Below are 115343 nucleotides of genomic sequence, written 5' to 3' on the forward strand. Positions count from 1 at the left end.
CGCTCGACTTCTCGGCCTTCCCGACCGTGCTGCTGATCGCGACCATCTTGCGGCTGGCGCTGAACGTCGCAACCACCCGCCTGATCCTGTCGCGCGGCGGGGAGGGCGAGCAGGCCGCCGGCCACGTCGTCGCCGGCTTCTCGAAGTTCGTCATGGGCGGCGACTTCGTCATCGGCCTGATCATCTTCGCCATCCTGGTCACGGTGAATTTCGTCGTGATCACCAAGGGTGCGACGCGTATCGCCGAAGTCGGCGCCCGTTTCACCCTCGACGCCATCCCCGGCAAGCAGATGGCGATCGACGCCGATCTGTCGGCGGGCCTGATCGACGACAAGGAGGCCCAGCGCCGGCGCCGCGAGCTCGAAGAAGAAAGCGCGTTCTTCGGTGCCATGGACGGTGCCTCGAAGTTCGTTCGCGGCGATGCCATCGCCGGCCTGCTCATCACCGCGATCAACATTTTCGGCGGCATCATCATCGGCGTCACCCATCACGGGCTAACGCTGTCGCGCGCCGCCGACGTCTACACGAAGCTCTCCGTCGGCGACGGTCTGGTGTCGCAGATGCCGGCGCTCATCGTATCGCTGTCGGCCGGCCTGCTGGTCTCCAAGGGCGGCACGAGAGGATCGGCCGAGCAGGCCGTGCTGCGCCAGCTCGGCGGCTATCCCCGCGCGGTGTCGGCCGCCGCGCTGATGATGTTCGTGCTCGCCTTGATGCCGGGGCTGCCGTTGGCGCCCTTCGTGCTGCTCGGCGGCGTCATGGCCTTCGTCGGCTACTCGCTGCCGAAGCAGCAGGCGGCCTTGAAGCAGAAGGAGGATGCGCGCAAGGCCGACGAGCGCGCCCAGGCTGAGGCCAAGGAATCCGTCAAGGACCAGCTCAAGACCGCCGAGATCGAGCTGGCGCTCGGCGGCCATCTGTCGGTCCATCTGCTGGGCTCGCGCACCGAGCTGGCCCACCGCGTCGCCAAGATCCGCAAGAAGTTCGCCAAGCAGTACGGCTTCGTCATTCCCGAGATCAAGCTCAGCGACAATCTGTCGATCGACCCCAAGGGGTATCAGATCCGGATCCACGACACCCGCGTCGCCCATGGCGAGCTCAGGCTCGGCGAGGTGCTGGTGCTGGTCGACAAGGACGGCAAGCCCGACGTGCCCGGCGAAGAGGTGGTCGAACCCGCTTTCGGCATGAAGGCGCTGTGGGTGACGGAAGCCTTCACGGACGAAGTCAAGCGGCAGGGCTGCAAGCCGGTCGACAATCTGTCGGTGCTGCTCACGCATTTGAGCGAAGTGATCCGGGCGAACCTCGCCCAGCTCCTGTCCTACAAGGACATGCGCGCGCTGCTCGACCGGCTCGATCCCGAGTACAAGCGCCTCGTCGAGGATCTCTGCCCGTCGCAGATCTCCTATTCCGGCCTGCTGGCGATCCTGAAGATCCTGCTGGCCGAGCGCGTCTCCATCCGCAATCTTCACCTCATCCTCGAGGCGATCGCCGAGATCGCGCCTCATGTGCGGCGCTCCGAGCAGGTCGCGGAGCACGTGCGGACGCGGCTTGCCCAGCAGATCTGCGGCGACCTCTCCGACAACGGCGTGCTCAACGTCGTCCGTCTCGGCAACCGCTGGGACCTCGCGTTCCACCAGAGCCTGAAGCGCGACGCCAAGGGCGACGTCGTCGAGTTCGACGCCGACCCGCGCCTGATCGAGCAGTTCGCGACCGAAGCCAGCGCCGCGATCCGCAAGTTCACCGAGAACGGCACCAGCGTGGTGCTGGCGGTGACGCCGGAAGCCCGGCCCTATGTCCGGATGATCCTGGAGCGGGTGTTTCCGACCTTGCCGATCCTGTCGCATGTCGAAGTCGCGCGCAGCGCCGAGATCAGGGCGCTCGGAGCCGTGTCGTGATCAGCGGCCTTGCCGACAGCGTGCTGGTGACGTTCATCGTGTTCTGCCGTATCGGCGCCTGCCTGATGCTGGTGCCCGGCTTTTCCAGCGTCAACGTTCCGGCCCAGGTCCGCCTATTCGTCGCGCTCGTCACGACGTTCGCGCTGACGCCGATCCTGATCGCAGTGCTGAAACCGCTCACGGACAACGCCGCGCCGCTGACGCTGGCGCTCCTGATCTGCTCCGAGCTCGTGGTCGGCAGCGTCATCGGGCTCGGCGGGCGGGTGTTCTTTCTCGCGCTCCAGACCATGGCGACGGTGATGGCGAGCGCGATCGGGCTCAGCAACATCCCGGGAACGCCGGTCGCCGACAGCGATCCCGCGCCGGCGCTGGTGCCGCTGATCATGGTGTCGGTCACCACGCTGTTCTTCATGACGGACCAGCATTGGCAGGTCCTGCGCGGGCTGATGAACTCCTACGACGTCTGGCGTCCCGGCGACAGGCTCGGCGGCGGCATGGCACTCGACCTGCTCGTCGGCCGCCTGTCGGAAGCGTTCGTGCTGACGCTGCGGATCGCCAGCCCGTTCATCGTCTATTCGGTGATCGTCAACCTGGCGGTCAGCCTGATCAACAAGCTGACGCCGGCAATTCCGGTCTATTTCATCTCCGTGCCCTTCGTGCTGTTCGGCGGCTTCCTGCTGCTCTACCTCACGAGCGACGAGCTGCTGACGCAATTCATGCTCGGCCTCTCGTCCTGGCTGGCGGAGTGAGCCTGTGATGACGTCGCGCGCGGACAAGCTCGGCCGGATGGTTTCGCTGGTGAAGCTCCAGCTCCGGCTGTCCGAATGGCAGCTCGCGCAGCTGCGGCAGCAGGAGAGAAGCCTGCAGGACGAGCAGGAATGGCTGGTGGGAGCCCTGAACGATGGCAAACCGCCGGCGGGATCGTCGAGCGAATCGATCGCGCGGCGCTTGAACAGGACGAGCGTCGGTGCGCGCGCGATCCAGACGCAGGCCGCGCAGCAGCTCGACCAGGTCCGCGCCGAGAGCCGCCGCGTGAAGCAGCTCGAGCAGGTCGCGAAGGCGGCGCTGGCCGACAAGCTCCGTGACGCCGAGAAGCGCTCCCTCGAGGAGATGATGGGAATAAGCCCAGCCGTGCGCGCGTGGACGCCACGGCCAGCCAACCGGAACAAGCCATGATCGTGACCGCGACGCCCGACCTCGTTCTCGACGTCCTCGAGGCCGCCGATCCCGTGACCCAGCGCACGGCGACCGCGAAACTCGATGCGCTGAAATCCTCCGATGCCGACTTCGCCGCCACGATGGACGCGGAGGCCGGCAAGGCGGCGGCAGCTACCGAGCAGTCCGCGACCAAGTTTTCCGAGGCGCAGTCGGATGCAGTGAACGGGGCCCCGGTGCGGATGATCAAGGCGCCGGCGTCGGGCGAGGTGTACCGGAAGTTCGAAGCGTTCATCCTCCAGACCTTCGTCGAGACGATGTTGCCGAAGGAATCCGAGCAGGTCTTTGGCAAGGGCACGGCTGGCGGCGTCTGGAAGTCGATGCTGGCGGAGCAGCTTGGTAGCCAGCTGGCAAAGGGCAACGGCATTGGCATCGCCAAGCAACTGGCCGCCGCCAATCCGGCGGGGCCGAACAGTGCCGGCAAGGCCGGATGATGATCCGCGAACGGGCGACAGAAGTTGAAGGGTGAATTTCCTATGCAGGCACAAGACAGCGCGGCGGCCATGGTGATCGAGCAGCCGGTCGTGGACACCGGGGTGATGACGACGGAAGCAGCAGAAGCCGATGCGCTGCTGCCGGTGCTGCTGCCGATCATAAGCGGCGAGGCCGTGGTTGACGGCGCGGATGCGGCGAGATCGGATGAAGTGCGCGGCCTGCTGGCAGCGATCCGCCGGCTCGAGAGCATCGTCGAGGAGGAGACGGTCGCGCTCACGACGCGTCAGAAGATCGATTTCGACGACTTCAGCGCGCGGAAGAGCCGGAGCATGCTCGAATTCGTCCGCCTGATGCGGGCGCGGATGCATCTCGGCGGCGACGTCGAGGTCACCGAGGAAATTCGGCGGCTGCGCGAGAAGCTCGAGCGGAATCGCTCGATCCTCGAAATGCACTACGACGCGGTGCGCGAGGTCGCGGGCATCATCGTCAAGGCGATCAAGGAGGCCGAGTCGGACGGCACCTATACCGGCCGCGCAGCGCAGGACGGAAAATGATCAGGCTGGTGCTGGCCGGGCTCTGGGTATGCATCCTCACCGCGGGCACGAGCTATGGCGTGGCCTATTGGAAGGAGAACGGCAGCCTGCTGCCGGCGAAGGATGAATATCTCGACGGGCTGCAATACCAGAAGACCCGGGCATTGAGCGTGCCCATGGTCGAGAACGGCAATGTGCAGGGCTATATCGTCGCGCGCTTCGTCTACACCGTGGAGGCGCGGACGATGCACCAGCTCAACGTTCCGCCGGAGCCGTTCGTCGTCGACGAGGCCTTCCGCAGGATCTATGCCGATGACCGTCTCGATTTCAGGAAGCTCGCCCGTTACGACCTCTCCATCCTGACGACCGCCATCAAGCAGCGCGTCAACGAGCGGATGCAGGCTGATGTCGTCCAGGACGTCCTGGTCGAGGATTTCAATTACGTCTCCAAGGAAGAATTCCAGCAGAAGCCGTAGGTCGGGATGGCTTGGAGGCAAATTGAGTTCGGCCGACAGCAGCGCTCTCTGCGTTCCCTCCCCCCTTGTGGGGGAGGGAGCGCACCTCCATCGAGGTGCCAGCGGCGCTCATCCCATCCGTCTCCCGCCCCCGAACGTGCAACGGCCTCCGCGAGGGTGCTTCGCGGAGGCCGTTGTCGTTTCGCCCGCAGGCTTGTGCCGTCTCAGTTGCCGACCGGGTAGGCGGCCGGGACGGCATGCGCCCTGTTCAGGATGATGCCGACCTCGTCGAGCTCCTGCATCGGCACGTCGAGGGTCTCGCCGGCCGGGATGTCGAGGCGGTATCCGACGTAGCGCCGGGCCACGATCGCGTCGAAGCCGAGGCGGTCGCGGAGCTTCTTGCGCAGCTTGCTGACGTGGCTCTCGATCACGCTCTCGTCGAAGGTGGACTCGAAGATGCCGTACACCGCGTTGAATATCTGCGTCTTGGTGATCCACTTGCCGTGATTGCTGACCATATATTCGAGAATGCGCAGTTCGCGGCGGGGCAGCGTGAGGGCGTGGCCCGCGATCTCGGGGTCACGGCCGTTGAAGAAGACCTGGATCCTGCTCTCGCAGGGCCTCGGCAGCTCGCCCACCCGGCGGCGCGCGATCGCGGCCGTTCGGGCAAGGATCTCGCGCAGGTGGATCGGCACGTGCACGACGTCGTCGACGCCCGATTCGAATAGCTCCAGCGTGTTCTTGAGCATCTTCTGGCCGCTCATGGCGATGATGGGAGCCGAGGAACGCTTGCGCATCGCCCGCGGCAGGCTTCCGCGGGCATCGCAATCCCCGAGGAGGAAGGCGTCCACCGCCGCCAGATCCGATTCACTCGCGGATTGCAGCCAGTCCCAGAATTCTCCGGAGGAGAAGCCGATCGACGATACGCCTTCGCGAACGAGCCCTCCGACATAGCTGTTCGCGACGCTCTCGCGATCATCAACGATAATATACATCAGTCTTTCGCCCCTGTTTCGCACCTGTCGCGGCCGGTTGGTTGTTGTGATGCCCGGCTCGGCAACGATGCTGTTTGACGACATTCCTTCCCGCGAACCGTTGTTATGGTTTCGATATTCGCGGGCAGCCCTACGCATTCAGTGCCTGCGTCTCGCAGGCCTGCTACTTCAACTCGATACTGAACGCTTACTGCGTGAGGCCCGGCGGGTGTCTTACGGATCACCTCGCGGGGCGGATTGAGAAACGACCTAGAACAGTTGCGCCAAGTTGCTCATCGCGTCCGAACGCCGCTGAATCTGTGTCGATCTCCTCGCCAACTGGCGAGAATCACTTGAGTAGGACCGTAACAATTGCCGATTTCCGATCAAGCGTGCGTAACAAAGCGATTGCTACGTGTGCTTGATGCTGTTGGTTTGTTTCGGGTTGTTTCTTGATATATTCAAACGCATCAGTTGATTTGGAAACTAAACTAGTTCTGCATGGTCATGGGTCTAAGGTTCCGCATCCCCGTTCAATCACAGCTATTTTAGGCGGTGTGGTGGATCAGGCATATCGAGGGGTTTTCAACCCGGGATTGACTCTCGTGGGCGTGTTTCCCCATGTGACAATTCGACTCACGTGTGGCGGCGAGACTCCAGCTTGGCGAAATCTTGGCGAGTGTGTGTCTTTCGAGTCGCACTCTTGCCACGTCCATGACGCGATTGACTCATGTGACGTCGCATCGCGCGCGATAGAAAAGTTTTCGATGCGCACGTTTCAGGCAAGCTTCGGCAAATAACGTCACCGTTCGACAGATCGAACCGAACGGAGCATTTTCACATGTTGTCCGATGGACAAGCTCGTCCCAACGCGACCACTGATGTTTCCGCAACGACGAAGCCGGCTCCCGAAGCGCGCGATACGAAGGACGATACGGCGCGAGCGCCCAGGCCTGCTGCGGGCGCAAAGCGAGCGTCGGCCGCGGCAAGCGATGAAGCTCTCGCGAAGGAGGCACTCGAGGGGCTGAAACGTATTCGCGCCAAGGCGCGCCTCGACAAGATGGCGATCCCCAAGCCTGCGCCGACCGTGATCAAGCCGGCCGTGATCGTCGCCAAGCCCCCGCCGCCTCGTCCGACATGGGTTGCGCCGCTCGCAACATTGGCGGTCGCCGCCATGTTGGTGGTCTGCGCCTGCACCGGCGTGATCGCCTATCTCACCACGCAGCCCGCCCAGAACAACGTTGCAGCCAATACGGAGATCAGGAATCTGCGCGAGACCGTCGCGCATCTGCGCAAGCAGGTGTCGGGCGTGTCGGAAAATCTCGACGGCCTGCGCACCGCGGTGGATCAGTCGAGCAAGGCGACCAATGACCGTTTCGGCAGGTTCGCCGAGAATCTGGACCGTATCGAGCGGGTGAGTTCGTCCTCGACGGTGAAGCTCGACAAGCTCGCTCAAGCGCAGGTTCAGACGCCGGCTCCGGCGCCGGCCATGGTGCAATCGCAGCCCTCGCCACCGCAAGGATCGATGATGGCCTCGGTCGCAGCGCCCGAGTTTACGGGCTCGGTGTCCCCGTCCGAGCGCGCGCCGGCGCCGCGGAAGGTGATCAAGGGTTGGTCGGTCCGCCAAGCCTATGAAGGCATTGCGATCCTGCAGGGTCCGAACGGCGTCATCGAGGCCGTGCTGGGACAGCAGGTGCCAGGTCTTGGCCGCATCGAGGAGATCAGGAGCGAGAACGGGCGCCTGGTGGTGGAGGCGAGCGGCGGTGTCATCTATTCGTCGCGCAAGGCGACGCCCTGATCTAGGGGCTGTCCTCTATTGGCGGTGATGCTCGAAGCTGGTGCATAGCAGATCGACCTCCGCCTCCGCGATCGGCGAGCGGAACAGGCGGCAGCTGAACTCGGCCGCTGCCTTGCTGTCGTTGGTGGTGCGCTCCTCCCGGAGGAAGATGCATCGTTTGCAGACGTCGGTGTGGTGCCGCTGCTCGGCCGCGTCCGACTGATCCAGCACGTGCCGGAACGTGTCGCGGAAGCGGATCTTGACCTCGTCGTCGAGAACGGCAATCGCCTCGATGAGAACGCTGACGGGGTCGCGCACCAGGAACTTCTTGCCCTGCTGCGTCACGCTCAGCATCACCGAGCGCTTGTCGGTGGCCGAGCGTTTTCGCTCGATATAGCCCAGCCGCTCGAGCTCCCCGATGATGAACGAGGCGGTGCCGCGCGTGGTGCCGACGTAGCTCGCGAGCGCCGAAGGCGTCCGGGAAAAACGGTTGGCGCGGGAAAGGAAGCGCAGCGCCATCCACTCGCGGTCGCGCAAGCCGTGCTTGGTGCCTTCGAACCACAGGATTCGTGCGACCTGCTCCAATAGTTCAATCGATTCGCGAGCCAAATTCATTTCAATTCCAGATCGGATAAAGCTTTATTCAATTGAGCCTTGGGGTGCGCAATCTGTGTGGACGAGAATGAAGTCCTCGCGTGATCCTTCGTCCGTTGCCGGACGGCGGACCGCGCGTGGGGAAGAAGCTCTCCGTTGCAGAGATGGAACTTCCGGCCGTGGAACTAGGGCGTCACAAAGAAAGTTCGAGTAAATCGCACGGCTCAAGTCCTCCGAAAATTTCAATCAAATGACGACGGCTCGCGCGTGATTGAACGGTGATGTGCGATGCGCGAGCAACATGATGTGTCATTGTGGCCGCTGCGGTGCCCATTTGTTGCGGGTGTGCGTCTCGAAGGCGCGCACATGCGCGTCACCTGCAGCGCCTGGCGGTGTGGCCAGCCGAGGGAGAGTCGTCTTTTTCGGTTAATGGATGTTGCGATGCGGTGCAGCTAGACGGTTAAGTCCGGCGCACGAGCGATGCGAATGTCAGAGTGCCGTGCCGCAGTCGTCGAACTTTGGCGCGATGAGCCGATGCCCGAGACTGCGCCGGTGCAGAAACGGCACGGTCTGGCCTGAAAGCGCGCGTGCTCGCAGGCTGGTGATTTGCATCTCGCCGGCAACTATTGGCGAATGCGTCGCCCCCGGGGCACCAGTATAGGCAGCAAGGGATAGACCGATGAGCTTCGAAACCACCATGACATCCGACGTCGTCGGGTTGACGAAAGTTGCCCCGGTCTCGCGCCGCGGATTCATGAGCGCCACCGCGGCCGTGGCGGCCGGCTATACACTGGCGGCCGGGCCCGTGCGCGCCGAAGTGATCACGACCGACACCCATGGCCTCCAGACCGGCGAGGCCAAGGTCAAGGTCGGCTCCCAAGAGATGCCCGTCTATTTCGCCCGTCCTGCCGGCAATACCAAGGCGCCGGTGATCATCGTGGCGATGGAGATCTTCGGCCTGCACGAATACATCAAGGACGTGACGCGGCGCCTCGCCAAGCTCGGTGCGTTCGCCATCGCGCCCGACTATTACTTCCGCAAAGGCGTCGACCTCACCAAGATCACCGACATCAAGGATCTGCTGCCGGTGGTCAATGCCAAGCCTGACGCCGAGCTCATGTCCGATCTCGACGCGACGGTGGCATGGGCAGGATCGCAGGGCGGTGACACGGCCAAGCTCGGCATCATCGGCTTCTGCCGGGGCGGTCGCACGGTCTGGGAATATGCCGCCCACAACGGCGCGCTCAAGGCCGGCGTCGCCTTCTATGGCACCTTGGTCGATCCCGAAAATCCGCTGTTGCCGAAGAGCCCGATGCAGCTCGCCCCCGAGATGAAGGCACCGGTGCTCGGCCTCTATGGCGGCGCCGATACCGGCATTCCCGTCGCCCAGGTCGAGCAGATGAAGGCCGCGCTCGAGCAGAGCAAGAAGACGGCCGAATTCAAGATCTACCCCGAAGCGCCGCACGGCTTCCATGCCGACTACCGCGGCAGCTACCGCAAGGACGCCGCGGAAGATGCCTGGAAGCAGGCGCAGGCCTGGTTCAAGAAGTACGGCGTGTTGAGCTGACGCTGGTCAAAACAAAGGGGCGGCCCGATCGGTCGCCCTTTCTCTTTCAATGCGTGCCGATCTTACTTCACCATCGCGCCATAGACGATGTCCTGAACCTGCTCGCGATAATACTTCCTGAGCTCGCCGGGCGCAGCCGTTCCCACCACGACGACGAGGCGTTCCTTCGGGTCGCAGAAGAACTGCGTTCCGTAGGCGCCGTTCCAGGTGAACTCGCCGGGATTGCCGGGGACCGACGACAGCCCTTCGCTGGTGCGAACCGCGACCGAAAGGCCGAAGCCGAAGCCGCCGCGATGCGGCTCGACATTGGCCACGTTGTTCTTGATCTCGGGGCCAAGGTGGTTGGTCGTCATGTGATGCACGGTCTTCGGACCGAGGATGCGCTGGCCGTCGAGCTCCCCGCCGTTGAGCAGCATCTGCCCGAAGCGGGCGTAGTCGCCGACCGTCGCAAACGAGCAGGCGCCGCCGCAGTCGAACTTGGTCGGGGTGTCGAGCAGCTTGATCGCCTGCGGCTTGCCCGTCAGCGGATCGTTGGCAAACGGGCGGGCGAGGCGAGGGCGCTGCGCGTCGGTCGGGTGGAAGGTCGCGTCCTTCATGCCGAGCGGCTGCCAGACATTGGCGGCGAGATACTCGCCGAGCTTCTGCTCGCTCACCTTCTCGACGACGGCGCCGAGCACGTCGATCGAAAAACCGTATTCGAACTCGGTCGAGGGCTGATGCGCCAGCGGCAGTTTGGTGATGCGGTCGATGAACGCCTGGGTGTCGCCTTCGATCGCCGGCGCGACGCCGTCGGGATATTGCCGCGCCACCGGGCTCGAACTGTCGGGCCGGCCGCCATACATCAATCCCGAGGTGTGCCGGTAGAGATCGTGGATGAAGATCGGCGAGGCCTGCGGCTCCAGCTTGAGCGAACCGTTGGCCTCGGTCACGCCGACCTTCATGTCGGCAAAGCCGGGATAGTAATCGGACAGCTTGGCCTGGAGCGCCAGCCGTCCCTGCTCCATCAGCGTCAGGCCTGCGACCGCGGCCATCGGCTTGGTCATCGAGGCCAGCGCGAAGATCGCATCGATCGGCATCGGCGTGCCCTTGTCCGGATCGAGCATGCCGTAAGCCTTGTAGTGCACGAGCTTGCCGTCGCGCGCGATGGCGACCACCGCGCCGGGAACGCGCTTGGCGGCGATCTCGCGAGCGAAGAAATTGTCGAGGCGCGCAAGGCCCTGACTGGAGAAGCCGACGTCGTCGGGTTTGGCTTCGGGCAGCGGCGCGGCGATAGCCGTGCCGAATGTGATGACGGCAGCCGCCGCCGCGATCATAGCGATCGTCTTGTTCATTATGTCCTCCCGCACGAGCTCGTTGTGTGAGTGGCTCGTTGCACGCCTAGATCACGACTGCCCCGGCGCGAAGTCAAGCGCGGGCAGGGCATGTCTGGGACGTGCCGGACGCGGCGGTGCCTTATCGTGCTTCGCCTGCATGCCACAGCGCATCAAGGCCGTGCCGATAGGTCGGGTGGACAAGCGTGACGCCGAGCTCGCGCTTCAGTTTTGCGTTGGAGACGCGGGCGCTGCTGGCATAGAAGCTGCGGGCCATCGCCGACATCTCGGCCGTCGCGAACGTCTCTTCGGGCGGCGGCGCAACGCCCATCAGTTTCGCTGCATAGGCGATCACGTCCTGCGGCGGCGCCGGCTCGTCGTCGCAAACGTTCCAGATGCCGCCGCTTCCGTGGTGAATGGCAGCCATGATCGCGCTCGCGATGTCGTCGACATGGATGCGGTTGAAGACCTGTCCCGGCTTGATGACGCGGCGGGCTGTCCCGGCCCGCAGTGTCGCCAGCGCGTTGCGGCCGGGGCCGTAGATGCCCGCAAGCCGCAGGATCGCGGCATCGCCGCGCGCAATGTCCATCCAGGCCTGCTCGGCGGCAACCCGCATGCGGGCGCGGTCGAGCGTTGCCTGCGGCGGGGTACTCTCGTCGACCCAGCCGCCGGCGTGATCGCCGTAGACGCCAATAGTGGAGAGATAGACGATCTTGCGGCGGCCCGCCGCCAGCACGTCGCCGAACGCGGCGATGGCGGGGTCGTCGGCGCCGCCGGGTGGGATCGACACCACAAGGACATCGGCGTCGCGAACCTGCTCGACCGTCTCGCGCGACGGGCGGCTGCCGGAAAAGGCGTGGACCTCGATGCCGGCGAGGTCGTTCCGCTGCGCGGGATCGCGCACGGTGCCGGCGATATGTGAGAAGCTGCCGCCGTTTTTGCGGGCAAAATGCCGGGCACTATAGCCGAGGCCAAGGATGAAGAGCCGCATGCGTCTCCTGTGCAGGTCGAAAGTTCCCGTCTGCGCCGTCGCGCGTCGTTTGCTCATAAGAGATTTTTGGGTCCGGCAAAAGATATTGCGATTTGTCTCGCCTCCTGCCTCGGGCGATGTTCGCCTGTCACAGGGAGGCATCGATCATGCAGGCAGAAGCGCTCGCCTTGGTGCCGCCGGATGCCAATGAGCTGGTCCGGCGCGCGGCCGCGCTGATCTTCGACGTCGACGGCACCCTGGCCGAGACCGAGGAGCTGCATCGGCAGGCCTTCAACCATGCCTTCGCGCGCCACGGTCTCGACTGGCAGTGGGACCGCGCCGTCTACAAGGACCTGCTGCGGGTGACCGGCGGCAAGGAGCGCATGCGCGCCTACCAGGAAAGGCTAGGGATCGCGCCGGCTCTGTCGGATGCGGACATTGCAGCGCTTCACCGCATCAAGACCGCGCATTACGCCGGGCTGGTCGAAACCGGTTGCTGTTCCCTAAGGCCGGGCGTGATCGAGCTGCTCGCTGCGGCGAAGGCGCGCGGCCAGCGGCTTGCGATAGCGACCACGACCTCCCATGGCAACATCGATGCGCTGCTGTCGCAGGCGCTGGGGGCAGGTTGGGCTGCGGAGTTCGACGCGATCGTCGCCGGTGACGACGTCAGGCACAAGAAACCCGCGCCGGACGTCTATCTGGAAACGCTGGCCCGGCTGAGGCTGGACGCTGCCGACTGCGTCGCCATCGAGGATTCCGCCAATGGCTTGATTGCGGCCTCTCGCGCCGGCATCCCGGTTCTGATCACCCGGAGCATGTTCTTTGCGGATGATGATTTTTCCGCGGCGCGGGCCGTGCTGGATGACCTGTCGGAACTGGCCGCCAAACAAAAAACTGAAAAACAACCCCATGCACAGTAGCTCACGCCCGGGTGCTGGCAGCGTTCAGTGGACCCGGTGGCTCGCTCTATCGTCCTCAGCCTGCTCGACAATCTGCGCGATCGGGCTCGACTGGTGGTGCACCAGGCGCCACTCGTCGCCAACGCGGCGAAAATGGTTGGCGGCGGCCAGAGCGGTGCCGTCGACGATCTCGATGCAGAGCACGCGGGCGCTGTCGCCGTCGACGATGACCTGCGGCTCGGCGCAGACGATCTGGGGGCGCTCCGGGTTTTGCAGGATGTCGCGCCAGCTGCCGATCACCGTGGCGCGCCCGATGATGGCCGGCCAACCGGGATGGATGCAGGAGATGCCGTCGTCGTCCGCCCACATCCGTTCCATGCCGTCGAAGTCGCCGGTCGAGAATGCGGCGTAAAAGGCCGCGTTGGCGGCGATGATCTTGCTGTCCTTTGCCATCGCTCTCGGGTGGGGCAAGGACAGGCAAAAATCAAGCGCGACTTCCGTCGACTTTGAACGCAGTGCAGCATTGCCCGCTTTGTAGTCACACGGAGACGTGTGTCTCTACGGCACGCCGCGTGCCATCCTTGTAGAGCCGGCCGAGCGCCGCGGTCACGGCCTCGCGCAAGCGCGGATCAGTGCCCAGCGGTCCGAACACCTTCTCGACCCCGAGCAGTGCAGGGGCGAGCCGTTCGGCGATGGGGCCGGCCTCGCGCGCCAGCGCGGCGAACTCGGCGGCAAAGGGATCGCGCACGTCGATCGCGCGGCCCTGCTCGTCGATCGCGCTGACGTAACGCATCCAGCCGGCCACCGCGAGCGCATGCGTTGCGATCGGCAGACCCCTGGCGAGGCGGTCCTGCATCGCACCGAGCAACCGCTGCGGCAGCTTCTGCGAGCCGTCCATTGCGATCTGCCAGGTGCGGTGATGCAGCGCCGGATTGGAAAAGCGCTTGAGCAGCGAGGCGCGATAGGCGACAAGGTCAGTGCCGACAGGCATCGTCAGCGTCACCGCGGCTTCCTCCATCACCTGCGCGGCGAGCCGCGCGAAGTGCGGATCCTGCATGGTGTCGGCAATTGTCTCGTAGCCTGCGAGATAGCCGAGATAGGCCAGCGCCGAGTGGCTGGCGTTGAGCAGCCGCAGCTTCATCAGCTCGAACGGCCTGACGTCGGTGACGAGCTCGACGCCGGCGGCGGCGAGGTCGGGCCGGCCGGCGGTGAAACGATCTTCGACCACCCATTGCGTGAACGGCTCGGTCATCACGGGCCAGGCGTCGCGCATGCCGAGCGCGTTCGCGACCGCATCGCGGTCGGCATCATTCGTCTCCGGGACGATGCGGTCGACCATTGTTGAGGGGAAAGCGGCATTATCCACGATCCACTTGCCGAGTTCCCTGGAGCGGAGCGCGGCGAACTGCGTCACGATGCGCTGTACGGTGTGGCCGTTGGCGGCGAGGTTGTCGCAGCACATCACGGTGAAGGGCGGGGCGCCCAGTGCGCGCCGCCGCGCCAGCGCAGCGACGATGAAGCCGGGCGCCGAGCGCGGCGCGTCGAAATTGTTGAGATCGTGCACGATATCAGGATGCCGTTCGTCGAGATCGCCAGTCTGCGGCGTGTGGCAATAGCCTTTCTCGGTGACCGTCAGCGAGACGATGCGAATGGCGGGATCGACCATCCGCTCGACCAACGCTGCCGGGCTTTCGCGTGCGACGACGCTGTCGAGCAGCGCGCCGATGACGCGGTGCTCGGTGCCTTCGGCGGCGCGCACGGCAACGGTATAGAGATGATCCTGCGGGGCGAGGGCGTCGCGCGTATCCGGGCTGCGCAGGCTGGCGCCGACGATGCCCCAGGACGAGCTGCCTGCCGCAAGGCAATCGTCGATGACGACGGCCTGATGCGCGCGATGAAACGCGCCGAGGCCGAGATGCACGATGCCGGGCGTGATGCGCGACCGGTCGTAGGCCGGACGGCGGATGCTAGGTGCCAGCCGGTCGAGATTGGCGCAGCCAAGGCGCGTTGAACCTGGGCGCATGGACGTCTCCCCTTTGCTTTGCCGCTGCTTGACATGGCGCCCGTATCGGGTCAATGCTCCGGTCAATTGGTAAGACCAATTTTCCAAAATTGGCGGGCCGTGGGCATTTCAGGTGCCCCGCGCGACCCTTTCGGGAGGACCAGCGTGCCGCTGGAAGCTGTGGAGGCGAGACGGCTTTACCGCCAGGTCGCCGATCAATTGCGAAGCCTGATCGACAGCGGCGAGTACGCGGTCGGCAGCCGCTTGCCGACCGAGCGCGAGCTCGCCGAGCAGCTCAGAGTGTCGCGGCCGACCGTGCGCGAAGCCCTGATCGCGCTCGAGGTCGAGGGCCGCCTGCGCATCCGCGTCGGCTCCGGCATCTATGTGATCGAGCCCGCCGCAATCGCCGCGCCCGCAGCCGCGTCCGTCATCGAGGGCCCGTTCGAGCTGCTGCGCGCCCGCGAGTTCCTCGAAAGCGCCATCGCCGAACAGGCCGCGCGCGTCGCGACCAGGGACGATATCGCCCGCATCGACGCCTCGCTCCTCGCAATGGAGAATGTCGAGCATCCCGGCGAAGCCTCGATGGTGCACGACCGCGCGTTTCACGTCGCGATCGCCGGCAGTCTCGGCAATGCCGTTCTGGTGCGCGTCGTCGGCGAGCTGTTCGACCAGCGCCTCAATCCCTATTTCGCGCAGCTTGCGCATTATTTCGAGAGCCCGGGCACCTGGCGCACCGCGCTCGACGAGCATCGCGCCGTGCGCGAGGCGATCGCGGCGCATGATCCGCAAGCTGCGCGCGAGGCGATGCGCGCCCATCTGGCGCGGTCGCAGGAGCGCTTCGCGCAGAATTTCGGCGCCGAGAAAGCAGCAGGATCGTCTTCGGGGCGGGGCCGCACCGTGCGATCCCCGGCGAAGCCGGCGACACCAAAGCGCCCACCGAAGAAGCAGGCCAAGAGCGGCAGCGCGCGGCGGCGATGAGATTGTACGGCCCGCTTCCAGCCGGGGCGGGCGAACAAGAAGCAGACTTGAACGATGGAGGAAAAGTCGATGTTGAAGAAAATGACGATTGCAGCAGTGATGTCCGCCGCCACACTATTGGCGGCCACCCAGGCCAGCGTGGCGCAGACCAAGCTCAAATGGGCCCATGTCTACGAGACCTCGGAGCCGTTCCACACCGCCTCGGTCTGGGCCGCGCAGGAGATCGGCAAGCGCACCAACGGGCGCTATGCGATCGACGTCTATCCGGCCTCGCAGCTCGGCAAGGAAGCCGACATCAACCAGGGCCTGTCGCTCGGCTCGGTCGACATCATCATCTCCGGCTCGAGCTTCGCGGCCAAGAGCTTCCCGCCGATCGGCGTGACCTATTATCCCTATACGTTCCGCGATGCCGATCATCTGCTCGCCTACACCAAGAGCGACATCTTCAAGGAGCTCGCCAAGGGCTATGAGGACAAGAGCGGCCACCACATCGTCGCGGTGACCTATTACGGCGTGCGCCAGACCTCGTCGAACAAGCCGATCAAGACCTGCGCCGACATGAAGGGCCTGAAGATGCGCGTGCCCGACGTTCCTGCCTATCTCGCGATGCCGCGCGCCTGCGGTGCCAACACCGCGCCGATCGCCTTCGCCGAAGTCTATCTTGCGCTCCAGAACGGCACCGTCGAGGCGCAGGAAAACCCGCTGACCACGATCGAGGCCAAGAAGTTCTACGAGGTGCAGAAGCACATCGTGCTGACCGGCCATATCGTCGATCACCTTAACACGGTGGTCGCGGGCGCGCTGTGGAAGAAGCTCTCCGACGAGGACAAGAAGATCTTCACCGACGTCGCCCAGGAGGCCGCCGCCAAGGCGACCGCGGAGATCAAGCAGAACGAGGCCAAGCTGGTCGCCTTCTTCAAGGAGAAGGGCTTGAGCGTGACCGAGGTCGACAAGAACGAGTTCCGCGACACCGTGCTGAAGAACGTCGCGTTCGAGACCTTCGGCTATCGCAAGGCCGACTGGGAAAAGATCCAGGCGGTCAAGTAATCGATGCCAAGTCGTTCCGGAGCGACGCGTAAGCGTCGAATCCGGAACCTCGAGATTCCGGGTTCGGCTCTTCGAGCCGCCCCGGAATGACGATCGAGAGATTTGAGGAGCAACCCATGTCCACCGCCGAAATACACCGGCAGATCACCGCGGACGAGATCGCCCATACCTTCGAGGAGGAGGCGACGCCGAAGGTCGACCTCGGCATCTACGCGTTCGAGGACTGGGTGGCGCTCGCGATCTTCTGGGTGATGGCGCTCGCCGTCTTCCTCCAGTTCTTCACCCGCTACGTGCTCAACGACAGCTACGCCTGGACCGAGGAGATCGCGACCTATTGCCTGATCGGCGTGGTCTTCATCGGCGCCTCGATGTGCGTGCGGCTGTCGCGGCACATCCAGGTCGACCTCGTCTACCGCTATCTGCCGCACCTCGTGGCGCGCGCCCTGTCGACGGTGATCGACCTGATCCGGATCGCCTTCTTCGGCTACGCCATCAAGCTGGTCTGGGTCTACATCCAGATCATCGGCGATGAGTCGATGACCACGATCAACTTGCCAAAGGACTACGTCTATTACGCCGTGCTGGCCGGTTTCGTGCTGATGTTCGTGCGCTCGGTGCAGGTGGCCATCCAACATTTGCGACAGGGTTATTCGATCCTCGAACGTCCCGGCGCCTACGACGGTTTTGAAGGATAAGACCATGCTGCTGTTGCTTGGAGGCTTTCTCATCCTGATGCTGCTCGGCGTTCCCGTGGCGATCGCCATGGCCGCATCGTCGCTGCTCTATATCTTGGTCAGCGGCGTGACGCCCGATGTCACGCTGGCCCAACGCATGATCGCCGGCGTCGAGAGCTTTCCGCTGCTCGCCGTGCCGTTCTTCATCCTGGCCGGCAATCTCATGAACATCGCCGGCGTCACTGGCCGCATCTACAAATTCGCCGTGGCGCTGGTCGGCTGGATGCGCGGCGGCCTCGGCCACGTCAACATCATCGGCTCGGTGATCTTCTCCGGCATGTCCGGCACGGCAATCGCCGATGCCGCCGGTCTCGGCACCATCGAGATCAAGGCGATGAAGGACCATGGCTACTCCACCGAGTTCTCGGTCGGCGTCACCGCGGCCTCGGCGACACTCGGGCCGATCATCCCGCCGTCGCTGCCTTTCGTGATCTACGGCATGATGGCAAACGTCTCGATCGGCGCGCTGTTCCTCGGCGGTGTCATTCCCGGCATCGTCATGACGCTGCTGATGATGGCGACGGTCACCTATTTCGCGCACAAGAACAAATGGGGCAGCGACACGCCGTTCTCCTGGCCGCAGCTCGGTTCGGCCGGCCTCGAGATCGCCATCGTGCTGGCGTTCCCGATGGCGATCTGGCTGATGGTGCTTGCGGGCATGTCGGTCAACATGGCGGTCGTCATCGGCCTCGGCACGCTGCTGATCATCGACTGGTATTTCGACTTCTCGGCGGTGATGGCGCTGATGGCGCCGGTGATCCTGATCGGCGGCATGACGCTCGGCTGGTTCACGCCGACGGAGGCCGCGGTTGCCGCGGTGATCTGGTCGCTGTTCCTCGGTCTCGTCCGCTACCGCACCATGACCTTGAAGACGGTGGCGAAGGCGACCTTCGACACCATCGAGACCACGGCCTCGGTGCTGTTCATCGTCACGGCGGCCTCGATCTTCGCCTGGCTGCTGACGGTGTCGCAGGCGGCGCAGATGCTGTCGGACTGGATGCTCAGCATCACCCACAACAAATGGGTGTTCCTAGCGCTCGCCAACGTGCTGATCCTGTTCGTCGGCTGCTTCATCGACACCACGGCGGCAATCACCATCCTGGTACCGATCTTGCTGCCGATCGTGCTCAAGCTCGGCATCGATCCGATCCACTTTGGCCTGATCATGACGCTGAACCTGATGATCGGCCTGCTGCATCCGCCCCTTGGCATGGTCCTGTTCGTGCTGGCGCGCGTGGCCAAGCTCTCGGTCGAGCGCACCACGGTGGCAATCCTGCCCTGGCTGGTGCCGCTGATGCTCGCGCTGATCGCGATCACCTACATTCCCGAACTGACCCTCTGGCTGCCTAAATATATGGGACTCTCCAAATGACCTCCGTTGCTCTCGCCGCTACCCTGTTCGGGCCCGAAGATCTGCGCATGGTCGAGCATCCGCTCGACAAGCTCGCCGACGGCATGGTGCGCATCCGCTTCGGCGCCGGCGGCATCTGCGGCTCGGACATGCACTATTTCCGCCATGCCCGCACCGGCGATTTCGTGGTGAAGTCGCCGCTGGTGCTGGGACATGAGATCTCGGGCGAGGTCGTGGAGATCTCCGGCGGGGCTGTGAACCTGAAGGTTGGCGACCGCGTCGCCGTCAATCCGTCGCGCTGGTGCGGCCATTGCGTTGCCTGCCGCGAGGGCCGGCCGAACCTGTGCGAGAACATCTACTTCATGGGCTCGGCCTCGAAGACGCCGCACATGCAGGGCGGCTTCGCCAATTATTTCGACGCAATCCCGGCACAGTGCGTGAAGATTCCGGACCATGTATCTTACCAGGCCGCCGCCCTGGCGGAGCCGCTTTCGGTCTGCCTGCACGCGGTTGCGCGCGCCGGCAATATCGAGGGCAAGCGCGGCATCATCTTCGGTGCCGGCCCGATCGGGCTTCTGACCATGCTCGCCGCGCACCGCGCCGGCATGGCCGATGTGACGGTCGCCGACATCGCGCCGGCACCGCTGGCTTTTGCGACCAAGCTCGGTGCTTCGCATGTCGAGAACGTGTCGGCCGGGGAAGAGGGCATGAAGGCGCAGGCTGCGTCCCGTCCCTACGACGTCGCGTTTGAAGTCTCCGGCACGGCCGCGGGTCTTGCGAGCGCCATCGGCATCGTCAGGCGCGGCGGCATCGTGGTGCAGATCGGCAATCTGCCGGGCGGCCAGATCCCGACGCCGTCGAATGCGGTGATGGCGAAGGAGATCGACCTGCGCGGCTCGTTCCGCTTCGGCTTCGAATTCTCAACCGCCGTGGAACTGATCTCTAATGGCAGCGTCGACGTGCTGTCGCTGGTCACCGCCGAGCGGCCGCTGTCGACCGCGCCCGATGCGCTCAGGCTGGCGCTCGACCGGTCGCAGAGCGTCAAGGTCGTGCTGACCGCGAACTGATCGGAGATTGTGCATGATGCTCGAAGGTTGGCGCTGGTACGGGCCCGATGATCCCGTGTCCCTGGATGACGTCAGGCAGGCCGGGGCGACCGACATCGTCTCGGCGCTGCATCAGGTGCCGATCGGCGAGGCCTGGACGCGCAAGGCGGTCGAGGAGCGCAAGAACTTCATCGAGCGCGGCCAGCCGGGGCGCTCGCAGCTGACCTGGTCGGTGGTGGAATCGATTCCGATCCCCGACGACGTCAAGCGGCTCGGCGGCAAGGCGACCAAGTCGATCGAGGCCTGGATCGCGAGCCTCGAAGGTGTCGCGGCCTCCGGCATCAAGATCATCTGCTACAATTTCATGCCTGTGGTCGATTGGTGCCGCACTGACCTCGAGTGGGAGCTGCCGAACGGGGCCCGCGCCATGCGCTTCGACCAGGACCGTTTTGCCGCGTTCGAGCTGCATATCCTCAAGCGCCCGGCTGCCGTACAGGAATATTCACCTGAGCAGCAGGCGCGCGCGAAAAAGCTGTTCGACCAGATGAGCCAGGCCGATATCGATTATCTCGTCATGGTCATTGCCAGCGCGCTGCCCGGGTCGACCACCGAGCCGATGACGATCCCGCAATTCCGCGATCGGCTCGAGACTTATCGCGACATCACGCCAAAAATCCTGCGGCAGCATCTCGCCGAATTCCTCGGGCGCGTGACGCCGGTGGCCGAGCAGCTCGGGGTGTCCTTGACCCTGCATCCGGACGACCCGCCGCGGCCGCTGTTCGGCCTGCCGCGTATCGCCTCAAGCGCTGATGATTATCAGGCGCTGTTCGACGCCGTGCCGTCCCGGGCCAACGGCATCTGCCTGTGCACGGGCTCGCTCGGCGTGCGGGCGGAAAACAATCTGCCTGAAATGGCCGAACGCTTCGGCCCGCGTATTGCGTTCGCGCATCTCCGCGCCACCAAGCGCGAGGCCGACGGGCTGTCGTTCTACGAATCCGATCATCTCGACGGTGACGTCGACATGGTCGCGGTGCTCAAGGCGCTGCTCAAGGAGAACGCCAAGCGTTCGCCCGACAAGCAGATCGTGTTCCGTCCCGACCATGGTCACCGCATGCTCGACGATCTCGCGGCGACCAAGCGCACCAATCCCGGCTACACCGCGATCGGCCGCCTGCGCGGTCTCGCCGAGCTTCGCGGCGCGATCCGCGCGATCGAGCATCGGTGATAGAGGCGGGGCTCGGCGACGGCCGACATCGCATCACCCGATGGCGAAATCCGCCGCCGTCTCGGCGTGAATGGCCGTCGTGTCGAACGTCTCCACTGATGTGTCGTCAGGGCCGACCAGCATCGTGATCTCGGTGCAGCCGAGGATGATGCACTCGGCGCCGGCGGCGACCAGCGCTGCCATCACCTCCTGGTAGCGGCGGCGCGAGGGATCGGCGACAACCCCAAGGCACAGCTCGTCGTAGATGATGCGGTTCACGTCGGCGCGGGCCTCAGTGGGAGGAACCAGCACGTCGAGATCATGCGCGCGCAGCCGGTCGATGTAGAAGTCCTCCTCCATCGTGAACTTGGTGCCGAGCAGCCCGACCCGCCGATATCCCTTCGCCCGGATCCGCTTGGCCGTCGCGTCGCCAAGATGGATGAACGGAACGGTCACGCTGGAGATGATGTCGGGCGCCAGCTTGTGCATCGTGTTCGTGCACAGCACGATCGCCCGCGCGCCGGCGCCCTCAAGACGCCGCGCGACCTCTGCCAGGCTGGCCGCCGCCTCGCTCCAGCGACCCGCGTATTGCATCTGCTTGATCTCTTCGAAATCGTAGGAATACAGCAACAGCGGAGCCGAATGCAGCTTGCCGATGCGGTCGCGGACCCGCTCATTGATGAGCTTGTAGTAGAGCGCCGTGCTCTCCCAGCTCATGCCCCCGATCAGACCGATGGTTTGCATTCCGGTGTCCTCGACGATGTGGTTCGGCCGGATCGTAAACGAAGACGTCGAAGCGCGGTAGCCATCGCTTGATTGCGGCTTAATGCACCGTCAGGCCTAACCAGAGCCCGACCGGGCGACGCGCGCCGCCAATTCGCGGGGTGACGGAGGCAAGCAGGAACTCGTCTCCGGGGAGAGCGCGCCATACGCCGTCAGACCATCGCGCAGGGAAGGCCGGACGTTTCGGCTTCACCTGTTGATCCGTTGTGCATTGCGTGTGCATCTCATCGCGCGACGGACCCGCGGGTGCCAGCCGGCGCCCGGCTTCCCTGCGCCTTTCTGTTGAGGGGGGATGCGGAGCGCAAAGCTCGGGCGGAAGCGCCGCGGGAATGCGAAAGCGTGTCTGCATGTCACAAACTCCGACATCGTAGGGTGGGCAAAGCGCAAGCGTGCCCACGCATCTCGTGTCGCGATTGAATCTGGTGGGCACGGCGCAGTGCGCCTTTGCCCACCCTACGGCATTGTGTCTGCCACACACATTCGCTGTCATCGCCCGGCTTGACCGGGCGATCCAGTATTCCAGAGACGCTTGTGATTGAACCGATAGGCCGCGGCGTACTAGATTCCCCGCCTTCGCGGGGAATGACAGTGACATCCATGGAGGGATTCTGGCTTGCTTCGTCGCAAGGGGCTCTCGCAATGACGGCGTGGAGAGAGCGCTCGTGCCCCGGACGCGGCGCAGCGTCCCCCCGGCGACGCGAAGCATCGTCCGGTGCGACGGTGCGCTGCAGAGCCGGGACACCCGGGCGGTGGCATCTCAACCGCAATCCTTCCATCAAGCCCGACAAATGGGCGGTCGTGCAAACGGCAAAGGCGGGCATGACGCCTGCGCAGGGTGCGAGAAGCCTTTCGATCTTGCGCGCTCTACCTGCCTGTCCTACGCCAGCGTCGAACCAAATGATCGAGAGGCGGTGAGGCGCATCGCCCAAACCTTGATCGCCAGATCCTTGAGGGAGCCGTCATGACCATCCGCAACACCCGCACCGGGGGCCAGATCCTGATCGATCAGCTCGTCGCCCAGGGCGTCGAGCGCGTCACCTGCGTGCCGGGCGAGAGCTATCTCGCCGCGCTCGATGCGCTGCATGACAGCCCGATCGACGTCATGATCTGCCGCGCCGAGGGTGGTGCTGCGATGATGGCGGAAGCCTATGGCAAGCTTACGGGCCGGCCCGGCATCTGCTTCGTCACCCGCGGCCCCGGCGCCACCAATGCCAGCCACGGCGTCCACATCGCGATGCAGGATTCGACGCCGATGATCCTGTTCGTCGGTCAGGTCGACACCGGCATGCGCGAGCGCGAGGCGTTCCAGGAGCTGGACTACAAGGCGGTGTTCGGCACCATGGCGAAGTGGGCGGTCGAGATCGATCGTCCCGATCGCATTCCGGAGCTGGTGGCGCGCGCCTTCCGCGTCGCCATGCAGGGCCGTCCCGGTCCCGTCGTGATCTCGCTTCCCGAGAACATGCTGACCGAGACCGCCGCCGTAGCCGATGCCATGCGCATCGAGCCTGCCGTGAGCTGGCCCGCGCCGGCCGATATCGAAAAGCTCGGTGCCATGCTCGCCGGCGCCAAGGCGCCGCTCGTCATCCTCGGCGGCTCGCGCTGGACCGATGACGCCACCAAGAGCATTGCCCGCTTTGCCGAGCGCTTCGACCTCCCGGTCGCGACCTCGTTCCGCCGGGCCTCGCTGATCGATGCCGACCATTCGCATTATGCTGGCGATCTCGGCATCGGGCCGAGCCCGGGGCTGAAGGCGCGCATCGACAACGCCGATGTCGTACTTCTCGTCGGCGGCCGCATGTCGGAGATGCCGTCCTCGTCTTACACGCTGCTCGATATTCCGAACCCGCAGCAGAAGCTGATCCATGTGCATCCGGGCTCCGAAGAGCTCGGCCGGGTCTATCAGCCGGCGCTCGCGATCCAGGCGACGCCCGCCGCGTTCGCCGCCGCGGTCGAGACGCTCAAGCCATCAGGCGCGGTGGCCTGGAAGGGCGAGGCCGCCAAGGCGCACGCCGATTATCTCGCCTGGACCGAGAAGGCCCGCGAGCTGCCGGGCACGTTCCAGTACGGCCAGGTCATGACCTGGCTGCGCGACCGGCTGCCGAAGGACGCCATCGTCTGCAACGGCGCCGGCAATTATGCCGGTTGGATCCATCGTCATCACCGCTTCCACAGCTTTGCCGCGCAGTTGGCGCCGACCTCTGGCTCGATGGGCTACGGCGTCCCGGCGGCGGTTCTCGCCAAGCGGCAATATCCGGATCGCACCGTCGTCGCCTTTGCCGGCGACGGATGCTTTCTGATGAACGGCCAGGAATTCGCGACCGCCGTGCAGTACGACGCGCCGCTGGTCGTGATCGTGGTCGACAATTCGCAATACGGCACCATCCGCATGCACCAGGAGCGCGACTATCCCGGCCGCGTGGTCGGCACCCAGCTCAAGAACCCCGACTTTGCAATGTACGCGAAGGCGTTCGGCGGCCATGGCGAGCGCGTCGAGCGCACGGAAGAATTCGCGCCCGCATTCGAGCGGGCGCTGGCCTCGGGCAAGCCGTCGATCCTCCACTGCATCATCGACCCGCGCGCGATCTCGGTCGGCAAGGACTTTGCGCCCGCGGTGAAGGCGTAAGCGATGACGTCCGGTCGCCACGTTGCGATCATCGGAGCCGGCGCTGTCGGGGTGATCAGCGCCATCGAGGCGCTGCGCGAGGGCCATCGCGTCACGCTGATCGATCCGGGCGAGCCCGGCGGCGAACAGGCGGCGAGCTATGGCAATGCCGGCTGGCTGTCATCGCATTCGGTGATCCCGCCGGCGGAGCCGGGCATCTGGAAGAAGGTGCCGGGCTATCTAATGGACCCGCTCGGGCCGCTCGCGATCCGCTGGTCTTATTTGCCGAAGGCGCTGCCCTGGCTGACCAAATATCTGCTGTCGGGCTGGACCGAGGCGCGCGTCGAGACAACGGCGTTTGCCCTGCGCGACCTGTTGAAGGACGCGCCGCTGCTGCACCGGAAGCTGGCAGAGGAGGCCGGCGTGCCCGAACTGATCGAGCGCAATGGCGTGATGCATGTGTTTCCGTCGCGCGGCAATTTCGACAACGATCTCGGCTGGCGCCTGCGCAAGAAGGTCGGCGTCGAATGGCTGGAGCTCAAGGCCGACGAGATGCGCCAGCGCGAGCCCGATCTGCATCCGCGCTACACCTTTGGCGTGGTGGTGGAGGAGGCCGGGCGCTGCCGCGATCCCGGTGCTTATGTCGCGGCGCTTGCCAATCATGCGATCGCCAGCGGCGTCACGCATGTGCGGGCCAAGGCGACCGGCTTGAGGTTGAATGGCGACAAGCTCATGGCCGTCCTTACCGAGACCGGCGAGATCGCCTGTGATGCTGCCGTCGTCGCGGCCGGCGCCCGATCAAAGCAGCTCACCGCATCGGTCGGCGATCCCTTGCCGCTCGAGACCGAGCGCGGCTACCATGTCATGATAGAGAACCCGGAGTCAGGTCCGCGCAGCTCGATGATGGCATCCGACGCCAAGATGGTGGTGAACTGGACCAACAAGGGCCTGCGCGCCGCCGGCACGGTCGAGATCGCGGGCCTTCAGGCCGCGCCGAACTGGAAGCGCGCCGAGATCTTGCGCAACCACCTCATCAGTATGTTTCCAAAGCTGCCGAAGGATATTCCGGCCTCTCGCATCAAGACCTGGTTCGGGCATCGGCCGAGCATGCCCGACGGGCGCCCCTGCATCGGCTATGCGCGCGCCTCGCGCGACATCGTCTATGCCTTCGGCCACGGCCATGTCGGCCTGGTCGGTTCGGCCCGTACCGGCCGGCTCGTCGCGCAGCTCCTCAGCGGCAAGGCGCCGGAGATTCCGCTGGCGCCGTTTGCGCCTGAACGTTTCCTCTGAGGTCGCAGCATGACCCATTCAGCCAACTCGTCCTTCCGCACCGCCCGCGGCGGCAAGGCCATCTATGGCGCGCCGCTCGGCATTTTGATGCTGGAAGCGCGGTTCCCCCGCATTCCCGGCGACATGGGCAACGGCACGACCTGGCCATTCCCCGTGCTCTATCGCGTGGTGAGCGGCGCTTCGCCGGAGAAGGTGGTGCTGAAGGGCGCGGCCGGCCTGCTGCCCGATTTCATCGATGCCGCCAAGGATCTGGTCCGGCTCGGCGCCGAGGCCATCACCACCAATTGCGGCTTTCTCTCGCTGTTCCAGAAGGAGATCGCCGCCGCGGTCGGCGTTCCCGTTGCGACCTCGTCGCTGATGCAGGTGCCATGGGTGCAGGCGACCTTGCCGCCGGGCAAGCGCGTCGGCCTCGTCACGGTGTCGGGCTCGACCTTGACGCCGGCCCATCTCGAAGGCGCGGGGGTACCGCTCGACACGCCGCTGGTCGGCACCGAGAACGGCAAGGAATTCTTCCGCGTCCTGATCAAGGCCGAGAAGGACGACATGGACATCGCGCAGGCCGAGCGCGACGTGGTCGAGGCCGGCAAGCAGCTCGTCGCCAAAAATCCCGATGTCGGCGCGATCGTGCTCGAATGCACCAACATGCCGCCTTATGCGGCAGCACTTCAGGCCGAGGTCGGCCTGCCGGTCTACGACATCTATTCCATGATCACCTGGTTTCACGCCGGACTGCGCCCGCGCGTCTTTGCGTGATTCCGATCGTCGCAAAGGCTTGAACAACTTCTGCTAGCTCTGCCCCCGCGCATTGCCATCGCGCCCGCGTCCCCCCTATATTCGGCTGTGTTCGAGCGCAAGTGCAACCTATGAAGAGCAACGTGGAACTGGCTTCCGACAGCATCGTTGATCGTGTCTATGAACAACTCAAGGCGATGGCCGTGAGCTACGCGTTCAAACCGGGCGAGCGGCTCAACGAAGGTGAGCTGGCCAAACGCCTCGGCGTCAGCCGCACCCCGCTGCGCGAGGCGCTCAACCGTCTCAACACCGAGGGTTTCCTTCGCTTCACGCCGGGCAAGGGTTTCTTCTGCCGCGAGCTCGACGCGCGCGAGATCTTCGATCTCTACGAGCTGCGCAAGTCGATCGAGGTCGCCTCGATCCGCCTCGCCATCAAGCGCGCCAGGGACGAAGACATCGATTCGCTCTTGAAGTTCCTCGAAGCCACCGGCCCCGATCCCGGCGAGCGCTCCTCGCTGGAGCAGGTCGAGCTCGACGAGACCTTTCACGAGCGGCTGATGGCGATGTCTGAAAATGCCGAGATGCTGCGCGTGCTGCGCAACGTCAACGCCCGCATCCGCTTCGTGCGCTGGATCGACATGGACCGCGTCAACCGCTCCAACACGCAAGGCGAGCACCGCGCCGTGGTCGAAGGCCTCAAGGCGCGCAATGAGGGGACTTGCGTCTCCGTGCTGGAAAAGCACATCGACCGCCGCCTCGACCGCATCACCGCCGCGATCAAGGAAGGCTACGCGCAGATTTACATGCCGGCGACGACGCAGTCGGCGGCGAATTGAGGTTCTCTTATCTGGAGTGAGACCATGAAGCTATCCGGTAAGGTCGCCGCCATCACTGGCGCAGCGCGCGGCATCGGCAAGGCCTGCGCGAAGAGATTTTTGGATGACGGCGTCAAGGTCGTGATCTCGGATGTCGATGCCGAGGGCCTCGCCAAGACGGCTGCCGAGCTCGGACATCCGGAGGCCTTGCGCACCGTCGTCGGCAACGTCGCCAAGCGCGCCGATGTCGACCAGCTCGTTGCCACCGCCGTGAAGGAATTCGGCCGGCTCGACATCATGGTCAACAATGCCGGCGTCGCCCGGAACCGGGACATCCTGGAGATATCCGAGGAGGAATTCGACGAGATCATCGGCATCAATTTGAAGGGCGCGTTCTTCGGCGTGCAGGCGGCGGCGAAGCAAATGATCACGCAAGGCGGCGGCGGGGTCATCATCAACATGTCCTCGGTGAACGCGCTGCTGGCGATCCCGGCGCTGGCGACCTACGCGATGTCCAAGGGCGGCATGAAGCAGCTGACCTCGGTTGCCGCCGTCGCGCTCGCCCCGCACAACATCCGCGTCGTCGCGGTCGGGCCGGGCACGATCCTGACCGACATGGTGGCGTCGTCGATCTACACCTCGGAGGACGCGCGCAAGACCGTGATGTCCCGCACGCCAGCTGGCCGCGGCGGCGAGCCGAGCGAGGTGGCCTCCGTCGTCGCGTTCCTGGCGAGCGACGATGCGTCCTACATCACCGGGCAGACGATCTATCCGGATGGTGGGCGATTGATCCTGAACTACACGGTGCCGGTGAAGGAGAAGTAGGGCGACGACGTCGCTCCACATTCGCTGTCATCGCCCGCGAAGGCGGGCGATCCAGTATCCCAGAGGCAGTCGTGATTGAGCCGAGAGGCCGCGGCGTACTGGATTCCCCGCTGCAGGGCTACTCCGCCGCAACCGTCATCCCGTAGCCGAGCCGCTTCGAAATACCACCGGCGCAATCCCGCAACGCATGCGCGATCGGGCTGTCCCAGCGCGCATCGAAGGTGCCTTCCGGCCCCATCGCCGTGATGACCAGCGCGACATGGCCGGAATGATCGAACACGGGGGCCGAGAACGCGTTGACGCCGGGCAGGGGATCGCCGAGCGCGCGGGCGAGGCCGTGCTTGCGCACCTCGGTCAGCATCTCGGCGACCTTCGGGCCCTTCACGGTGCGCTTCGGATTGTAGCCGACGCCGTGACGATCGAGCCCGCTCTCCAGCGCGGCGTTGATGGTCTTCTCCGGCAGGAAGGCCGCAAAGGCGCGGCCGGTGGCCGTCTCCAGCAGCGCCATCACCGACCCCGCGCGCATCACGATGTGGACCGGTTGGGCCGGCTCTTCGAGCTGGACGACGGTCGGGCCGTACGTGCCCCAGACTGCCAGTGAGACCGCATGTCCGATCTGGCTCGCGAGCGCGGCGATCTTCGGCCTTGCGATGCGCACGCCGGAGAGGCGGCGCAGGCTGATCAGGCCGAGCTCCAGCGCCAGCGCGCCGATCTCGTAGCGGCCGGTGGTCTCGTCCTGCTCGATCAGCCTGATGCGGGAGAAGCTGGCGAGATAAGGATGCGCCTTGGCCGGCGACATGCCGGCCTCGCGCGCGAGATCGCGCAGCATCATCGGCTCGCCGCACCTTGCGAGGGCGCGGAGCAGCTCCCCGCCGACCTCGATGGACTGGATGCCGCGGCTTTCTCTCTTCATGCGCCTCCTGGCGTGGCTTACGCCGCGTCGCGCTTGGCGGCGCTGTCGGCGAGATGACGGCCGGCAATGTAGCCGAAGGTCAGCGCCGGCCCAAGCGTGATGCCGGCCCCCGGGTAATTGCCGCCCATGATGCTCGCCATGTCGTTGCCGGCGGCATAGAGCCCGGGAATGACCCGGCCCTCGGCATCGAGCGCCCGCGCGTTCGCGTCGGTGACGATGCCGGCATAGGTGCCGAGATCGCCGATCACCATCTTGATGGCATAGAAGGGCCCGTTCTCGATCGGCGCGACGCAGGGGTTCGGGCCGTGCATGGCGTCGCCCTGGTAGCGGTTATAGGCCTTCGAGCCCTTGCCGAAGGCGGCATCATGGCCTTGCGGCGCGGTGGCATTGAACTGCCTGACGGTCTCGACGAATGCCGCCGCGTCGATGCCGGCCTTCGCCGCGAGCGCCTCCAGCGTATCGCCGCGCATGAGATAGCTGGTATTGAGGTGATGACCCAGCGGCATCGGGAAGGGCGGCACGCAGCCGAGGCCGTATTTGCGCAGCGTTGGGTGATCGCAGACCAGGAAGGCGGCGATCTCCTCGCCGGGCTTGGCGGCCTTGATCATGGCCTGAACGAAGTCGTGATAGGAATTGCCCTCATTGGAAAAGCGCTTGCCGTCGCGCATCACCGCGATCACGCCGGGTTTGGCGCGATCGATGAAATGGGGCATCACGCCTTTCGAGCCGTCCTTGCGCGTGGTCAGCGACACCGGCACCCAGGCCGCTGCGTTGGGCAGACGATCCTCGACATGTCCGCCGGCGCGCTCCGCAAGACGCAGTCCATCGCCGGTATTGCCGATGGGCCCCGGCGAGAAATGCTCGTTGCCGGTCGGGGCGTGCGGAAACATTTTTCTGCGGCGTTCGACGTCATGCGGGAAGCCGCCGCAGGCCAGCACGACGCCTTGCCTCGCGCGGACGCGCATCTCGCGTCCCTCGCGCGAAACGATCGCGCCGGTGACCGCGCCGTTCTCGACCGTCAGCTCGCGCACGGGCGAGGACAGCCACATTGGAATCTTCAGATCCTGCGTGGATTTCGCGAGGCGCCCGGCGAGCGCATTGCCGTTGGTCAACGTCATGCCGCGACCGTAGCGCAGCACGTCCATCAGGTGACGCGACAGGCGCTTGGCGACGTAGACCGCGGAAGTCAGCGACTTCGTCACCCGCATGAAGTGGATGATCTCCTTGCCGCTTCCGAGCATCATGCCGAACACGGTCAGCTCGGGGAGCGGCATGCCCAGCGTCTTGATGAGGTCGCCGAGCTCGCGGCCGTCGAACGGGCGCGTCACCATGGAGCGTCCGCCTTGCGCGCCGCCGGGTGCTTCGGCGTGGTAGTCGGGAAACACCAGCGGCATGTCGAAGCGGAGCGCGGTCTTGGTGGTGAAGAAATCGACGGCCTCGGGACCGGCCGAGAGAAATGCATCGACGCGCGCGGCGTCGTAATTGTTGCCGGCCTCATGCCGCAAATAGGTGCGGGCCTGCTCCGGCGTCTCGGCGATGCCGTAGGCCTTTGCCAGCGAGGTGCCGGGAATCCAGAGCCAGCCGCCGGAGCGGGCGGTGGTGCCGCCAAAGCGCGGCTCCTTCTCGACGATCAACACGTCGAGGCCGCGCTGGCGCGCGGTGATCGCGGCCGACATGCCGGAGCAGCCTGATCCGGCCACGAGCACATCGCACTCGTAAGTCTCAATTGCGCTATGCTCGCTGCCGGTCATCTTGGCCTCACTTCTTCAGGAGCGGACATTTGGACTCGGAGACCGGGCGGAAGGCGTCCTCGCCCTTCACGGTCTTGACGATGTCCAGATAGTCCCACGGCTCCTTCGACTGCTCGGGCTTCTTCACCTTGGCGAGATACATGTCGCGGATGACGCGGCCATCCTCGCGCAACTTGCCGCCATGGACGAATGTATCCTCGATCGGCAGCTCGCGCATCTTGGCCATCACCTTGGCGGAATCGTCGGTGCCGGCCGCCTTGATGGCCTTGAGATAATGCAGCACCGAGCCGTAGACGCCGGTCTGGATCATGGTCGGCATCACCTTGGTGCGCTCGTAGAACTTCTTCGACCAGGCGCGCGTTGCCTCGTCCATGGCCCAGTACGAGGCCGTGGTCATGTAGGTGCCCTGCGCGGCCTTGAGGCCGATCGCGTGCACGTCGGTGTCGAACATCAAGAGGCCGACGAGCTTCTGGCCGCCCTGGACGAGGCCGAACTCGCCCGACTGCTTGATCGCGTTGTCGGTGTCCTGGCCGGCATTGGCGAATGCGACGACGTCGGATTTCGAGCTTTGCGCCTGGAGCGCGAAGGAGGAGAAGTCCGCGGTGTTGGTCGGATGCTTGACGCCGCCGAGGACCTTTCCGCCCATCTCGTTGACGAAGCGCGTGGCGTCCTTCTCGAGCTGCTGGCCGAAGGCGTAGTCCGCGGTGATGAAGTACCAGGACTTACCACCCTCCTTGATCACGGCGGAGGCCGTCACCTTCGACAGCGCGTAGGTATCGTAGGTGAAGTGCACGGTGTTCGGGCTGCACAGCTCGTCGGTCAGCGAGCTTGCGCCGGGGCCGGAAAGCAGCGCGACCTTGCCTCGCTCGCGCACCATGTTGTGGACGGCGATCGCGATGCCGGAATTGGGGATGTCGACGACGGCGTCGACCTTTCCGTTGTCAAACCAGCCGCGCACGATCTGTACGCCGACGTCGGTCTTCATCTGGTGATCGGCGCTGATGATCTCGATCGGCTTGCCGAGCACGGTCGGCCCGAACTCCTCCACCGCCATTTTCGCGGCTTCGACCGAGCCCGGCCCTGAGTTGTCGCGGCCCCAGCTCGACAGATCCGTCAGCACGCCGATCCGCACTGCGTCGTCGGAGACTTGTGCGGTGGCGACTGTGGTCATGGCTGCCGAAGTCATGGCCGCGAGCATGGCGCAGGCCAGAAGCCCTCTCATCGTCGTTTCCTCTCTTTTATTGGCCGCATGGCGCGGCGGGCTGTTCTTGAGGTAAATTAGATATAAACAAATAAGTTTGTCAATGATGAATTCGGCTTCGAGATGAGTTCCTCTCGGCGGGTCGGACGACAGGGGCACCGCTGCTTCAGCACCCGTCATTGCGAGCGCAGCGAAGCAATCCAGACTTTCTCCACGGAGGCAGCCTGGATTGCTTCGTCGCAAGAGCTCCTCGCAATGAAGGATGTTGCGACACCTGCGCACAAAATCCCGCGTTGTTATCCTGTGAGAGCCATCACCCCTGCAGGTTGCAACCCTCGGCACGATTGGCCATGATGCTCTCGGGAATCTCTGGGGCAGGGCATGACGGCAGCAACGGGAGTCTCCGCGGCGGCGGAGAAATCGACGACGGCGCACGTGGTGTGGGCGAGCGCGCTCGGCACCGCGATCGAGTGGTACGACTTCCTGATCTACGGCACGGCGGCGGCGCTGGTCTTCAACAAGTTGTTCTTTCCGAGCTTCGATCCCTTCGTCGGCACGCTGGCGGCGTTCTCGACCTATGCGGTCGGTTTCGTGGCGCGGCCGATCGGCGGCGCCATCATCGGGCATTACGGCGACCGGCTCGGCCGCAAGACCATGCTGGTCGCGACCATGATCGCGATGGGACTCGGCACCTTCCTGATCGGCTGCCTGCCGACCTACAACCAGATCGGCGTGTGGGCGCCGATCCTGCTCATCGTGCTGCGCTTCGTCCAGGGCATCGGCTTAGGAGGCGAATGGAGCGGCGCGGTCGTCATGGTGATCGAGCATGCCGGCAATCGCCGCGGCTTCTACGGCAGCCTGGTGCAGATCGGCTTTCCCGTCGGCGTTGCCGCTTCGACCGGCATTTTCGGCTTGATGACCAAGCTGCCCGAAGCCGATTTCCTGAGCTGGGGCTGGCGCGTGCCCTTCCTGATCAGCATCCTGCTCGTCGGTGTCGGCTTCGTCGTGCGGCTCAAGCTCGCGGAGACGCCGCACTTCAAGGAGGTGGTCGAGCGCAAGGAGGTGCTGGCGCAGCCGGTGCTGGAAGTGCTCCGCCGCGACTGGCGCAGCTTCCTGCTGGCGATCGGCATCACGGTGTCCGAGGTCGGGCTTGCTTATCTCCTCACCGTCTTCACCGTGGTCTATGCCACGACGAAGCTCGGTCTGCCGCGCCAGGTGATCCTGGATGCCGTGGTCTATGCCGCCCTCGTCGAGTTCGCGACGTTGCCGCTCGCCGGCTGGCTGTCCGACATCTTCGGCCGCAAAGCGCTGTATCTCGCCGGCGGCGTGTTCTCGGTGGCGTTGGCGTTTCCGTTGTTCTGGTTCCTCGATACGAAGGAGCCGGCGCTGATCACGCTGGCGCTCGTCGTCACGATGACGCTGACCCATGCGCTGCTGTTCGGGCCGAAGGCCGCGTTCATGCCGGAGCTGTTCCGCACCCAGGTGCGCTACAGCGGAGCCTCGCTCGGCGCCAATGTCGCGGCGGCGCTGAGCGGCGGCTTCTCGCCCTTGATTGCGACTGCGCTGCTGGCGTGGGCCGGCTCGTACTGGGCTGTGTCCGTCTACATCATCGCCCTCTCGATCATCACGATCGTCGCGACGCTGATGGCGCCGGAGACGGCGCAGAGTTCGCTGAAATCATGATGTCGATCGTCTCGCGGCTTAAGGTGTAGCGGACGGGCCATTGGCCTGCCGACCGTTTGGTTCTAAGAAAGCCCTTGAGGAAACTTCCCCCAAGCCAGGGAACAGAACCATGACGAAGACGTCTCGACGTGACGTGCTCACTGCCGCAGCCGCGATGACTGCGGCGGGCATCGCCGAAGCGGCGCCGGCCGCAGCGCAGGCTGGACCGAAGCCGATCTTTCCGGTGCCGATGGTGACGATCCCGATCGTCGGCGAGAGCCAGGTGTTTCAGGTCCGCCGCATCTACTGCATCGGGCGCAACTATGCGGCACATGCGATCGAGCGCGGCTCGGATCCGAACCGCGAGCCGCCGTTCTTCTTCCAGAAGCCGACCGACGCGATCCAGAACGTCGCGGTCGGCGAGGTCGCCGATCATCCCTATCCGTCACTGACCAAGAACTATCATCACGAGGTCGAGCTGGTCGCCGCGCTGAAATCAGGCGGCACCAATATCCCGGTCGATAAGGCGCTCGACCACGTCTATGGCTACGCGCTTGGCCTCGACATGACCCGGCGCGACCTCCAGAACGGCATGGCCGCGGAGAAGAAGCCCTGGGAGATCGGCAAGAGTTTTGACCACGCCGCGGTGATCGGCCCGATTCATCCGGCCAGCAAGACCGGCCATTTCGAGAAGGGCGCCATTTCGCTGGCGATCAACGGCACGGTGAAGCAGAACTCGGATCTCAGCAAGATGATCTGGAACGTGGCCGAGCAGATCGCAAAGCTGTCGGAAGCCTTCGAATTGAAAGCCGGCGATATCATCTATTCCGGCACGCCGGAGAATGTCGGTCCCGTCGTGAAGGGTGACGTGCTGCTGTGCAAGCTCGAGGGCTTGCCGGATATGTCGATCAAGATCGTGTAGTTGCTCTCGCCTCTCCCGCTCGCGGGAGAGGCCGAGCGCCCCGAGCGATGCGAAGCATCGTCCCGAGCGCGGCGGGTGAGAGCTCTCGCCGCGCAGGGACATCCTCGGTTGTCTTCAAGAATCCCCCGCAAGCGGGAGAGGGAGCCGAGTGCCGATGCCGCCCCATCTGCCACTTGCGATTGTCCTGCGCTCGCAGGCAGAGAGTTGGCACGCTCCACTGCCGGGTTCCACCAGTCGATTGCCATTTGTTGGCCGGCAAGCGAACCTCCTGTGGCCATATTTGAGAACGAGTGATTTCCCGTGAGGGAGGCACTCCGATGAGCAAGGCTTTGATCACCGCTGTCGCAATGCTGGCCTGTGTGCCCGTGAGCGCTGTTGCGCAGGAGCGCGCGGGCGATGCAGCGCTCGGCGCGGTCTCTGGCGCGGTCGTGCTAGGGCCGGTCGGTGCGGTTGCCGGAGCCTTGATCGGCTACACTGCCGGACCTTCGATCGCCCGTTCCTGGGGTATGAGAGGTTCGCACTCGGCAGGACATCGGCCGCCGCCGCGCCGCGCGGCCGCGACCAGGAGCCCGACGCGCACCCGCGAGGCGATGGCAGCCAACGGTCAGATGCGAGCTGCCGGTAATCCGGCTCCGCTGGTTCAAGCCGCTCCCGCCGCTCCGGCGCAAGCCTCGGCGCCGCCGGTTCAGGGGTTCGACTAAGGCCGCAGCTTCAAGCCGAGGCCTTCGGCCGCAGCCCCCGGCTGCCCTAGGGCTGGCCGAGGATCTTCTTCGCGGCGCGAAGATGCGGCTTGTCGATCATCTGGCCGTCGAGCCGCAGTGTGCCGGAATTGGGATTGCTGGCGAATGCCGCGATCACTTTTTCCGCCCAGGTGCGTTCGGCTTCGGTCGGCGCGAAGGCGGCGTTGACGACGTCGACATGTTTGGGATGGATCAGCGCCTTGGCGGAAAACCCGTCGCGGCGGGCCGCGCGTGTTTCGGCTTCCAGGCCCGCGAGATTATCGATGTCGGTATAGACGGTATCGATCGGCGCGACCTCGGCCGCGGCCGCCGCCATCAGGCAGAGATCGCGCGCGAGACGATAGGGGCTGTGGAACACGCCGCCGGACGCCTTTTCGGTGGCGCCGAGCGAAGCCGAGAGATCTTCCGCGCCCCACATCAGGCCGGCGAGGCGGGGGGAGCAGCCCTTGTAGCTGCCGAGGCCGAAGATCGAACCCGCGGTTTCCGTCGCCACGCAGACGATGCGGGTGATGCCGATCTCGATGCCGGCCGCGGCTTCCAAGGCTTCGAGCCAGGTTGCGACCTGCCTTACGTCATCACCGCCCTGCGATTTCGGCAGCACGATGCCGTCGGGCTTGCCCGGCATCACCGCCGCGAGATCGGCGAGCGTCATTCCGGTGTCGAGCGCGTTGACGCGGACATAGAGCTGGTGCGAGCCGCGTCGGCCCTTGAGCATCGTCAGCGTCAGCCCGCGCGCGTCCGCCTTCTTCTCGGTGACGACGGAATCCTCGAGGTCGATGATCAGCGCGTCGGCCTTGCCTTCGCTCGCCTTCTCGAATTTGCGCGGGGAATCGCCCGGCACGAACAGCATCGAACGCATCAGACCGGCCTCTTGTGCATCATCGCCATGCGGCGGCATTTGCCGACGATCTCGTCGTTCTGGTTCAAGGCATGGTGCTCGAACTCGACGATGCCGGCCTTGGGCCGCGATTTGGATTCCCGCACCGAGAGCACCTTTGTCGTGGCCCGCAACGTGTCGCCATGGAAGACCGGTTTTGGAAAGGTCACGTCGGTCATGCCAAGATTGGCAACGGTGGTCCCCATGGTCGTATCATAGACCGTCATGCCGATCATGATGCCGAGGGTGTAAAGGCTGTTGAAAATGCGCTGGCCGAACTCGGTCTTTTCGGCGAAATGCGCATCGATGTGCAGCGGCTGCGGATTGAGCGTCAGCAGGCTGAACATGGTGTTGTCCATCTCCGTGACGGTCCGGGTCAGCGGATGCCTGAACTCCTGGCCCACGGAAAAGTCTTCGAAATAAAGTCCGGCCATCGCGGTTTCCTCCCTGCGAAATAACGGCGCGCTCATAGCTTTACGTCGCATGACCCTATGCATGGTGGACACAGTTGATAGACAAATTCACGTATCTGTACGCGGTTTTTCGAGCTAAGAACCCAGGCAAGGGCACGTCAGGGCGCGACGCAGGCGGCCACGGCCTTTGAGCGGGGAACGCGAAGAGACGGGAGATGGCGCGGTCGCGGCTCCCGACAAGGAGATCAAGAACATGGATTTCGCGCTCACCGATCAGCAGGAAGCCATTCGCGATGCCATCGCCAAGATCTGCGAAGGCTTTCCGGATGCCTATTGGCTGAAGAAGGATCATGACGGCGGCTTCCCGCACGATTTTCATAAAGCACTTGCCGACGCCGGCTGGCTCGGCATCTGCGTGCCGGAGGAATATGGCGGCTCGGGCCTCGGCATCACCGAAGCCGCGATCATGATGCGCACGATCGCGGAATCCGGCGCCGGCATGTCCGGCGCATCCGCCGTGCACATCAACGTGTTCGGACTCAATCCCGTCGTCGTGTTCGGCACCGAGGAGCAGCGCAAGCGCATGCTGCCGCCGATGGTGGAGGGTCGCGAGAAGGCATGCTTTGCCGTCACCGAGCCCAACACCGGCCTCAACACCACGCAGCTGAAGACCCGCGCGGTCGCCAAGAACGACCGCTACATCGTCAACGGCCAGAAGGTGTGGATCTCGACCGCGCAGGTCGCGCACAAGATCCTGCTGCTGGCCCGCACCACGCCGTTGGAGGAAGTGCGCTCGCCGACCCACGGCCTCAGCCTGTTCTACACCGATTTCGACCGCAACAAGATCAAGGTCCACGAGATCGAGAAGATGGGCCGCAAGATCGTCGATTCCAACGAGCTGTTCTTCGAAGATTTTGAGATCCCGATGGAGGATCGCATCGGCGAAGAAGGCAAGGGTTTTCAGTACATCCTCGAAGGCATGAACCCCGAGCGCATCCTGATCGCGGCGGAGGCGGTCGGCCTTGGCAAGCTGGCGCTGGCGCGGGCCACGGAATATGCCAAGACGCGCGTGGTGTTCAACCGTCCGATCGGCAAGAACCAGGGCATTCAGCATCCGCTCGCGGTGAATTGGGTCGAGCTCGAGGCGGCCTGGCTGATGGTGATGTCGGCGGCGTGGCAATACGACAAAGGAATGCCGTGCGGCGCTGCGGCCAATGCCGCAAAATACCTTGCGGGCGAAGCGGGCTTCACGGCCTGCGAGCAGGCCGTGATGACCCATGGCGGCTTCGGCTACGCCAAGGAATTCCATGTCGAGCGCTACTTGCGAGAAGTGCTGATCCCGCGCATCGCGCCGGTCAGCCCGCAACTCGCGCTCAGCTTCATCGCGGAGAAGGTGCTGGGGCTCGCGAAGTCGTACTGAACGAGCCTTGTGGCGCAAACCAGATAGGCCCGCCTATTCGGCGGCGATCCGCTCCATCGCCATGGCGCGAAGCCTGGCGCGCTGGATTTTCACGCCGTTGGCGCTGTCGGTGACGGGGAAGGCTTCCACGACATAGATCCGCGCCGGGACCTTGTAGCCGGCGAGCCGCTCGCGCAGGCGCGCGACCAGCGTCTCCTGCATTGGCGGCTCCTTCGCCGGGATCACGAAGGCGACGCAGCGTGCCTGGCCCTTGAGATCGACCGCAACCACCTGGGCGTCGGCCACGCCGTTGCATGATTTGAGCTCGTCCTCGATCTCGCCGGGCGCGACGAGGAAGCCGCCGAGCCGCATGGCGTCGCCCGCGCGGGTCTCGTAGACGAAGGAGCCGTCGCCGCGCAGCCGGCCGATGTCGCCGGTGCGGAAGAACCCGTCCGCGGTGATCGCATCGCGCGTCGCATCCGGATTGTTGAAATAGCCGAGGAAGAGTGACGGCGCGCTGACCTCGATCTCGCCTGAGATGCCTTCGGCCGCCGGCTCGCCGGTCTCGGTGTCGCGCACGCGCACTCTTGCGTCCGGTGACATCGGCCAGCCGCCGCCCTCGATGCGATTGGCGAAGGCATCACCTTGGAGGGCGATCGAGAACAGGGCCTGAACCTCGCTCGACCCGTAGAGGCCGAACAGCGGCAGGCCGCGCGCCTCGGCCTCCGCGGCAAGCTCGCGCCAGCCAGGCTGGAACGCGGCGAAGCCGCAGAGTTCGAGATGCGGAAATGGGCGTGGCGCATCGCTGAAGGCGAGAATGCGCCGGAACATCTCGTCGGAGCCGAAGGCGTGCGTGATCCCGTGCGTGCTGAGGATCTCCAGTGCCGGTGCCGCCTCGAAGGCGTCGAGCACATGGACGGTCGCGCCCGCCGCGACGAAGCCGAGCAGGCTCGTCATGCCGAACGTGCCGCAGAACGGCAGCATGGCCAGCAGCGAATGACGCAGCGGATCAAGCCGAAGCGCCTTGGCGACGGAGACGGCGTGGCCCGCCAGCGTCCGCTGCGAATGCGCGACGAGCTTTGGCCCCTTGGTGGTGCCCGATGTCGTGTAGAGCAGTACTGGAAGATCGACGTGATCTTGAGCTGGCGCCGGCGGATAGGGCGTGTCGAAAGCGTCGAAGCGCACGCAGGGCCAGTGCGCGGGGATCGCATCCGCGCCGATCACCGCGAGCCGTTGCAGCGCGGGCACCTCGTCTTTGGCGATGTCGGCGAGGATCGCGGCAAAATCGATCGCGCGGAATGCGGCCTCGACCACCATCAGCCTGGCGCCGGACAAACGAAGCAGATGCGCGACTTCCGCGCTGCGGTAACGCGTATTGACGGCCGCGACGATCGCACCAAGGCGGGCGGCGGCAAACAGCAGCGCGAGCCATTCGATCCGGTTGATCAGCCAGACGGCGACGACGTCGCCTTTGCCGATTCCCTGCGCCGCAAGCCAGGCCGCGGTCTGCTCGATCCTTTCGGAGAACTCAGCTCGCGAGACCAATGTCCCGTCGCATACGAAGGCGGGATCGGCGGCGGCCTCGGTCCGGATCAGCGATTGCAGCGAAAACGCGTTGGCACTCATGGCAAGGGGAGTAACCCGATCGCGCCAACCTGTCTACTTGGTGCCGAACATCCGGTCGCCAGCGTCGCCCAGGCCCGGCACGATGTAGCCGTGGTCGTTGAGCCGCTCGTCGATCGCGGCGGTCCAGATCGGCACGTCCGGATGCTCGCTCTGGAACTGGGCGATGCCCTCGGGCGCGGCCAGAAGGCACACGAAGCGAATGTCGCGGGCGCCGCGGGCCTTGAGCAGCGAGGCGCCGGCGCAGGCCGAGTTGCCGGTCGCCAGCATCGGGTCCATCAGGATCACGGTGCGGTCGGACAGGTCCTGCGGCGCCTTGAAGTAATATTCCACGGCCTGCAATGTCTCGGGGTCGCGGTAGAGCCCGATATGGGCGATGCGCGCCGATGGCATCAGCGCCAGCATGCCGTCGAGGAAGCCGACGCCGGCGCGCAGGATCGGCGCCAGCGTGAGCTTCTTGCCGGCGATCTTGGGCGCCTGCATCGGCGCGATCGGCGTCTCGATCTCCACCAGCTCCAGCGGCAGGTCGCGCGTCACCTCGTAGCCGAGCAGCATCCCGATCTCGTTCAGGATCTCGCGAAAGCTCTTGGTCGAGCGGTCCTTCTCCCGCATCAGCGAAAGCTTGTGCTGGACCAGGGGGTGGGCGACGACGTTGACATTGCCAGTGCTCATGCAACCGCTCTACACGTTTCCCTAGAATTGCGCCAGATCGGCCGGGTCTTTTCCGCGGGATGCGCGGCCTCAAACGGGCATTGCGACTGTACTGCGCGCCCGGTTGCTCGCCTCGTAGGCAGCCATGGTCAGTTCACGGTCGATCGCCATACGCATCGCGTCCGTGGCCGGTTGGCGCAGGCGCTTTTTTGCGGTCGCATGCGACGGCTTGTGGATCGCGCGCAGCGCCGCGACGATCTCCTCAAGGGCTTTGTCGACGGCTTCCGGCTCAACCACGCGATCGAGAAAGCCGGCGGTCAGCGCCTCCCCGGGCTCGTACATCTCGCCCAGCGTGACGGTGCGGCTGAGCCAGGCCGGATGCAGGCGGCTGCGCGCGAGCTCGATGGCAAAGCTCGGCGGCGCGATGCCGATCCCGACCTCGTTCAGCCCCATGCGGTGCGGCCCGCGCGCGCCCAGCCTGACGTCGCAGGCGAGCAGCAGGAACGTTCCCATCGGAAAGGCATGACCTTCCATCACGCCGACGATCGGATGCGGAAATGACATCAGCCGCAGCGCAAGCTCGGCGCCGGCGCGGACCATCTCGAGGCTCTTGGCGGGATCGCCCGACGCGAACACCTTCAGGTCGAAGCCGGCGGAAAAAATGCCGGGCCGCGCCGAGCGCAGCACCACGATCTCGGCTTCCGTCTCGGCCCGGTCGAAGGCGGCGCCGATCTCGCCCAGCATGGTGGTCGACATCACATTGACCTTGCCGTCGTCGAGCCCGATCTGCGCGACGCCGTCGTTCACCTCGAAGGTCACTCCCATTGGCATTTGCCTCTCCTGTCATGGACCAGGCTTGACTGTCGGAGGCTGATGTAGACCAATCAATATAATTTCGTGCGAGGGGGAGAGCGCCATGCCGGCCGTGCCAAAACACCGCCAGCCCATCATCAATGCCGCGGTGACGCTGTTCCGCCGCCAGGGATATGCCCGGACCGGCCTGAACGACATCGTCGACGTCAGCGGTGCACCAAAAGGCTCGCTCTACCATTACTTTCCGGATGGAAAATCCTCCATCGCGGTGGCGGCTGTGGAGGAGGCGGGCCGCCGCGTCGCGGCGACGGTCGCCAGGCTCGCGGAAGAGTGCGGCTCGACCGCCGACCTCTTGCGAGCGCATGCAAGATTGCTGGCAGGCTGGATGCAGGATTCCGGCTTTCGCAACGGTTGCCCGATCACGACCGTGCTGCTCGAGCTTGCGCCGCGCGAGCGTGCCGTGTCCGATGCCGGTCGCAAGGCCTATGCGGCGCGAATATCCATCCTGCGTGACAAGCTTGTCGCTGACGGCTTCGTCAGATCTCGTGCGGAAACACTTGCCGTGCTCTGCACGTCGTCGCTCCAGGGTGCGCTGATCCAAGCCCGCGTCGAGCGCAGCGGCCGGCCGATCGAGGTCACGGCGGCGGAATTGGCGCGGCTGATCGAGCGGGAAGCGAGGAGCTAGACGCCGAGGCCGCGCGCGACAAGCGTGATCACGAGCGTCAGGATCGCGCCCCAGATCAGGCTCAGCGTCATGGTCAGGATGGTCGTTGTGACCGCCTGCTCGAGATTTCCCTTGAAGGGCTGCATGCTAGCCATCCGAGGCCGGGCGGGCGATGACACGCATGCCCAGCAGCAATGCGCCCATCAATGCGACCAGGATGACGATCTTGAGTTCGATCATGTCGTTACCTCGCAAGGTGGGCCAGATGTCGCTTCACGCCCTCCAGCCATCGTGCTGTCAGTGCGACCAGCGGATTGCCCTGGTTCTCGACGTCGAGCTCGAAGGTCTCGGCCGGAAACACCAGTGCGCATCGGGCCGGTGCGCTCCGGCCGTTGGCGAATTCGACCGCGGTGCTCTTGAGCAGGAAGAGACCGCCGGCGCGGCCCTGGGCCTCACGGGCAACCCAGAGGCCGGCGCGGTTATGCCCGATGAAGAAGGCGGGAATGGCGGGGCTGACGACATCGGGATCGAGCGGCTTGAGCGCGGTCGCCGCGCCAATGTCGAGCGCCCCAGTTCGTGACTTCGGCACACGGTGCGCGGCTTGAAGAGCAATGGCAGCCATGGCGGCTTCCTCACACATCTGCAGGGTCATGATGTCTGCCTCGGCGGGTCAGGGGTGGAGATGCCAGACATAGATTGCGGTCCGCAGCGCAATGAGCGCGGTGAGCACGCTGCCCATCGAGAGCAGGGTCAGAGCGCCGAATGCGAGGCGTTTGAGCTGGGCTTTGCGCGTTGCTGATATCCGCATCGGGCGCTCCGCCCAGGCGAGAGGTCGTTCAAGGCCGTGGGTCAGCATCGACATTGTCGGAAGTCCTTCTCTGTGGCGCGGCGAGAGCCGCCCCAATCCATCCCGTAGGATGATGATCGCGGCGTAGGATTGCGAGATGAGCGCCGGGGCCTCCGTATAGGAATGTCATAGTCAGGCGCCGACGCCATCGATCAGTTCCTCGTCTGCGATGGCGGCGAAGGCCCTGGCGATCTCCGCCTGGCCGGCGGGGTTGAGCGGCACGATCGGCAGCCGCGTGTCCCGCCGCATCAAGCCGAGCATGCCGAGGGCGCCCTTGAGCGCCCCCGGGCTTTCCCTGGAGAGGCAGGTGACGAGCGGGATCAGGCGCCTGTGCAGATAGCGTGCCGATTGCAGGCGGCCTTGCCTGATCTGCGAGAAGATCGTGCGGCAGAGACCCGGCGCGATGTTGGCGACCTCGGAGATCGCGCCATCGCCGCCGTCCGCGATGTAGGCGAAGGCGGTAACGTCGTCGCCGGATAGAAAGCGAAAGCCGGCCGGCAGATGCCGGGCGAGGCGCATCGGGCGGGTGATGTCGCCGCCGCCGTCACGCAGGCCCACGAATTGGCGGGACTCGACCAGGCGCAGGAGCGTCTCGTCGGCCAGTGGCCGCAGCGTGCGGGAGGGCACGTCGTGCAGGATCATCGGCAATCCGATCGCGCCGGCGACCGCGCGGAAGTGCGCGAGCATGCCCTCCTGCATCGGCTTGTTGTAGGCGGGCACCACCGACATGACGGCATCGGCGCCGGCAGCTTCCGCGCGCCGCGCGAGTTCGATGGCGCGGCTGGTCGCGTTGGAGATCGCGCCCGCGATGATCCGCACGCGGCCGCGAGCGACGCCGACCGCGGTGCGAATGACGAGCTCCTGCTCGGCCGGCGAGAGCGTCGGTGCCTCGCCGGCCGTCTCGCAGACCACGATGGCTGGAACGCCGGCCGCGACCTGCCGTTCACACAGCGCGGCGAACGCCTCGAGATCGACCGCGTCAGCCGCATCGAACGGCGTCGGCAGGTCCGGAATGAAGCCGGTGAACCAGGCAGCGGGAGGGATAAACATGGTGCTTCGCCGTAAGATCGCCGGCTCAGGCGGCGCGGTGCGAGATGTCTGGAGTGGGACTTCTGGCCATGTCGAGCTCGATCTCGCGCGGCAGCTCGACAATGGTCTCGGGATGCCGTCCGTTCTCGAACAGCGCATATTTGATCGCCTGCGCACGGCTGACGAACAGGCCGCCATAGAGGCCGTGTTGTTCCTGAGCGACCCATTGTCCCCGGCGATTCCTGCCGATGAAGACGATGGTCGAAAGCGAGCTGAACGAGGGAGGTTCGACGAGTTTCACGGATCTATTCCTTCTGAACGATGCCGGCTCGGGACGCGTGTCCCTGCCTGCGCGCTCAATATCCATAGTGACGAATATGATTTCGAGGGCGGAGCCGCGGCGATCTCATAGGAAGGTCATAAAGCCGGGAACGGCGGTCGCTCAGGCTACATCGTTGACGAGGTGGACCTGCGCGAACAGTGCGAGGCTGCCCTAGCCGAAATTGTCGCAAGCGAGCGGCTCGTAAAGCGGATCCAGCACAGGACGAACGGAAGGAACGCTTGGCCGCGGCACGTCCGCGGCCAATGCCCGGACCTCGATGAAGGCCGACAGCAGAGCTAGCGCGAGGTCGGAATGGCGCGCCTCGACCGCGGCATCCAGCCAGTCCGGCAGCTCTCGCTCGCGCGACAGTGCACAATGCCACTCGCCCTCGTCATAGGCGATGCGGCGGACCTGCCACATCGGCAGCTCGAGCTCGATCAGCGCCAGCGCCGCATCGGCCCAGGCTTCAACGTCGATCAGGCGCATGATGCGTGCGGTGCGTTCGCCTTGGCCGAGCGTGGCGACGCGTCGGCAGGCGTGCGCGACGATGTCGAGCATCAGCGGCCGGGTCACCGCCGGTGCTGCACGAAGCTGCTGGCAGTGGGAAGGTGGGTCGAGGCGTCGGAGAGCGGCGGTCATGTCAGGCCTCCTGGAGTGGCGTCGGTCAGTCGGCCGGCATTGCCAGGATGGGCCTCAAAGGCATTTGAAAGCGAGATGGGGAAGAGGAGGGAGATATAGGGATTTCATAAGTGCGGGGTGGGGAGGTGGCGCGCCATTCTCCACCGTCGTCCCGGATCTGCGCGCGCTTGAGGCGCGCGTGTCCGGGACGACAGTGAGGTTGCCTCGCGAGCAGCACCGCCGCCTTTATGAGATTCCTATATCTTCGCCATAGGCCTCATCTCGAAAACCTATGCCTGCGATGGCATTTCAGCACGGTCAAAAGTCCCGACTATCGCCCGTGGAAATCATTTCCTTCGCGAGCCGCCGGGTCACCGAGAGAAAGTTGCGCCGGATTTGATGGCGCAATGAGGAGTATCGCCATGATGGACATTCTGATGCTGGCGCTGGGCTTCGGCTTCTTCGCCCTCGCGATCGGCTACACCTATGCCTGCGAACGGCTGTGACGGAGCAAACCATGATCTTCGATTATGCGCTCGCCGGTGCCGTCTCGTTTGGCCTGCTGATCTACCTCACCTATGCACTGCTGCGGCCCGAGCGGTTCTGACCCGTGCTGCTGCTCGTCGAATTGCTGCTGGCGGACGCCGTGCTCGTCGCCTGCCTGCTGACGGTGCTCCTGCCGCTGTTGCGCCGGGCACCAAGCCTGAAGGGTTGATTCCATGACTGTGATCGGTTGGCTCCAGATCATTCTGTTTTGCGCCATTATTGTTGCGCTGACCAAGCCGCTCGGCTGGTACATGACGCGCGTATTCAACGGTGAGCGGACGTTCCTGTCGCCAGTGCTGCGCCCGATCGAGGTCGGCGTGTACTGGATCTCCGGCGTCGACGAGAAGCGCGAGCAACATTGGATGACCTACACGGTCGCCATGTTGCTGTTCCATGTCGGCGGCTTCCTCATCATCTACGGTGTGATGCGGCTTCAGGCCGTATTGCCCTTCAATCCGGCCGGGCAGGGCGCGGTCGCCGAGGATCTCTCCTTCAACACCGCGGTCTCCTTCATCACCAACACCAACTGGCAGAACTACGGCGGCGAGAGCACGCTATCCTATCTCGTGCAGATGCTAGGCCTGACGCCCCAGAACTTCCTGTCGGCGGCAACCGGCATCGCGCTGGCGATGGCCCTGATCCGCGGCTTCTCGCGCGCCTCGATGCGCACGGTCGGCAATTTCTGGGTCGACGTCACCCGTTGCACGCTCTACGTGCTGCTGCCGATCTGCGTGGTCTACACGCTGTTCCTGGTCTGGCAGGGCATGCCGCAGACGCTCGGCCCGTATATCGAGGCGACCACGCTCGAGGGCGCCAGGCAGACCATTGCGGTCGGCCCGGTCGCTTCCCAGGTGGCGATCAAGATGCTCGGCACCAATGGCGGTGGCTTCTTCAACGCCAATGCGGCGCACCCGTTCGAAAATCCGACTGCGTTGTCGAATTTCGTGCAGATGCTTTCGATCTTCGCACTTGGCGCTGCGATGACCAACGTGTTCGGCCGTATGGTCGGCAACCAGCGCCAGGGCTGGGCGATCCTGTCCGTGATGGGCGTGCTGTTCGTCGCAGGCGTCGCCATCACCTATTGGGCGGAAGCGAACGGAACCTCGATGCTGCATGCGCTGGGCCTGACCGGCGGCAACATGGAAGGTAAGGAGGTCCGCTTCGGCATCGTCGCGTCCTCGCTGTTCGCGGTCGTCACCACCGCCGCTTCGTGCGGTGCCGTCAATGCGATGCATGACAGCTTCACCGCGCTCGGCGGCATGATCCCGCTGATCAACATCGAGCTCGGCGAGATCATCGTCGGCGGCGTCGGCGCCGGCATGTACGGCATGCTGCTGTTCGTCATCCTCGCGATCTTCGTCGCCGGACTGATGGTCGGCCGCACCCCGGAATATGTCGGCAAGAAGATCGAGGCGCGCGAGGTCAAGATGGCGATGCTGGCCATCCTGGTGCTGCCGCTGATGATCCTCGGCTGGACCGCCGTCGGCGTGGTCTATCCTGCGGCCGTCGCCTCGATGGCGAATGCGGGACCGCATGGCTTCACCGAAGTGCTCTATGCCTTCACCTCGGCGACCGGCAACAACGGCTCGGCCTTCGCAGGCCTCACCGGCAACACCTTCTTCTACAACCTGACGCTCGCAAGCGCGATGTTCGTCGGCCGGTTCTTCATGGTCGTCCCGGCCATGGCGATCGCGGGATCGCTCGCGGAGAAGAAGTCGATCCCGCCGTCCACGGGCACGTTCCCGACCACGGGGGGCCTGTTCGTCGGTCTCGTCGTCGGCGTCATCCTGATCATGGGCGGCCTGACCTTCTTCCCGGCGCTCGCGCTCGGCCCGATCGTCGAACATCTGGCGATGAACGCCGGCAACCTCTTCTGATTGTCTGGAGTGACCTCCATGGATACGATGAAACTGCAAAAACGTGCTGCCGTCTCGGCAATGCTCGATCCCAAGATCGTGACGCCCGCGATCCGCGCCTCCTTCACCAAGCTCGATCCGCGGCTGATGGTGAAGAACCCCGTGATGTTCGTGGTCGAGGTCGTGGCCGCGCTGACGACGGTGATCTTCCTGCGCGACGTCGTCACCGGCGGCGCAGGCCTCGGCTTCACCTTCCAGATCATCGTCTGGCTCTGGTTCACGGTGCTGTTTGCCAATTTCGCCGAAGCGGTGGCCGAAGGCCGCGGCAAGGCACAGGCCGAATCTCTGCGCAAGACCCGCACCGAGAGCCAAGCCAAGCTCCTGACCGGTGCGGGCCGGGCCTTCAAGATGGTGCCGGGCACGAGCCTGAAGGTCGGCGACATCGTGCTGGTCGAGGCCGGCGACACCATTCCGTCCGATGGCGAGGTGATCGAGGGCGTCGCCTCCGTCAACGAGGCCGCCATCACCGGTGAGTCCGCGCCTGTCATCCGCGAATCCGGCGGCGACCGGTCGGCGGTAACAGGCGGCACGCAGGTGCTGTCCGACTGGATCCGCGTCCGCATCACCGCCGCCCAGGGCTCGACCTTCATCGATCGCATGATCAAGCTGGTCGAAGGCGCTGAGCGGCAGAAGACGCCGAATGAGATCGCGCTCAACATCCTGCTCGCCGGCCTCACCATCATCTTCGTGTTCGCAACCGTCACCATTCCGAGCTATGCGGCCTATGCCGGCGGCTCGATCTCGGTGATCGTGCTGGTCGCACTGTTCGTGACGCTGATCCCGACCACGATCGGCGCGCTGTTGTCGGCGATCGGCATTGCCGGCATGGACCGCCTGGTGCGCTTCAACGTGCTGGCAATGTCTGGCCGAGCCGTCGAGGCCGCCGGCGACGTCGACACGCTGCTGCTGGACAAGACCGGCACCATCACGCTCGGCAACCGGCAGGCGACCGCGTTCCGCCCGGTGCGCGGCGTGTCCGAGCAGGAGCTGGCGGACGCGGCCCAGCTCGCCTCGCTCGCCGACGAGACGCCGGAAGGCCGTTCCATCGTGGTGCTGGCAAAGGAGAAATACGGCATCCGAGGCCGCGACATGGCGGAGCTTGGCGCGACCTTCATCCCGTTCACGGCGCAGACCCGCATGAGCGGCGTCGACGCCGGTGGCTCGTCGGTGCGCAAGGGCGCGGTCGATGCGATGCTCAACTATGTCGGCGGTGGTGCGCCGCTGGCCGTTGCCTCCGGCAACACCGCCCGTGCGCTTCAGCCCGCCGTGCTCTCGGACGTCGGCCGCGAGATCCAGACCATTGCCGACGAGATCGCCAAGGCCGGCGGCACGCCGCTGGCGGTCGCGAAGGACGGCAAGCTGCTCGGCGTCATCCAGCTCAAGGACATCGTCAAGGGCGGTATCCGCGAGCGTTTTGCCGAGCTGCGCCGCATGGGCATCCGCACCATCATGATCACCGGCGACAACCCGATGACGGCAGCCGCCATCGCGGCCGAAGCCGGCGTCGACGATTTCCTGGCGCAGGCGACCCCTGAGGACAAGCTCAAGCTGATCCGGGATGAGCAGGCCAAGGGCAAGCTGGTTGCGATGTGCGGCGACGGCACCAATGACGCGCCGGCGCTGGCGCAGGCCGACGTCGGTGTCGCCATGAACACCGGCACGCAAGCCGCCCGCGAAGCCGGCAACATGGTCGACCTCGATTCCAACCCGACCAAGCTGATCGAGGTGGTCGAGATCGGCAAACAGCTCTTGATGACGCGCGGTGCGCTGACGACGTTCTCGATCGCCAACGACGTCGCCAAGTATTTTGCGATCATCCCGGCGATGTTTTTGGCATTCTATCCCCAGCTCAATGTGCTCAACGTCATGAACTTGTCGAGCCCGCAGAGCGCCATCCTGTCGGCGATCATCTTCAATGCACTCATCATCATTGCGCTGATTCCGCTGGCGCTGAAGGGCGTTGCCTACCGCGCGGTCGGTGCCGGCGCGCTGCTCCGGCGCAACCTCCTGATCTACGGCCTCGGCGGCATCGTCATTCCCTTCATCGGTATCAAGGCAATCGACCTCGTCGTCACCGCCTTGCACCTGGCTTAACCGTCCTGGCGCGGCGCAAGGCGCCGCGCGCCATGCCGAAGACTTAGGAGACCAACATGCTCAGAGAAATCCGCCCCGCCATCGTCCTCTTGCTGGTGCTCACCGCCATCACCGGCCTTGCCTATCCGCTGGCGATGACGGCCATCGCCGGCGCGCTCTTCCCGGCGCAGGCCCAAGGCAGCCTGATCGAGAAGGACGGCAAGGTGATCGGCTCCGCCCTGATCGGGCAGGCGTTCAGGGACGACAAATACTTCCACGGCCGTCCCTCGGCGACGGTTGCGCCGGACCCCAATGATTCGACCAAGACGGTGCCCGCGCCCTACAACGCCGCCAATTCCGGTGGCTCCAATCTCGGCCCGACCAGCAAGGCGCTGGCCGACCGGCTCAGGGAAGATGTAGACAAGCTCAAGGCTGAGAATCCGAACGCTGCCGTGCCGGTCGACCTGGTGACGACGTCGGCCAGCGGCCTCGATCCTGATATCTCGCCGGAAGCGGCGCAATTCCAGGTGCCGCGCGTGGCCAAGGCGCGGAATATTCCGGAGGATCAGGTCAAGCAGATCGTGACCGCCAACACCGAAGGCCCCTTGCTCGGCCTGATTGGCGAACCCAGGGTTAACGTTCTGGCACTGAATCTCTCGCTGGATCGCGCCGCCGCCAGGTAGCGGTCTAGGCTCGCGTCAGGCAGATGATTATATTGGCAAAATGGTCCGAGAGCGCCGCGATCCCGAACAACGTCCGTCGCCCGAGGCGCTGCTGGAAGCAGCGCGGCGGGAAGGGAGCGCGAGCGGCAAGCTGAAGATCTTCGTCGGCGCCGCTCCCGGCGTCGGCAAGACCTATGAGATGCTGCAAAGTGCCCACGCCAAGTGCAAGTCCGGCATCGACGTCGTGGTCGGCTTCGTCGAGACCCATGGCCGCGCCGAGACCGAGGCGTTGGTGCGCGGGCTCGAGATGGTCCCGCGAAAGCGGCTGGATTATCGCGGGCAGGTCGTCGAGGAGATGGACCTCGATGCGGTGATCGCGCGCCGGCCGCAGATCGCTTTGGTCGACGAGCTCGCCCACACCAACGCGGCCGGCAGCCGCCATCCCAAGCGCTATCTCGACGTCGAGGAGTTGCTGTCCCACGGCATCGACGTCTACACCGCCGTCAACATCCAGCACATCGAGAGCCTGAACGACGTCGTCGCGCAGATCACCCATGTCAGGGTGCGCGAGACAGTGCCGGACTCGGTGTTCGATCGCGCCGACGCGATCGAGCTGATCGACCTCACGCCCGACGATTTGATCCAGCGCCTGAAGGAGGGCAAGGTTTATGTGCCCAAGCAGGCCGAGCGGGCGCTGGAGCATTATTTCTCGCCGGGAAACCTGACGGCGTTGCGCGAGCTCGCTTTGCGGCGCACGGCCGAGCGGGTCGACGAGCAGCTGCTCAATCACATGCAGGCCAATGCGATTCCCGGGCCCTGGGCTGCGGGCGAGCGCATCCTCGTCTGCGTCAGTGAGGATCCCCGCGCGGCCGGCCTCGTGCGCTACACCAAGCGGCTGGCGGACCGGCTGCATGCGCCATTCACCGCGGTTTCGATCGAGACGCGGCGATCGCTGCAACTGTCCGATGAGCAGCGCGACCGGCTGGCTGATACGCTGCGGCTCGCGGAATCGCTCGGCGGCGAGGCGTTGACCATTCCGGCGGTCGGTCGCCGCATTGCCGATGACGTCGTTAATTTCGCGCAAGGCAACAACGTCACCCAGATCGTGATCGGCAAGTCGACGCGCTCGCGCTGGTTCGAGATGACGCGCGGCTCCGTCGTGCACGATTTGGTGCGCCGCGCCGGAAACATCACGGTTCATGTCATCGCCGGCGACGAGCTGCCGGGCGAAGCGGCGACCAAGACGGCGGTGCAGGCCGCCGTGCGGTCCGAGCCGTTCAATCCGTTGCCTTATCTGAAGGCGCTCGGCATCGTGCTGATCGGCCTTGGCGCCGCCGAGTTGATTCAACCGCGGTTCGGCATCGAGAACGTCGACCTCGTGCTGCTGACGGCGGTGGTGGCGGTCGCGGTCCGCTACGGACTATGGCCGTCGCTGCTGGCGACTGTCGCGGCCTCGCTCTGTTACAACTTCTTCTTCCTGCCGCCGATCCACACCTTCACGATCACCGACCCGACCAACGTCGCCGCCTTCGTGCTGTTCATGATGGTGGCGATGATTGTCTCCAATGTCGCGGCGCGCGTGCGCACCCAGGCCGATGCCGCCATCGGCCGGATCAGGATGAGCGAGCAGCTCTACGCCTTCAGCCGCAAGCTCGCCGGCACCGCGACGCTCGACGATGTGCTGTGGGCGACGGCCTACCAGATCGCGTTGATGCTGAAAGTCCGGGTGGTGTTGCTGCTGCCGGAAGAAGGTCTGCTCACAGTGAAATCCGGCTATCCGCCCGAGGACGAGCTCGATCAGGCCGATCTTGCCGCCGCCAACTGGGCCTGGAGCAACGACCGCCCCGCCGGCCGCGGCTCGGATACGCTGCCGGGCGCAAAACGGCTGTTCCTGCCGATGCGCACCGGACGCGGCCCGATCGGCGTCATCGGCATCGACGACGACCGCACCGGTCCGCTGCTGACACCGGACCAGCGCCGCCTGCTCGACGCGCTGGTCGATCAGGGCGCGCTGGCGATCGAGCGCGTGCTGCTGGTCGAGGACATGGACCGTGTCAAGCGCACCGTCGAGTCCGAGCGGCTGCGCTCGGCGCTGTTGACCTCGATCTCGCACGATTTGAAGACGCCGCTCGCCTCGGTGCTGGGGGCGGCCTCGACCATGCGCGATCTCGCCAGCGCCCTCTCCGACACCGAGAAGCGCGACCTGCTCGCGACCGTGATCGACGAATCCGAGCGGCTGAACCGCTTCATCGCCAATCTGCTCGACATGACCAAGCTCGAATCGGGTGCCGTCGTGCCCAACGCGGCACTACACGATCTCAGTGAGATCGTGGGGAGCGCGCTGCGTCGCGCAGCCAAGATTCTCACCGCGCACGAGGTCGATCTCGTGCTGGCCGCCGATCTGCCGATGCTGCAGCTCGATGCGGTGCTGTTCGAGCAGGTGCTGTTCAACCTGCTCGACAACGCCGCCAAATATTCGCCGCCCGAGACCACCATCTCGATCCGCAGCCGGCGCGACAGCGATCATGTCGTGCTCGAGATCGCGGACGAGGGGGCCGGCATCCCGCCTGACGAGCTCGAGAGCGTGTTCGACAAATTCTACCGCGTGCAGAAAGGCGATCACGTCCGTCCCGGCACGGGGCTTGGGCTCGCCATTTCGCGCGGCTTCGTCGAGGCGATGCGGGGCACGATCTCGGCCGCCAACCGCGGCGACCGCAGCGGCGCCGTCCTCACCATCCGCCTTCCCGTTCCGGCAGAGAGCCGCGCATTGGATACCGCCGCATGAGCGCTGCCCCGATCAAGGTCCTGGTCATCGACGACGAGCCGCCGATCCGCAAATTGCTGCGGATGGGGCTGACGACGCAAGGCTATGAAATCCTGGAAGCGTCGAACGGCAAGATCGCACTGGAGAAGCTCGTTGAGGAGCCGGCGCTGATCATCCTCGATCTCGGCCTGCCCGACGTGCAGGGACACGAGTTGCTGCGCACCATCCGCGCCCGCAACGAAGGCGTGCCGATCGTGGTGCTGTCGAGCCGCGGCGACGAAGCCGGCAAGGTACAGGCGCTCGATCTCGGCGCCGACGATTATCTCACCAAGCCGTTCGGCATGGACGAGCTCCTGGCCCGCCTGCGCGCGGCGCTGCGGCACCAGCTTCAGGTCCAGGGCGAACGCCCGGTGTTCCGCACCGGCGATCTCTCGGTCGATCTCGTGCGCCGCATCGTCAAGGTCGGCGAACGTGATGTGAAACTGTCGCCGAAGGAATACGACCTTCTGCGCGTCCTGGTGCAGCACGCCGGCAAGGTGCTCACCCACCGCTTCCTGCTGAGGGAGCTCTGGGACGAATTGACCGATGCGCAATATTTGCGGGTCTATGTCCGCCAGCTCCGTCAGAAGATCGAAGCCGATCCGGAGCGACCGCAATATGTGCTGACCGAGACAGGGATCGGGTACCGGTTGAAGGCGGGGGATTAGCTGTCGATCCTCATCCTGAGGAGCTGTAGGGTGGGCAAAGCGAAGCGTGCCCACGAACTTTCGCGATCGTGGAAAGTTGGTGGGCACGGCGCGTTGCGCCTTTGCCCACCCTACGATATCGAGTGCTGGGCGAGCAGTCTCCTCAACCCGCCTTCCGATGCCGCGCCGTGGACCGGTGCGCCTTCTTCGCGGTTCGCTGCCGTCCGGTTGCCCGCCGCGCATGCGACTTCGCGGCCGTCTTCTTGCCGCCACGTCCTTTCAGGCTCTGCTTCAGCGCGTCCATCAGGCTGACGACGTTGCTGGGGCGCTCCTCGGGTTCCGGCAGCTCGATCTTCTTGCCGCTGGCCTTGCGTTTCACCAGCGCCTTCAGCGCGTTCTCGTACTCGTCCTTGAACTTGCCGGGGTCGAAATGGGCGGCCTTGGTCTGGAGGATGTGGCTGGCGAGCTCGACCATGTCCTTGGTGATCTTCGGGCTCTTGATGTCGTCGAAGAACTGGTCCTCGTCGCGCAGCTCGTAAGGAAAGCGCAGCGTGGTGCCGAGCAGGCCCTTGCCGAGCGGCTCGATCGCCATGATGTGCTCACGGTTGGTGAGCACGATCTTGGCGAGCGCCACGCGCTCCTGGTCCTTCATGGCGTCGCGGATCACCGCAAAAGCATCTACCGCGGCCTTGCCGTCGGGTGCAAGATAATAGGGATGGTTGAGGTAACGCTGGTCGATCTCCTCACTCGGCACGAAGCTCTCGATGTCGATGGTATGGTTGCTCTCGATCTGGACCGCCTCGAGCTCCTCCGGTTCGATCTCGACATATTTGCCCTTGCGCAGCTCGTAGCCGCGGCCCTTCTGGTCGCTCTCGACGACATCGCCGGTCTCGGCATCGATCATCTGTTGCTTGAGCCGGTTGCCGGTCTCGCGGTTGATCAGGTGAAACCGCGTTTTCTCGGCCGCTGTGGTCGCCGGATAAAGCACGACCGGACAGCTGACCAGCGACAGCTTCAACGTTCCCTTCCAATAGGCGCGCGGGGCCATTCCATTCTCCAGTGTTTTCAAGGCATTTTGGAACCCCAACCGCTCCGCTGGGTTTTGGTTCCGGATGGGACTTTGGCCGTGATAGGCTTGAATCCCCGAAAGAGAAGCGGGACCGGTCGTGCTGCAAAAACTCTCCACCTATCGACAGAAGCGTGATTTCGAGAAGACGCCGGAGCCGTCGGGCAAGACGGCGGTGACGCCGTCGAAGCAGCGCCGCTTCGTGATCCAGAAGCACGATGCGAGCCGGCTGCATTACGATCTCAGGCTCGAATTCGACGGCGTGTTCAAGTCCTGGGCGGTGACCAAGGGTCCCTCGCTCGATCCGCACGACAAACGGCTGGCGGTCGAGGTCGAGGATCATCCGCTCGACTATGGCGATTTCGAAGGCACGATTCCGGAAGGGCAGTACGGCGGCGGCACGGTGATGCTGTGGGATCGTGGCACCTGGGAGTCGGAAGATCCCGAACGCGGCTTCAAGAAGGGCGATTTGAAGTTCACCTTGCATGGGGACAAGTTGCACGGAAGCTGGGTCCTGGTGCGCATGCGCAACGACCGTACCGGTGGCAAGCGCACCAACTGGCTCTTGATCAAGCACCGCGACGAATTCGTCCGCGAAGGTGCCAAGAACGACATTCTCGATGAGGACAAATCCGTCGCCTCCGGCCGTGCGATGGAGCAGATCGCCGAGGGCAAGGGGCGCGCGCCAAAACCGTTCATGCTGGCCAAGGGTGCCAAGACTAAAGCCGACGCGGTCTGGCAATCCAACCGGGCCGAGGAAGCGAAAGGGCGTACGGTCAAGCCGGCGCCGCGCACGGCGCTGAAATCAAGCAAATCGGCAAAGAAAAAGACGACGACCGCGACTAATGCGAAGAAGGTCTCGGAGATGCCGGACTTCGTCGCGCCGCAGCTCTGTACGCTGGTCGAGCGGCCGCCGGCTGGCGAGGGCTGGTGCCACGAGATCAAGTTCGACGGCTATCGGGTGCAGCTCCGGGTCGAGAACGGCGAGGCAACGCTGAAGACGCGCAAGGGCCTCGACTGGACCGATAAGTTCGCGGCGATCGCGAAAGAAGCTGGGTCGCTGGCGGACGTCATGATCGACGGCGAGATCGTGGCGCTCGACCATAACGGTGCGCCGAACTTCTCCTCGCTTCAGGCGGCGCTGTCGGACGGCAAGACCGGCGAGCTGATCTTCTTTGCGTTCGACCTGCTGTTCGCCGAGGGAAAAGATTACCGCCGGCTGCCGCTTGGCGAGCGCAAGGCGCAGCTCAAGAAGCTGCTGCAGGCCCGCAAGCGGAAATCGACCCAGATCCGCTATGTCGAGCATTTCGAGAGCGGCGGCGATGCGGTGCTGCAATCGGCCTGCAAGCTCGAGCTCGAAGGCGTGGTGTCGAAGAAGCTGGACGCTGCCTATCGCTCCGGCCGCACCGAGAGTTGGGTCAAATCGAAATGTCGCGCGGGCCACGAAGTGGTGATCGGCGGCTACAAGACCACCAATGGCAAATTCCGCTCGCTGATGGCCGGCGTGCAGCGCGGCGATCATCTCGCCTTCGTTGGCATGGTCGGCACCGGCTTCGGCGCCGACAAGGTCAAGCGCATCATGCCGTCTCTGAAGGCCATGGCGGCCAAGGAGAGCCCCTTCGGCGGCAAGAACGCGCCGAAGAAGAGCCGCGAGGTGCACTGGCTGAAGCCGGAGCTCGTCGCCGAGATCGAGTTCGCCGGCTTCACCGCCGACGGCAATATCCGCCAGGCCGCGTTCAAGGGCTTGCGGCAGGACAAGCCCGCCGAGGAGGTCGAGGCGGAGACGCCTGTCGACACCGAGCTCGCCGAGCCCACGCCCAGCAAGCGCGCGGCGAAGACAGCCAAGCGATCGAAGGACACCGGCACCGCCGAGGTGATGGGCGTCGTCATCTCCAAGCCTGATAAGGAGCTGTGGCCCGGCGGCCGTGACGGCGAGGGCGCGACGAAGCTCGATCTCGCGCGCTACTTCGAGGCGGTCGGCGATTGGATGATCGAACATCTGAAAGGGCGCCCGTGCTCGATCGTGCGTGCGCCCGACGGCATCGGCGGCGAGACGTTCTTCCAGCGTCATGCGATGCAGGGCACCTCGAATTTGCTCGAACTGGCCAAGGTCTCAGGCGACCGCAAACCGTATCTGCAGATTGATCGCGTCGAAGGGCTGGCCGCCGTCGCGCAGATCGGCGGTGTCGAGTTGCATCCCTGGAATTGCGCGCCTGATGCCTACGATACGCCGGGCCGGCTGGTGTTCGATCTCGATCCGGCGCCGGATGTGGAGTTCGCCGATGTCGTCGAGGCCGCCAAGGAGATGCGGCAGCGACTGGCCGATATTGGCATGGAGAGCTTCTGCAAGACCACGGGCGGCAAGGGCCTGCATGTGGTGGTGCCGCTGCTTCACGGCGCGCGCGACAAGGTGAGCTGGAAGGAAGCCAAGGCCTTCGCGCAAGGCGTCTGCCAGTGGATGGCCGACGACGATCCAGAGCGCTATCTGCTCAACATGTCGAAGAAGCTGCGCAACGGGAAGATCTTCCTCGACTATCTCCGTAACGACCGGATGTCGACGGCGGTGGCCCCGCTGTCGCCGCGGGCGCGGGCCGGTGCCACGGTCTCGATGCCCGTCACCTGGGCGCAGGTGAAGAGCGATCTCGATCCGAAGCGCTATACGCTGCGGACCGTGCCGGGCCTGCTGCCGCGGTCAAAGGCGTGGGAGGACTATGACGATGCGGCCGCCTCGATCAAGGCGGCGATCAAGAAGCTTGCGGGGAAGAAGAAGTAGGTTTGTCGCCCTTGCGGCGAAGGCCGGCCTCGTAGGGTGGGCAAAGCGAAGCGTGCCCACGTTTTTTTCGTTGTAACGAATCTTTTTCATTACGACGAATAGGTGGGCACGGCGCAAGAGCGCCTTTGCCACCCTACGAGTCCTCGTCCTAGATCCGTCCCAGCAGCAGCAGGATCAACAGGATGACGATGACCAGTCCGAGGCCGCCGCCGCCGTAATAACCGGTGCCGTAGAACGGGCCGCCGCCGATGCCGCTGAAGCCGCCAAGCAGGGCGATGACCAGAATGATCAGAATGATCGTACCGATTGACATGCGAATCTCCTCAGCCCTTCGATGAAAGGGTCGTTTGCACCTGTCCCCTTGTGCGAGGGCAACTTGCCGCAGGTTTTTAAGTTCCGGTTTTGAAACAGAGCCACAGGTCCAAGTTGCATGGAACCTTTGCCGCTTCGTCCGGCATGACTATGTGAGGATCGATCATCACGGGGCAAGGCCATGTCAGCACCGCTTGTCGTTTCTATCCCGCATCGTCTCGGCCGCGAAGAGGCGGTGCGCCGGCTCAAGACCGGGCTCGGCCGGGCGGCAGCCAGCATTCCGGTGATGCAGGTCGAGGAGGAGCGCTGGACCGGCGACAGCATGGCCTTTCGCATTCGCGCGCTCGGGCAGATCGCGACGGGTCAGGTCGACGTCGCCGAAGACCATGTCAAGGTCCAGGTGGTGCTGCCCTGGCTGTTGCAGCGCTTTGCCGAGATGGCGCAGGCCACGATCAAGAAGCGCGGGCAGTTGCTGCTGACCAAGGACGACGGAAAGTAGCTTCAGGCGCGCACGCGCGGCCGAGCGGGCCTGATGGCGTTTGCCGTGCGGGCCTCGATGACAGCGGCGGGAAAATCACCGAAAGCCTGCGTGACCGGCAGTTCGTGGCCCTCATGGCCCGTTGCGGCATAGCCCGTGATATCGACGGTCGCGTCAATTCCCTCCAGCGCGGGCCATTCCCGGCCCGCTTGGGTGAACGGCGCGAACTGGCGTCCGACCACGACGATCGCCGCAGCGCGACCATGGCGCCGGGCGTAGGCAATGACATGGTCGGCATGTGCGCCGCGCACCGCCAGCGGCTGATAGTCGCCTTGAGCGAAGACGTCGGCGAGTTCATTGCGCAGCTTGAGAAGACGCCGTGTCCAGGTCAGCTTGAGCAGGCCGTCGGGCCAGCTCTTGATCAGGCCGCGCCAATCCGGATCGTCCAACGAATTCAGCGCCGCGTGCCGCGCGCCAAAATCGACCGGGCGGCGGTTGTCGGGGTCGACCAGCGACAGGTCCCAGAACTCGGTGCCCTGATAGAAGTCGGGCACGCCGGGCAGGGTCGCCTTGAGGGTGAGCTGGCTCAGAGAATTCAAGGCGCCGAGCAGCGCCAGGCGCCGGGCCAGCGTTTGCAGTGCCTCCAGGAATTCGCCGGATAGTGCGGGATCGAGGATCTTGTCGATGAAACCCTTGACGCCGTTCTCATAGGCTTCATGCGGGTTGAGCCAGCTCGTCTCTTCCTTGCCCTCGCGCGCGGCCTTCAGCGCATAGGCCTGGATGCGCTCGACGAAGCCGGCATCGACCGGTCCCTGCAGCGGCCAGGCTCCGAGCAGCGTCTGGTAGAGCATGTATTCGAACGTCGCCGACGGCGCTCGGTAATTGCCGTGGAGCGTGAGGTGCGGCGCGTTCAACACCTTCCAGCGCGCCACTGCGCTGGTCCATTCGCCGGGAATCTCGCTGATCGCCGCGATGCGCGCGCGGGCGTCCTCGCCGCGCTTGGTGTCGTGGGTGGCGGTCGCCGTCATTCCCAGCGGCCATTCCCTGGCGCGGGCCTGCATGGTCTCGTGGAAGGCGGAAATCGTGAGCCCGGTGCTGGCGGGATCGCCGCCGACCTCGTTCAGCGCGAGCAGTCGGTGGAATTGATAGAACGCGGTGTCCTCCAGCGACTTCGCCATCATCGGCCCGGTGAATTGCTGCACCTTCAGCGCGAAACGACGCACGCGCGGGGCGCTGTGCGGGGGGCGACCGGGCTTGAGCAGGTCCATGGTCAGCGCGTCGCGCAGGAAGTCGAAGATGCCTTCGTCCGCGGCGAACCATTCCGCGCGGGCGCGCGCGATGGTGTCGTCGATCAGCTTGCGGTCGGGCGCGGTCGGGCCGCTGTTGGTCAGATAGGTGCGGTACACCGGGAAGTGCAGCACATAGAGCTCGAGCGCCTGCCGCAGGCTGTCGGCGGAGAAATCCCGGGTCGAGTAATGCCCGTTGGCGATGCGCGCGAGCAGGCGGGTCAGCACGGTGAATTCGCTGGTCAGCAGCGTCTCCAGCACGCGCCGCTTGGCGTCCTTGACGTAAGGCGCAAGCCGCGGCGGCCGGTTGCTGACCTGCCGCCAGGTCTCGTCCAGCGCCGCCAGGCCCCCGGCCTCGACCAGTGCATGGGTGATGACGTTCATCCATTCATAGCCGGTGGTGCCCTGAACGCCGGCGAAATGCGGCAGGCGTTCGTGCTCGCACAGGATTTTTTCGATCACCGTGTAAAACGGCTTAGTATTTCCTTGCGCGTCGCGCACCAGCCGGCGCAGCCGCTGGCAATATTGCGCGGGGTCGCGCAGGCCGTCGATGTGATCGAGCCGGATGCCCTGCAGCTTGCCGCTGGCGATGAGCTGCTTCACCAGCCGGTGCGTGGCGGCGAAGGTGCTCGCGTCCTCGACGCGCAGACCCGCGAGCCCGTTGACGTCGAAGAAGCGGCGATAGTTGATATCGCTGGAGGCGAGCCGCCAGTGCCCGAGCTTGTAGTGCTGGCGTTCCAGCAGATGATGCAGGGCGAGCGTCTGCGCGGGACGGTCCTTGGCGGCACGATAGGCGGCAAGGCCGCGTGCGATGATTCCGGCGGCACCAGGGATCTCCCTGAGCTCGGCCTTGAATGCCGGTGCCTCCTTGCGGTTGGGACGGCGCAATCCGGTATAGCGCTCCGCGAGCGAGAGCAGGCGTTTGCCGGCCTCCGTCTCGGCGGCATCCGCTTCCTTCACGATCATGCGCAGCATCTCGCCATAGCGCTCCGGCGCGACGGGCAGGCGATGCTCGAAATACCAGGCGGAAAAGCTTCCCTGGTCCGAATCGTAGCGCAGCTCGATGTCGCCGCGCTCGAGCGCCTCGCCATAGGATGCGCCGAGGATGGGCAGCAGCACGCCGCCACGGGCGCGGTAGGCGAGCTGATCCCAGTCGATGTCGAAGGAGACAGCGTGGGGCGAAGCCTGGCCCCATTCCAGCACGTCGAGCCACCAGGGATTGTCGGCAAAATGCACGCCGACATGGTTGGGTACGAAGTCGATGATGAGGCCGAGGTCGTGCTTGGTCAGCGCCTCGCTCAGCCGGGCGAAGCCGGCCTCGCCGCCAAGCTCCGGATTGAACTGGCTGTGATCGACGGTGTCGTAGCCATGGGTCGAGCCCTTGCGCGCTTTCATCACCGGCGAGGCATAGAGATGCGTGATCCCCAGCGCCTTCAGATAGGGCACCACCGCGGCCGCCTTGTCGAAGTCGAAATCCGCGGTGAGCTGAAGCCGGTAGGTCGCGAGCGGAATGGCGGGAGGCATCCTAACCTCCGAGGCGCCAGACCACCGACCAGGGCGGAAGCCGGTCGCCGGTCTCGCCGCCCCAGATCGGCGTACCCGCGCTGACATTGCAGACGATCTCGTGGTCCGACATGTTGGCGGTCAGTCGCAGCACGGTGCCGTCGCCCATGCGCCAATGCGCGGTGAGCAGGCCGCTGTCGGCCGCCTCGGCCTCGCCGAAACTCGCGCCCCTCAGCCGCGGCATGATCTCCTTGCGGCGAAGCGCGAGCAGCTCCCGGACCAGCGCGAGCCGCGCGCCCTGCTGCGGCGTGCGGCTGGTCCAGTCGAGCACGGCCGATTGCAGCGTTGCCGGATCGAGCGGGTCGGGCACCTCGTCGCCGTACTTCTCGTAAGCCCAGGCATATTCCTGCTTGCGCCCCTTGCGGACGGCATCGGCCAGTTCGCCGTGGAAATCGCAGAAGAACGGGAAAGGCGCCGTGGAGCCCCATTCCTCGCCCTGAAACAGCATCGGCACCATCGGCGCGAGCAGGGTCACTGCAAGCGCCGCTTCGATCTGCTGCGATGATGCCAGGCTCTCGAGCCGGTCGCCGAGCGGACGGTTGCCGATCTGGTCGTGGTTTTGCAGGAAGTTGACGAAGGTCGCCGGCGGCAGCTTGCCGCTCGGCTCGCCGCGCGGCTTCTTGCCCCAGAACTCCGAAACCTCGCCCTGGTAGACGAAGCCGGAGGCCAGCGCGCGGGCGAGATCGAGCCGCGGCGTTTGGTAATCCGCGTAGTACCCGGCGAGCTCGCCGGTCAGCATCACGTGCCAGACGTGGTGATAATCGTCGTTCCACTGCGCGCGATATTTGCCGTTCGGCGGCTCCTGCGCCGCGTCGAGCAGGCTGGCGCGATTGTCGCCGTTCTCCAGCACGAGATGGATGTGCCGCCCCGTGGCCTTGGCAAGCTCGCCGGCCGCGACGCTGAGGTCCTGCAGCATCGACTGCTCGCCGGGGATTGCCATGATGTGATTGGCGGCATCCAGCCTCAGGCCGTCGAAACGGTAGTCGCTGAGCCAGGACAGCGCGTTCTCGACCGCGAATGCGCGCACCTGCGGCACGCGATAGTCGATCGCACTGCCCCAGGGTGTGTGCGCGTCGGTGAAGAAGGTCGGCGCATAGCGGCCGAGATAATTCCCCTCGGGCCCGAAATGATTATAGACGACGTCGAGCAACACCATCAGCCCGCGCAGATGCGCTTCGTCGATCAGCGCCTTCAGGTCTTCGGGCCGGCCATAGGCGCTGTCGGGCGCGTACCACAGCACGCCGTCATAGCCCCAGCCGCGGCGCCCGGCGAAATCGGCCAGCGGCATCAATTCCAGCGCGGTGATCCCGGTTGCAACGAGATGATCGAGCTGGTCGATCATGGCGCGGTAAGTGCCTTCGGAGGTGAAGGTGCCGACATGGGTCTCGATCAGCACCGTCTCTTCCCAGGGCCGGCCGCGCCAATCGCGCGCGCGCCACGAAAAGGCGTCGTGATCAATCACCTCGCTCGGGCCGAACACATCCTCGGGCTGAAAGGCCGAGGCGGGATCGGGCACCTCGATCTCGTCGTCGATCTTGAACTTGTAGGGACTGCCGGCGGTGAGGCCGGAAATATCCGCCACGTACCAGCCATCCTGCCGGCGCTGCATCGCGTGTCTTCGGTCGAGCAGGAGGTCGACACGGCGCGCGCCAGGCGCCCACAGTCGGAACGACACGCCGTCCTTTGTCGGCCTCGCCCCGAAGGATGGCCTCATAGCGCCCCCGCGAAGGCGAGCACGGAGCGCGGCGGGGCCTTGCTGTCGCTCCCGGGCGGGAACTCGACCGTATTCAGCTTGGCATCGGTCGTGTTCAAGATCTGCTGCCAGCTCTTGTATTCGGTCATTTTGGGCAATTTGAATGCGATCTCTTCGGGGGCGGCGTTCAGTACGATAAAGATCGCGGCCCCACCCGGTTCCACCGGGCCCATCACATAGGAGAGGAATCTTCCCTCCGGGAATTTCCAGTCGTTCTCCGTCATTTCGTCGCCCGCAGGTGTCAGCCACAATGCGCCGTACGACACGCCGTCTGCGGGGCGGCCGTCGAGCCAGCGATGGCTGCGAAGCTGCGAGAACCGGCGGCGGATGTCGGCGAGATGGCCGACGAACTCGACCATGTCGTCGCCCTCCTTGCCGAGATTGTCCCAGCCAACCCAGCCGATCTCGTTGTCCTGGCAATAGGCGTTGTTGTTGCCGGATTGCGAGTTGCCGACCTCGTCGCCCGCGAGGATCAGCGGAACGCCCTGCGCCAGCATCAGGCAGGCCAGCACGTTCTTGCGAAGCTGACGGCGCAGGGCGATGATATCAGGATCGTCGGTCGGGCCCTCGACACCGCAATTGTTGCTATGGTTGTCGTTGGAGCCGTCGCGGTTGTCCTCGCCGTTGGCCTCGTTGTGCTTCTCGTTGTAGCTGAAGAGGTCGGCGAGCGTGAAGCCGTCGTGGACGGTGATGTGATTGATGCTGGCGCGCGGCCGTCGTCCGTCATGGTTGAACAGGTCGGAGGATGCAGTCATCCGGCTGGAGATGTCGCCGATCAGGCTGCCTTCGCCGCTCCAGTAGCGGCGCATGGCGCTGCGATAGCGATCATTCCATTCCGACCATTGCGAGGGGAATGCGCCGACCTGGTAACCGCCGAGGCCAAGGTCCCAGGGTTCGGCGACGAGCTTGACCGTCGCGAGCACCGGATCCTGCCGGATCGCGGTCAGGAACGAGATGCCGCGATCATAACCGTTCGGTCCGCGCGCGAGCGTGGTGGCAAGGTCGAAGCGGAAGCCGTCGACGTGGCAGACCTCGACCCAGTAGCGCAAGGAATCCATCACCATCTGCAGCACGCGCGGATGGGTGAGATTGACCGACGAGCCGCAACCGGTGAAGTCGTCGTAATAGCGCGGGTTCTCGCGGTTGAGCCAGTAATAGGAGGCGTTGTCGATGCCGCGGTAGCACAGCGTCGGGCCGAGATGGTTGCCTTCGGCGGTGTGGTTGTAGACGACGTCGAGCATCACCTCGATGCCGGCATCGTGCAGGCGCGCCACCGTGGTGCGGAAGGAGTCGAGCGCATTGTCCTGGGCGTAGCGTAGCTCCGGCGCGAAGAAGGAGAGCGAGTTGTAGCCCCAGTAATTGGCGAGCTTCTTCTCCACCAGGATGCGGTCATCGACGAAGCTGTGCACCGGCAGCAGCTCGACCGTGGTGACGCCGAGCTTCTTCAGGTGCTCGATCATCGCTGGTGAGGAGAGCCCGCCATAGGTACCGCGCAGGTTCGGCGGAACGTCGTCGCGCTTCTGCGTCAAACCCTTGACGTGGGCCTCGTAGATGACGGTGTCTTCCCAGGGGATGTTGGGACGAATCTCGCGGCGCCCCCAGTTGAAGGTCTCGTCGACCACGACGGCCTTGGGCATGCCGCGGGCATTGTCGCGCCGGTCGAAGGACAGATCCTCGCGCGGGCTCCCGGTGCGGTAGGCAAAATGCGCATCGCTCCAGACCAGGCGTCCCGCGAGCCGCTTGGCATAGGGATCGAGCAGCAGCTTGTTCGCGTTGAAGCGGTGGCCGTGCTCGGGCTCGTAGGGGCCGTGCACGCGATAGCCGTAGAGTTGCCCCGGCGAGACGTCGTTGAGATAGCCGTGCCAGACATCCTCGGTTTTTTCAGGCAGCTCGATGCGCTCGAGCTCGCGGCGGCCTTGCGCGTCGAACAGGCAGAGTTCCACCTTCTGTGCGTTCGCCGAGAACAGCGCGAAATTGGTGCCGCGTCCGTCCCAGCTTGCGCCGAGGCGTGCAGGCGATCCAGCAGTCAGGCGCATGTGTCAGCTTTCCGGAACGAGGAAGATCGCGGCGAGCGGCGGAATGGTGAGGCGGAGCTCGGGCACCTTGCCTTCAACGGCATGAACCTCACCGATGTTCCCGACATTGCTGCCGCCATAATGGGCGGAGTCCGAATTGAACACTTCCTTCCACTTGCCGGCAAAGGGCACGCGAACGCGATAGTTGCGATAGACATTGGGAGAGAAGTTGATGATGACGAGACACCGCGCCTGCTCGTCGAATCCCTTGCGCAGCCATGCGAACACGTTGCGGTTGGCGTCATCCGTGATCAGCCATTCGAAGCCGGCCTGGTCGCAGTCCATCTGGTGCAACGCCGGCACCGCGCGATAGAGCCGGTTGAGGTCGCGGATCAACGACTGGATGCCGGAATGATACTTGTATTCGAGCAGGTGCCAGTCGAGCGACTGGTCGTGATTCCATTCGCGGCTCTGGGCGATTTCCGCGCCCATGAACAACAGCTTCTTGCCGGGATGGCCGAACATGAAGCTGTAATAGGCGCGTAAATTTGCAAAGCGCTGCCACTCGTCGCCGGGCATGCGGCCGAGGATCGAGCGCTTGCCGTGCACGACCTCGTCATGCGAGAGCGGCAGGATGAAGTTTTCCGAGAAGGCGTAGTGCAGGCCGAACAGGATGTCGCCGTGGTGGTGCTTGCGATGGATCGGATCCTTGCTGATGTAGTTCAGCGTGTCGTGCATCCAGCCCATGTTCCACTTGTAGCCGAAGCCGAGCCCGCCGAATTCGACCGGGCGCGAGACCTGCGGCCAGGCGGTGGACTCCTCGGCCGCCGTGGTCGCCTGCGGGAAGCGCGCGAAGACTTCCGTGTTGAAGCGGCGCAGGAAGTTGATGGCCTCGATGTTTTCGCGGCCGCCATATTGGTTCGGGATCCAGGCGCCGGGCGGCCGGCTGTAGTCGAGATAAAGCATGGACGCGACGGCATCGACGCGTAAGCCGTCAATGGCATAACGCTCCATCCAGAACAGCGCATTCGACACCAGGAAGTTCGTCACTTCGGTGCGGCCGTAATTGTAGATCAAGGTGCCCCAGTCGAGGTGGCGGCCCTGGAGCGGGTTGGCGTGCTCGTAGAGCGCGGTGCCGTCGAAACTGCCGAGCCCGTGCGGATCGTCCGGGAAGTGACCGGGCACCCAATCGAGCAGCACGCCGACCCCTTCGCGGTGGCAGGCATCGACGAGCGCGGCAAAATCCTCCGGCGTGCCGAAGCGGCTGGTCGGCGCATAGAGGCCGGTCGGCTGATAGCCCCAGGAGCCGTCGAAGGGATGCTCGCTCACGGGCAGGAATTCGAGATGAGTGAAGCCCATGTCGCGGGCATAGGCCGGCAACTGTTCGGCCAGCTCGCGATAGGTCAGCCATTCATCGCCGTTCTTGCGACGCCATGAGCCGAGATGGACCTCGTAGATCGACATCGGCGCCGACAGCGCGTTGATGCCGTCGGGCGCCGGGCGCGGCCGTGGCAAATGCGTTTCGTCGAACACGATAGAGGCCGTCTTCGGACGGACTTCGCTGGCAAAGGCCATCGGGTCTGATTTCAGCGGAAGCAGATGGCCGTGCGGGCCGATGATCTCGAACTTGTAGTGAGCGCCGGCTTTGGCATGCGGAATGAACAATTCCCAATACCCGGCGCCGCGCACCCGCATCGGATGGCGCCGTCCGTCCCAGAAATTGAAATCGCCGACCACGGAAACGCGGCGTGCGTTGGGCGCCAGCACCACGAAGCCGATGCCGTCGATGCCCTCGAGCCGCATCGGATGCGCCCCGAGCTTGTCGTAGAGGCGCTGATCGGTGCCTTCGCCGAGCAAATAGAGGTCGAAATCGGTCAGGATCGGCGGAAAGCGGTAGGCGTCCTCGAACTCGACAACGTTGCCGCCGAATTTTGCGCGCAGCTGATAGTGCTTCGAGCCATTGGGCAGGGCGCCGATGAACAGGCCGGAATCGTGCACGCGGTCGAGCGGAGCGACTTCGCCATGCTCGCCGATTGCCTCGACATTTGAGGCCTCGGGGAGAAAAGCGCGCACCACGCTTTTATTGCCCTCGGGATGCCGTCCGAGATAGTGAAAGGGGTCGGAGTGGCGGCCCTCGATGATCGCATAGGCCTCGGCAGGCAGTTTAGGCATGGGCTTCGCTCCCGGCACTGGACAGAATGCGAAGCAGTCCGGTCAGCGGCGCATGGAGCCCCTCAGGCCGGTTGGACAGCTCGTACTCTACTTCATCGAAGGCTTGATCAAGCAGGAAAAACCTTAACAGGCCTTCCGCGGATTGCCGATCCTCCGGCCATAGCCGTCGATCGGTCACGGCCTCGCGATAGGCGGACAGGAAGGTCGCGGCGGTTCGCTCGCGCCATTCGTCGAGCGCGGCGGTGATCCGGCCCTGCTCGTCGGAAGCACCCGTGAGCGCACGGCTCAGCGCCGCGTTAACCGAAAGATCGATCGAGCGGATCAGGCCGGCGACGTCGCGCGCGGCCGGCGCCTTGCGCCGCTTGTCGGCCAGCGGCAGACGCGGATCGCCGTCGAAGTCGATGATGAAGATATCGTCCTTCACGATCAGAGTCTGCCCGAGGCGGAAGTCGCCATGATGACGGATGTTCAGCCCGCCGATCCCGGAAGGCAATAGCGCATTCAGGTGGTCGGGCAGGGACGCGCGCACGGCGGCGAGCCGGTCGATCAGCGGCCGGTCCGCCTCCCGCAGGCCGTCGCGGCTGTCGGCCAGCCGTTCGAAAATCCGCTCGGCCCGCGCCTTGAGGTCGGACACAAATCGTCTGGCGTGTGCAGAGCCGATCGGCTCGGGAGCGAGATCGTGCGGCTCTGCCGCCGCCAGGGCGACATGCAACTCGCCGAGCCGCCGACCGATCTGCGCGATGAAGTGCAGATAAGGCGCTTGCTCCTGGGTCTCGCGCGGCGCTTCGCCTGCTGACAACACGCGTTGCTCGTCGATATAGCGATCGAGATAACCCGTGGTCACGGTCCAGCCGTCACCCTGGTTCTCGACATAGGCATGGAGCACGCCGAGCGTGCTGCGCTGATCGCCTTCGACCAGCTCGACGCTGCCGAGCAACGCCGGCGTATTGGCAAAGCGCGCGACCTCGGTGAGATAATGGCCGATCTCGATCTCGGGATTGATGCCGCCTTCGAGCTGGCGATAGAGCTTGGCGACGTACTGGTTGTCGACCAGCGCGGTGCTGTTCGATTGCTCGATCGCGCGGATGCGTTCTGGCTCCTTGATGGTGTAATCCGCGAAGCGGCTGGTCGCCTTGAACTCCAGCCGCAGATTGTTCTCTTCCACCACCAAATTCTGCGACAGGTTGCGCAGGAACAGGCCGATGAAGATCTGATCGGTCGCCACGTCTAGCAGCGTGCCTTCGCGCGCGCCCTGGCGCACGGCGGCGAGTGCCCTCGGGTTGAAGCGCTCGCGGTCGAAGCGCACCCACTCGATCTGCATCGGCAGCACGTAGCGCGACGCGGCGTCCTGGTCGGCCTTCTCGAAAAAAGCGATCCAGGGCCTGTTGTCGCCGATGTCGCAGAACGGCACCGCCGAGGTCAGCGTGGTCTTGATCTGCTTGGGATTGTGCTCGGGATACCACCGCGTCCGTGACAAGAATCCCGGCAGCACGTCGCGCTCGAACACGCCGCGCTCGCGGGCGAGCGACACCCAGTTCGAGTTCACCGGCACTACCAGCGTCTCGAACTCCGGCACCGCGCGCGGCGTCACCGGCTCGGACTTGTCGCGCTCCTGGAGCTGGAACCAGTAGAAGCCGTAGGGCCCCAGCGTGATCATGTAGGGCAGTTCTCCGATCGCGGGGAAGCGGGTGCGGCCGAGCATCTCCTGCGGGATCCGGTCCTTCCACGGCGACAGATCAAGCTCGGTCGCTTGCGCGGCGCGCGACAAATTGGCAACGCAGAGGATCACCTCGTCGCGGTATTGGCGGACATAGGCGAGCACGGCACGGTTGGCCGGGCGGATAAAGGTCATGGTGCCGCGGCCGAAGGCGAGCGTCGACTTGCGCACCGAGATCAGCCGCTTGGTGGCGCTGAGCAGCGACGACAGGCTGCGCGACTGCGCTTCGACATTCACGGATTCGTAGCCGTAGACGGGGTCCATGATCAGCGGCGCGTAGAGGCGGGCCGGGTCGCAGCGCGAGAAGCCGCCGTTGCGGTCCGGGCTCCATTGCATCGGCGTGCGCACGCCGTTGCGGTCGCCGAGATAGATGTTGTCGCCCATCCCGATCTCGTCGCCGTAATAGATGATCGGCGTGCCGGGGAAGGACAGCAGCAGGGAGTTCATCAGCTCGATCTTGCGCCGGTCATTGTCCATCAGCGGCGCAAGGCGCCTGCGGATGCCGACATTGATGCGGGCGCGGGGATCGTTGGCGTAGGTGGTCCAGAGATAGTCGCGCTCGACGTCGGTGACCATCTCCAGCGTCAGTTCGTCGTGGTTGCGCAGGAACAGCGCCCATTGGCAGCTTGCCGGAATGTCCGGCGTCTGGCGCAGGATGTCGGTGATCGGAAAGCGGTCCTCCTGCGCGATCGCCATGTAGATGCGCGGCATCAGCGGGAAGTGGTAGGCCATGTGGCACTCGTCGCCACGGCCGAAATATTCCTGCACGTCCTCCGGCCATTGATTGGCCTCGGCCAGCAGCAGCTTGCCCTTGGAGTAGGAATCCAGCTCGTGGCGCAGGCGCTTGATGATCGCATGCGTCTCGGGAAGGTTCTCGTTCGAGGTGCCCTCGCGCTCGCACAGATAGGGAATGGCATCGAGCCGGAAGCCGTCGACACCGGCGTCCAGCCAGCGCTTCATCACCTGGATCAGCGCGCTGACCACGCGCGGATTGTCGAAATTAAGATCCGGCTGGTGCGAGAAGAAGCGGTGCCAGTAGAAGGCGCCAGCCTCGTGATCCCAGGTCCAGTTCGACTTCTCGGTGTCGGTGAAGATGATCCGCGTGCCCTGGTATTTCTGGTCGGTGTCGCTCCAGACATACCAATTGCGGGCGCTGGAGCCCGGATGGCTGCGGCGCGCGCGCTTGAACCAGTTGTGCTGGTCCGAGGTGTGGTTGACGACGAGCTCGGTGATGACGCGCAAGCCCCGCTTCTGCGCTTCCTGGATGAAGCGCTTGAAATCCTTCATGGTCCCGAAATCGGGATTGACCGAGCCGTAGTCGGCGATGTCGTAGCCGTCGTCACGCCCGGGCGAGGGGTAGAACGGCAGCAGCCACAGCGCGGTGACGCCGAGCTCCTGGAGATAGGGCAGCTTCTCGGTCAGACCGGCGAAATCGCCGATCCCGTCATTGTTGCTGTCGGCGAAGGCCTTGACGTGGAGCTGATAGATAATGGCGTCCTTGTACCAGAGCTCATCCACGATCTCAGCAGCCTCAAGCTTCTTGGTGTCGACGGAAGACAGAACATTCATGGCGTGACCCCTTACGCCAGGCAGCGGAACAAGAGCGCCGGATCGCGGTCGGGATCGATACGCAACTTGATCCCGCCCCATTCGATGCGGGACTGTTCGCCGGTGAGAAGGTTTTCGAGTGTCGTCACATGGTGCCGCTGACCGCCGGCGTCAACGGTGACGTCGCCAAGCGGCAGCCAGCACTCGCGCAAATGGCCCGAAAGCGCGATCACGACGACGACGGTGTTGGCCGGCTCGGCCGCCGCCTTGACGAAGGCGATCGTCTCGCCGTCGTCGATGCCGAGAAACCGCAAGTTCGCCGTTTGCTGGAGCGCGGAATTTTCGTTGCGGATGCGGTTGAGCGCGGCGATGTAGGACTTGATGTTGCCGGCCCGGTCCCAGTCGCGTTGCCGGATCTGGTATTTCTCGGAATCCAGATATTCCTCGCGGCCGAGGATCGCACCGTGTTCGAGCAGCTCGAACCCGCTGTAAACGCCGTAGCTGCCCGACAACGTCGCCGCCAGCGCAACGCGCGATTTGAACGCCCAGGCTTCGCCGCCCTGGAGATGATAGGGCAGCAGGTCGGGCGTGTTGACGAACAGGTTCGGCCGATAGAAGTCGCGCTCGGGATAGCGCGTCAGCTCGCCGAGATATTGCTCCAGCTCCCACTTGGTCGTGCGCCACGGGAAATAGGTGAAGGACTGCGCAAAGCCGAGCTTGGCGAGGCCCTTCATCAGCTTCGGCCGCGCAAACGTCTTGGAGAACAGGATCACCTTGGGATGCCGGCGGCGGATGTCGCGGATCAGCCAGTCCCAGAACGCAAGCGGCGCGGTGTCGTGGTTGTCGATGGCGAAGATGGTGACGCCGTGCTCGATCCAGAACAGCATGGCGTCGCGAAACCCATTCCACAGCCCGGCCCTGTCGACGGAGTTGAAATCGGGGATCACGATGTCCGAATAGGGTCCATCCGCGGTCCGCACCGAGCGGTCCGGCCGCCATTTGAACCATTCTGGATGCTGCGTCAGCCAGGGATGGTCGGGCGAGCATTGCACGGCGAAATCGAGCGCGAGCTCGAGACCATATTCCAGGCAGGTCGCGACCAGTGCGCGGAAATCCTCGATGGTGCCGAGCTCGGGATGCAGCGCATCGTGGCCGCCCTCGGCGGCTCCGATTGCGTAGGGCGATCCGGGCTCGCCTTCGGTTGCCACCGGCGCATTGTTGCGGCCCTTGCGGCGGCGACGGCCGATCGGGTGGATCGGCGTGAAATAGAGCACGTCAAAACCCATCGCGGCGATATCAGGCACGCGGGCGATGCAGTCTCGCAGCGTGCCGTGCTGGCCGGCGACCTGGCTCTGGCTGCGCGGCATCATCTGATACCAGGCGCCGAAGCGCGCTTTGTCGCGGTCGACGGTCAGCGGGAAGGGCTGCGAGCGGGTCAGGTCCGGCCGGGACTGGCTCTCTGCCATGGCATTGCCGAGCTCGGCCGCAAGCAGCGAGGCGACGTCGCCGGTCTGAAGATAATCCTCGCACTGTCTGACGATGACGGCCGCCGCGTCCTGTCGCGCGCCATGCGCCTTGGTCAGGAGCCCGGCCCCCTCGATCGCATCGAGGCTGACATCGGCACCCATTCGCTGCTTGCGCGCGACCCCGTGCGACCAGGTGGCGAACTCGTCGGTCCAGGCCTCGACGGCATAGACGTATTGCCCGGGCTCAACGGGTGTGAATCCGCCAGTCCAGCGGTCATTGCCCCGATGGTCCATCGGCTCGCGCTTCCAGTCGCGGTCCTGTTCGCGGCGCCAGATCAGCGCGGCCCCGACCACGGCGTCGCCATCGCGGTAGACATCGGCCCACACCTCCATGCGCTCACCCGCGATCCGCTTCACGGCGAAGCGACCGGCGTCGATTGCGGGATAGACGTCCTCGATCAGGAAAGCGCTGCCGGCTGCGGCACTTTCGACAGTTTGAATTGTCTTGTTCACGGTGATGCCATTGACAAGAAAGCAGGAGCCCGTTTCCCTTGTCGGGAACCTACGCTTGGTACCTATATAGAAAGCCGGTTGTGTGTCATTAGTTCCCTCGGGAACGGGTAGCGCGGTCTGCGAGTTAGGGCTGACTAACGTCTTCCACCGTCTCGTTAAAATCGATGCCCCCGGCAAAAGGGTGGCCTGCAAGCTGCGTGCCGAATGGATCTTTTAGCTCAAGCCCGGATCAAGGGCGTTCAATCCGAATTCATCGACGCCCTCGGAAAGCTGCGGGTCACCGATCCCGTGGCCCTCAAATCCATTCTCGATGCCCTGCCGGAGAAGCGGGTTTACCGCTTCGTCAGCGGGCCGGTCGTGGTCCGCGCCTTAGGGCACCCGCGCACCGAATTGGCGACGATCGGCGCGCCGCCGCTGAAGTGGAAATTGACCGCAAAGGCGGAGGTGATCGCCGAGGGCGAGGCCCGCGAGCCCGTGATCGCCTGGCCTGCCGGCCTGCCGCTCGGCTACCACCGGTTGACACTGACCGATGCCGAAGGTGTGACGGAAGAGGTGCCGATGATCGTGGCGCCCGAGCGCGCCTTCGGCGGCGATTTCGACCGCGGCTGGCTGCTTGCCGTGCAGCTCTACAGCGTCCGTTCGGAGCGCAATTGGGGCATCGGCGATTTCACCGATCTTGCCGGCCTCGTCCGGCTCGCAAAGCAGCTGGGGGCCGACGGTGTCGGACTCAATCCGCTGCATGTCCTGTTCGACGACCACCCGGCCGATTGCAGCCCCTATTCGCCGAACAGCCGGCTGTTCCTCAACCCGCTCTATATCGACGTCGAAGCGATCCCGGAATTTTCTCCCGACCTCGTCCCCGACGCAGCCGCGACGGCCGCCCGTCTGCGCCAGGGCGATCGCGTCCCCTATGCCGATATGGCGGCTTTGAAATGGCTGGGCCTGCGCGCCGCCTTTGACAGCTTCGTGAGGACGGCAAGCGCGGCGCGCCGCAAGGCGTTCGACGCCTTCCGCGCCGCCCGCGCGCCGCTATTGTCCCGCTTCGCCTGCTTCGAGGTGCTGCGCCATCGTTTCACCGCGCCATGGTGGGAATGGCCGGTTGAATGGCAGCAACCGGATGAGGCAAAATGCGCCAGCTTGCGCAATGGGCCTGACAAGCGCGAGGTCGAGTTCGTCGAATTCGTGCAATGGACCGCAGATAGCCAGCTGCATGCTGCCAAGGAGCTTGCCAGCCAGCTCGGCATGCGCGTCGGGCTCTATCTCGATGTCGCCGTCGGCGTGCAGTCCAACGGCTTCGATGCCTGGAACGAGCAGATGGCGATCTCCCGTCATCTCGCCGTCGGCGCGCCGCCCGACGTGCTCAACACCATCGGCCAGGACTGGGGCCTTGCCGGCTTCAACGCCGGCGGCCTGGAAGCGCAATCCTTCGTGCCATTCGCCGACATGCTGGCGGCTTCGATGCGCCACGCCGGCGCGATCAGGCTTGATCATGTGCTGGGCCTGAAGCGGCTTTATCTCGTGCCGCGCGGCTTCAAGCCGGACAACGGCGCCTATGTGCAGATGCCGTTCGAGGCCCTGCTTGGCGCGGTGGCGCGCGAGAGCGCGGCCCACAAATGCATCGTGATCGGCGAGGATCTCGGCACCGTGCCGGAAGGTTTTCGCGAGACCATGCAGGATTTCGGCATCTGGTCCTATCTCGTCATGATGTTCGAGCGCGACGATGCCGGCCATTTCCGCAACGTCGACCATTACCGGCCCAACGCGCTGGTCACGCTGAACACGCATGATTTGTCGACCTATGCCGGCTGGCGCTCCTTCGGCGACCTCAAGATGAAGCGCTCGCTCGGGCTCGATCCCGGCGAGAACGACCAGGCGCGCTGGGATGCGCTCGGCAGGCTCGACGAGATCCTGCGCCAGAACGGCATTCGTGCCAACGACCTCTATTCGGTGCTCGCCTTCCTGTCGCGCACGCCGTCGCGGCTGCTCGCGGTCTCCATGGAGGATCTGCTCGGCGTGATCGACCAGCCCAACATTCCCGGCACGATCGACGAACATCCGAACTGGCGCCAGCGCCTTCCTGTTGCGCTCGACAAGATCGCCGCGAAAGTCGATCTCACGGCCTTGCGAGCAGCGACGCGGGAACGTTCGCTGAATGGCGGGAGTTGACGGCGTAAGGGCTTCCAAGGGCTGTTTTCAAGGCTCGCACGACATTGTCTCAGAGGATCGAGGACTATGCGCTGATCGGTGATTGCGAGACCGCGGCGCTGGTCGGGCGCAACGGCTCGATCGACTGGCTGTGCTGGCCCGCCTTCGATTCCGATGCCTGCTTTGCAGCGATCCTTGGCAGCGATAAGAACGGTCGCTGGCTGGTTACGCCGGCCGAGGACGTCACCAGCATCTCACGCCGCTATCTCGGCAACACTCTCATCCTCGAAACGCGTTTCGAGACGAAGAGCGGCACCGTCGCGCTGATCGATTTCATGCCGCCGCGCGGCAAGGCGTCCGACATCGTGCGGCTGGTCCGCGGCGTCAGCGGCGCGGTGAAGATGCGGATGGAGCTCGTCATCCGCTTCGGCTTCGGTACCGATATCCCCTGGGTGCGGCGGATCGACCATTCGCTGATGGCCATCGCCGGCCAGGATATGACCGTGCTGCGCACGCCTGTCGAGACTCGCGGCGAGGATCTGACCACGGTTGCCGATTTTGAGGTGAAGACCGGCGAGACCGTGCCGTTCGTCCTGACCTACGGCCCCTCGCATCTGGAGCCGCCCGCGCCGATCGATCCGGAGATCGCGCTTCAGGACACCGAAAAGTTTTGGCAGGATTGGTGCGGCCATTGCACCCGCGACGGCGACTATCAAGACCTCGTCATGCGCTCGCTGATCACGCTGAAGGCGCTGACCTTCGCGCCGACCGGCGGCATCGTCGCGGCACCCACCACCTCGCTGCCGGAAAAGCTCGGGGGCAGCAGGAACTGGGACTATCGCTTCTGCTGGCTGCGCGATGCCACCTTCACGCTGCTCGCGCTGATGAACTCGGGATACACCGAGGAAGCCCTGGCCTGGCACAATTGGCTGCTGCGCGCGGCCGCTGGCTCGCCGGCGAACATGCAGATCATGTACGGCATCTGGGGCCAGCGGCGGCTCTTGGAATGGGAGGCGGGCTGGCTCGACGGCTATGAGGGCGCCAAGCCGGTGCGCGTCGGCAATGCCGCACATGCGCAGCTCCAGCTCGACGTCTACGGCGAGCTGATCGACGCCTTCCACCAGTCGCGCATGGCCAAGCTCAAGCTCGATGATGAAACGACATGGGCGCTGGAATGTGCCGTGCTCAATCATCTGGCCGAAGTCTGGGACCGGCCCGATCACGGCATCTGGGAGCGGCGCGGCCAGCCCAGGCACTACGTCTTCTCCAAGGTGATGACCTGGGTCGCCTTCGACCGCGGCATCAAGAGCGCCGAGACCTTCGGCTTCAAGGCGCCGCTGCTGCACTGGCGTACCTTACGCGAGGCCATTCATCGCGACGTCTGCAACAGGGGATTTGACGCGGAGGAGAACGCCTTCGTCGAATCCTACGGCTCGAAACTGCTCGACGCCAGCGTGCTGCTACTGCCGGCCGTCGGCTTCCTGCCGCCGTCGGATCCGCGCATCCGCGGCACCATCGTTGCGGTCGAGACATGCCTGATGCGTGACGGCTTCGTGCTGCGGCACGATCCGCGCGAGCTGCCTGCGGGGCAGTCGCCGCTCGAAGGCGCGTTTCTGGCCTGCAGCCTGTGGCTCGCCGATGCCCATGTGCTCGCCGGCAATCTCGACAAGGCGCAGATCTTGCTCGATCGCGTCGTGGGCATCGCGAACGATGTCGGCTTGCTGGCGGAGGAATACGATTCAGTCGCCCGGCGCCAGACCGGGAATTTCCCGCAGGCGCTGACGCACATCGCGCTGATCAACACCGCGCATAATCTGTCGGCGGCAAGACAGGAGAGCGAGAAGCCGGCGGTGCAGCGGTCGAAGTAGTAGGCTGTGGGACTCTCTCCGTTCCCTCCCCCCTTGTGGGGGAGGGGCAGGGAGGGGGTACCACGCGGGGATTCTCTCGACCGCGCACCAGCGCTTGGGAGTAACTATAGGCACCTTTTCCTTGGCCACCCCTCTCCCTAACCCTCCCCCACAAGGGGGGAGGGAACGCACCGTCGTTGGGGCGCTAGTCGAGGCTCGTCACATCAGGCCTCACCCCACCCCATTCCGCTTCAAGATCATCTCCATTGCCTCGGCAAAACCATCCTGCTCATTGGTCGCCGTGACGTGCGTCGCCTGGTCCTTGACGTTGTCGGTGGCGTTGCCCATGGCGATCGAGATGCCGCTGACGGCGAACATCGCAAGGTCGTTCTGCATGTCGCCGATGGTGGCGACGGCGCCGGTCGCAATGCCCAAGCGCCTGGCCATCGCCTCGACGAACGTGCCCTTGTTGAAGCCGGGCGGGGTGATGTCGAGATAATAGGTCTGCGAGCGCACCGCGGTGGCCTCGCTGCCTAGCGCCTCCTGCATCGCCTTCTCGCAAGCCTCGAGCCTGGCGGCATCGGCGCTGGCGCCGACGATCTTGCAGGCGCTCGAAAGGTAAGGCGAAAAGTCCGTCACGATGGTGGGATCGGAGCGGATCGTATGCTGCTCGTGTGCGACATATTTGCCGCTGGGGTTGTCGATCAGCCACTTGTCGGTGGTGAACAGCCAGATGTCGGCGCCGAACTTGCGGAGGATCTGCAAGGACCGCTCGGCCGCGCTGGCCGGGATTAGGTGCTGCTCGACCGGCCGCATCTCCGGATCGACGATCGAGGAGCCGTTGAACGGGCCGACCGGCAGCCAGAGCGCCAGCGGCTCGATCAGGAAGCGCATGCCGATGGCGGGACGGCTGGAGGTGATGGTGAAGCCGATGCCGGCCTTGTGCAGCCGCTGCACCGCACTCTTCGCGCGTTCCGTCAGCGTCTTGTCCTTGGTCAGCAGCGTGCCGTCGACGTCGGACACTACGAGTGAGATTTGCGTCATGACAGGACCTAACGATTTTGCCTCAGCGTTTCGCAGTACCCAGTTTCAGCTGCCGCACCACGCCGTCCACGATCGCTTCGACGGTTTCGTCGATCGAGACGGTGATGACGTGCTCGCCCGCCTCCGGCGGCTCCAGCGTGTCGAACTGGCTCGTCAGTAGCCCAGGCGGCATGAAATGACCCTTGCGCTGCGCGAGCCGTTCGGCGATCAGCTCCTTGGTTCCCTTCAGGAACACGAAGCGGACGTCGTGGCGTCCACGCAGCAGCACGTCACGATAGGTGTGCTTCAGCGCCGAGCAGGCGATGATGATATGCCCGCCCTTGTCGCACACCCGTGCGATTTCGTCGGCGATGGCGTTGAGCCAGGGCCAGCGGTCCTCGTCGGTGAGGGGATGGCCAGCCCGCATCTTCTCGACATTGCTGGCGGGATGAAAGCTGTCGCCGTCCTCGAAGCGCCAGCCGAGCCGCTCGCCGAGTGCTTCCGCAACCGTGCTCTTGCCCGAACCCGACACGCCCATCACGATCAATGCACAAGGTGCTTCAACGCCCGCCACGAATTCCCTCCGGAAGCGCGGCCCTGTCGACCAGCCAGACGGTCTCACCATTCGAGCGCGCGCGTAAGGCCGGCAGAGTCTCGCCATTGACGAGGCGCGTCAAGATCGGCTGCTTGTCATGCCCGGCAATCTCGAACAGCATTTCGTGGCAGGACGCCAAAGCGGGCAAAGTGAGCGAGACCCGCGGCACGAAAGGCGCGACATTGGCCTTGGGCACCCCGACGACCCAGCGTTCGGTCTCCTCGATTTCGGGGAAGCCCGGGAAGAGCGAGGCGGTGTGGCCGTCAGGGCCGGCGCCCATCAGGACCAGGTCGAACAACGGCCGGGCCGGATCGAGACTTTCAGAACCGTAGAAGGCCTGCAGCTCGCGCGCATAGGCCTCAGCGCTTCGGTCGGGATTGTCAGCCGTGGTCGGGATCGGGTGGATATGGCCGGACGGCGCATTGCGGTCGAGAAAGGTCGCGCGCGCGACCGCCATGTTGTTGAGCGGATCGCTGTCGGGCACGAAGCGTTCGTCGCCGATGAACCAGTGCACGCGGTCCCACGGGATCTTGCCACGCCAGGGGTCGCTGCCGAGCAATTGATAGAGCTTCTTCGGGCTGGAGCCGCCGGTGAGGCAGATCGCGATGCGCGAGGGGTTGGCCGTGATCCGCGCCATCACCCGTTCGGCTGCGGCCTGGGCCAGCGCCCCGGCGTCGGCCGCGACGATCAGCTCCGGCAGTCCGGCCGCCGCCATCACGAAAATTTCCGCCAGCTTCGTCCGTCGCGCCGGAGCAGCTCGTCGGCGCAGGCCGGGCCGTCGCTGCCGGCTTCATAGGTCTCGATGCCGTTGGTGCCCGCGCTTTTCCAGGCGTCCAGGAACGGCTGCACCGCCTGCCATCCGGCCTCGATGCCGTCGGCGCGCTGGAACAGGATGTTGTCGCCGATCATGCAGTCGTAGATCAGCGTCTCGTAGCCGGTCGAGGGATCGGCGCGGAAATAGTCGCCGTAGCGGAATTTCATCTCGACGCCGTCGATGGTGACGCTCGGCCCCGGGATCTTGGCGTTGAACTGCAGCTCGATGGTCTCGGTCGGCGCAATGCCGATGGTGAGAAAATTCTGCGACAGGCGATCGACGGTCGTGCCGGAGAACATCGACAGCGGCGCCTGCTTGAACTTGATCGCGACTTCGGTGCGCTTGTGGCCCAGCGCCTTGCCGGTGCGCAAATAGAACGGCACGCCGGCCCAGCGCCAATTGTCGATCATCAGTTTCAGCGCAACAAAGGTCTCGGTGCTGCTGCCGGGCTTGACGTCCTCGGTCTTGCGATAATCCGTGATCGCGTCGTCGCCGATGCGGCCTGCCAGATATTGCGCGCGCACCGAATTTCTCAGCGCCTCTTCCTGGCTTGGCTGCTGGATCGACGTGAGCACGTCGGCCTTTTCGGAGCGCACCGAATGCGCGTCGAAACGCGCCGGCGGCTCCATCGCGACCAGCGACATCAGCTGGAATAGATGGTTCGGCACCATGTCGCGCAGCGCGCCGGTGGCATCATAGAAGCCGCCGCGATGACCGACGCCGAGCTTCTCTTCCACGGTGATCTGGATGTGGTCGATGTGGTTGCGATTCCAGATCGGCTCGAACATGCCGTTGGCAAAGCGCAGCACCAGGATGTTCTGCACGGTCTCCTTGCCGAGATAATGATCGATCCGGTAGATCTGGTGCTCGTCCATGATCTTCAGCAGCTCGGCGTTCAGCGCCTTGGCCGAGGCGAGGTCAGTCCCGAACGGCTTTTCGATCACCAGCCGCCGCCAGGCGCCGTTCTCCTTCATCATGCCGGTGCGGCCGAGCTCGCGCGCCGTCGGTGCGAACGCAGCGGGCGGCGTTGCCAGATAGAACAGCCGGTTGCCGCCGGTGTCCTGCGCGCATTCCAGCGAATCCAGGTGCTCGCGCAGGCGATCGAACGACGGCGGGTCCTTCGGATCGGCCTCGACGAAGGTCACGCATTCCAGCAGCTTCTTTGCGATGTCGTCGTCCACGGGACGGGTCGCGAACTGGCGCAGTCCCTTCAACAGGCTGTTGCGCAGTTCGTCATCCGACTGCCCCCTGCGGGCCACGCCGACGACGCAGAACTTTTCCGGCAACAGATGCTCGGCCGCCAGATTGTAGAGCGACGGCATCACCAGCCGATGAGTGAGGTCTCCGGTCACGCCAAAGATGACGAAGGCGCAATTTTCCGGCTTGCGCTTTACTTGCGGGTCTTTTGTCACGAATTGTCGGCCTTCGCTTGGGTGCGCTTACTGAGCTCTTATTTGGGCTTCGCCGCGCCCGGTTGCTTCGGCTCCTTGTGGCCGCCAAAACCTGCGCGCATCGCGGAGAGAATTTTTTCGGCAAAGGTGTGTTCCTGGCGGGAACGGAAACGTGTGTAGAGCGCCGCGGTGAGGACCTCGGCCGGCACGGCCTCGTCGATCGCCGCATTGACGGTCCAGCGTCCTTCGCCGGAATCCTCGACGAAGCCGGAATATTCCGTGAGCGCCGGACTGTCGGCGAGCGCAGTCGAGGTGAGGTCGAGCAGCCAGGAAGGAATCACACTGCCGCGCCGCCACACTTCGGCGATGTCGGCGAGATCGAAATCGTAGCGGTGATCTGCCGGGAGAGCCTCGATGTTGGCGTTCTTGAGGATGTCGAAACCTTCGGCATAGGCCTGCATCAGGCCGTATTCGATGCCGTTGTGGATCATCTTGACGAAGTGGCCGGCGCCGACCGGGCCGGCATGGATGTAACCCTGCTCGATGCGGGGATCGCGGCCCTCGCGTCCTTCCGTGCGTGGAATGTCGCCGGCGCCGGGCGCCAGCGCGGCGAAGATCGGATCGAGCCGGTCGACCACCTGCTTCTCGCCGCCGATCATCATGCAATAGCCGCGGTCGAGGCCCCAGACGCCGCCCGACGTGCCGACGTCGACATAGTGGATGCCGCGTTCCTTCAGCGCCTTGCCGCGGCGGACATCGTCCTGCCAGAAGGTGTTGCCGCCATCGATGATGACGTCGCCCGCCTGCATCACGCCCGCGATGGTGTCGATCGTCGTCTCGGTGATGTGCCCGGCAGGCAGCATCACCCAGGCCGTGCGCGGCCGCTCGAGCTTCGAGATGAAGTCTTCGAGCGTCGAGGAGCCGACTGCACCGTCTGCGGCGAGGCCAGCGACGGCCTTGGCGTCCTTGTCATAGACCACGGTCGAATGTCCGTGGCGCATCAGGCGGCGGACGATGTTGCCGCCCATTCGGCCGAGGCCGATCATGCCGAGTTGCATCTGCGATATTCCCTTAGTTCAGCGCGTCGTTGAGCGCTGCATTGAGTGCCGCAAGGCCCTTCTTGAGCCCGCCCTTGAGGTGGACGCGTAGCGCGCGCCGGCCGCGTTCGGTGAGCACGTCGAAATCGCCGCGCGCCTGTGCCGCCTTGATCACGCCAAAGCTGGCCTTCTGGCCCGGCACCGCCAGGTCCTTGGCATCGTCAGCGGTGATCTGGAGGAACACGCCGCTGTCGGGCCCGCCCTTGTAGGCCTGCCCCGTGGAGTGCAGGAAGCGCGGTCCGAATTCGGCACAGGTAGCGACCTGCCGCTTCTCACGCACCTCTAGCCGCATGGCCTGGAGCGCGTCGATGGTCACCTTGTCCCGGGCGATGTAACCGAGCAGGGCGACATAGTCGCCGTCGCCGGAGCGCGACAGATGCGCCTTCAGCCACGAGGTGAGGTCGCCGTTGGCGCCGGCGGCGCGCAGCGCGGTGGCGTTGGCCTCGTCGGTGTAGAGATCGGCTTCATCGGTGCTGACTACCGGTTGCTCTTCCGGCAAGGCGCCGGTCTTCTCGAATGACGCCGTAAGCTCGCGGGTCTTGATCTTGGCGGCTTCCACGTCCGGCTGGTCGAACGGGTTGATGCCGAGGATCGAGCCCGCCACGGCGGTCGCCATCTCGAAGCGGAAGAACTCCTGGCCGAGATGGTCGATCGACTTCATCACGATGCGCACCACGGGATGCCCGGCCGCCTCGATCGCGGCAAGCTTGGAGTCATGGGCGGCGTCCGCTTCGCCTTCGATGCGGATGTCGATGAAGAACCGGTCGTTGCCGTAGACGGAAGGATCGCCAAGCGGCTCGCCCTCGATCGGGATCAGGCCCTTGCCTTCCTTGCCGGTCGATTCCGCGATGAGCTGCTCGGCCCAGGCACCGAAATCGGCGATTTTCTTCGACGACAGGATCGTCACCTTGTCGCGGCCGTCGAGGCCGGCGAGGCCGATGGCAAGGCCGAGCTGCACGCCCGGGTTTTCGCTCGGCGGCACGTCCGGTCCGCAGGAGCGCGCCATGGAGAGCGCATGCTTGACGAAGGTCTTGACGTCGATGCCGGCGGTCGCCGCCGGCACGAGGCCGAACGGCGACAGCACGGAATAGCGTCCGCCGATCGAGGGCTCGCCATGGAAGATGCGGGCATAGTTCAGCTTCTTGGCGGCCTTCTCCAGCGATGAGCCGGGATCGGTCACCGCGATGAAGCGGAAGCCGGTCTTGGCCTTCGGGCCAAGCGCTTGCGCAACGCGCTCATGGAAATAGTCCTTCATCGCGTTCGGCTCGGTGGTGCCGCCGGACTTGCTGGAGACGATGAACACGGTGTTGGCGATGTCGATCCGGGCCTCCATCGCCCGCACTTGCGCCGGGTCGGTTGAATCAAGCACATGCAGCTTCGGGAAGCCGGGCTTTTTCCCAAACGTCTCGGCCAGCACCTCCGGTCCGAGGCTCGATCCGCCCATGCCAAGCACGACTGCGTCGGAGAACTTCTGGCCCTTCACGCGGCCGGCGTAGTCCTCGTAATCGGCGACGTCGGCCTTGGCGGCGCTGTCGAGCCAGCCGAGCCATTTGTCCTCGTCCGAGCCGGTCCAGACCGACTTGTCGCGCTGCCAGAGCCTGCGGATCTTGGCGGAGGCGCGCCATTCCTCGGTGCTCTTGGCCACGGCCTTGCCGAGCCCGTCGCCGAGCGAGAGAGATTGGCGGTCGAGCGCGGGCCCAAGCACCGTGGCGCGCTTGTGGGCGACGGCGCCGTAGAGCTTGTCGGCGGCGTCCGCGAACAGCTTGACGCCGTCCTTGACGAGCTCTTCGGTGATGGCGTCGAGCGAGACGCCGGAGCGCTCCAGCTCGTCCAGCACGCGGTAGGCGTCCTCGACGTTCTCCTCCAGGCTGTCGCGCGGCTTGCCGTGGTCGCGGAACGCATCCAGCGTTGCCGGCGGCACGGTGTTGATGGTGTCGGGGCCGATCAATTCTTCGACATAGAGGACGTCGCTGTAATCCTTGTTCTTGGTGCCGGTCGAGGCCCACAGCATCCGCTGCGGCTTGGCGCCCTTGGCAGCGAGCTTGTCCCAGCGCGGACCCGAGAACAGGCGCTTGTAGTCCTGGTAGGCGACCTTGGCGTTGGCGATCGCGACCTTGCCCTTGAGCGCGGCGAGCCGCTCCTTCTCGGACGGATCGTTGGCGCGGGCGATCTTGTCGTCGAGCTGCTTGTCGACCACGCTGTCGATGCGGCTGACGAAGAAGCTGGCCACGCTCGCGACATGCGAGGGGTCGCCGCCGCCTGCAACGTATTTCTCGAGCCCGGCGATGTAGGCTTCGGCGACCTCCAGGTAGACCGCCTTGGAGAACAGCAATGTGATGTTGATGCTGATGCCGTCGCCGATGAGCTGCTCGATCGCCGGCAGGCCTTCCGGCGTTGCCGGCACCTTCACCATCAGGTTCTTGCGACCAACATCTTTCCAGAGCCGGCGAGCCTCAGTGACCGTGCCTGATGTGTCCATGGCGAGATAGGGCGAGACCTCCAGGCTGACATAGCCGTCACCGCCCTTGAGGCGGTCATAGACCGGGCGCAGCACGTCGGCTGCGTTCTGGATGTCCTCGATCGCGACGGCCTCGAACAGGTCGGCCACGGTCCGGTCGCCGCGCTTCAGCGCCTTGCCGATCGGGGCGTCATATTCGTCCGAGCTGCCGATCGCCTTCTCGAAGATCGAGGGGTTGGAGGTGACGCCCTTGACGCCGTCGGTCTCGATCAGCCGCTTCAGGTCGCCCTTGGCGATGAAGCCGCGGGCCAGGAAGTCCAGCCAGACGGCTTGTCCGTGCTTTTCCAGTTCTTTGACGGGATTCATGATGCTTATTTATCTCCAAGCCTGCGGGCGAGGGGTTTCCGCGCCGGTCCTGACGCGCTATCCTCTAGCTTACATGCTCCCGGGAGGGAACCAATCAAGGGTACAGGCGTCATACCCTCCAGTGTAACTCCGTCGCGATCATGGCGATCCGGGCGGCAGTAGCGGTTGTTGCGTAAAAAGTCGTTGGCCGAAGGTTCGGCCGGGTCTCGTTGCGTAACTCCGGCCGCTTCGTCGTCAGCCAGTGGCTGCGTGGAGTGCCATCAGCGGATTCCGGTCCGTCTGGTGCATCGTGGTTCGGCCGCGAATGGCCATGCTGGGGAAGAGCATGCACGCCCATCCTGAAGGTCTGGCATTTGCTGTCGCCGACAGCCAGCAATCGGCCATGACCATCGACGCATCCCGCGATCTCGAAATCAGGCGATGCGCGACGCAGTTGCGGCTGCTGGTCGCGGCGGGCTTTGCGATGACCCTGCTCAGCGCGAGCCTCGCCTTCGACTTGTGGGACGGTTTGGGCGACTACGACACGACGCTCGGCTATGCCGGCGTCGCGCTGTTCGGCCTGGTGACCTGCCGGCTGATCTGGATGCTGCCCGCCGAACGGGGGGCGGTAGTGGTCGTCACCCCCTACGGCATCCGCGGTCTCCGCATCGGTAATGAATTTCTGCCGTGGGATTCGATTGCAGAGATTTCGGCTGAGGAAAGCCGCGGCCACAAGATGATCGTGCTGACGCCGACGCCGGCCTTGCAGCAGCAGCTCTGTTGCATCCGCGATCTGGCCCGTTGCGCGCGAAATGATCGCATCGTCATCCTGTCGGACGGCCTGGCGACCGATTTTGACACATTGCTGCGCGCTTGCCGCGACTGTCACGCTGCCAGCACTCCGCGCGCCGCATTGCAGCAGGAAGATGAACGCGGCACCCAAGGTGGTAACCAAGGCGGCGCTCAAGGCTTCGCCGTACAAGCGTCATAAGATCGCCGCTCGCAGATCGCTATGCTGCAACGCCGGATGGACTCATCCCCGGTAACGCCCGGATGTTGCGACCGAGTGACATTTTCTGGAAATGCGCCAATATAGACAGAGATTCGCACAAAATACGGGCAGGTGCCTGTTCGTAACTCAACGAGTGCCTACGTTGTGCATTGCGTCGTGTCTGCACCCGGGTGTCCAATGATCGTCATGTGCTCACGCTGATTCGAAATGGCCTGAGGAACGGTCCGGTAACTGCTTTCGTTTCAGCTTGTAGCGGAACTCACGCGGAGAGGGATCATGTACAACGATTCTCTATTCAACGCTTTCGCTAAGTCGTTCGAGGCGAGAAGCCAACACGACATGTCGATGGCGGAATATCTGGAATCGTGTCGAAGCGATCCCATGAAATACGCGAACGCGGCGGAGCGACTGCTAGCGGCGATCGGTGACCCCCAGACGATTGACACGGCCAAGGATACCCGCCTTGGCCGTATTTTTTTGAACCGTACGATCCGTACCTATCCGGCCTTCGCCGGGTTCTACGGCATGGAAGAAACCATCGAGCGCATCGTCGGTTTCTTCCGCCATGCGGCGCAAGGTCTCGAAGAGCGCAAGCAGATCCTCTATCTGCTCGGCCCGGTCGGCGGCGGCAAATCCTCGCTCGCCGAGCGGCTGAAGTCACTGATGGAAGTGCATCCGATCTACGTGCTCAAGGCCGGCGATGAACTCTCGCCCGTGTTCGAGAGCCCGCTCAGCCTGTTCGATCCCGATCAGCTCGGCCCGATGCTGGAAGAGAAATACGGCATTCCGCGCCGTCGTCTCACCGGCCTGATGAGCCCGTGGTGCTACAAGAGGCTGGAAGCCTTCGGTGGCGATATCTCCCAGTTTCGTGTCGCAAAAATCCAGCCGTCGCGGCTGCGCCAGATTGCGATCTCGAAGACCGAGCCCGGTGACGAGAACAACCAGGACATCTCCTCGCTGGTCGGCAAGGTCGATATCCGCAAGCTCGAGACCTACGCGCAGAACGACCCCGACGCCTACAGCTATTCCGGCGGCCTCAACCGCGCCAACCAGGGCGTGCTCGAGTTCGTCGAGATGTTCAAGGCGCCGATCAAGATGCTGCACCCGCTGCTGACCGCGACGCAGGAAGGCAACTATATCGGCACCGAAAACATCGGCGCGATCCCGTTCACCGGCGTCATCCTCGCGCACTCCAACGAGGCCGAGTGGTCGAGCTTCAAGGCCAACAAGAACAACGAGGCCTTCATCGACCGCATCTGCGTCATCAAGGTGCCGTACTGCTTGCGCGTCACCGAGGAGCAGAAGATCTACGAGAAGCTGATCCAGGGCTCCGAGCTCGCGTCGGCGCCTTGCGCGCCTTCGACGCTGGAGACGCTGGCGCGGTTCTCGGTGATGTCGCGCCTGCGCAAGCACGAGAACTCCACCCTGTTCGGCAAGATGCGGGTCTATGACGGCGAGAGTCTGAAGGAATCCGATCCGAAGGCGCGCAGCGTCCAGGAATATCGCGACGCCGCCGGCGTCGACGAGGGCATGGACGGCGTCTCCACCCGCTTTGCCTTCAAGATCCTGGCTGCGACCTTCAATCACGATCCGCAGGAGGTCGCCGCCGACGCCGTGCATCTGATGTACGCGCTGGAGCAGTCGATCCGCCGCGAGCAGCTGCCGGAGGAGGTCGAGAAGCGTTATCTCGAATTCATCAAGGCGGATCTGGCGCCGCGCTACGCCGAGTTTATCGGCAACGAGATCCAGAAGGCCTACCTGGAATCCTACTCGGATTACGGCCAGAATCTGTTCGACCGCTACGTCGACTATGCCGACGCCTGGATCGAGGACCAGGACTTCAAGGATCCCGACACCGGCCAGCTGCTCGATCGCGAGCTTTTGAACCAGGAGCTGACCAAAATCGAGAAGCCGGCGGGCATCGCCAACCCCAAGGACTTCCGCAACGAGGTCGTCAAATTCTCGTTACGGTCGCGGGCCCAGAATGGTGGCAAAAATCCGACCTGGACCTCCTACGAGAAGATTCGCGACGTGATCGAAAAGAGGATATTCTCGCAAGTCGAGGACCTGCTTCCGGTCATCTCTTTCGGATCGAAGAAGGACGGCGAGACGGAGAAGAAGCACGGCGAGTTCGTCGCACGCATGGTGGAGCGTGGCTACACCGAGCGTCAGGTTCGCCGGCTCGTCGAATGGTACATGCGTGTGAAGCAGGCCGGTTGAGGCGGATGGTAAAGTGCCCATTCACATTATTGACAGGCGCCTGAATCCAGGCGGCAAGAGTCTTGAGAACCGCCAGCGGTTCTTGCGTCGGGCCAAATCCCTGGTGCAGGGCGCCGTCAAGAAGACCTCGCAGGAACGCGACATCAAGGACGTCCTGGAGGGTGGTGAGGTCACGATCCCGCTCGACGGCATGCACGAGCCGCGCTTCCGCCGCGAAGGCGGAACGCGCGACATGGTGCTGCCCGGGAACAAGAAGTTCATCGAGGGCGACTATCTGCAGCGCTCCGGCCAGGGCAGCGCCAAGAATTCCGGCCCGGGCGAAGGCGACAGCGAGGATGCCTTCCGCTTCGTGCTCTCCCGCGACGAGTTCGTCGATCTCTTCCTCGACGATCTCGAGCTGCCGGATCTGGCCAAGCGCAAGATCGCGCAGACCGAGAGCGAGGGCATTCAGCGTGCCGGCTACACCACGTCGGGCTCGCCCGCCAACATCTCGGTGAGCCGGACGGTGAAGCTGGCGCTTGCCCGCCGCATCGCGCTCAAGCGTCCCCGCAAGGAGGAGATCGAGGAACTGGAAGCCGCGATCGCTGCCTGCACCGACGAGGACGAGCGCGAGGTGCTTCTCGCCCAGCTCGAAAAGCTGAAGGCGAAGTCCAAGCGGATTCCCTTCATCGATCCGCTCGACATCCGCTATCGCCGCTTCGAGACGGTGCCGAAGCCGGTGGCGCAGGCGGTGATGTTCTGCCTGATGGACGTGTCGGGCTCGATGTCCGAGCACATGAAGGATCTGGCCAAGCGTTTCTACATGCTGCTCTACGTCTTCCTGAAGCGCCGCTACAAGCACGTCGAGATCGTCTTCATCCGCCACACCGACCGCGCCGAGGAGGTGGACGAGCAGACCTTCTTCTATGGCCCGGCCTCGGGCGGCACGCTGGTCTCGAGCGCGCTGCAGGCGATGCACGAGATCGTGCGCGAGCGCTTCAACCCGTCGGACTGGAACATCTACGCCGCGCAGGCCTCCGACGGCGACAATTCCTATTCCGACGGCGAGCTCACAGGGCTCCTGCTGACCGACAAGATCCTGCCGGTCTGTCAGTTCTTTGCCTATCTCGAGGTCGGGGAATCCGGCGGCAGCGCCTTCGATCTCTCCGACTCCTCGCTCTGGACCCTTTACGACCGCCTGCGCAACAGCGGCGCACCGCTCTCGATGCGCAAGGTCAGCGAGCGCAGCGAGATCTTCCCGGTGTTCCACGATCTGTTCCAGCGCCGCGAAACTGCCCAGGAGAAAGCCGCTCCATGACGGAACGATTGTTCGAAGGCGCGGATTGGGATTTCCACACCTTGCAGCGCATCACCGATGCCTGCGAGGTGGTGGCGACGAAAGATCTCGGGCTCGACGTCTATCCGAACCAGATCGAGGTCATCACCGCCGAGCAGATGCTGGATGCCTACTCCTCCGTCGGCATGCCGCTGTTCTACAAGCACTGGTCGTTCGGCAAGCAATTCGCCTTCCATGAGGCATCTTATCGCAAGGGCCTGATGGGGCTCGCCTATGAGATCGTGATCAACTCCTCGCCATGCATCTCCTATCTGATGGAGGAGAACACGGCGACGATGCAGACCCTGGTGATCGCGCACGCCGCTTTCGGCCACAACCACTTCTTCAAGAACAACTACCTGTTCAAGCAGTGGACCGACGCGGACGGCATCCTGGATTATCTCGACTTCGCCAAGACGTATGTCATGCAATGCGAGGAGCGCTACGGCCGCGTCGAGGTCGAGCGCACGCTCGATGCCGCGCATGCGCTGATGTCGCACGGCATCGACCGCTATCCCGGCAAGAAGAAGCTGGATCTGCGCGCCGAGGAGAAGCGGGCGGGGCGGCGTCGCCAGCACGAGGAGGAGGTCTTCAACGACCTCTGGCGCACAGTCCCTAAGGGCGCGGCCAAGAGCCGGTCCGCGCTCAGCATCGAGCGCCGCCGCAAGCTGCTCGGTCTGCCGCAGGAAAACCTGCTCTATTTCCTGGAGAAGAGTGCGCCGCGACTGGCGCCGTGGCAACGCGAGCTGCTGCGCATCGTCCGCCACATCGCGCAATATTTCTACCCGCAGAGCCAGACCAAGGTCATGAACGAGGGGACGGCGACCTACGTCCACTATCGCATCATGACCAAGCTGCACGAGCAGGGCCGCATCACCGACGGCAATTTCCTGGAATTCCTGGGATCGCACACCAACGTGGTGTTCCAGCCCGAATTCGACGACCCGCGCTTCTCCGGCTTCAACCCCTATGCGCTCGGCTTCGCAATGATGCAGGACATCGAGCGCATCGTCACCCGACCTGAAGACGAGGACCGCGAATGGTTCCCCGACATCGCCGGCAAGAACGACGTGATGGGCGTGCTGCGCGACGTCTGGGCCAACTACCGCGATGAAAGCTTCATCGCGCAGTTCCTGAGCCCCAGGCTGATGCGGCACCTCCGTATGTTCCACCTGCACGACGATCCCGAGGAGCGCGCCGGCATCCGGGTCGATGCCATCCACGACGAGCGCGGCTTCCGCCGGGTGCGGCGCGAGCTGGCGCGGCAGCACGATGTCGGCTACATCGATGCCAATATCGAGGTGGTCGACGTCGATCTCTCCGGCGACCGCCGCCTGATCCTGCACCACCACGTCATCAAGGGCTCGCAGCTCAACGAGACCGATGCCAAGCGGGTGCTGCAGCACCTGGCCGATCTCTGGACCTACGACGTCGCGCTGATCGAGGTCGATGCCAACGACAAGGTCATGCGCGAATACGTCGTGAGCCCGCGCCCGATCCCGGCGGCGGTGGCGTGAGGTGGCTGGCTGCGCGGACGTCTGATGGGTTAGCCTCAACTAGCGCACCGGCGGAGGTGCGTTCCCTCCCCCCTTGTGGGGGAGGGTTAGGGAGAGGGGTAGCCCAGCAAAAGGTGCTGGTTGTTGATGATGCACCGAGTGCGATCGAGCGACGGAAAGAATCTCCGTGTCGCACCCCCTCCGTGCCCCCCACAAGGGGGGAGAACGGAGAGAGCCTTCCGAACTCGCTTTGAACTCGCTACGCCTTAGCGCTTCGCCGGCTTCTTCTTGCTCGTATTCAGCTCCACCGCCGCGCGGATCAGCGCCTTCAACGCCTTCTCGTTGATCTTCTCGCCCTCGCGAATGTCGATCGCGCGCCGGACATTGCCGTCGAGGCTGGAATTGAACAGGCCGGCCGGGTCGTCCAGCGCGGCGCCCTTGGCAAAGGTCATCTTCACCACTTCCTTGTAGGTCTCGCCGGTGCAGATGATGCCGTCGTGCTCCCAGACGGGAACGCCGCGCCATTTCCATTCCTCGACGACTTCAGGATCGGCCTGCTTGATCAGGCCGCGGACCCGCGTCAGCATTTCGCCGCGCCAGTCGCCGAGCTCCTTGATCCTGCCGTCGATCAGTTTGGAGGGCGACGGCCCAGTCGCGTCTTTCGTGCTGCTCTTTTTTGCCGTCACTGCCTTCTTCATCGTCTCGCCTCGCATCACGCGTTGCCGCGGCGGCCGAGATAAGGCAGCGCGAACAGATAGAGCCCGGTCGCCAGCAGCGGGATCAGCGGGACCAGCGCCAGGAAACCGATCCAGACGGCCTGGAGCTGCATGGTCATGGCGACGATGTTAGCGACGACGGCGAGCGTGAAAGCCATCGACAGCCAGCGATGGATCTGACGAATCCACATGTCCGTACTCACTGCGGTCTCCTTCTAAAAAATGATTGGAATGGATACGGCCGCCCGGAGCTAGTCACCCCGCGCCAGCACCTCGTCCAGCTTGCCAAGGAACTGCTTCCAGCCGGCATGCGCGCCGCCATAAGCCTGCTTCTGCGTCGGGCTGAAGCCCGCCTGCTCGACGCGTAAGTGAGTGCCCGCGCCGGTCGGCGACAGCGTGAAGGTGACGACGCTCTTGAGGTCGAACGCAGCGTCCTCATGCGAGAAATTCCAGGTGTAGGCGAGCGTCTTCTGCGGCTCGATGGTGAGCACCTCGCAGTCCAGCACGCCGCCCCATTCGCCGCGAAGATTGAAGCGATGACCGACTGAGGGCTTGAAGTCGTTCTTCATCAGCCATTCCTCGATCAGATGCGGCTGCGTCAGCGCGCGCCAGAGCCGTTCGGCCGGAAAGGCGAATTCGCGCTCGATCACGACGGAGCGCGTTTCGCTCGAAGCTTCAGTCATTGGTCCATCCTCTTCAGGAGATCGTCGAGTGCGTCGAGCCGCCTCTGCCAAAACCCGGTCATCTGGCTGGTCCAGTCGAGCAGCGGATCGAGTGCGCCGGGTTGCGCGCTGTAGTGGGTCTGCCGCCCCTCATGGCGGTCACGCACCAGGCCGGCCAGCTTCAACGCGCCGAGATGTTTTGAGACCGCCGGCTGGGAAACGCCGGATCTCACGGTCAGGGCCCCGACGGTCTGCTCTCCCTCGCGGCAGAGCCGCTCGAAGATCGCCCGCCTTGTGGGGTCGGCGAGCGTCCTGAACAGGAGATCGGGGGCGAGGGACATGAAGATCCATAACCAGGAAGTTATGGGTTAACTCATAACCATGGAGTTATGGATAAGTCAAGCGGGATGAAGATGAGTTGGGAAGGGGCACTGCGAGCTCCGCCTTACCTCTCCCGCTTGCGGGAGAGGTCGGCGCGTCTGGGCGATGCGAAGCATCGTCCCGCGCGCCGGGTGAGGGCTTTTTCCTCTAGGGGATTGTCCCTCAGCAGAGACACCCTCTCCCCAACCCTCCCCCCCCAGGCGGGGGATGGAGTGCACTTGTCGTGTGGTAAGCAGCAGTTTCCTACGGCCGCAGATACAGATACCCCTGCGACTGCAGCTCAGCCAGACGAACCACGCCGCCCTTTTCCGCGCTGACGAAGCCCGGCAGCAGCTCGGTGAGCGTCACGTTTTGCGCCTTCATCGTGTTGCCGCACGCGGCGAGCTCGACGCCGTCCTTGGAGAATTCGCCGACGCGTTTGCTGGTGTCGGGGTTGGCCTGCGCCGAGTGGAATGCCTTCAGCGCCGGCCCGTGGATCACCAACGCGATCGTGACGTGATCAGGACCGCCGACGCCGTCGATGTGGTTCTGGATGTTGCCGAGCACGAAATTGACCTTCTCGGCATCGCTGAGATGGTAGACCACTTTCAGTCTGTTGCCCGCGCCCGCTTCCGTCGCGGCTTTCGCGCTGGAGGCACCGAATGCCGCGCCCAGGGCCGAGATTGCGCTCCACAAGATGTTCCGGCGGTTCATGGCGATCTCCCTCGACTGGACTGAATTCGCCGGAGACATATCATCATTTGTGGCGGAGCGCGGCGAGTTCCTTGCGGTCCGTCACCAGCGAAGCGCACTCGCTGTTGTCGGTGCGGTCGAGGCGGAAAATACTGTCGTCGGCACCGCCGACCAGCGACTGCTCGGCCTCGTCATCCGGCTTGTTGTTCTGCCAGACGCGGACCCGTTCGAGCCGCACGATCGTCGACTTGTCGTCTTTGGACAGTGCAACGCCGATGCCACCGCCCTCGCAATCGACACCGCAACCGAGGCGAACCTCGTTGCCGTCCTTGGTGAATACGGCGTGGTTACAAGAGCCGCTGGAGTCGAAATCGCCGGAGCGATGGCGGTACCTGAAGCCGAGGCGGAAGGAATTGTGGAGCTCCTTGTCTTCCTTGTCCAACTCGGCCGAGATCAGCAGCTTCATCGAAGCGACCTTCTGCTTCGGATGCCGCGCCAGGTGCTCCGCATCGTAGCGGCGGACGAAGCAGGCATAGGCCTTGTTGCCGGGGGTGCCCGCATACATGCGCGTGTTGAAGGTCTCGGCCTCGGCCTTGCTGGCCTCGCGGATGTCGTCTGCCTCCTCCGCGTGGGCCGCGCTGATGAGTGCGGCAACGGCGAGGGCAGTCAGGAGAAAAAGCTTCATGATGGCCTCGAGCGCAGGAGTTGAGCTGTAGGCTTTAGACGCGGCCCAGGTGCGACGCGTTCAACCCTCGCAAGTCGCACATGATCATCGCAGCGCGGAGCGGGATGGATAGTTCCAGACACGGCGTTAGTCATCGGGAGGGCGAGGAAGGTTCAACCGGTGCGACGCCTTCGCCTTCCGGAACTCGATCCCTGCGAGTCCTTCGACATTGCTCCATTTCATCAATGTGATAGCCTTCACAGACGATCGCCTTTGGCGGTCGTAAGCTGGGGCTGCCTTTGTAGGTTTGTGGAGTCCCCCGCAATGGGCGAAATTCGCAACTTCAGACCCGGAAGTCAGGACGGGCCGCCTCCACACGGCCCCATGCCTCGTCGCCTCGCGGCGATCATTGTCGGCGACATCGCTTCCTACAGTCGCATCATGCAGGCCGACGAGGAGGGCACGCATGTCCGCGTCAAGCGGATCGAGCGGGATATCATCCAGCCCAGCATCGTCGAGCACCATGGCACGCTGGTGAAGACGACAGGCGATGGCTTCATCGCCATCTTCGATAGCCCGGTCGAGGCTGTTCGATGCAGCATCGTCATCCAGCAGAATCTCATCGGCCGCAACGCCCCGCTTCCCAAGCATTCACGGCTCGAATACCGGATTGGCGTCAATCTCGGCGACGTCATCGTGGAGCCGGACGATGTCTACGGCGACGGAGTCAACATCGCCACACGTATCGAGGGTATCGCCGAGCCCGGTCACGTCTATATCTCAGGCGCGATCTACGAGCAGATCAAGCACAAGGTGGTGTGCGGCTATGAGTCGCTCGGGGACCGCAAGGTCAAGAACATCACGGATCCGGTGCGCGTCTATCGCGTGCTGCCAGACGCAGACGCAGTCGGCAGGACGCGCGGCCGGCGCGAGAGCATCCTGCTCTTTCTTCTGATCATGGCGTTGCTGGTGATTGCCGGCTACGTGCTTTGGTACGTGCTGGTGCAGCACCGCAGCCAGGTGGGGCAACAGGCTGCCGCTCCTCCGATCGCGGCGCCGTCGGCTTCGCCGATGCCGCAATCCGTTCCGTCGTTACCGAGCCCGGCGGTACCGGCGCCTCAAGCTGCACCCGCGGCTTCTCCGTTGCCCACAACGACGCCATCGCCCGCAGCATCGCCTTCACCATCTCCGGCATCCGCTCCATCGGTGACGGCGGTCCGCGAACCCGAGATGATCGCCATTCGCGGCGGCAGCTTTGCGATGGGAAGCAATGACGATCCGACCGAACGTCCTGTCCACCAGGTCACGGTCAAGCCGTTCTCGATCGGCAAATATCCGGTGACCGTGCAGGAATGGAACGAATGCGCGGCCGCAAAGGCGTGCAGCTTCACCGCTACCGGCAAAGACGATGCGCCGATCAGCAATGTGAGCTGGACCGACGCGCAGCAATATGCGGCGTATCTGGCGCAGGCGACCAAGAAGCCCTACCGGCTTCCGAGCGAAGCCGAATGGGAATACGCCGCGCGTGGCGGCACGCAGAGCAAATATTGGTGGGGCGACAAGCTCCAGCCCGGCATGGCCGGATGCAAGGATTGCGGTGACCTCGCGGCTGAGCAGCCGGCGAAGGTCGGCAGCTTCAAGCCAAATCCGTTCGGCCTCCACGACATGGGTGGCGGTATCGATCAGTGGGTCGAGGACTGCTGGCACAGGACCTATCAGGGCGCGCCCACTGACGGCTCGGCATGGAGTGGCGGGGACTGCAGCTCGCACGTTCTGCGCTCGGGCTCGTGGAAGAACGATGCGAGATATGTGAGGCCATCCAATCGCGATGGCTACGATACCAATGTTCGTTACCCCACGCATGGATTCCGCGTCGCGCTCGGTCCGTAAGTGCTGGAGTGGATTTGATGAAGATCATTCATTGTGTCGCACTGGCGACGGCGATCGCAGTGCACCCGGGCGCAGCCTACTCGCAGGGAAAGACGGCGCCAAAGGACGCAAAACTCTATTTCATCACGCCGCACGATGGGCAGAAGGTTCGCGGTGGATTCTGGGTCCGGTTCGGCCTGCGCAACATGGGCGTAACGCATGCCGGCGACGATTACCAGAATGCCGGTCATCATCATCTGCTGGTCGACGTCAACGATCCCATCGATCCCAAGGAGCCGATCCCGCAGGACAAGTCGCACCTGCATTTCGGCGCAGGGCAGACCGAGACCATGCTGGACCTTGCGCCGGGGACTCACACCCTGCAGCTGGTGCTCGGCGACGCCAAGCACTATCCGTTCGAACCGCCGGTCGTGTCGGACAAGATCACGATACGCGTCAGGTCGCCGGCTTCGGCGCGGAGCAAATGATCACCGCAGGCTGGCGTTGATCTTGTCCAGCACGGCTGAACCCGGGCACAGCGTGTCCGCTTCGAGCGTGTTGAGCGGCGTCTCGACCGTGTTGAGATGCTCGTGCAGATCTTCGGCGTCGGGGTCGACATAAAGGAGACCGGTGACGATCTGCCCCTTGGCGGCGTGCCGCGCGAGGAAGGTCTGGGCGCCCAGCCGATCATGCGGATCGTAGTCGGCGTCGATCTTGCGCAGCGCGATCTTGCTACCGTCATGCTGCTCGACCATTTGCACCGTGCCCGGCGCGTAGTCCACCGCGATCGGATCGCGGCCGACCAGCACGTCGAGCCGGTTCACGGCGTCGTTGTGCTCGCGGACATAATCGAAGCTCTTGGTCGAGCCGGCGTGGTTGTTGAAGGCGATGCAGGGGCTGATGACGTCGATGAAGGACGCGCCCTTGTGGCGGATCGCGGCCGCGATCAGCGGCACCAGCTGGGTCTTGTCGCCGGAGAAGCTGCGCGCGACGAAGGTGGCGCCCAGCTGCAACGCGATCGCAACGAGGTCGATGGCGTTGTCGGTGTTGGTGACGCCCTTCTTGGACTTCGAGCCGCGGTCGGCGGTGGCCGAGAACTGGCCCTTGGTCAGGCCGTAGACGCCGTTGTTCTCGACGATGTAGGTCATGTTGACGCCGCGCCGGATCGAGTGCGCGAACTGGCCGAACCCGATCGACGCGGAATCCCCGTCGCCGGACACGCCGAGATAGATCAGGTCGCGGTTGGCGAGGTTGGCACCTGTGAGCACGCTGGGCATGCGGCCGTGCACGGAATTGAAGCCGTGCGAATTGCCGAGGAAATAATCCGGCGTCTTCGACGAGCAGCCGATCCCGGAGATCTTCGCCACCCGGTGCGGCTCGATCGAGAGCTCGTAGCAGGCCTCGATGATCGAAGCCGTGATCGAGTCGTGACCGCAGCCGGCGCACAGCGTCGAGATCTTGCCCTCGTAGTCGCGATGGGTGTAGCCGAGCTCGTTCTTCTTGAGGCCGGGATGATGGAATTTCGGCTTTGCGATGTAGGTCATGACACGGCCTTGCGGAGCGGGGTCACCTTGAGGTGATCCTGGTGGTCGCCAATGGCTTTTGCGATGAAACGGGCGGTGATCGGCGAGCCGTCGTAGTGCACGATCGGCACGAGGCGCACCGGGTCGATGCCGTTCTCGTTGACGATCAGCTGGCGGAGCTGGCTGTCGCGGTTCTGCTCGACGACGTAGACGAAATCGTGCTCGGCGAGGAAGCTCGCCACGCTCGAATGGAACGGGAAGGCGCGGATGCGCAGGCGGTCGAGCTGATGCCCGCGCGCTTCCAAGAGGCCGATCGCCTCGTCCATCGCCGGCGAGGTCGAGCCGAAATAGATCACGCCGTATTTGGTCGGCCGTTCCGCATTGGCCTGCAGCGGTCGCGGCACCAGGTCCTGCGCGGTCTCGAACTTGCGCATCAGGCGCTGCATGTTGTCGGCGTAGACCGAACCTTCCTCGGAATAGCGCGCATAGCGATCCCGCGAAGTGCCGCGGGTAAAATAGGAGCCCTTGGTCGGGTGCGTGCCGGGATAGGTGCGGTAGGGGATGCCGTCGCCGTCGACGTCGAGATAGCGGCCGAAGTCGCGGCCCTCGTCCAGCATCTCTGATGTCATCACCTTGCCGCGGTCATACTGCTTGGCATCGTCCCATTTCAGCGGACGGCAGAGCCGGTGATTCATGCCGATGTCGAGGTCGAGCATCAGGAAGATCGTGGTCTGGATACGCTCGGCGAGATCGAACGCTGCGGCCGCGAATTCGAAGGCCTCGGCGGGATCCTCGGGGAACAGCAACACATGCTTGGTGTCGCCGTGCGAAGCATAGGCACAGGCGATGATGTCGCATTGCTGGGTACGGGTCGGCATGCCCGTCGAGGGGCCGGCGCGCTGGATGTTCATGATCACGGCCGGGATCTCGGCGAAGTATGAGAGGCCGATGAACTCGGTCATCAGGGAGATGCCGGGGCCCGACGTCGCGGTGAAGGCGCGGGCGCCGTTCCAGGACGCGCCGATGACGATGCCGATCGAGGCCAGCTCGTCCTCCCCCTGGACGATGGCGTATTTCGCCTTGCCGGTCTCAGGATCGTGCCGGTATTTCTTGCAGTGCGCGGTGAAGGCTTCCGCCACCGACGAGGACGGCGTGATCGGATACCAGGCGCATACCGTGGCGCCGCCATAGACGGCGCCGAGCGCGGCGGCGCTGTTGCCCTCGATGAAGATGCGGTCGCCGACCCTGTCCGACTTTTTCACCCTGAGGCCAATCGGGCATTTCAGGTTCTGCAGCGCCCAGTCGCGACCGAGATGTAGTGCATGGACGTTGGAGGAGAGCAGCTTTTCCTTGCCCTTGTACTGCTCGCCGATCAGCTGCTCGATCAGCTTCGGGTCCATGTCGAGCAGCGCCGAGAGCGCGCCGAGATAGATGATGTTCTTGAACAGCTGGCGCTGGCGCGGATCGGTGTAGGTCGAGTTGGTGATCGCGGTGAGCGGCACGCCGATCACGGTGATGTCGTCGCGGAATTTGGTCGACGGCATCGGCTTGGTGGAATCGTAGAACAGATAGCCGCCGGGCTCGATGCCGGCGACGTCCTTGTCCCAGGTCTGCGGGTTCATCGCCACCATCATGTCGACGCCGCCGCGGGCGCCGAGATGGCCGTCCTCGGTCACCCGCACCTCGTACCAGGTCGGCAGGCCCTGGATGTTGGAGGGGAAGATGTTGCGTGGGGACACCGGAACGCCGTGGCGCAGGATCGCGCGCGCGAACATCTCGTTGGCGCTGGCCGAGCCCGAGCCGTTGACGTTGGCGAAGCGGACGACGAAGTCGTTTACGCTGCTGATCGGCTTTTTGTCGGGCATGTCGAACCTGCGTGAGTCATCTCGATGAAATATTTCTGCATGTCCCAGGCGCCGGTGGGACAACGCTCGGCGCACAGCCCGCAATGCAGGCAGACGTCCTCGTCCTTCACCATCACGCGGCCGGTCTTGAGATCCGAGGAGACGTAGAGGTCCTGGTCCGGATGCGGCGACGGCGCCTTCAGCCGCTGGCGCAGATCGCTTTCCTCGCCATTGCCGGTGAAGGTGATGCAATCCATTGGGCAAATGTCGGCGCAGGCATCGCATTCGATGCAGAGCGAGGTCGAGAACACGGTCTGCACGTCGCAGTTCAGGCAGCGCTCGGCTTCGCCCAGCGCCAGCTTGACGTCGTAGCCGAGCTCGACCTCGGCGCGGATGTCCTTCAGCGCAATCACCTTGTCGCGATGCGGCACCTTGTAGCGCTTGTCGATCGAGATGTCGTTGTCATAGCTCCATTCGTGGATGCCCATCTTCTGCGATGAGACATGCACATCGGGCAGCGGGCGCTCGGTGATGTCCTCGCCCGACAGCATCTTGTGGATCGACAATGCGGCGTCATGGCCGTGCGCGACCGCCCAGATGATGTTTTTGGGGCCGAACGCGGCGTCGCCACCGAAAAACACTTTCGGATTGGTCGAGGCGAAGGTCTTCGGATCGACCTTCGGCATGTGCCATTTGTCGAACTCGATGCCGCAATCCTGCTCGATCCAGGGGAAGGCGTTTTCCTGGCCGACCGCGACCAGCACGTCGTCGCAGGGAATGGTCTGATCGGGATCGCCCGACGGCACGAGGTTACGACGGCCTTTGGCGTCATATTCGGCTTTGACGTGCTGGAAGGTGACGCCGATGAGCTTGCCGGCAACGTGCTTGAATTCAACCGGCACCATGTAGTTGAGGATCGGAATATCCTCGTGGAGCGCGTCCTCCTTCTCCCACGGCGAGGCCTTCATCTCCTCGAAGCCGGAGCGCACGATCACCGTGACTTTCTCGCCGCCGAGCCGGCGCGCGGTGCGGCAGCAATCCATCGCGGTGTTGCCGCCGCCGAGCACGATCACGCGCTTGCCGATCTTGTCGATATGGCCGAACGAGACCGAGGCCAGCCATTCGATGCCGATGTGGATATTGCCAGCTGCTTCCTTGCGGCCGGGAATGTCGAGTTCGCGGCCGCGCGGCGCGCCGGAGCCGACGAAGATCGCGTCGTATTTCTCCGCGAGCAGCGACTTCATGCTCTCGATGCGGTGGCCGCCTTTGAATTCGACGCCGAGACCCAGGATGTAGCCGGTCTCCTCGTCGATCACCGAATTAGGCAGGCGGAATTTCGGGATCTGCGTGCGCATCATGCCGCCGGCTTCCGGATCGGCATCGAACACGGTGCAGTGATAGCCGAGCGGCGCCAGATCGCGCGCCACCGTCAGAGAGGCCGGACCGCCGCCGACGAAGGCAACGCGCTTGCCGTTCTTCGGTGAGGGGCGCGGCAGGCGCTGCTTGATGTCGTCCTTGAAATCGGCGGCAACGCGCTTGAGCCGGCAGATCGCGACTGGCGTCTCCTCGACGCGTCCGCGCCGGCACGCCGGCTCGCAGGGGCGATCGCAGGTGCGTCCCAGAATTCCGGGAAACACGTTCGATTTCCAATTGATCATGTAGGCGTCGCTATAGCGGCCTTGTGCGATCAGTCGGATGTATTCGGGAACCGGGGTGTGCGCAGGACAGGCCCATTGGCAATCGACCACTTTGTGAAAGTAGTCGGGGGCCGCGATATCGGTCGGTTTCATTCCTACCCTGTCCGCGCAGGCTCAAAGACCCGGCGGCCTCTTCTGAGCTTGGCGAACGCTTAACGCGCTGCGATCTGGTTTCTGAATGACGTCATTGGGTTAGCTTATTAGAACCTTTCCGAAGTACAACGGCAAAGTTCGGCGCGTCCCCGCTTTCATGGGAGCTACGCGCGCACAGCATTAACGGCCGCGCGTGATGCGCGTGCGGTGCAATATGTTGCGATGCAGATATGTTCAGCTGCGCGCGATATCGCTCTTCGCGAGGTCCCACATCAGGCTGTAAGTCCCGACCGAGACGGGCAGCGGGAGGGGCGATGCAGCAGGGCCGGTGAAGCGCTCGGCGATCACGGCCGAGACCGCGCCGACATGCGTGCCGTCGATCAGCACGAACCAGTCGCGTGCGCCTTCGTTGCGCACCGCGGGGATGTCCGCGGTCGCGCCCGAGAGCTCCGGCTCGCTCTCGAGCAGATGCATCGAGATGATGCCGTCGCGCCGCTCCGGCGCCAGCTTTTCTTGCAGCGCATCACGCCACGCGCCGGCATTGTCGGGCGTCGGCCGCAGGCGTACCACGCCGAGCGCAGCGCCGCGGCCGGTGCCGTTGCTGATGGTAATGCGCGCGACGACACGGAGCATGTCCTTGAAATGTGCCATGCTCCGCCGCGACCATTCGGTCTGATTGGCGAGCCGCGCCCGATAGGCAGGACTGTCGAGCACGTCGAGCGTCGCAGTCGAATACAGCGAGAGGTATTTGGGATTGGCGGCATGCGCGACATAGCGCCGCGCTTCCAGAAAGCCCTCGATCGCGACGCGCTCTTCCAGATGTTCGCGATCGTACCAGCGGTTGAAATCGGCCTCATGGGCTGCGTCGATGTTCATCGACGTCAGCAGCATGCCCTTTCCGGCGAGCGGCATTCTTCTTGTCCTTTTCGCGCATTAGCGCGCGGCCTTCGACGCAAGGTCGGCAATCGACTTCATCACCGCATCCCTCACGCCGGTATCATAGAGCGAATGTCCGGCTTCTTCCACGAGGCGAATCTCGGAACCCGGCCACACTTTCGCGAGTGCGTGTGATGTCTCAGGAGGGCACAACAGGTCGTAGCGGCCCTGCACGATAATGCCGGGAATCCCGGCGAGCCGGTCCGCGTTCCGCAGCAGCTGGTCTTGGTTCATGAAGGAGTTGTTGATGAAATAATGTGCCTCCATGAACGGCGTCGCCGGCAGCGTGCGCCACACGTTCAGCGACGGCAGCTCCAGCCGCGTCTTTGCCGCCTTGTGCTCCGACAGGGCTCGCTCGGTGTCGTGCCAGGCGCGGGCCGCAGGTCCGTGAATGGCCGGATCGGCGTCGAGGATGCGGCGATAATAGGCTTCCACCGGGTGTGCGCGTTCCCCGGGCGGCAGCACGCTCAGAAAATCCTCGTAGAGCGCGGGATAGAATTGCGGCAGGCGCACCGTGAAGGCCGTCTCGACCTCGGCTCGCGTGCCCAAAAAGGTTGCACGCAGCGCAATGCCGGAGACGCGCTCGGGATGGGCTTCTGCATAAGCCAGCGCCAGCGTCGCGCCCCAGGAGCCGCCGACCACCATCCAGCGATCGAAGCCGAACTTGTCGCGGATCTTCTCCATGTCGGCGATCAGATGTTCCGTGGTGTTGTGCTCGCGCGATCCCTTCGGCCGGCTGCGGCCGCAGCCGCGCTGGTCGAACAGCACGGCGCAGAAGCGATCAGGGTCGAATAGCCGGCGATGATCGGGCTGGCAGCCGCTGCCGGGCCCGCCGTGCAGGTAGACCGCGGGAATGCCGTCGCCGCGACCGACGCTCTCGACATAGAGCTCATGGCCGTCGCCTGCGTCGAGCATGTCGGAGGTCAGCGGCGCAAAGGGATCGGCGCGCCTCGCGGCTGTGCCTGCGTCGGCGTCAGGCCCCATTCTCGGATTCCAGGGTGCCGCCGGCGAAGTTGCGATAGAGGAAGCGGCTGGTCTCGCCCTCGGCCTCACGCTCAGCCTGCTTGAAGATGGTCTCGTGCAGCGGCGACAGCGCGCAGGCCGGGTCGGTGTTGGCGGCGTCCCCGGTCAGCGCGAAGGCCTGGCAGCGGCAGCCGCCGAAATCGATCTCGCGGAATTCGCAAGACTTGCACGGCTCCTTCATCCAGCCGGTGCCGCGATAGCGGTTGAAGGCCTCGGAGTTCTGCCAGATCCAGGCGATCGAATGGTTGGAGCGCACGGATTCGAAGTCGAGCCCGGTGATGCTCTCGGCGGCGTGGCAGGGCAGCACCTTGCCGGCGGGCGAGATGTTGAAGAACTGCCGGCCCCAGCCGCCCATACACTTCTTCGGCCGCAAGGCGTAGTAGTCCGGCACGACGTAGTCGATGGCGAGCGTGCCCTTCAGCCGCTCGCGCGCCTCCTCGACGAGACGCGTGCACTCATCCAGCTGCGCCACCGTCGGCATCAGCGCGGCGCGGTTCTTCAACGCCCAGCCGTAATACTGCACATTGGCGACCTCGAGCCGGTCGGCGTCGAGATCGACGGACATCTGGATGATGTCAGGCAACTGGTGCAGGTTCTGCCGGTGCATCACCGCGTTGACGGTGAGCGGCAGATCGAGCTCGCGCGTCCACTTTGCGACCTCGAGCTTCTTGCGGTGCCCGTTCTTGTAGCCGGCGACGCGATCGGCGAGGCCTTCTTCAACGCCCTGGAAACTGATCTGCACGTGGCAGAGCCCGGCATCGGCGAGATCGCTGAGCTTCTCGCGCGTCAGCAGCACGGCCGAGGTGATCAGGTTGGTGTAGAGGCCGACGTCACTGGCATGCTTGACGAGGTCGACGAGGTCTTTGCGCGCCGTCGGCTCACCGCCGGAGAAATGCACCTGGAGCACGCCGATCTCGGCAAGCTCGCTCAAGACCTTCTTCCATTCGTCGGTGGTCAACTCCTTGCCGGAACGGTCGAGCTCGACCGGGTTGGAGCAGTAGGGGCATTGCAGCGGACAGCGATGGGTGATCTCGAGCAGTACGGCAAGCGGAATGCCAAAGGTCTCCGCCGTCGAGCGCTGCCTCTCCAGAACCGCGAGGCTGTCGCTGGCATCAGGTGGGACGACCGGATTGCCGAGCACATCGCTCATGACGTCTTCTCCCTGATCTCAGTGAGAAAGCCCTTGTCGGCGAGATCCTGCAGCATGACGATGACATCTGCGAGGATCGCCTCGCGCGGCGCGGCGTATTTCGCCGCGAGCTGATCGGAGACATCGCCGACGCTGCGCTCGCCGTTGCAGAGCTGCAGGACCTCGACCGCGATCTCGTCCGGAGCCAGCACGCGTTCCGGCGCCAGGATCACCCAGACCTTCCGCGTCTCGTCATATTTCAGCCTGGCATGCCGCGGCAGCACGGGGCGGCTTGTCTCGCTGACACTGATGTTCCGCGGCCCGGCCATTGCTCTTGTCCCTCAACTCGCTTTGGGCACGAACGCGCCCGGCGGAATGTGGCCCTCGACATAGGCGTGCTGGAGCGCGTCGAGTTGCACCCACAGCACGTTGGTCTTGAAGATCAGCGCGTTGCACACTTGCGCGCGCTGCTCCGGCGTCGCGGCATGCGCCTTGACATAGTCGAGCGCAAAGCCGGCATCGCGTGGCGCCTGCGTCAGGCGGCGCTTGAAGTAGCTCATGATGTCAGGATTGACGAAATCATAGTGCTCCAGCATGCCGGAGATGCGTTCTTCATGCAGATTTGGCGCGAACAGCTCAGTGAGCGAGGAGGCGATCGCCTCCAGCGGGCTCTTCTCGCGGCAGTAATGCACGTAGGCCTCCACCGCGAAGCGCGTCGCCGGCAAAATGCCTTCGGTCGATTCCACGTAGGCCGTGTCGAGCCCGAGTCCCTCGGTCAGCTTCAGCCAGCGCTCGATGCCGCCCTCGCTGCCGACGTCACCGTCGTGGTCCTCGATGCGGTGGCGCCATTCCAGGCGCGTGGCGCGGTCGCGGAAGCGCGAGATCACCACCGCGTCCTTGATCGGGATCGTGCTCTGGTAATAGTAGCGGTTCAGCGCCCAGGCCTGCACCTGGCCCTTGTTCAGCTTGCCGCCGTGCAGCAGCTTATGGAACGGATGCAGGCTGTGATAGCGCGTCGCCCCGATATGGCGCAGCGTCGCCTCGAGCTCCTCGGCCGAGTTGAGCCTCAGATCCTTGCCGATCGACAGCGCAGTCATTCCAGTCATTGACGCCGCATTCACAGCACGATCTCCGTTCCATCCGCCGGTATCTGCCAGCCCGCCGCCTCGACGGCCTTGCGCTCGGATGAGGCAGGTAGCAGCGCCGGGTTCGAGTTATTGATATGCAGAAATATCTTCCTGTCGATAGCGAGGTCGGCCAGCCGTGCGATGGCGCCGTCCTCGCCGGACATCGCGACATGTCCCATGCTCTTGCCGGTCTTGTGACCGAGGCCGCATTTGATCATCTCGTCGTCCTGCCAGACCGTGCCGTCGAAGAACACGAGCGAAGCGCCGTCGATCTCGGCCTTGAGCGCGTCGGTCACCTCGGCGCAGGCCGCGATGAAGTAGAAGCACTTGCCGGTCGCCTTGTCGGTGATCTTCAGGCCCAGCGTGTCGCCGTCGCCGCTCGCGCCGCCGGGATGCGCCTTGCCTTCCAGATACCAGGCCGACTTGCCCGAGACCGCGAAGGCCAGCACTTCCAGCCCCGATCGCGCGCCATCCGGTAGCCGCGGTTCGAACGGCTCGCGGAAAGCGATCGGCTGGCGCCGCACGTGCTTCTCGTTCAGCACGTTGAAGATGCTGTTGCTGGCAAGGATCGCCAGCACCTTCTCATGCGCATAGATCGTGAAGGGCGAGCTCTCGCGCATCGAGAGCAGGCCGGCCACCGCATCAACTTCGCTGTTTGTCAGGATCACGCCCGCGATCGGCGTATGGCGCAGCGCCCCGGCCTTGGGGTGCAGTTGCGGCGTGGCATTCAATTGCTGGCGCAGGTCCGGGGACGCGTTGATCAGGAACCAGTGCTCGCCGTCGCCGCTGAAGGCGACCGAGGCCTGGGTTCTCAAGAGCTCATGGCCGTTCTCACGGGCCGCCCGGCAGCCCTCGCAGCCGCAATTCCATTGCGGCACTCCGCCGCCGGCTGCGGCGCCCAGGACGACGACGCGAAGCATGATCCGTCTCCTGGAAGCAACGTCACGAGGTGGATCTCAGGCCGACACGATTTCCCTCATTCGGAAACCGGTCGTGACCGAAAGACCCACCTGCGCTGAACGCAGATCACCAACCGCTTACTTGCGGGTGGCGCTCACATACATGTTGATTTCCATGCCGCAGGGCACTTCGACGATCTTCGGGGCTTTCCAGGCCATTTTGGCACTCCATTTTCGCGAATTCGGACGTATCGCCCACCCGTTAAATTAGTGCGCGCCGAGAAGTTCGCCAGTGAAATTTTCCCGAGAAGCCCATGTTGCGCCGCGAAAAAAGCCCTCGGGAACACTCACTTCTGAGGTGCTGCCTTGCGTTCGGCGCATTCGGTCGCGAACCCTGTCCTGATAAAGCAGTTGTGAGTGCAGTGCAGCTTTCAATCCGGTACAGGCGACCCAACTGGATCTCGATGATGCCCAGATACTACTTCAACACCCGTATCGGCGACGAACTGATCGTGGATCCCGAAGGCGAGGACCTGCGCAACCCCGACCGCGCCTGGGAGGTCGCCCGCCAGATGATCCTGGAGGTGGTGAAATCCGAGGGCACCCAGCGCGCCCTGCTGGATGCCGTGATCGAGGTGACCGACGCCGAAGGCGAGATTGTGCTGGAGTTTCCCTTCACCGAGGCGCTGCTGGACATCCCGGACGCGTCCGCGACGCGGCATTAGCCCCCACTCTCTCCCCGTCATTGCGGGGAGCTCGCGACAAAATTGCGTAGCAATTTTGCGCTGATGCGACGAAGCAATCCGGACTGCCTCCGCGGAGGGATTTCGCTACGCTCGCAAAGACGACGGAGAATGAGGCACTACCGGCGCCCCAGCGCCTTCGCCCCTGCGAAATCCGCATGGCTTTGCCGCGTTCCCGGCGCTAAAAGACGCCGGTTAAACGGAGCAAGCCATGCAAGATCTCTGGCGCCTGTCGGCTGCCGACCTCGCCACCCTCGTCAAGTCCAAAAAGGTGTCCGCCCGGGAGGCGGCCAAGGCCGGGCTCGCCCGTCTGGACGCCGTCAATCCCCAGCTCAACGCGGTGATCGACCACCGGCCGGACGACGTGATCAAGCAGGCCGACGCCGTCGATGCCGCCATCGCGCGGGGCGAGGACCCCGGCGTGCTCGCCGGCGTGCCCGTCACCATCAAGGCCAATGTCGACCAGGAGGGCTTTGCAACCACCAACGGCCTCAAGCTCCAGCGCGATTTGATCGCGCGCGAGGACAATCCGGTGGTCATCAATTTCCGGAAATCGGGCGCCATTCTCCTTGGGCGCACCAATTGCCCGGCCTTCTCCTATCGCTGGTTCACTACCAATCTCATCCATGGCGACACCAAGAACCCGCGCGATGCTTCGCTGACCCCGGGCGGCTCGTCCGGCGGCGCCGGTTCGGCGGTCGCGGCCGGCATCGGCCACGTTGCTCACGGCACCGACATTGCCGGCTCGATCCGCTACCCCGCCTATGCCTGCGGTGTGCACGGCCTGCGCCCGACGCTCGGCCGAATCCCCGCCTTCAATCCGGCACTGCCGGAGCGCCCGATCGGACCGCAGATCATGGCGGTGTCGGGACCGCTGGCGCGCACCGTCAACGACCTCAGGATTTCACTGGCCGCGATGTCGGCCCGCGATATCCGCGATCCCTGGTACGCACCAGTGCCGCTGGAGGGCCCTGCGCGGGACAAGCGCGCGGCGCTTTGTCTCAATCCTGGCGGCCTTGCGACGACGCCGGAGGTGAAGGCGGCGGTGAGCGATGCCGGCAAGCGGCTGGAGCGCGCCGGCTGGACCGTCGACATCATCGAGGACACGCCGCCGATGCGCGAGGCGGTCGAGTGGCAGATCAAGCTTTGGCTCGGCGACGGCTATGAGGCGCAGCTGGAGATGGCCGAGCGTGAGGGCGATCCCGGTGCGCTGGCGTGCCTGCGCGGCAATCGCGGCAGGGTCACGCCGCTGGATCAGGCGAATTACGCCAAGGCGCTGACCCGAAGAGCCACCCTGACGCGCGACTGGATGCTGTTCTTCGAAAAATACGCGGTGCTGCTGACGCCGGTGTCCGGCGAGCTGCCGTTCCCTGATCATCTCGACCGCAAGGACGAAGCATCCTTCAAGCGGGTCTGGGAAGCACAGCTCCCGCAGATCGCCATTCCCTTCATGGGTCTGCCGGGCCTTGTGGTCTCCACCGGTCTCGTCGGTAAGGCGCCGGTCGGCGTGCACATCGTCTCCGGCCGCTATCGCGAGGATCTGTGCCTGCTCGCCGGCGAAGCGATCGAGGCGGGCGGCGTGCCGCCGTCGCCGATCGATCCCGTGGGTTAGCGATGTCCGCGATCTACGATTTCAAGGCCAACTCGCTTGCGGGTGAGGAGGTTGCGCTCCGCCGCTTCGAGGGGCAGGTGCTGCTGATCGTCAACACCGCGAGCAAATGCGGCTTCACGCCGCAATATCGCGGTCTGGAGGATTTGCATCGCGATCTCTCGCCGCGCGGCTTCTCCGTGCTCGGCTTCCCCTGCAACCAGTTCGGCGCGCAGGAGCCGGGGCAGGCGAGCGAGATCCAGGCGTTCTGCTCGACCAATTACGACGTCACCTTTCCCCTGTTCGAGAAGATCGACGTCAACGGCGCCCATGCGCACCCTCTGTATGAGTACCTGAAACGCCAGCAATCCGGCCTGTTAGGCGCCTCCATCAAATGGAATTTCACCAAATTCCTGGTGGACCGTACCGGCAAGGTGATCGCGCGCTACGCGCCGACCGCACGGCCGGAAGGATTGCGGAATCAAATCGAGACCCTGTTATGAGCGAGACAATCATGAGCGACGAATTTCCGGACCGCCTGTCGGTCGATCCGAACAGCCCCTATTACAACGCGGACATCCTGGCGCGCGACGTCGGCATCCGCTTCAAGGGCGTCGAGAAGACCAATGTCGAGGAGTACTGCATCAGCGAAGGCTGGGTCCGCGTCACCGCCGGCAACGCCAAGGACCGCCACGGCAACCCGCTGACCATCAAGGTGCACGGGCCAGTGGAGCCGTATTTCAGGGATAAGAAGTAACGGCGAAGCCGTCATCCGGAGCACGCGAAGCGAGAACCCGGAATCTCGAGATTCTCAGGTGCGCAAGAGCGCACCATAGTTCGATGCTGCGCATCGCCCCGGAATGACGAAAAGAGAAAGCTGAGACCCCATGTCCGTCCGCATCGTCGACGTCCGCGAGATCACTAAGCCGATCTCATCGCCGATCCGCAACGCCTATATCGACTTCACCAAGATGACGACGAGCCTCGTCGCCGTCGTCACCGACGTGGTGCGCGACGGCAAGCGCGTGATCGGCTACGGCTTCAACTCCAACGGCCGTTACGGGCAGGGTGGCCTGATCCGCGAGCGTTTTGCCTCGCGCATCCTGGAGGCCGATCCGAAGTCGCTGCTGAATGCGGCCGGCGACAATCTCGACCCCGACAAGGTCTGGGGCGCGATGATGACCAACGAGAAGCCGGGCGGCCATGGCGAGCGTTCGGTCGCGGTCGGCACCATCGACATGGCGGTATGGGACGCGGTGGCCAAGATCGCCGGCAAGCCGCTGTTTCGCCTGCTCGCCGAACGGCACGGCGTCAAAGCCAATCCGCGCGTCTTCGTCTACGCCGCCGGCGGCTATTACTATCCCGGCAAGGACCTCTCGATGCTGCGCGGCGAGATGCGCGGCTATCTCGATCGCGGCTACAACGTCGTGAAGATGAAGATCGGCGGCGCGGCAATCGAGGAAGACCGCACCCGCATCGAGGCGGTGCTGAAGGAGATCGGCAAGGACGCGCAGCTCGCCGTCGACGCCAACGGCCGCTTCAACCTCGAGACCGGCATCGCCTATGCCAAGATGCTGCGCGACTATCCCCTGTTCTGGTACGAGGAAGTCGGCGATCCCCTCGACTACGCGCTGCAGGCCGCGCTCGCCGAATTCTATCCGGGCCCGATGGCCACAGGCGAAAATCTCTTCAGCCACCAGGACGCCCGCAACCTGATCCGCTACGGCGGCATGCGCCCCGACCGCGACTGGCTGCAATTCGACTGCGCGCTGTCCTACGGCCTCTGCGAATACCAGCGCACGCTGGAAGTTTTGAAGACCCACGGCTGGTCCCCCAGCCGCTGTATCCCGCACGGCGGCCACCAGATGTCGCTCAACATCGCCGCCGGCTTAGGTCTCGGCGGCAATGAGAGCTATCCCGACCTGTTCCAGCCCTACGGCGGCTTCCCGGATGGCGTGCGCGTCGAGAACGGCCACATCACCATGCCGGACCTTCCGGGCATCGGCTTCGAAGGCAAGTCCGATCTCTACAAGGAAATGAAGGTGCTGGCGGAGTAGGGGCCGGGTCGACGTAGCGCTTGAAGCGCGAAGGCCGCGCCACATTATCCGCTGTCATGCCCCGGTTTGAACATCAAGCCGGGCGATGACACCGTCCTTGGAACGCCGGCCCCGGGCGGCCTACGACAACCGCATATCCAGCAGCCGCCTTCCTTCGCCCTTCAGCAGCTTCTTCACAGCGCTCGACGCCACCACCTCGCCGTCATTCGCGTAGGCTTCGTGGTTCTTCTCGATGTCGTCGAGGCGGTAGAGATAGTTGACCATCACGCCGGCGGACTCGCGCACGCCCTTCGGCGAGAGATCGCCCAGCCAGTTAATGCGCTCCAGCCTTGCGCCGTTGCCGAGATGGAAGCGGGCGACGGAATCGATCAGCTTGCCCTTCGGCGTGCGCGCCTTCAGGAAATAGTGCGCCGCGAGCGGCTCGATCACCGCGCGGAGCTGTGTCGTCGTCTCGGGGCTCTCGAACCATTTGGGATCGTCGAGGCGCTTCAGCACCTCGCGGTCCTCGTCCGACAGCGGCAGGTCCTTGTCCTGCTTCAGCCATGGCATGAAGCCCGGCACCGGCGATAGCGTCACGAAAGTGTCGAGCTTGGGCGTTTCACGGCGCAGCTCTTCGACTACCTGCTTGATCAGGAAGCTGCCGAAGGAGATGCCGCCGAGGCCGCGCTGGGTGTTGGAGATCGAATAGAACACGGCGGTGCGCGCGCGCTCGATCGGCAGATACTGGCGGTCGACCGCAAGCAGCGGCGCGATCGCGCCGGGGATCGTCTCGGTCAGCGCCACCTCGACGAAAATCAAGGGCTCGTCGACCATCGCGGGATGGAAGAAGGCGTAGCAGCGGCGGTCGACCGGATCGATGCGACGGCGCAGATCGTCCCAGTCGGAGATCTCGTGCACGGCCTCGTAGCGGATGATCTTTTCGAGGATGTTGGCCGGGGTCGACCAGTCAATCCTGCGCAGCACGAGAAACCCCCTGTTGAACCACGAAGAGAGAAGATGCGAAACGTCGCGATCGAGCGCGGCGAGATCGGAGTGGCCGTTCATCATGCCGAGCAGATCGGCGCGCATGTTGACGAGATCTCCGGTGCCGCCGGGCGCGCGGTTGAGGCGGCGGATCAGCTCCTGCCGCCGCGGCTCCGAGGCGAAATGCAGCGAGCTCGCGTCCTCGTCGCTGGGCGCGGCGCGCCATTTCTCGATCGCCTTGGACAGACGCTCCCGGTCCGGGCCGAAATCGCGCACCAGTCCGTCGAAGAAAGCGCGGCGTCCCGCCGCATCCAGCTCCCGGTAGATGTCGAGCACCTCACGCGCGATGGCGATGCCTGATGCCTCGCCCCGGCCCGACAGCAGCGCGTCGCAGAGATCGATCAGTCCGTCGGCATCCCGTCTGGTGTCGGCGGAATCTCCCCGACGAAGCAGCGTGCGGCCGCGCTCGGAGATCGTGGCGAGCAGGTCGGAGAAGAAGGCGTTGGCCATCGGGGCTTTCGTGTCGGGTTTGTGCGTTGCGGAAGCTTACACGGGATTTGGGCAGAAACCGATCACAATCAAGCGGAGGAATGCGGCAACTTTAGTTGGGCCGTGCGTTGCGGGAATGACGGGATGGCTGGTGGAGGGTGGGAGCCGACACAACGCGCCGTCATGCCCCGGCTTGACCGGGGCATCCCGTACGCCGCAGCTTCTCGATTCTAGCCGCGCCGGCTCGGCGTACTGGGTCGCCCGGTCAAGCCGGGCGACGACACCGAGTGTGTGGCAAACTCCGTCGGCGTTCGCCCCGTCACCTGACGGAACGCGGCCGAGAACGCGGGCACGCTGGCATAACCGAGCTGGGTTGCGAGCTGCTTCACCGACACGCTGGCATCCGTCGAGAGCCGCTGGATCGCCGCGGCGATCCGCGCGCGCTGGCACCAGCTCTTGAAGCTCAGCTGCGTTTCCGTCGAGAACAGCCGCGACAGCGTCCGTGCGGAAGTTCCGACCTCGCGCGCCAGCGTGTCGATGTCATGCAGGCCGCTGGGATCGTCGAGCACGATCATGGCGGCGCGCCGGCAGCGCACTTCGCGTGGCAACGGCACGAAGGTCGCGGAATCCTCGGCCTGGTGCAATTCCAGCATGACGAGGCGCACCAGCAGCTCGGTGCGCTCCTCCGTATTGCGCGCGTCGAACAGCGCCAGGATCGCCTGATTGAGCAGCGGCGACACCCGCACCACGAATTCCCGGGTCAGGCCGTCATAGCGCTGCTCGCGCTTCAGCCAGGACAGGTCGAAATACAGCGTGCGCATCTCGATGTCGGCGAGCAGATCGATGGCATGCTCGAGCCCGGCCGGGACCCAGACCGCGCGGTCCGGCGGCACCAGCCATCGCCCCCCGGGCGTCGTCACCTGCATCGTGCCCTTGGCCGCATAGATCAGCTGCGCCTCGCGGTGCAAATGCGGATCGATCCGCATGCCCTTGGGGTAGTCGCGCGCCACCAGGTGCACGCCCGCGGGCGAGCGGTGGTTGCTCCGGACCTCCCTCAGGGTTGGCGTTTCCAAGACAGTCATTGGCAGCATCCCGTCATGGGGAGGACATATAACTCATTTCGGAGCAGGAGAGGATTCGTATGAACAGCCCCAGCCGGGTCATCAGTTTCGTCAACGCAGGCCATTTCATCGACCATTATGCGATGCTGATCTTCGCCGCCGCCGTCATCATCATGGGGCCGGCGCTCGGCATGGCCTATTCGGAACTTCTGCCCTACGCGACACCCGGCTTTGTGGCTTTCGGCGCCGGCTCGCTGCTGACCGGCTGGCTCGGCGACCGCTGGAGCCGCCGCCACATGATGCTGATCTTCTTCGTCGGCATCGGAGCGTCCATGATCGCAGTCGGCTTCGTGCAGACCCCGGCGCAGCTCGGCGCGGCGCTGCTGGCGATCGGCATCTTTGCCTCGATCTACCATCCCGTGGGCACCGCCATGATCGTGTCCTATGCCGACCGGCTCGGCCGCGAGATGGGGATCAACGGCGTCTGGGGCAATCTCGGCGTTGCCTCCTCGGCGCTGGTGACAGGCGTGATCGGGCAGTATCTCGGCTGGCGTTTCGCCTTCATCGTTCCCGGCATCGCCACCATCCTGATCGGCATCGCCTTTGCGATGATGGTCGTGCACGAGGACCGCAAGGGCTCGAAGCAGGCGGCGGCGCAGGCGCGGGTGGCAAAACAGGACATGTGGCGCGTGGTGCTGTCGCTGCTGATCGTCGTGATCGCGATCTCCACGACCTTCAACGCCGTCACCGTCGCGCTGCCAAAACTGTTCGCGGAACGGCTCGCCGATTTGACGAAGAGCCCGGCGCTGCTCGGCGTCATCGCCGCCTGCGTCTACGTGTTCGGCGCGATGACGCAGTACACGATCGGCCGGCTGCTCGACCGCTACTCGCTGAAGACGGTGGCCTTGCCGCTGTCCTTCATGCTGGCACCGTTCCTGTATCTCGCCGCGAGCCTGAACAATCTGCCGCTGATCCTGGTCTCGATCGGCATCGTCATGGGCGCGTTCGGGCAGGTCACGGTGAACGATGCCATGGTCGGCAAGTACACCAGCGAGGAATGGCGCTCGCGCGCCTACGCGGTACGCTATTTCATTGGCTTTACCGCGGCCGGCGCCTCGGTCGGCCTGGTGGCCTGGCTCTACGAGCAGGGCGGTTTCGTCACCATGCTGCACGCCTTCGCCGCGCTCTGCCTGCTGGCGATCGCAGCCGCCATCATCCTGCCCCGCGAGATCAGGACGCCGCAGCCGGTGTGAGGCGCCTCGTGTCCGGACAAGCCGCAACGCGTGAGCGTTGCGGCGCCGAGCCGGGACCCCGGACTGCGAGTCCCCTTCGCCAAGGCTTCGGCGGACAAAGTCGCTGCGCTCGCAATGACGGCGAATATCCCGCCCCGTGAACCGGGAACCCGCTCCACCTCCGGCGGGTTCTATCCCCGTGGCCCCGACCTCGGGGCGGGCAAAGGGGGAAGACACCAGCATGCCATTGCGCCTGCTCCGACCGGCCGGCCTCGTCCCCGCGGCGCTTGTCCTCACCACCATTGCGGCCGGTGCCGAGGGCGGCAAAGCGGCCGGCCCATCCGAATTCCTGTTGGTGGCGCAGATCGTGCTGCTGATCGCGGTCGGTCGCGGTCTCGGCGAGATCATGCAGCGCGTCGGCCAGCCCTCGGTGATCGGGGAATTGCTCGCCGGCATCATCCTCGGACCGTCGCTGTTCGGCTGGATCTGGCCCGAAGCGCAGCACGCGATTTTCCCGAAGGCGCCCGAACAGAAGGCGATGCTCGACGGCATTGCCCAGTTCGGCATCCTGCTCCTGCTGCTGCTCACCGGCATGGAGACCGACCTCAAGCTGGTCAGGAAGGTCGGCAGGGCCGCGATCGCGATCTCGATCGCCGGCATCCTCGTGCCCTTCGCCTGCGGTTTTGCGCTCGGCGAGTTCCTGCCCGATGCGCTGCTGCCCAATCCGCAACAGCGCCTGGTCGCTTCGCTGTTCATGGGCACGGCGCTGTCGATTTCCTCCGTGAAGATCGTCGCGGTGGTGGTGCGCGAGATGAATTTCATGCGCCGCAATGTCGGTCAGATCATCGTCGCGACCGCCGTGATCGACGACACCATCGGCTGGATCATCATCGCCGTCATCTTCAGCTTGGCCTCGCACGGCACGCTGGATATCGCCTCGGTGGCGAAAGCCGTGCTGGGCACGCTTGCCTTCCTCGCCGTCAGCTTCACCATAGGGCGCCGCCTGGTGTTCCTGCTCATCCGCTGGGCCAACGACAATCTCGTCAGCGCGGCGGCGGTGATCACGGTGATCCTGCTGTTGATGAGCGTGATGGCGCTGATCACGCATCTGATCGGCGTGCACACGGTGTTAGGTGCCTTCGTCGCCGGCATCCTGGTCGGGGAATCACCGATCCTGACGCGGCAGATCGACGAGCGCCTGCGCGGGCTGATCTCCAGCTTCTTCATGCCGGTGTTCTTCGGCCTCGCCGGCCTCAGCGCCGATCTCTCGGTGCTCCGCGATCCCAATCTGCTGATGCTCACCGGCCTCCTGGTCGTGATCGCCAGCGTCGGCAAGTTCGGCGGCGCCTTCGTCGGCGGCACGTTGGGCGGCCTGAACCATCGGGAATCGCTGGCGCTGGCGAGCGGCATGAATGCCCGCGGCTCGACCGAGGTGATCATCGCGACCATTGGCCTGTCCATCGGCGTGCTGAGCCAGAACCTGTTTACGATGATCGTGACCATGGCGATCGTGACCACGATGGCGATGCCGCCGATGCTGCGCGCGGCGCTGGCAAGGCTGCCGATGAACAAGGACGAGAAGGAGCGGCTGGAGCGGGAGGAGTTCGAGAAGCGCGGTTTCCTCGCCAATCTCGAGCGCCCGTTGCTGGCGGTGGACGAAAGCGTCAACGCCACCTTTGCCGCCCACATCGCCGGCCTGATCGCCGGCATGCGCGGCCTGCCGATCACCGTGCTGCATATCGGCAAGAGCGCCAAGGAGCAGGAGAAGGGTCGCGACCAGGAGGAGAGCCACGAAGCGGTGGTGAAGAAGGCGGCCGAAGTCGTGTCCGCCCATGGCGACGGCGGGGCCGGCAACGTCGATGTCGTCACCCGCGCGAGGCAGGCGGAGCTCGGCGAGACCATCGCCGACGAGGCACGCAAGGGCTTTGATCTTCTCGTCGTCGGCGTCGACAAGGTCGTGACGGCCAAGGACCGTTTCGACCGGAGGATCGACGACATCGCCGCGAAGTTCGAAGGACCGCTCGCGATCGTGGCGGCCAAGGGCAAGCACCTGAAGCAGCCTGCGCCCGAGGCGCTCAACATCCTCGTTCCCGTCTCCGGCAGCGGCATCTCCAAGCGCGGCGCCGAGGTCGCGGTCGCGTTGGCGCAGGGAGGATCAGGCTCGCTCCGGGTGATCTATGTCGCGACGACGCGCGACAAGGGCGCGCAGCGCGGCGCCTCTCGTGGCCTCGGCCAGGAGGCGGGCATCCTCAAGGACGCCAGCGATCTCGCCGCCCGCTACGACGTCGACATCACCACCACGCTGCGGGTGAACCGGGCGCCGGAAGCCGCGATCCTGCGCGAGATCGACACCACCGACGTCGATCTCGTCGTCATGGGCGTCGACCGCATCCAGGCCGACCACCTGTCCTTCGGCGGCGTCGCCGACGTCGTGCT

101 protein-coding genes (2 of these 101 running past the window's edge) are annotated in these 115343 nt (G+C 64.6%); 48 read left to right on the forward strand and 53 right to left on the reverse strand.

The genetic code is table 11. From position 1 onward, the window contains the following. The 6 genes in view from flhA to RAD10_RS11740 are tightly spaced (at most 42 nt apart) and all read left to right on the forward strand, a layout consistent with a single transcriptional unit that may run on beyond the window. Window positions 1–1889, forward strand: the 3' portion of a protein-coding gene (gene flhA / locus RAD10_RS11715; RefSeq protein ID WP_091960878.1) for a flagellar biosynthesis protein FlhA. It extends 193 nt beyond the left edge of the window; only the last 1889 of its 2082 coding nucleotides appear in the window; the start codon falls outside the window, past its left edge; the stop codon is at window positions 1887–1889. Beyond that, window positions 1886–2638, forward strand: coding sequence for a flagellar biosynthesis protein FliR (fliR, locus tag RAD10_RS11720; protein WP_018318464.1), 753 nt, complete (start codon window positions 1886–1888; stop codon window positions 2636–2638). Before flhA ends, fliR begins: the two co-directional genes overlap by 4 nt. A 7-nt stretch (window positions 2639–2645) precedes the next feature. After that, window positions 2646–3065, forward strand: a complete 420-nt coding sequence (locus RAD10_RS11725; protein WP_461617590.1) for a hypothetical protein — start codon at window positions 2646–2648, stop codon at window positions 3063–3065. Continuing rightward, complete coding sequence (locus tag RAD10_RS11730; protein WP_461617591.1) at window positions 3062–3538, forward strand: rod-binding protein; 477 nt, start codon at window positions 3062–3064, stop codon at window positions 3536–3538. The genes RAD10_RS11725 and RAD10_RS11730 overlap by 4 nt, the downstream gene beginning before the upstream one ends. Window positions 3539–3580: 42 nt before the next feature. Continuing rightward, complete coding sequence (locus RAD10_RS11735) at window positions 3581–4093, forward strand: flagellar biosynthesis protein FlgN (RefSeq protein WP_461617592.1); 513 nt, start codon at window positions 3581–3583, stop codon at window positions 4091–4093. Then, window positions 4090–4548 carry a hypothetical protein gene (locus RAD10_RS11740; protein ID WP_461617593.1) on the forward strand — a complete coding sequence of 153 codons (459 nt, stop codon included), beginning with the start codon at window positions 4090–4092 and terminating at the stop codon, window positions 4546–4548. Before RAD10_RS11735 ends, RAD10_RS11740 begins: the two co-directional genes overlap by 4 nt. Window positions 4549–4751: 203 nt before the next feature. Here RAD10_RS11740 and RAD10_RS11745 read toward each other — a convergent pair whose 3' ends face one another. Next, on the reverse strand, window positions 4752–5522 hold the full coding sequence (locus RAD10_RS11745) for a response regulator transcription factor (RefSeq protein WP_461617594.1): 771 nt from the start codon (window positions 5520–5522) through the stop codon (window positions 4752–4754). Between the two features lie 820 nt (window positions 5523–6342). Here RAD10_RS11745 and RAD10_RS11750 point away from each other — a divergent pair. Continuing rightward, on the forward strand, window positions 6343–7299 hold the full coding sequence (locus RAD10_RS11750; RefSeq protein WP_461617595.1) for a hypothetical protein: 957 nt from the start codon (window positions 6343–6345) through the stop codon (window positions 7297–7299). Between the two features lie 15 nt (window positions 7300–7314). Here the strand turns inward: RAD10_RS11750 and RAD10_RS11755 are convergent, their stop codons facing one another. Next, window positions 7315–7893, reverse strand: a complete 579-nt coding sequence (locus tag RAD10_RS11755; RefSeq protein WP_104461718.1) for a MarR family winged helix-turn-helix transcriptional regulator — start codon at window positions 7891–7893, stop codon at window positions 7315–7317. A gap of 658 nt (window positions 7894–8551) precedes the next feature. On the opposite strand from RAD10_RS11755, the gene RAD10_RS11760 reads away from it, so the two are divergent. After that, window positions 8552–9439, forward strand: coding sequence for a dienelactone hydrolase family protein (locus tag RAD10_RS11760; RefSeq protein ID WP_461617596.1), 888 nt, complete (start codon window positions 8552–8554; stop codon window positions 9437–9439). A gap of 62 nt (window positions 9440–9501) precedes the next feature. Here the strand turns inward: RAD10_RS11760 and RAD10_RS11765 are convergent, their stop codons facing one another. Both RAD10_RS11765 and RAD10_RS11770 read right to left on the reverse strand, forming a co-directional pair. Then, window positions 9502–10770 carry a serine hydrolase domain-containing protein gene (locus RAD10_RS11765; protein ID WP_461617597.1) on the reverse strand — a complete coding sequence of 423 codons (1269 nt, stop codon included), beginning with the start codon at window positions 10768–10770 and terminating at the stop codon, window positions 9502–9504. Window positions 10771–10891: 121 nt separating this feature from the next. Further along, on the reverse strand, window positions 10892–11740 hold the full coding sequence (locus tag RAD10_RS11770) for an SDR family oxidoreductase (RefSeq protein ID WP_461617598.1): 849 nt from the start codon (window positions 11738–11740) through the stop codon (window positions 10892–10894). Window positions 11741–11886: 146 nt separating this feature from the next. Between RAD10_RS11770 and RAD10_RS11775 the strand changes: the two genes are divergently transcribed. Further along, a complete protein-coding gene (locus tag RAD10_RS11775; RefSeq protein ID WP_461617599.1) occupies window positions 11887–12639 on the forward strand; it encodes an HAD family hydrolase in 753 nt (250 codons plus the stop codon). Between the two features lie 24 nt (window positions 12640–12663). Here the strand turns inward: RAD10_RS11775 and RAD10_RS11780 are convergent, their stop codons facing one another. Both RAD10_RS11780 and RAD10_RS11785 read right to left on the reverse strand, forming a co-directional pair. Beyond that, window positions 12664–13071 carry a nuclear transport factor 2 family protein gene (locus tag RAD10_RS11780; RefSeq protein WP_091960917.1) on the reverse strand — a complete coding sequence of 136 codons (408 nt, stop codon included), beginning with the start codon at window positions 13069–13071 and terminating at the stop codon, window positions 12664–12666. An 85-nt stretch (window positions 13072–13156) separates the two neighbouring features. Then, a complete protein-coding gene (locus RAD10_RS11785) occupies window positions 13157–14641 on the reverse strand; it encodes a mannitol dehydrogenase family protein (RefSeq protein ID WP_461617600.1) in 1485 nt (494 codons plus the stop codon). A gap of 144 nt (window positions 14642–14785) precedes the next feature. On the opposite strand from RAD10_RS11785, the gene RAD10_RS11790 reads away from it, so the two are divergent. The 6 genes from RAD10_RS11790 (at window position 14786) to uxuA (ending at window position 21001) form a co-directional block, all read left to right on the forward strand. Then, window positions 14786–15598: a FadR/GntR family transcriptional regulator gene (locus tag RAD10_RS11790; RefSeq protein WP_461617601.1), complete on the forward strand. Its 813-nt coding sequence runs from the start codon at window positions 14786–14788 to the stop codon at window positions 15596–15598. An 81-nt stretch (window positions 15599–15679) separates the two neighbouring features. Then, the gene (locus RAD10_RS11795; protein ID WP_409362392.1) at window positions 15680–16645 is read left to right on the forward strand and encodes a sialic acid TRAP transporter substrate-binding protein SiaP; all 966 of its coding nucleotides are present in this window, start codon (window positions 15680–15682) and stop codon (window positions 16643–16645) included. 116 nt (window positions 16646–16761) lie between these two features. Next, on the forward strand, window positions 16762–17340 hold the full coding sequence (locus RAD10_RS11800; protein ID WP_461617602.1) for a TRAP transporter small permease: 579 nt from the start codon (window positions 16762–16764) through the stop codon (window positions 17338–17340). Between the two features lie 4 nt (window positions 17341–17344). Next, window positions 17345–18751, forward strand: a complete 1407-nt coding sequence (locus RAD10_RS11805) for a TRAP transporter large permease (protein WP_028145709.1) — start codon at window positions 17345–17347, stop codon at window positions 18749–18751. Then, window positions 18748–19797 carry an L-idonate 5-dehydrogenase gene (locus RAD10_RS11810; protein WP_461617603.1) on the forward strand — a complete coding sequence of 350 codons (1050 nt, stop codon included), beginning with the start codon at window positions 18748–18750 and terminating at the stop codon, window positions 19795–19797. Before RAD10_RS11805 ends, RAD10_RS11810 begins: the two co-directional genes overlap by 4 nt. Before the next feature lie 13 nt (window positions 19798–19810). Next, window positions 19811–21001 carry a mannonate dehydratase gene (gene uxuA / locus RAD10_RS11815; RefSeq protein WP_461617604.1) on the forward strand — a complete coding sequence of 397 codons (1191 nt, stop codon included), beginning with the start codon at window positions 19811–19813 and terminating at the stop codon, window positions 20999–21001. A gap of 33 nt (window positions 21002–21034) precedes the next feature. On the opposite strand, the gene RAD10_RS11820 is transcribed toward uxuA, so the two are convergent. Beyond that, entirely contained in the window at window positions 21035–21724 is a 690-nt protein-coding gene (locus tag RAD10_RS11820; RefSeq protein WP_461617605.1) for an aspartate/glutamate racemase family protein, read from the reverse strand. Between the two features lie 1000 nt (window positions 21725–22724). On the opposite strand from RAD10_RS11820, the gene RAD10_RS11825 reads away from it, so the two are divergent. From RAD10_RS11825 to RAD10_RS11845, 5 genes are all read left to right on the forward strand, one after another. Then, window positions 22725–24386 carry a thiamine pyrophosphate-binding protein gene (locus tag RAD10_RS11825; protein ID WP_461617606.1) on the forward strand — a complete coding sequence of 554 codons (1662 nt, stop codon included), beginning with the start codon at window positions 22725–22727 and terminating at the stop codon, window positions 24384–24386. Window positions 24387–24389: 3 nt separating this feature from the next. Continuing rightward, window positions 24390–25655: an NAD(P)/FAD-dependent oxidoreductase gene (locus tag RAD10_RS11830; RefSeq protein ID WP_461617607.1), complete on the forward strand. Its 1266-nt coding sequence runs from the start codon at window positions 24390–24392 to the stop codon at window positions 25653–25655. Between the two features lie 9 nt (window positions 25656–25664). Then, window positions 25665–26408, forward strand: a complete 744-nt coding sequence (locus RAD10_RS11835; protein WP_461617608.1) for an aspartate/glutamate racemase family protein — start codon at window positions 25665–25667, stop codon at window positions 26406–26408. Window positions 26409–26530: 122 nt separating this feature from the next. Continuing rightward, window positions 26531–27223: a GntR family transcriptional regulator gene (locus RAD10_RS11840; RefSeq protein WP_461617609.1), complete on the forward strand. Its 693-nt coding sequence runs from the start codon at window positions 26531–26533 to the stop codon at window positions 27221–27223. A 24-nt stretch (window positions 27224–27247) separates the two neighbouring features. Further along, window positions 27248–28027, forward strand: a complete 780-nt coding sequence (locus tag RAD10_RS11845; protein WP_461617610.1) for an SDR family NAD(P)-dependent oxidoreductase — start codon at window positions 27248–27250, stop codon at window positions 28025–28027. A gap of 118 nt (window positions 28028–28145) precedes the next feature. On the opposite strand, the gene RAD10_RS11850 is transcribed toward RAD10_RS11845, so the two are convergent. From RAD10_RS11850 to RAD10_RS11860, 3 genes are read right to left on the reverse strand one after another with little or no spacing between them, the layout of a single operon-like run. Further along, window positions 28146–28940 (reverse strand): IclR family transcriptional regulator, encoded by a 795-nt coding sequence (locus RAD10_RS11850; RefSeq protein WP_461617611.1) that lies wholly within the window; start codon window positions 28938–28940, stop codon window positions 28146–28148. A gap of 17 nt (window positions 28941–28957) precedes the next feature. Further along, window positions 28958–30691: an FAD-dependent oxidoreductase gene (locus tag RAD10_RS11855; RefSeq protein ID WP_461617612.1), complete on the reverse strand. Its 1734-nt coding sequence runs from the start codon at window positions 30689–30691 to the stop codon at window positions 28958–28960. A 7-nt stretch (window positions 30692–30698) separates the two neighbouring features. Then, on the reverse strand, window positions 30699–31913 hold the full coding sequence (locus RAD10_RS11860) for an ABC transporter substrate-binding protein (RefSeq protein ID WP_018318490.1): 1215 nt from the start codon (window positions 31911–31913) through the stop codon (window positions 30699–30701). 360 nt (window positions 31914–32273) lie between these two features. Here RAD10_RS11860 and RAD10_RS11865 point away from each other — a divergent pair, with 360 nt between their 5' ends. The 3 genes from RAD10_RS11865 (at window position 32274) to RAD10_RS11875 (ending at window position 35177) form a co-directional block, all read left to right on the forward strand. Further along, window positions 32274–33575 carry an MFS transporter gene (locus RAD10_RS11865; protein WP_461617613.1) on the forward strand — a complete coding sequence of 434 codons (1302 nt, stop codon included), beginning with the start codon at window positions 32274–32276 and terminating at the stop codon, window positions 33573–33575. Window positions 33576–33684: 109 nt separating this feature from the next. After that, a complete protein-coding gene (locus RAD10_RS11870) occupies window positions 33685–34476 on the forward strand; it encodes a fumarylacetoacetate hydrolase family protein (RefSeq protein ID WP_179739166.1) in 792 nt (263 codons plus the stop codon). A gap of 317 nt (window positions 34477–34793) precedes the next feature. Next, entirely contained in the window at window positions 34794–35177 is a 384-nt protein-coding gene (locus RAD10_RS11875; RefSeq protein ID WP_461617614.1) for a hypothetical protein, read from the forward strand. 46 nt (window positions 35178–35223) lie between these two features. On the opposite strand, the gene RAD10_RS11880 is transcribed toward RAD10_RS11875, so the two are convergent. Then, entirely contained in the window at window positions 35224–36075 is an 852-nt protein-coding gene (locus RAD10_RS11880) for an HpcH/HpaI aldolase/citrate lyase family protein (protein WP_461617615.1), read from the reverse strand. Then, on the reverse strand, window positions 36075–36578 hold the full coding sequence (locus RAD10_RS11885; RefSeq protein WP_338313716.1) for a MaoC family dehydratase: 504 nt from the start codon (window positions 36576–36578) through the stop codon (window positions 36075–36077). The genes RAD10_RS11880 and RAD10_RS11885 overlap by 1 nt, the downstream gene beginning before the upstream one ends. A gap of 181 nt (window positions 36579–36759) precedes the next feature. Here RAD10_RS11885 and RAD10_RS11890 point away from each other — a divergent pair, with 181 nt between their 5' ends. Then, window positions 36760–37926 carry an acyl-CoA dehydrogenase family protein gene (locus RAD10_RS11890; protein ID WP_461617889.1) on the forward strand — a complete coding sequence of 389 codons (1167 nt, stop codon included), beginning with the start codon at window positions 36760–36762 and terminating at the stop codon, window positions 37924–37926. 33 nt (window positions 37927–37959) lie between these two features. On the opposite strand, the gene RAD10_RS11895 is transcribed toward RAD10_RS11890, so the two are convergent. The 3 genes from RAD10_RS11895 to RAD10_RS11905 all read right to left on the reverse strand — a co-directional run bounded on the left by RAD10_RS11895 (window position 37960) and on the right by RAD10_RS11905 (window position 41010). After that, entirely contained in the window at window positions 37960–39531 is a 1572-nt protein-coding gene (locus RAD10_RS11895; RefSeq protein WP_461617616.1) for an AMP-binding protein, read from the reverse strand. Between the two features lie 33 nt (window positions 39532–39564). Continuing rightward, window positions 39565–40200: a uracil phosphoribosyltransferase gene (upp, locus tag RAD10_RS11900; protein WP_104461740.1), complete on the reverse strand. Its 636-nt coding sequence runs from the start codon at window positions 40198–40200 to the stop codon at window positions 39565–39567. Window positions 40201–40269: 69 nt separating this feature from the next. After that, window positions 40270–41010 (reverse strand): crotonase/enoyl-CoA hydratase family protein, encoded by a 741-nt coding sequence (locus RAD10_RS11905; RefSeq protein WP_461617617.1) that lies wholly within the window; start codon window positions 41008–41010, stop codon window positions 40270–40272. Window positions 41011–41095: 85 nt separating this feature from the next. On the opposite strand from RAD10_RS11905, the gene RAD10_RS11910 reads away from it, so the two are divergent. Next, window positions 41096–41677: a TetR/AcrR family transcriptional regulator gene (locus tag RAD10_RS11910; RefSeq protein WP_461617618.1), complete on the forward strand. Its 582-nt coding sequence runs from the start codon at window positions 41096–41098 to the stop codon at window positions 41675–41677. Here the strand turns inward: RAD10_RS11910 and RAD10_RS11915 are convergent. The 6 genes from RAD10_RS11915 to RAD10_RS11940 all read right to left on the reverse strand — a co-directional run bounded on the left by RAD10_RS11915 (window position 41674) and on the right by RAD10_RS11940 (window position 44493). Beyond that, complete coding sequence (locus tag RAD10_RS11915; protein WP_256471536.1) at window positions 41674–41802, reverse strand: hypothetical protein; 129 nt, start codon at window positions 41800–41802, stop codon at window positions 41674–41676. The genes RAD10_RS11910 and RAD10_RS11915 overlap by 4 nt on opposite strands. Before the next feature lie 98 nt (window positions 41803–41900). Continuing rightward, the gene (locus RAD10_RS11920; RefSeq protein WP_461617619.1) at window positions 41901–42278 is read right to left on the reverse strand and encodes a hypothetical protein; all 378 of its coding nucleotides are present in this window, start codon (window positions 42276–42278) and stop codon (window positions 41901–41903) included. A 48-nt stretch (window positions 42279–42326) separates the two neighbouring features. After that, the gene (locus RAD10_RS11925) at window positions 42327–42518 is read right to left on the reverse strand and encodes a hypothetical protein (RefSeq protein ID WP_461617620.1); all 192 of its coding nucleotides are present in this window, start codon (window positions 42516–42518) and stop codon (window positions 42327–42329) included. 117 nt (window positions 42519–42635) lie between these two features. Then, the gene (dapA, locus tag RAD10_RS11930) at window positions 42636–43553 is read right to left on the reverse strand and encodes a 4-hydroxy-tetrahydrodipicolinate synthase (RefSeq protein ID WP_461617621.1); all 918 of its coding nucleotides are present in this window, start codon (window positions 43551–43553) and stop codon (window positions 42636–42638) included. Window positions 43554–43578: 25 nt separating this feature from the next. Continuing rightward, the gene (locus tag RAD10_RS11935; protein WP_461617622.1) at window positions 43579–43833 is read right to left on the reverse strand and encodes a hypothetical protein; all 255 of its coding nucleotides are present in this window, start codon (window positions 43831–43833) and stop codon (window positions 43579–43581) included. Between the two features lie 192 nt (window positions 43834–44025). Further along, the gene (locus tag RAD10_RS11940) at window positions 44026–44493 is read right to left on the reverse strand and encodes a hypothetical protein (RefSeq protein ID WP_461617623.1); all 468 of its coding nucleotides are present in this window, start codon (window positions 44491–44493) and stop codon (window positions 44026–44028) included. A gap of 496 nt (window positions 44494–44989) precedes the next feature. On the opposite strand from RAD10_RS11940, the gene RAD10_RS11945 reads away from it, so the two are divergent. From RAD10_RS11945 to RAD10_RS11970, 6 genes are all read left to right on the forward strand, one after another. Then, on the forward strand, window positions 44990–45079 hold the full coding sequence (locus tag RAD10_RS11945; protein ID WP_035698142.1) for a K(+)-transporting ATPase subunit F: 90 nt from the start codon (window positions 44990–44992) through the stop codon (window positions 45077–45079). Between the two features lie 112 nt (window positions 45080–45191). Continuing rightward, complete coding sequence (gene kdpA, locus RAD10_RS11950) at window positions 45192–46895, forward strand: potassium-transporting ATPase subunit KdpA (protein WP_461617624.1); 1704 nt, start codon at window positions 45192–45194, stop codon at window positions 46893–46895. 18 nt (window positions 46896–46913) lie between these two features. Beyond that, window positions 46914–49028: a potassium-transporting ATPase subunit KdpB gene (gene kdpB / locus RAD10_RS11955; protein ID WP_461617625.1), complete on the forward strand. Its 2115-nt coding sequence runs from the start codon at window positions 46914–46916 to the stop codon at window positions 49026–49028. A gap of 56 nt (window positions 49029–49084) precedes the next feature. Beyond that, entirely contained in the window at window positions 49085–49690 is a 606-nt protein-coding gene (locus tag RAD10_RS11960; RefSeq protein ID WP_461617626.1) for a K(+)-transporting ATPase subunit C, read from the forward strand. Window positions 49691–49730: 40 nt separating this feature from the next. Then, on the forward strand, window positions 49731–52454 hold the full coding sequence (locus RAD10_RS11965) for a DUF4118 domain-containing protein (RefSeq protein ID WP_461617627.1): 2724 nt from the start codon (window positions 49731–49733) through the stop codon (window positions 52452–52454). Continuing rightward, window positions 52451–53140 (forward strand): response regulator, encoded by a 690-nt coding sequence (locus tag RAD10_RS11970; RefSeq protein ID WP_091961027.1) that lies wholly within the window; start codon window positions 52451–52453, stop codon window positions 53138–53140. The genes RAD10_RS11965 and RAD10_RS11970 overlap by 4 nt, the downstream gene beginning before the upstream one ends. A gap of 142 nt (window positions 53141–53282) precedes the next feature. Here RAD10_RS11970 and ku read toward each other — a convergent pair whose 3' ends face one another. Then, on the reverse strand, window positions 53283–54167 hold the full coding sequence (gene ku / locus RAD10_RS11975; RefSeq protein WP_461617628.1) for a non-homologous end joining protein Ku: 885 nt from the start codon (window positions 54165–54167) through the stop codon (window positions 53283–53285). A gap of 118 nt (window positions 54168–54285) precedes the next feature. On the opposite strand from ku, the gene ligD reads away from it, so the two are divergent. After that, entirely contained in the window at window positions 54286–56958 is a 2673-nt protein-coding gene (ligD, locus tag RAD10_RS11980; RefSeq protein ID WP_461617629.1) for a DNA ligase D, read from the forward strand. Between the two features lie 148 nt (window positions 56959–57106). Here ligD and RAD10_RS11985 read toward each other — a convergent pair whose 3' ends face one another. After that, window positions 57107–57271, reverse strand: a complete 165-nt coding sequence (locus RAD10_RS11985; RefSeq protein ID WP_007595743.1) for a DUF3309 family protein — start codon at window positions 57269–57271, stop codon at window positions 57107–57109. Window positions 57272–57451: 180 nt separating this feature from the next. Between RAD10_RS11985 and RAD10_RS11990 the strand changes: the two genes are divergently transcribed. Continuing rightward, on the forward strand, window positions 57452–57769 hold the full coding sequence (locus tag RAD10_RS11990; protein WP_092253683.1) for a polyhydroxyalkanoic acid system family protein: 318 nt from the start codon (window positions 57452–57454) through the stop codon (window positions 57767–57769). Between the two features lie 2 nt (window positions 57770–57771). Here the strand turns inward: RAD10_RS11990 and treY are convergent, their stop codons facing one another. The 6 genes from treY to RAD10_RS12020 are packed head-to-tail and all read right to left on the reverse strand — an operon-like array spanning window position 57772 to window position 71781. Beyond that, window positions 57772–60558: a malto-oligosyltrehalose synthase gene (gene treY, locus RAD10_RS11995; protein WP_461617630.1), complete on the reverse strand. Its 2787-nt coding sequence runs from the start codon at window positions 60556–60558 to the stop codon at window positions 57772–57774. Window position 60559: 1 nt separating this feature from the next. Further along, on the reverse strand, window positions 60560–62311 hold the full coding sequence (gene treZ, locus RAD10_RS12000) for a malto-oligosyltrehalose trehalohydrolase (protein WP_461617631.1): 1752 nt from the start codon (window positions 62309–62311) through the stop codon (window positions 60560–60562). Continuing rightward, window positions 62308–64386 carry a glycogen debranching protein GlgX gene (gene glgX / locus RAD10_RS12005; protein WP_461617632.1) on the reverse strand — a complete coding sequence of 693 codons (2079 nt, stop codon included), beginning with the start codon at window positions 64384–64386 and terminating at the stop codon, window positions 62308–62310. The genes treZ and glgX overlap by 4 nt, the downstream gene beginning before the upstream one ends. Window positions 64387–64389: 3 nt before the next feature. Beyond that, a complete protein-coding gene (gene glgB, locus RAD10_RS12010) occupies window positions 64390–66537 on the reverse strand; it encodes a 1,4-alpha-glucan branching protein GlgB (protein ID WP_461617633.1) in 2148 nt (715 codons plus the stop codon). Then, entirely contained in the window at window positions 66530–69823 is a 3294-nt protein-coding gene (treS, locus tag RAD10_RS12015) for a maltose alpha-D-glucosyltransferase (protein ID WP_461617634.1), read from the reverse strand. The genes glgB and treS overlap by 8 nt, the downstream gene beginning before the upstream one ends. A gap of 11 nt (window positions 69824–69834) precedes the next feature. Further along, entirely contained in the window at window positions 69835–71781 is a 1947-nt protein-coding gene (locus RAD10_RS12020; protein ID WP_461617635.1) for a maltotransferase domain-containing protein, read from the reverse strand. Between the two features lie 204 nt (window positions 71782–71985). Here RAD10_RS12020 and malQ point away from each other — a divergent pair, with 204 nt between their 5' ends. Next, the gene (malQ, locus tag RAD10_RS12025; RefSeq protein WP_461617636.1) at window positions 71986–73947 is read left to right on the forward strand and encodes a 4-alpha-glucanotransferase; all 1962 of its coding nucleotides are present in this window, start codon (window positions 71986–71988) and stop codon (window positions 73945–73947) included. Between the two features lie 44 nt (window positions 73948–73991). After that, complete coding sequence (locus RAD10_RS12030; protein WP_461617637.1) at window positions 73992–75794, forward strand: glycoside hydrolase family 15 protein; 1803 nt, start codon at window positions 73992–73994, stop codon at window positions 75792–75794. A 210-nt stretch (window positions 75795–76004) separates the two neighbouring features. Here the strand turns inward: RAD10_RS12030 and RAD10_RS12035 are convergent, their stop codons facing one another. From RAD10_RS12035 to RAD10_RS12060, 6 genes are read right to left on the reverse strand one after another with little or no spacing between them, the layout of a single operon-like run. Next, complete coding sequence (locus RAD10_RS12035) at window positions 76005–76817, reverse strand: HAD family hydrolase (RefSeq protein WP_461617638.1); 813 nt, start codon at window positions 76815–76817, stop codon at window positions 76005–76007. A 22-nt stretch (window positions 76818–76839) separates the two neighbouring features. After that, window positions 76840–77370, reverse strand: coding sequence for a gluconokinase (locus RAD10_RS12040; RefSeq protein ID WP_461617639.1), 531 nt, complete (start codon window positions 77368–77370; stop codon window positions 76840–76842). After that, entirely contained in the window at window positions 77357–78106 is a 750-nt protein-coding gene (gene pgl / locus RAD10_RS12045; protein ID WP_461617640.1) for a 6-phosphogluconolactonase, read from the reverse strand. Before pgl ends, RAD10_RS12040 begins: the two co-directional genes overlap by 14 nt. Next, window positions 78106–79617 carry a glucose-6-phosphate dehydrogenase gene (gene zwf, locus RAD10_RS12050; protein WP_461617641.1) on the reverse strand — a complete coding sequence of 504 codons (1512 nt, stop codon included), beginning with the start codon at window positions 79615–79617 and terminating at the stop codon, window positions 78106–78108. Before zwf ends, pgl begins: the two co-directional genes overlap by 1 nt. Window positions 79618–79655: 38 nt before the next feature. After that, window positions 79656–80654: a phosphogluconate dehydrogenase (NAD(+)-dependent, decarboxylating) gene (gnd, locus tag RAD10_RS12055; protein WP_461617642.1), complete on the reverse strand. Its 999-nt coding sequence runs from the start codon at window positions 80652–80654 to the stop codon at window positions 79656–79658. Between the two features lie 13 nt (window positions 80655–80667). Beyond that, on the reverse strand, window positions 80668–83517 hold the full coding sequence (locus RAD10_RS12060; RefSeq protein WP_461617643.1) for a bifunctional transaldolase/phosoglucose isomerase: 2850 nt from the start codon (window positions 83515–83517) through the stop codon (window positions 80668–80670). Between the two features lie 304 nt (window positions 83518–83821). Here RAD10_RS12060 and RAD10_RS12065 point away from each other — a divergent pair, with 304 nt between their 5' ends. The 4 genes from RAD10_RS12065 to RAD10_RS12080 all read left to right on the forward strand — a co-directional run bounded on the left by RAD10_RS12065 (window position 83822) and on the right by RAD10_RS12080 (window position 89560). Next, on the forward strand, window positions 83822–84487 hold the full coding sequence (locus tag RAD10_RS12065) for a hypothetical protein (protein ID WP_461617644.1): 666 nt from the start codon (window positions 83822–83824) through the stop codon (window positions 84485–84487). 297 nt (window positions 84488–84784) lie between these two features. After that, entirely contained in the window at window positions 84785–86728 is a 1944-nt protein-coding gene (locus RAD10_RS12070; protein ID WP_461617645.1) for a PrkA family serine protein kinase, read from the forward strand. Between the two features lie 19 nt (window positions 86729–86747). Next, the gene (locus RAD10_RS12075) at window positions 86748–88025 is read left to right on the forward strand and encodes a YeaH/YhbH family protein (protein ID WP_461617890.1); all 1278 of its coding nucleotides are present in this window, start codon (window positions 86748–86750) and stop codon (window positions 88023–88025) included. Next, on the forward strand, window positions 88022–89560 hold the full coding sequence (locus RAD10_RS12080) for a SpoVR family protein (protein WP_461617646.1): 1539 nt from the start codon (window positions 88022–88024) through the stop codon (window positions 89558–89560). The genes RAD10_RS12075 and RAD10_RS12080 overlap by 4 nt, the downstream gene beginning before the upstream one ends. 245 nt (window positions 89561–89805) lie before the next feature. On the opposite strand, the gene RAD10_RS12085 is transcribed toward RAD10_RS12080, so the two are convergent. The 6 genes from RAD10_RS12085 to RAD10_RS12110 all read right to left on the reverse strand — a co-directional run bounded on the left by RAD10_RS12085 (window position 89806) and on the right by RAD10_RS12110 (window position 92655). Beyond that, window positions 89806–90237, reverse strand: coding sequence for a DUF1801 domain-containing protein (locus tag RAD10_RS12085; protein WP_461617647.1), 432 nt, complete (start codon window positions 90235–90237; stop codon window positions 89806–89808). 14 nt (window positions 90238–90251) lie between these two features. Beyond that, window positions 90252–90446, reverse strand: coding sequence for a hypothetical protein (locus RAD10_RS12090; RefSeq protein WP_461617891.1), 195 nt, complete (start codon window positions 90444–90446; stop codon window positions 90252–90254). 60 nt (window positions 90447–90506) lie between these two features. Beyond that, window positions 90507–90938 (reverse strand): SRPBCC family protein, encoded by a 432-nt coding sequence (locus RAD10_RS12095; RefSeq protein ID WP_461617648.1) that lies wholly within the window; start codon window positions 90936–90938, stop codon window positions 90507–90509. After that, the gene (locus RAD10_RS12100; RefSeq protein WP_028145658.1) at window positions 90935–91258 is read right to left on the reverse strand and encodes an ArsR/SmtB family transcription factor; all 324 of its coding nucleotides are present in this window, start codon (window positions 91256–91258) and stop codon (window positions 90935–90937) included. Before RAD10_RS12100 ends, RAD10_RS12095 begins: the two co-directional genes overlap by 4 nt. Before the next feature lie 283 nt (window positions 91259–91541). Further along, on the reverse strand, window positions 91542–91991 hold the full coding sequence (locus RAD10_RS12105; protein ID WP_461617649.1) for a DsrE family protein: 450 nt from the start codon (window positions 91989–91991) through the stop codon (window positions 91542–91544). A gap of 43 nt (window positions 91992–92034) precedes the next feature. After that, window positions 92035–92655, reverse strand: a complete 621-nt coding sequence (locus tag RAD10_RS12110; protein ID WP_461617650.1) for a hypothetical protein — start codon at window positions 92653–92655, stop codon at window positions 92035–92037. Between the two features lie 303 nt (window positions 92656–92958). On the opposite strand from RAD10_RS12110, the gene RAD10_RS12115 reads away from it, so the two are divergent. Both RAD10_RS12115 and RAD10_RS12120 read left to right on the forward strand, forming a co-directional pair. Beyond that, complete coding sequence (locus tag RAD10_RS12115; protein ID WP_461617651.1) at window positions 92959–94524, forward strand: SUMF1/EgtB/PvdO family nonheme iron enzyme; 1566 nt, start codon at window positions 92959–92961, stop codon at window positions 94522–94524. A gap of 17 nt (window positions 94525–94541) precedes the next feature. After that, window positions 94542–94991, forward strand: a complete 450-nt coding sequence (locus RAD10_RS12120) for a DUF4399 domain-containing protein (RefSeq protein ID WP_461617652.1) — start codon at window positions 94542–94544, stop codon at window positions 94989–94991. Here RAD10_RS12120 and RAD10_RS12125 read toward each other — a convergent pair whose 3' ends face one another. The 10 genes from RAD10_RS12125 to pqqA all read right to left on the reverse strand — a co-directional run bounded on the left by RAD10_RS12125 (window position 94992) and on the right by pqqA (window position 104993). After that, window positions 94992–96047: a 2-oxoacid:ferredoxin oxidoreductase subunit beta gene (locus RAD10_RS12125; RefSeq protein ID WP_018318541.1), complete on the reverse strand. Its 1056-nt coding sequence runs from the start codon at window positions 96045–96047 to the stop codon at window positions 94992–94994. Beyond that, the gene (locus RAD10_RS12130; protein WP_461617653.1) at window positions 96044–97891 is read right to left on the reverse strand and encodes a 2-oxoacid:acceptor oxidoreductase subunit alpha; all 1848 of its coding nucleotides are present in this window, start codon (window positions 97889–97891) and stop codon (window positions 96044–96046) included. Before RAD10_RS12130 ends, RAD10_RS12125 begins: the two co-directional genes overlap by 4 nt. After that, window positions 97861–99660, reverse strand: a complete 1800-nt coding sequence (locus RAD10_RS12135) for an FAD-dependent oxidoreductase (RefSeq protein WP_461617654.1) — start codon at window positions 99658–99660, stop codon at window positions 97861–97863. The genes RAD10_RS12130 and RAD10_RS12135 overlap by 31 nt, the downstream gene beginning before the upstream one ends. Before the next feature lie 234 nt (window positions 99661–99894). Further along, window positions 99895–100572 (reverse strand): hypothetical protein, encoded by a 678-nt coding sequence (locus tag RAD10_RS12140; protein WP_461617655.1) that lies wholly within the window; start codon window positions 100570–100572, stop codon window positions 99895–99897. A 21-nt stretch (window positions 100573–100593) separates the two neighbouring features. Then, window positions 100594–101580, reverse strand: a complete 987-nt coding sequence (gene pip / locus RAD10_RS12145; RefSeq protein ID WP_461617656.1) for a prolyl aminopeptidase — start codon at window positions 101578–101580, stop codon at window positions 100594–100596. After that, the gene (gene pqqE, locus RAD10_RS12150) at window positions 101570–102769 is read right to left on the reverse strand and encodes a pyrroloquinoline quinone biosynthesis protein PqqE (RefSeq protein ID WP_461617657.1); all 1200 of its coding nucleotides are present in this window, start codon (window positions 102767–102769) and stop codon (window positions 101570–101572) included. Before pqqE ends, pip begins: the two co-directional genes overlap by 11 nt. Continuing rightward, a complete protein-coding gene (gene pqqD, locus RAD10_RS12155) occupies window positions 102766–103077 on the reverse strand; it encodes a pyrroloquinoline quinone biosynthesis peptide chaperone PqqD (RefSeq protein ID WP_461617658.1) in 312 nt (103 codons plus the stop codon). The genes pqqE and pqqD overlap by 4 nt, the downstream gene beginning before the upstream one ends. Before the next feature lie 12 nt (window positions 103078–103089). Further along, window positions 103090–103845 (reverse strand): pyrroloquinoline-quinone synthase PqqC, encoded by a 756-nt coding sequence (gene pqqC / locus RAD10_RS12160; protein ID WP_461617892.1) that lies wholly within the window; start codon window positions 103843–103845, stop codon window positions 103090–103092. 20 nt (window positions 103846–103865) lie between these two features. Continuing rightward, window positions 103866–104795, reverse strand: a complete 930-nt coding sequence (gene pqqB, locus RAD10_RS12165) for a pyrroloquinoline quinone biosynthesis protein PqqB (RefSeq protein ID WP_461617659.1) — start codon at window positions 104793–104795, stop codon at window positions 103866–103868. A 117-nt stretch (window positions 104796–104912) separates the two neighbouring features. Then, the gene (pqqA, locus tag RAD10_RS12170) at window positions 104913–104993 is read right to left on the reverse strand and encodes a pyrroloquinoline quinone precursor peptide PqqA (RefSeq protein ID WP_007595659.1); all 81 of its coding nucleotides are present in this window, start codon (window positions 104991–104993) and stop codon (window positions 104913–104915) included. A 248-nt stretch (window positions 104994–105241) separates the two neighbouring features. Here pqqA and RAD10_RS12175 point away from each other — a divergent pair, with 248 nt between their 5' ends. The 5 genes from RAD10_RS12175 (at window position 105242) to tarD (ending at window position 109162) form a co-directional block, all read left to right on the forward strand. Next, the gene (locus RAD10_RS12175; protein WP_026202038.1) at window positions 105242–105499 is read left to right on the forward strand and encodes a DUF6894 family protein; all 258 of its coding nucleotides are present in this window, start codon (window positions 105242–105244) and stop codon (window positions 105497–105499) included. Window positions 105500–105728: 229 nt separating this feature from the next. Beyond that, a complete protein-coding gene (locus RAD10_RS12180) occupies window positions 105729–107129 on the forward strand; it encodes an amidase family protein (protein ID WP_461617660.1) in 1401 nt (466 codons plus the stop codon). Between the two features lie 2 nt (window positions 107130–107131). Next, window positions 107132–107608, forward strand: a complete 477-nt coding sequence (locus RAD10_RS12185) for a glutathione peroxidase (RefSeq protein WP_461617661.1) — start codon at window positions 107132–107134, stop codon at window positions 107606–107608. Further along, on the forward strand, window positions 107605–107862 hold the full coding sequence (locus tag RAD10_RS12190) for a DUF3297 family protein (RefSeq protein ID WP_018318553.1): 258 nt from the start codon (window positions 107605–107607) through the stop codon (window positions 107860–107862). The genes RAD10_RS12185 and RAD10_RS12190 overlap by 4 nt, the downstream gene beginning before the upstream one ends. A gap of 130 nt (window positions 107863–107992) precedes the next feature. Continuing rightward, the gene (tarD, locus tag RAD10_RS12195; protein WP_461617662.1) at window positions 107993–109162 is read left to right on the forward strand and encodes a D(-)-tartrate dehydratase; all 1170 of its coding nucleotides are present in this window, start codon (window positions 107993–107995) and stop codon (window positions 109160–109162) included. 120 nt (window positions 109163–109282) lie between these two features. Here the strand turns inward: tarD and RAD10_RS12200 are convergent, their stop codons facing one another. Beyond that, a complete protein-coding gene (locus RAD10_RS12200) occupies window positions 109283–110635 on the reverse strand; it encodes a malonyl-CoA decarboxylase (RefSeq protein ID WP_461617663.1) in 1353 nt (450 codons plus the stop codon). 209 nt (window positions 110636–110844) lie between these two features. Then, window positions 110845–111696 carry an AraC family transcriptional regulator gene (locus RAD10_RS12205; protein WP_461617664.1) on the reverse strand — a complete coding sequence of 284 codons (852 nt, stop codon included), beginning with the start codon at window positions 111694–111696 and terminating at the stop codon, window positions 110845–110847. A gap of 59 nt (window positions 111697–111755) precedes the next feature. On the opposite strand from RAD10_RS12205, the gene RAD10_RS12210 reads away from it, so the two are divergent. Together RAD10_RS12210 and RAD10_RS12215 are read left to right on the forward strand one after the other, a co-directional pair. Then, on the forward strand, window positions 111756–112928 hold the full coding sequence (locus tag RAD10_RS12210; protein WP_461617665.1) for an MFS transporter: 1173 nt from the start codon (window positions 111756–111758) through the stop codon (window positions 112926–112928). Between the two features lie 220 nt (window positions 112929–113148). After that, window positions 113149–115343 carry the 5' portion of a cation:proton antiporter domain-containing protein gene (locus RAD10_RS12215; RefSeq protein WP_461617666.1) on the forward strand. 73 nt of this gene lie beyond the right edge of the window, so 2195 of the gene's 2268 nt are visible here — the first part of the coding sequence; it begins with the start codon at window positions 113149–113151; its stop codon lies off the right edge, out of view.

This window comes from Bradyrhizobium sp. 23AC (assembly GCF_054863025.1).

Coding starts and splice junctions, on each gene's coding strand:
- RAD10_RS11780 (WP_091960917.1), bottom strand. CDS start 13,071: ATGGCAAAGGACAGCAAGATCATCGCCGCCAACGCGGCCTTTTACGCC.
- RAD10_RS11735 (WP_461617592.1), top strand. CDS start 3,581: ATGCAGGCACAAGACAGCGCGGCGGCCATGGTGATCGAGCAGCCGGTC.
- RAD10_RS11740 (WP_461617593.1), top strand. CDS start 4,090: ATGATCAGGCTGGTGCTGGCCGGGCTCTGGGTATGCATCCTCACCGCG.
- treY (WP_461617630.1), bottom strand. CDS start 60,558: ATGCCTCCCGCCATTCCGCTCGCGACCTACCGGCTTCAGCTCACCGCG.
- RAD10_RS11985 (WP_007595743.1), bottom strand. CDS start 57,271: ATGTCAATCGGTACGATCATTCTGATCATTCTGGTCATCGCCCTGCTT.
- RAD10_RS11765 (WP_461617597.1), bottom strand. CDS start 10,770: ATGAACAAGACGATCGCTATGATCGCGGCGGCGGCTGCCGTCATCACA.
- RAD10_RS11915 (WP_256471536.1), bottom strand. CDS start 41,802: ATGCAGCCCTTCAAGGGAAATCTCGAGCAGGCGGTCACAACGACCATC.
- treS (WP_461617634.1), bottom strand. CDS start 69,823: ATGAATGTTCTGTCTTCCGTCGACACCAAGAAGCTTGAGGCTGCTGAG.
- RAD10_RS11775 (WP_461617599.1), top strand. CDS start 11,887: ATGCAGGCAGAAGCGCTCGCCTTGGTGCCGCCGGATGCCAATGAGCTG.
- RAD10_RS11940 (WP_461617623.1), bottom strand. CDS start 44,493: ATGACCGCCGCTCTCCGACGCCTCGACCCACCTTCCCACTGCCAGCAG.
- RAD10_RS12035 (WP_461617638.1), bottom strand. CDS start 76,817: ATGACGCAAATCTCACTCGTAGTGTCCGACGTCGACGGCACGCTGCTG.
- RAD10_RS11755 (WP_104461718.1), bottom strand. CDS start 7,893: ATGAATTTGGCTCGCGAATCGATTGAACTATTGGAGCAGGTCGCACGA.
- RAD10_RS12085 (WP_461617647.1), bottom strand. CDS start 90,237: ATGAAGAAGGCAGTGACGGCAAAAAAGAGCAGCACGAAAGACGCGACT.
- dapA (WP_461617621.1), bottom strand. CDS start 43,553: ATGTTTATCCCTCCCGCTGCCTGGTTCACCGGCTTCATTCCGGACCTG.
- RAD10_RS11890 (WP_461617889.1), top strand. CDS start 36,760: ATGGATTTCGCGCTCACCGATCAGCAGGAAGCCATTCGCGATGCCATC.
- RAD10_RS11870 (WP_179739166.1), top strand. CDS start 33,685: ATGACGAAGACGTCTCGACGTGACGTGCTCACTGCCGCAGCCGCGATG.
- RAD10_RS11875 (WP_461617614.1), top strand. CDS start 34,794: ATGAGCAAGGCTTTGATCACCGCTGTCGCAATGCTGGCCTGTGTGCCC.
- RAD10_RS11830 (WP_461617607.1), top strand. CDS start 24,390: ATGACGTCCGGTCGCCACGTTGCGATCATCGGAGCCGGCGCTGTCGGG.
- gnd (WP_461617642.1), bottom strand. CDS start 80,654: ATGCAACTCGGCATGATCGGCCTCGGCCGAATGGGCGGCAACATCGTC.
- treZ (WP_461617631.1), bottom strand. CDS start 62,311: ATGAGGCCATCCTTCGGGGCGAGGCCGACAAAGGACGGCGTGTCGTTC.
- RAD10_RS11970 (WP_091961027.1), top strand. CDS start 52,451: ATGAGCGCTGCCCCGATCAAGGTCCTGGTCATCGACGACGAGCCGCCG.
- pqqE (WP_461617657.1), bottom strand. CDS start 102,769: ATGAGCGATGTGCTCGGCAATCCGGTCGTCCCACCTGATGCCAGCGAC.
- RAD10_RS12190 (WP_018318553.1), top strand. CDS start 107,605: ATGAGCGAGACAATCATGAGCGACGAATTTCCGGACCGCCTGTCGGTC.
- RAD10_RS12135 (WP_461617654.1), bottom strand. CDS start 99,660: ATGAAACCGACCGATATCGCGGCCCCCGACTACTTTCACAAAGTGGTC.
- RAD10_RS11885 (WP_338313716.1), bottom strand. CDS start 36,578: ATGCGACGTAAAGCTATGAGCGCGCCGTTATTTCGCAGGGAGGAAACC.
- uxuA (WP_461617604.1), top strand. CDS start 19,811: ATGATGCTCGAAGGTTGGCGCTGGTACGGGCCCGATGATCCCGTGTCC.
- RAD10_RS11850 (WP_461617611.1), bottom strand. CDS start 28,940: ATGAAGAGAGAAAGCCGCGGCATCCAGTCCATCGAGGTCGGCGGGGAG.
- RAD10_RS11770 (WP_461617598.1), bottom strand. CDS start 11,740: ATGCGGCTCTTCATCCTTGGCCTCGGCTATAGTGCCCGGCATTTTGCC.
- RAD10_RS11800 (WP_461617602.1), top strand. CDS start 16,762: ATGTCCACCGCCGAAATACACCGGCAGATCACCGCGGACGAGATCGCC.
- RAD10_RS12175 (WP_026202038.1), top strand. CDS start 105,242: ATGCCCAGATACTACTTCAACACCCGTATCGGCGACGAACTGATCGTG.
- RAD10_RS12210 (WP_461617665.1), top strand. CDS start 111,756: ATGAACAGCCCCAGCCGGGTCATCAGTTTCGTCAACGCAGGCCATTTC.
- RAD10_RS12140 (WP_461617655.1), bottom strand. CDS start 100,572: ATGCCGCTCGCCGGAAAGGGCATGCTGCTGACGTCGATGAACATCGAC.
- kdpA (WP_461617624.1), top strand. CDS start 45,192: ATGACTGTGATCGGTTGGCTCCAGATCATTCTGTTTTGCGCCATTATT.
- RAD10_RS12120 (WP_461617652.1), top strand. CDS start 94,542: ATGAAGATCATTCATTGTGTCGCACTGGCGACGGCGATCGCAGTGCAC.
- RAD10_RS11965 (WP_461617627.1), top strand. CDS start 49,731: ATGGTCCGAGAGCGCCGCGATCCCGAACAACGTCCGTCGCCCGAGGCG.
- RAD10_RS12110 (WP_461617650.1), bottom strand. CDS start 92,655: ATGAAGCTTTTTCTCCTGACTGCCCTCGCCGTTGCCGCACTCATCAGC.
- RAD10_RS11760 (WP_461617596.1), top strand. CDS start 8,552: ATGAGCTTCGAAACCACCATGACATCCGACGTCGTCGGGTTGACGAAA.
- RAD10_RS11895 (WP_461617616.1), bottom strand. CDS start 39,531: ATGAGTGCCAACGCGTTTTCGCTGCAATCGCTGATCCGGACCGAGGCC.
- RAD10_RS11730 (WP_461617591.1), top strand. CDS start 3,062: ATGATCGTGACCGCGACGCCCGACCTCGTTCTCGACGTCCTCGAGGCC.
- RAD10_RS12185 (WP_461617661.1), top strand. CDS start 107,132: ATGTCCGCGATCTACGATTTCAAGGCCAACTCGCTTGCGGGTGAGGAG.
- RAD10_RS11880 (WP_461617615.1), bottom strand. CDS start 36,075: ATGCGTTCGATGCTGTTCGTGCCGGGCGATTCCCCGCGCAAATTCGAG.
- RAD10_RS11855 (WP_461617612.1), bottom strand. CDS start 30,691: ATGACCGGCAGCGAGCATAGCGCAATTGAGACTTACGAGTGCGATGTG.
- pqqC (WP_461617892.1), bottom strand. CDS start 103,845: ATGACTGCGCTGTCGATCGGCAAGGATCTGAGGCTCAACTCGGCCGAG.
- RAD10_RS11920 (WP_461617619.1), bottom strand. CDS start 42,278: ATGGCTGCCATTGCTCTTCAAGCCGCGCACCGTGTGCCGAAGTCACGA.
- RAD10_RS11825 (WP_461617606.1), top strand. CDS start 22,725: ATGACCATCCGCAACACCCGCACCGGGGGCCAGATCCTGATCGATCAG.
- malQ (WP_461617636.1), top strand. CDS start 71,986: ATGGATCTTTTAGCTCAAGCCCGGATCAAGGGCGTTCAATCCGAATTC.
- RAD10_RS11805 (WP_028145709.1), top strand. CDS start 17,345: ATGCTGCTGTTGCTTGGAGGCTTTCTCATCCTGATGCTGCTCGGCGTT.
- RAD10_RS11905 (WP_461617617.1), bottom strand. CDS start 41,010: ATGCCAATGGGAGTGACCTTCGAGGTGAACGACGGCGTCGCGCAGATC.
- RAD10_RS12205 (WP_461617664.1), bottom strand. CDS start 111,696: ATGACTGTCTTGGAAACGCCAACCCTGAGGGAGGTCCGGAGCAACCAC.
- RAD10_RS12115 (WP_461617651.1), top strand. CDS start 92,959: ATGGGCGAAATTCGCAACTTCAGACCCGGAAGTCAGGACGGGCCGCCT.
- RAD10_RS11990 (WP_092253683.1), top strand. CDS start 57,452: ATGTCAGCACCGCTTGTCGTTTCTATCCCGCATCGTCTCGGCCGCGAA.
- RAD10_RS12095 (WP_461617648.1), bottom strand. CDS start 90,938: ATGACTGAAGCTTCGAGCGAAACGCGCTCCGTCGTGATCGAGCGCGAA.
- RAD10_RS11865 (WP_461617613.1), top strand. CDS start 32,274: ATGACGGCAGCAACGGGAGTCTCCGCGGCGGCGGAGAAATCGACGACG.
- tarD (WP_461617662.1), top strand. CDS start 107,993: ATGTCCGTCCGCATCGTCGACGTCCGCGAGATCACTAAGCCGATCTCA.
- RAD10_RS11925 (WP_461617620.1), bottom strand. CDS start 42,518: ATGTCGATGCTGACCCACGGCCTTGAACGACCTCTCGCCTGGGCGGAG.
- RAD10_RS12130 (WP_461617653.1), bottom strand. CDS start 97,891: ATGCCCGACAAAAAGCCGATCAGCAGCGTAAACGACTTCGTCGTCCGC.
- RAD10_RS12090 (WP_461617891.1), bottom strand. CDS start 90,446: ATGTGGATTCGTCAGATCCATCGCTGGCTGTCGATGGCTTTCACGCTC.
- RAD10_RS11835 (WP_461617608.1), top strand. CDS start 25,665: ATGACCCATTCAGCCAACTCGTCCTTCCGCACCGCCCGCGGCGGCAAG.
- pqqB (WP_461617659.1), bottom strand. CDS start 104,795: ATGCTTCGCGTCGTCGTCCTGGGCGCCGCAGCCGGCGGCGGAGTGCCG.
- RAD10_RS11745 (WP_461617594.1), bottom strand. CDS start 5,522: ATGTATATTATCGTTGATGATCGCGAGAGCGTCGCGAACAGCTATGTC.
- upp (WP_104461740.1), bottom strand. CDS start 40,200: ATGAGCACTGGCAATGTCAACGTCGTCGCCCACCCCCTGGTCCAGCAC.
- RAD10_RS11750 (WP_461617595.1), top strand. CDS start 6,343: ATGTTGTCCGATGGACAAGCTCGTCCCAACGCGACCACTGATGTTTCC.
- RAD10_RS12125 (WP_018318541.1), bottom strand. CDS start 96,047: ATGACCTACATCGCAAAGCCGAAATTCCATCATCCCGGCCTCAAGAAG.
- RAD10_RS11845 (WP_461617610.1), top strand. CDS start 27,248: ATGAAGCTATCCGGTAAGGTCGCCGCCATCACTGGCGCAGCGCGCGGC.
- RAD10_RS12065 (WP_461617644.1), top strand. CDS start 83,822: ATGGCCATGCTGGGGAAGAGCATGCACGCCCATCCTGAAGGTCTGGCA.
- RAD10_RS12060 (WP_461617643.1), bottom strand. CDS start 83,517: ATGAATCCCGTCAAAGAACTGGAAAAGCACGGACAAGCCGTCTGGCTG.
- pqqD (WP_461617658.1), bottom strand. CDS start 103,077: ATGGCCGGGCCGCGGAACATCAGTGTCAGCGAGACAAGCCGCCCCGTG.
- RAD10_RS11910 (WP_461617618.1), top strand. CDS start 41,096: ATGCCGGCCGTGCCAAAACACCGCCAGCCCATCATCAATGCCGCGGTG.
- RAD10_RS11795 (WP_409362392.1), top strand. CDS start 15,680: ATGACGATTGCAGCAGTGATGTCCGCCGCCACACTATTGGCGGCCACC.
- RAD10_RS12180 (WP_461617660.1), top strand. CDS start 105,729: ATGCAAGATCTCTGGCGCCTGTCGGCTGCCGACCTCGCCACCCTCGTC.
- glgB (WP_461617633.1), bottom strand. CDS start 66,537: ATGCCTAAACTGCCTGCCGAGGCCTATGCGATCATCGAGGGCCGCCAC.
- RAD10_RS11820 (WP_461617605.1), bottom strand. CDS start 21,724: ATGCAAACCATCGGTCTGATCGGGGGCATGAGCTGGGAGAGCACGGCG.
- RAD10_RS12200 (WP_461617663.1), bottom strand. CDS start 110,635: ATGGCCAACGCCTTCTTCTCCGACCTGCTCGCCACGATCTCCGAGCGC.
- RAD10_RS12080 (WP_461617646.1), top strand. CDS start 88,022: ATGACGGAACGATTGTTCGAAGGCGCGGATTGGGATTTCCACACCTTG.
- RAD10_RS11860 (WP_018318490.1), bottom strand. CDS start 31,913: ATGAGAGGGCTTCTGGCCTGCGCCATGCTCGCGGCCATGACTTCGGCA.
- RAD10_RS11725 (WP_461617590.1), top strand. CDS start 2,646: ATGACGTCGCGCGCGGACAAGCTCGGCCGGATGGTTTCGCTGGTGAAG.
- pqqA (WP_007595659.1), bottom strand. CDS start 104,993: ATGGCCTGGAAAGCCCCGAAGATCGTCGAAGTGCCCTGCGGCATGGAA.
- RAD10_RS11785 (WP_461617600.1), bottom strand. CDS start 14,641: ATGCGCCCAGGTTCAACGCGCCTTGGCTGCGCCAATCTCGACCGGCTG.
- glgX (WP_461617632.1), bottom strand. CDS start 64,386: ATGCGCCTGACTGCTGGATCGCCTGCACGCCTCGGCGCAAGCTGGGAC.
- RAD10_RS11810 (WP_461617603.1), top strand. CDS start 18,748: ATGACCTCCGTTGCTCTCGCCGCTACCCTGTTCGGGCCCGAAGATCTG.
- RAD10_RS12100 (WP_028145658.1), bottom strand. CDS start 91,258: ATGTCCCTCGCCCCCGATCTCCTGTTCAGGACGCTCGCCGACCCCACA.
- RAD10_RS11945 (WP_035698142.1), top strand. CDS start 44,990: ATGATCTTCGATTATGCGCTCGCCGGTGCCGTCTCGTTTGGCCTGCTG.
- RAD10_RS12070 (WP_461617645.1), top strand. CDS start 84,785: ATGTACAACGATTCTCTATTCAACGCTTTCGCTAAGTCGTTCGAGGCG.
- kdpB (WP_461617625.1), top strand. CDS start 46,914: ATGGATACGATGAAACTGCAAAAACGTGCTGCCGTCTCGGCAATGCTC.
- RAD10_RS12105 (WP_461617649.1), bottom strand. CDS start 91,991: ATGAACCGCCGGAACATCTTGTGGAGCGCAATCTCGGCCCTGGGCGCG.
- RAD10_RS11960 (WP_461617626.1), top strand. CDS start 49,085: ATGCTCAGAGAAATCCGCCCCGCCATCGTCCTCTTGCTGGTGCTCACC.
- pip (WP_461617656.1), bottom strand. CDS start 101,580: ATGGGGCCTGACGCCGACGCAGGCACAGCCGCGAGGCGCGCCGATCCC.
- pgl (WP_461617640.1), bottom strand. CDS start 78,106: ATGGCGGCGGCCGGACTGCCGGAGCTGATCGTCGCGGCCGACGCCGGG.
- ku (WP_461617628.1), bottom strand. CDS start 54,167: ATGGCCCCGCGCGCCTATTGGAAGGGAACGTTGAAGCTGTCGCTGGTC.